95 protein-coding genes, 9 tRNA genes and 2 pseudogenes (2 of these 106 cut by a window edge) are annotated in these 115,343 nt (G+C 57.7%); 44 read left to right on the forward strand and 62 right to left on the reverse strand.

Annotated elements, in window-relative coordinates; genetic code table 11:
- A protein-coding gene (locus CD175_RS15795) for an acyltransferase family protein (RefSeq protein ID WP_104449623.1) crosses the window boundary here: on the forward strand, window positions 1-260 show its final stretch. Its footprint begins 1,768 nt before the window's first position; 260 of the gene's 2,028 nt are visible here — the last part of the coding sequence; its start codon lies beyond the left edge, outside the window; its stop codon occupies window positions 258-260.
- Between the two features lie 395 nt (window positions 261-655).
- Here the strand turns inward: CD175_RS15795 and CD175_RS15805 are convergent.
- Window positions 656-732 (reverse strand) — tRNA-Val (locus CD175_RS15805).
- Between the two features lie 184 nt (window positions 733-916).
- Here CD175_RS15805 and CD175_RS15810 point away from each other — a divergent pair.
- Together CD175_RS15810 and CD175_RS15815 are read left to right on the forward strand one after the other, a co-directional pair.
- Window positions 917-2,200, forward strand: coding sequence for an NAD(P)/FAD-dependent oxidoreductase (locus tag CD175_RS15810; protein ID WP_104449624.1), 1,284 nt, complete (start codon window positions 917-919; stop codon window positions 2,198-2,200).
- 63 nt (window positions 2,201-2,263) lie between these two features.
- Window positions 2,264-2,443, forward strand: coding sequence for a hypothetical protein (locus tag CD175_RS15815; protein WP_420849113.1), 180 nt, complete (start codon window positions 2,264-2,266; stop codon window positions 2,441-2,443).
- Window positions 2,444-2,534: 91 nt separating this feature from the next.
- Here CD175_RS15815 and CD175_RS15820 read toward each other — a convergent pair whose 3' ends face one another.
- The 25 genes and pseudogenes from CD175_RS15820 to truA all read right to left on the reverse strand — a co-directional run bounded on the left by CD175_RS15820 (window position 2,535) and on the right by truA (window position 26,874).
- The gene (locus tag CD175_RS15820) at window positions 2,535-3,506 is read right to left on the reverse strand and encodes an XdhC family protein (RefSeq protein WP_104449625.1); all 972 of its coding nucleotides are present in this window, start codon (window positions 3,504-3,506) and stop codon (window positions 2,535-2,537) included.
- 1 nt (window position 3,507) lies between these two features.
- Complete coding sequence (locus CD175_RS15825) at window positions 3,508-4,746, reverse strand: c-type cytochrome (RefSeq protein ID WP_104449626.1); 1,239 nt, start codon at window positions 4,744-4,746, stop codon at window positions 3,508-3,510.
- A 2-nt stretch (window positions 4,747-4,748) separates the two neighbouring features.
- Window positions 4,749-5,288: a (2Fe-2S)-binding protein gene (locus tag CD175_RS15830; RefSeq protein WP_007982256.1), complete on the reverse strand. Its 540-nt coding sequence runs from the start codon at window positions 5,286-5,288 to the stop codon at window positions 4,749-4,751.
- Window positions 5,281-8,112: a xanthine dehydrogenase family protein molybdopterin-binding subunit gene (locus tag CD175_RS15835; RefSeq protein ID WP_104449627.1), complete on the reverse strand. Its 2,832-nt coding sequence runs from the start codon at window positions 8,110-8,112 to the stop codon at window positions 5,281-5,283. Before CD175_RS15835 ends, CD175_RS15830 begins: the two co-directional genes overlap by 8 nt.
- A 176-nt stretch (window positions 8,113-8,288) precedes the next feature.
- A pseudogene (locus CD175_RS15840) lies at window positions 8,289-8,482 on the reverse strand (LysR family transcriptional regulator); the annotation flags it as partial.
- Window positions 8,479-9,261, reverse strand: a complete 783-nt coding sequence (locus CD175_RS15845; RefSeq protein ID WP_104449628.1) for an IucA/IucC family C-terminal-domain containing protein — start codon at window positions 9,259-9,261, stop codon at window positions 8,479-8,481. The pseudogene CD175_RS15840 and the gene CD175_RS15845, both read right to left, overlap by 4 nt.
- A complete protein-coding gene (locus CD175_RS15850) occupies window positions 9,258-10,049 on the reverse strand; it encodes an ABC transporter ATP-binding protein (RefSeq protein WP_104449629.1) in 792 nt (263 codons plus the stop codon). Before CD175_RS15850 ends, CD175_RS15845 begins: the two co-directional genes overlap by 4 nt.
- 12 nt (window positions 10,050-10,061) lie before the next feature.
- On the reverse strand, window positions 10,062-11,093 hold the full coding sequence (locus CD175_RS15855; RefSeq protein ID WP_104449630.1) for a FecCD family ABC transporter permease: 1,032 nt from the start codon (window positions 11,091-11,093) through the stop codon (window positions 10,062-10,064).
- Window positions 11,086-12,075, reverse strand: a complete 990-nt coding sequence (locus tag CD175_RS15860; RefSeq protein ID WP_104449631.1) for a FecCD family ABC transporter permease — start codon at window positions 12,073-12,075, stop codon at window positions 11,086-11,088. The genes CD175_RS15855 and CD175_RS15860 overlap by 8 nt, the downstream gene beginning before the upstream one ends.
- Entirely contained in the window at window positions 12,075-13,016 is a 942-nt protein-coding gene (locus CD175_RS15865) for an ABC transporter substrate-binding protein (RefSeq protein ID WP_104449632.1), read from the reverse strand. Before CD175_RS15865 ends, CD175_RS15860 begins: the two co-directional genes overlap by 1 nt.
- Before the next feature lie 78 nt (window positions 13,017-13,094).
- On the reverse strand, window positions 13,095-15,518 hold the full coding sequence (locus CD175_RS15870; RefSeq protein ID WP_104449633.1) for a TonB-dependent receptor: 2,424 nt from the start codon (window positions 15,516-15,518) through the stop codon (window positions 13,095-13,097).
- Window positions 15,519-15,585: 67 nt separating this feature from the next.
- The gene (locus CD175_RS15875; protein WP_104449634.1) at window positions 15,586-16,536 is read right to left on the reverse strand and encodes a FecR domain-containing protein; all 951 of its coding nucleotides are present in this window, start codon (window positions 16,534-16,536) and stop codon (window positions 15,586-15,588) included.
- On the reverse strand, window positions 16,533-17,042 hold the full coding sequence (locus tag CD175_RS15880) for a sigma-70 family RNA polymerase sigma factor (protein ID WP_104449635.1): 510 nt from the start codon (window positions 17,040-17,042) through the stop codon (window positions 16,533-16,535). The genes CD175_RS15875 and CD175_RS15880 overlap by 4 nt, the downstream gene beginning before the upstream one ends.
- 379 nt (window positions 17,043-17,421) lie before the next feature.
- Window positions 17,422-17,498: transfer RNA gene (locus CD175_RS15885), tRNA-Asp, on the reverse strand.
- A gap of 93 nt (window positions 17,499-17,591) precedes the next feature.
- Window positions 17,592-17,668 (reverse strand) — tRNA-Asp (locus CD175_RS15890).
- 53 nt (window positions 17,669-17,721) lie between these two features.
- Window positions 17,722-17,797 (reverse strand) — tRNA-Val (locus tag CD175_RS15895).
- A gap of 233 nt (window positions 17,798-18,030) precedes the next feature.
- Complete coding sequence (locus CD175_RS15900) at window positions 18,031-18,807, reverse strand: SDR family oxidoreductase (protein ID WP_104449636.1); 777 nt, start codon at window positions 18,805-18,807, stop codon at window positions 18,031-18,033.
- Window positions 18,804-20,015 (reverse strand): O-succinylhomoserine sulfhydrylase, encoded by a 1,212-nt coding sequence (locus CD175_RS15905; RefSeq protein WP_104449637.1) that lies wholly within the window; start codon window positions 20,013-20,015, stop codon window positions 18,804-18,806. The genes CD175_RS15900 and CD175_RS15905 overlap by 4 nt, the downstream gene beginning before the upstream one ends.
- A 73-nt stretch (window positions 20,016-20,088) precedes the next feature.
- The gene (gene purF / locus CD175_RS15910; protein ID WP_007975670.1) at window positions 20,089-21,594 is read right to left on the reverse strand and encodes an amidophosphoribosyltransferase; all 1,506 of its coding nucleotides are present in this window, start codon (window positions 21,592-21,594) and stop codon (window positions 20,089-20,091) included.
- A 41-nt stretch (window positions 21,595-21,635) separates the two neighbouring features.
- On the reverse strand, window positions 21,636-22,196 hold the full coding sequence (locus CD175_RS15915) for a CvpA family protein (RefSeq protein ID WP_007975669.1): 561 nt from the start codon (window positions 22,194-22,196) through the stop codon (window positions 21,636-21,638).
- Between the two features lie 98 nt (window positions 22,197-22,294).
- Window positions 22,295-22,960 carry an SPOR domain-containing protein gene (locus CD175_RS15920; protein ID WP_104449638.1) on the reverse strand — a complete coding sequence of 222 codons (666 nt, stop codon included), beginning with the start codon at window positions 22,958-22,960 and terminating at the stop codon, window positions 22,295-22,297.
- Window positions 22,944-24,251 carry a bifunctional tetrahydrofolate synthase/dihydrofolate synthase gene (gene folC / locus CD175_RS15925; RefSeq protein WP_104449639.1) on the reverse strand — a complete coding sequence of 436 codons (1,308 nt, stop codon included), beginning with the start codon at window positions 24,249-24,251 and terminating at the stop codon, window positions 22,944-22,946. The genes CD175_RS15920 and folC overlap by 17 nt, the downstream gene beginning before the upstream one ends.
- A complete protein-coding gene (gene accD, locus CD175_RS15930; RefSeq protein ID WP_007975665.1) occupies window positions 24,248-25,168 on the reverse strand; it encodes an acetyl-CoA carboxylase, carboxyltransferase subunit beta in 921 nt (306 codons plus the stop codon). Before accD ends, folC begins: the two co-directional genes overlap by 4 nt.
- A 191-nt stretch (window positions 25,169-25,359) precedes the next feature.
- Window positions 25,360-25,986: a phosphoribosylanthranilate isomerase gene (locus CD175_RS15935; RefSeq protein WP_104449640.1), complete on the reverse strand. Its 627-nt coding sequence runs from the start codon at window positions 25,984-25,986 to the stop codon at window positions 25,360-25,362.
- A 63-nt stretch (window positions 25,987-26,049) separates the two neighbouring features.
- Window positions 26,050-26,874: a tRNA pseudouridine(38-40) synthase TruA gene (gene truA, locus CD175_RS15940; RefSeq protein ID WP_032829430.1), complete on the reverse strand. Its 825-nt coding sequence runs from the start codon at window positions 26,872-26,874 to the stop codon at window positions 26,050-26,052.
- A 347-nt stretch (window positions 26,875-27,221) separates the two neighbouring features.
- Between truA and CD175_RS15945 the strand changes: the two genes are divergently transcribed.
- A complete protein-coding gene (locus tag CD175_RS15945) occupies window positions 27,222-28,139 on the forward strand; it encodes an IS110 family transposase (protein WP_104447890.1) in 918 nt (305 codons plus the stop codon).
- 234 nt (window positions 28,140-28,373) lie between these two features.
- Here the strand turns inward: CD175_RS15945 and CD175_RS15950 are convergent, their stop codons facing one another.
- The 7 genes from CD175_RS15950 to leuC form a co-directional block, all read right to left on the reverse strand.
- The gene (locus tag CD175_RS15950; protein WP_104449641.1) at window positions 28,374-30,983 is read right to left on the reverse strand and encodes a motility hub landmark protein FimV; all 2,610 of its coding nucleotides are present in this window, start codon (window positions 30,981-30,983) and stop codon (window positions 28,374-28,376) included.
- Between the two features lie 205 nt (window positions 30,984-31,188).
- Window positions 31,189-32,199, reverse strand: coding sequence for an aspartate-semialdehyde dehydrogenase (locus CD175_RS15955; RefSeq protein ID WP_104449642.1), 1,011 nt, complete (start codon window positions 32,197-32,199; stop codon window positions 31,189-31,191).
- A gap of 207 nt (window positions 32,200-32,406) precedes the next feature.
- On the reverse strand, window positions 32,407-33,519 hold the full coding sequence (asd, locus tag CD175_RS15960) for an aspartate-semialdehyde dehydrogenase (protein WP_007975660.1): 1,113 nt from the start codon (window positions 33,517-33,519) through the stop codon (window positions 32,407-32,409).
- Window positions 33,520-33,585: 66 nt separating this feature from the next.
- Window positions 33,586-34,668, reverse strand: a complete 1,083-nt coding sequence (gene leuB, locus CD175_RS15965; protein ID WP_104449643.1) for a 3-isopropylmalate dehydrogenase — start codon at window positions 34,666-34,668, stop codon at window positions 33,586-33,588.
- 65 nt (window positions 34,669-34,733) lie between these two features.
- Window positions 34,734-35,501, reverse strand: coding sequence for a class I SAM-dependent methyltransferase (locus tag CD175_RS15970; protein WP_104449644.1), 768 nt, complete (start codon window positions 35,499-35,501; stop codon window positions 34,734-34,736).
- 156 nt (window positions 35,502-35,657) lie between these two features.
- Entirely contained in the window at window positions 35,658-36,302 is a 645-nt protein-coding gene (leuD, locus tag CD175_RS15975; RefSeq protein WP_103395076.1) for a 3-isopropylmalate dehydratase small subunit, read from the reverse strand.
- A 10-nt stretch (window positions 36,303-36,312) separates the two neighbouring features.
- On the reverse strand, window positions 36,313-37,731 hold the full coding sequence (gene leuC / locus CD175_RS15980) for a 3-isopropylmalate dehydratase large subunit (protein ID WP_104449645.1): 1,419 nt from the start codon (window positions 37,729-37,731) through the stop codon (window positions 36,313-36,315).
- Window positions 37,732-37,879: 148 nt separating this feature from the next.
- On the opposite strand from leuC, the gene CD175_RS15985 reads away from it, so the two are divergent.
- Both CD175_RS15985 and CD175_RS15990 read left to right on the forward strand, forming a co-directional pair.
- Complete coding sequence (locus tag CD175_RS15985; protein ID WP_007975654.1) at window positions 37,880-38,770, forward strand: LysR family transcriptional regulator; 891 nt, start codon at window positions 37,880-37,882, stop codon at window positions 38,768-38,770.
- Between the two features lie 67 nt (window positions 38,771-38,837).
- Complete coding sequence (locus tag CD175_RS15990; protein ID WP_104449646.1) at window positions 38,838-42,116, forward strand: PAS domain S-box protein; 3,279 nt, start codon at window positions 38,838-38,840, stop codon at window positions 42,114-42,116.
- Window positions 42,117-42,206: 90 nt separating this feature from the next.
- On the opposite strand, the gene CD175_RS15995 is transcribed toward CD175_RS15990, so the two are convergent.
- From CD175_RS15995 to gltX, 10 genes are all read right to left on the reverse strand, one after another.
- Window positions 42,207-42,653, reverse strand: a complete 447-nt coding sequence (locus CD175_RS15995; RefSeq protein ID WP_007978681.1) for an Hsp20 family protein — start codon at window positions 42,651-42,653, stop codon at window positions 42,207-42,209.
- 132 nt (window positions 42,654-42,785) lie between these two features.
- Entirely contained in the window at window positions 42,786-43,745 is a 960-nt protein-coding gene (locus CD175_RS16000; RefSeq protein WP_104449647.1) for a tRNA dihydrouridine synthase, read from the reverse strand.
- 157 nt (window positions 43,746-43,902) lie between these two features.
- Complete coding sequence (locus tag CD175_RS16005) at window positions 43,903-44,340, reverse strand: acyl-CoA thioesterase (RefSeq protein WP_104449648.1); 438 nt, start codon at window positions 44,338-44,340, stop codon at window positions 43,903-43,905.
- Between the two features lie 48 nt (window positions 44,341-44,388).
- Window positions 44,389-45,222, reverse strand: a complete 834-nt coding sequence (locus CD175_RS16010; protein ID WP_104449649.1) for an alpha/beta fold hydrolase — start codon at window positions 45,220-45,222, stop codon at window positions 44,389-44,391.
- A 30-nt stretch (window positions 45,223-45,252) separates the two neighbouring features.
- Window positions 45,253-45,792 (reverse strand): TetR/AcrR family transcriptional regulator, encoded by a 540-nt coding sequence (locus CD175_RS16015; protein ID WP_102701165.1) that lies wholly within the window; start codon window positions 45,790-45,792, stop codon window positions 45,253-45,255.
- Window positions 45,793-45,976: 184 nt separating this feature from the next.
- A tRNA-Glu gene (locus tag CD175_RS16020) sits at window positions 45,977-46,052 on the reverse strand.
- An 80-nt stretch (window positions 46,053-46,132) separates the two neighbouring features.
- Window positions 46,133-46,208 (reverse strand) — tRNA-Ala (locus CD175_RS16025).
- A gap of 53 nt (window positions 46,209-46,261) precedes the next feature.
- Window positions 46,262-46,337 (reverse strand) — tRNA-Glu (locus CD175_RS16030).
- 79 nt (window positions 46,338-46,416) lie between these two features.
- Window positions 46,417-46,492: transfer RNA gene (locus CD175_RS16035), tRNA-Ala, on the reverse strand.
- Window positions 46,493-46,738: 246 nt separating this feature from the next.
- Window positions 46,739-48,220 (reverse strand): glutamate--tRNA ligase, encoded by a 1,482-nt coding sequence (gene gltX / locus CD175_RS16040; protein WP_104449650.1) that lies wholly within the window; start codon window positions 48,218-48,220, stop codon window positions 46,739-46,741.
- A 230-nt stretch (window positions 48,221-48,450) separates the two neighbouring features.
- Here gltX and CD175_RS16045 point away from each other — a divergent pair, with 230 nt between their 5' ends.
- Window positions 48,451-49,539 carry an HlyD family secretion protein gene (locus tag CD175_RS16045; protein WP_104449651.1) on the forward strand — a complete coding sequence of 363 codons (1,089 nt, stop codon included), beginning with the start codon at window positions 48,451-48,453 and terminating at the stop codon, window positions 49,537-49,539.
- Window positions 49,529-51,079 carry an MDR family MFS transporter gene (locus CD175_RS16050; RefSeq protein WP_104449652.1) on the forward strand — a complete coding sequence of 517 codons (1,551 nt, stop codon included), beginning with the start codon at window positions 49,529-49,531 and terminating at the stop codon, window positions 51,077-51,079. Before CD175_RS16045 ends, CD175_RS16050 begins: the two co-directional genes overlap by 11 nt.
- Before the next feature lie 102 nt (window positions 51,080-51,181).
- Here the strand turns inward: CD175_RS16050 and uvrB are convergent, their stop codons facing one another.
- On the reverse strand, window positions 51,182-53,197 hold the full coding sequence (uvrB, locus tag CD175_RS16055; RefSeq protein WP_104449653.1) for an excinuclease ABC subunit UvrB: 2,016 nt from the start codon (window positions 53,195-53,197) through the stop codon (window positions 51,182-51,184).
- A 335-nt stretch (window positions 53,198-53,532) separates the two neighbouring features.
- On the opposite strand from uvrB, the gene CD175_RS16060 reads away from it, so the two are divergent.
- The gene (locus CD175_RS16060; RefSeq protein ID WP_007978664.1) at window positions 53,533-54,729 is read left to right on the forward strand and encodes an amino acid aminotransferase; all 1,197 of its coding nucleotides are present in this window, start codon (window positions 53,533-53,535) and stop codon (window positions 54,727-54,729) included.
- A 229-nt stretch (window positions 54,730-54,958) separates the two neighbouring features.
- A complete protein-coding gene (locus CD175_RS16065) occupies window positions 54,959-55,168 on the forward strand; it encodes a hypothetical protein (RefSeq protein WP_104449654.1) in 210 nt (69 codons plus the stop codon).
- On the opposite strand, the gene CD175_RS16070 is transcribed toward CD175_RS16065, so the two are convergent.
- A complete protein-coding gene (locus CD175_RS16070; RefSeq protein ID WP_007978659.1) occupies window positions 55,165-55,395 on the reverse strand; it encodes a hypothetical protein in 231 nt (76 codons plus the stop codon). The genes CD175_RS16065 and CD175_RS16070 overlap by 4 nt on opposite strands.
- A gap of 227 nt (window positions 55,396-55,622) precedes the next feature.
- Between CD175_RS16070 and CD175_RS16075 the strand changes: the two genes are divergently transcribed.
- From CD175_RS16075 to CD175_RS16090, 3 genes and pseudogenes are all read left to right on the forward strand, one after another.
- A tRNA-Asn gene (locus CD175_RS16075) sits at window positions 55,623-55,698 on the forward strand.
- 162 nt (window positions 55,699-55,860) lie between these two features.
- Entirely contained in the window at window positions 55,861-57,183 is a 1,323-nt protein-coding gene (locus CD175_RS16080) for a tyrosine-type recombinase/integrase (RefSeq protein WP_104449655.1), read from the forward strand.
- 909 nt (window positions 57,184-58,092) lie between these two features.
- Window positions 58,093-58,227 (forward strand): annotated as a pseudogene (locus CD175_RS16090) (integrase); the annotation flags it as partial.
- A 282-nt stretch (window positions 58,228-58,509) separates the two neighbouring features.
- Here CD175_RS16090 and CD175_RS16100 read toward each other — a convergent pair.
- From CD175_RS16100 to CD175_RS16110, 3 genes are all read right to left on the reverse strand, one after another.
- Window positions 58,510-61,596: an efflux RND transporter permease subunit gene (locus tag CD175_RS16100; RefSeq protein ID WP_104449657.1), complete on the reverse strand. Its 3,087-nt coding sequence runs from the start codon at window positions 61,594-61,596 to the stop codon at window positions 58,510-58,512.
- Complete coding sequence (locus CD175_RS16105) at window positions 61,593-62,714, reverse strand: efflux RND transporter periplasmic adaptor subunit (protein WP_104449658.1); 1,122 nt, start codon at window positions 62,712-62,714, stop codon at window positions 61,593-61,595. The genes CD175_RS16100 and CD175_RS16105 overlap by 4 nt, the downstream gene beginning before the upstream one ends.
- A 175-nt stretch (window positions 62,715-62,889) precedes the next feature.
- Window positions 62,890-63,510 (reverse strand): TetR/AcrR family transcriptional regulator, encoded by a 621-nt coding sequence (locus CD175_RS16110; protein WP_104449659.1) that lies wholly within the window; start codon window positions 63,508-63,510, stop codon window positions 62,890-62,892.
- Window positions 63,511-63,597: 87 nt separating this feature from the next.
- On the opposite strand from CD175_RS16110, the gene CD175_RS16115 reads away from it, so the two are divergent.
- On the forward strand, window positions 63,598-65,115 hold the full coding sequence (locus CD175_RS16115; RefSeq protein WP_104449660.1) for an efflux transporter outer membrane subunit: 1,518 nt from the start codon (window positions 63,598-63,600) through the stop codon (window positions 65,113-65,115).
- 214 nt (window positions 65,116-65,329) lie between these two features.
- Here CD175_RS16115 and CD175_RS16120 read toward each other — a convergent pair whose 3' ends face one another.
- The 3 genes from CD175_RS16120 to CD175_RS16130 all read right to left on the reverse strand — a co-directional run bounded on the left by CD175_RS16120 (window position 65,330) and on the right by CD175_RS16130 (window position 69,436).
- A complete protein-coding gene (locus tag CD175_RS16120) occupies window positions 65,330-66,361 on the reverse strand; it encodes an alpha-xenorhabdolysin family binary toxin subunit B (protein ID WP_104449661.1) in 1,032 nt (343 codons plus the stop codon).
- On the reverse strand, window positions 66,358-67,569 hold the full coding sequence (locus CD175_RS16125; protein WP_104449662.1) for an alpha-xenorhabdolysin family binary toxin subunit A: 1,212 nt from the start codon (window positions 67,567-67,569) through the stop codon (window positions 66,358-66,360). The genes CD175_RS16120 and CD175_RS16125 overlap by 4 nt, the downstream gene beginning before the upstream one ends.
- Before the next feature lie 349 nt (window positions 67,570-67,918).
- Window positions 67,919-69,436 (reverse strand): nucleobase:cation symporter-2 family protein, encoded by a 1,518-nt coding sequence (locus CD175_RS16130; protein ID WP_104449663.1) that lies wholly within the window; start codon window positions 69,434-69,436, stop codon window positions 67,919-67,921.
- 255 nt (window positions 69,437-69,691) lie between these two features.
- On the opposite strand from CD175_RS16130, the gene CD175_RS16135 reads away from it, so the two are divergent.
- Together CD175_RS16135 and CD175_RS16140 are read left to right on the forward strand one after the other, a co-directional pair.
- Entirely contained in the window at window positions 69,692-69,973 is a 282-nt protein-coding gene (locus tag CD175_RS16135; RefSeq protein WP_104449664.1) for a BrnT family toxin, read from the forward strand.
- Between the two features lie 3 nt (window positions 69,974-69,976).
- Window positions 69,977-70,282 (forward strand): BrnA antitoxin family protein, encoded by a 306-nt coding sequence (locus tag CD175_RS16140; RefSeq protein WP_007978654.1) that lies wholly within the window; start codon window positions 69,977-69,979, stop codon window positions 70,280-70,282.
- 55 nt (window positions 70,283-70,337) lie between these two features.
- On the opposite strand, the gene CD175_RS16145 is transcribed toward CD175_RS16140, so the two are convergent.
- Together CD175_RS16145 and CD175_RS16150 are read right to left on the reverse strand one after the other, a co-directional pair.
- Window positions 70,338-71,168, reverse strand: a complete 831-nt coding sequence (locus CD175_RS16145; RefSeq protein ID WP_104449665.1) for an arylamine N-acetyltransferase family protein — start codon at window positions 71,166-71,168, stop codon at window positions 70,338-70,340.
- A 113-nt stretch (window positions 71,169-71,281) separates the two neighbouring features.
- Window positions 71,282-72,076, reverse strand: a complete 795-nt coding sequence (locus CD175_RS16150) for an exodeoxyribonuclease III (RefSeq protein WP_104449666.1) — start codon at window positions 72,074-72,076, stop codon at window positions 71,282-71,284.
- Between the two features lie 154 nt (window positions 72,077-72,230).
- On the opposite strand from CD175_RS16150, the gene CD175_RS31470 reads away from it, so the two are divergent.
- Window positions 72,231-72,557 carry a hypothetical protein gene (locus CD175_RS31470; RefSeq protein ID WP_205886340.1) on the forward strand — a complete coding sequence of 109 codons (327 nt, stop codon included), beginning with the start codon at window positions 72,231-72,233 and terminating at the stop codon, window positions 72,555-72,557.
- A gap of 35 nt (window positions 72,558-72,592) precedes the next feature.
- Here the strand turns inward: CD175_RS31470 and CD175_RS16160 are convergent, their stop codons facing one another.
- The gene (locus tag CD175_RS16160; protein ID WP_104449667.1) at window positions 72,593-73,999 is read right to left on the reverse strand and encodes a DUF1254 domain-containing protein; all 1,407 of its coding nucleotides are present in this window, start codon (window positions 73,997-73,999) and stop codon (window positions 72,593-72,595) included.
- Between the two features lie 112 nt (window positions 74,000-74,111).
- Window positions 74,112-75,683, reverse strand: a complete 1,572-nt coding sequence (locus CD175_RS16165; RefSeq protein WP_104449668.1) for a sensor domain-containing diguanylate cyclase — start codon at window positions 75,681-75,683, stop codon at window positions 74,112-74,114.
- 210 nt (window positions 75,684-75,893) lie between these two features.
- Between CD175_RS16165 and CD175_RS16170 the strand changes: the two genes are divergently transcribed.
- Entirely contained in the window at window positions 75,894-76,361 is a 468-nt protein-coding gene (locus CD175_RS16170) for a hypothetical protein (RefSeq protein WP_104449669.1), read from the forward strand.
- Window positions 76,362-76,933: 572 nt separating this feature from the next.
- Here CD175_RS16170 and CD175_RS16185 read toward each other — a convergent pair.
- Window positions 76,934-78,688, reverse strand: a complete 1,755-nt coding sequence (locus CD175_RS16185) for a L,D-transpeptidase family protein (RefSeq protein ID WP_104449672.1) — start codon at window positions 78,686-78,688, stop codon at window positions 76,934-76,936.
- An 82-nt stretch (window positions 78,689-78,770) separates the two neighbouring features.
- Here CD175_RS16185 and CD175_RS16190 point away from each other — a divergent pair, with 82 nt between their 5' ends.
- From CD175_RS16190 to CD175_RS16220, 7 genes are all read left to right on the forward strand, one after another.
- Window positions 78,771-79,499, forward strand: a complete 729-nt coding sequence (locus CD175_RS16190; protein WP_104449673.1) for a murein L,D-transpeptidase catalytic domain family protein — start codon at window positions 78,771-78,773, stop codon at window positions 79,497-79,499.
- Window positions 79,500-79,579: 80 nt separating this feature from the next.
- Window positions 79,580-81,286: a copper resistance system multicopper oxidase gene (locus CD175_RS16195; RefSeq protein ID WP_104449674.1), complete on the forward strand. Its 1,707-nt coding sequence runs from the start codon at window positions 79,580-79,582 to the stop codon at window positions 81,284-81,286.
- Between the two features lie 10 nt (window positions 81,287-81,296).
- Entirely contained in the window at window positions 81,297-82,184 is an 888-nt protein-coding gene (locus CD175_RS16200; RefSeq protein ID WP_104449675.1) for a copper resistance protein B, read from the forward strand.
- Window positions 82,185-82,236: 52 nt separating this feature from the next.
- Window positions 82,237-82,620 (forward strand): copper homeostasis periplasmic binding protein CopC, encoded by a 384-nt coding sequence (gene copC / locus CD175_RS16205; RefSeq protein ID WP_104449676.1) that lies wholly within the window; start codon window positions 82,237-82,239, stop codon window positions 82,618-82,620.
- A gap of 3 nt (window positions 82,621-82,623) precedes the next feature.
- Complete coding sequence (gene copD, locus CD175_RS16210; RefSeq protein WP_104449677.1) at window positions 82,624-83,547, forward strand: copper homeostasis membrane protein CopD; 924 nt, start codon at window positions 82,624-82,626, stop codon at window positions 83,545-83,547.
- A 116-nt stretch (window positions 83,548-83,663) separates the two neighbouring features.
- Window positions 83,664-84,425: a transporter substrate-binding domain-containing protein gene (locus CD175_RS16215; protein WP_420849122.1), complete on the forward strand. Its 762-nt coding sequence runs from the start codon at window positions 83,664-83,666 to the stop codon at window positions 84,423-84,425.
- A gap of 155 nt (window positions 84,426-84,580) precedes the next feature.
- Window positions 84,581-85,009, forward strand: coding sequence for a DUF2628 domain-containing protein (locus CD175_RS16220; RefSeq protein WP_104449679.1), 429 nt, complete (start codon window positions 84,581-84,583; stop codon window positions 85,007-85,009).
- Window positions 85,010-85,063: 54 nt separating this feature from the next.
- Here the strand turns inward: CD175_RS16220 and CD175_RS16225 are convergent, their stop codons facing one another.
- The 3 genes from CD175_RS16225 to CD175_RS16245 all read right to left on the reverse strand — a co-directional run bounded on the left by CD175_RS16225 (window position 85,064) and on the right by CD175_RS16245 (window position 89,954).
- A complete protein-coding gene (locus CD175_RS16225) occupies window positions 85,064-85,285 on the reverse strand; it encodes a hypothetical protein (RefSeq protein WP_104449680.1) in 222 nt (73 codons plus the stop codon).
- A gap of 173 nt (window positions 85,286-85,458) precedes the next feature.
- The gene (locus CD175_RS31105) at window positions 85,459-89,076 is read right to left on the reverse strand and encodes a beta strand repeat-containing protein (RefSeq protein WP_146094585.1); all 3,618 of its coding nucleotides are present in this window, start codon (window positions 89,074-89,076) and stop codon (window positions 85,459-85,461) included.
- 527 nt (window positions 89,077-89,603) lie between these two features.
- Window positions 89,604-89,954: a DUF6124 family protein gene (locus CD175_RS16245; RefSeq protein ID WP_104449683.1), complete on the reverse strand. Its 351-nt coding sequence runs from the start codon at window positions 89,952-89,954 to the stop codon at window positions 89,604-89,606.
- A 431-nt stretch (window positions 89,955-90,385) separates the two neighbouring features.
- On the opposite strand from CD175_RS16245, the gene dusA reads away from it, so the two are divergent.
- Entirely contained in the window at window positions 90,386-91,381 is a 996-nt protein-coding gene (dusA, locus tag CD175_RS16250) for a tRNA dihydrouridine(20/20a) synthase DusA (RefSeq protein ID WP_104449684.1), read from the forward strand.
- A gap of 55 nt (window positions 91,382-91,436) precedes the next feature.
- Here the strand turns inward: dusA and CD175_RS16255 are convergent, their stop codons facing one another.
- Window positions 91,437-92,270 carry an undecaprenyl-diphosphate phosphatase gene (locus CD175_RS16255; RefSeq protein WP_104449685.1) on the reverse strand — a complete coding sequence of 278 codons (834 nt, stop codon included), beginning with the start codon at window positions 92,268-92,270 and terminating at the stop codon, window positions 91,437-91,439.
- A gap of 523 nt (window positions 92,271-92,793) precedes the next feature.
- Here CD175_RS16255 and CD175_RS16260 point away from each other — a divergent pair.
- The 4 genes from CD175_RS16260 to CD175_RS16275 all read left to right on the forward strand — a co-directional run bounded on the left by CD175_RS16260 (window position 92,794) and on the right by CD175_RS16275 (window position 96,777).
- Window positions 92,794-93,534, forward strand: coding sequence for a winged helix-turn-helix domain-containing protein (locus CD175_RS16260; RefSeq protein WP_240628999.1), 741 nt, complete (start codon window positions 92,794-92,796; stop codon window positions 93,532-93,534).
- Between the two features lie 185 nt (window positions 93,535-93,719).
- Entirely contained in the window at window positions 93,720-94,307 is a 588-nt protein-coding gene (locus CD175_RS16265) for an EAL domain-containing protein (RefSeq protein WP_205886341.1), read from the forward strand.
- Window positions 94,308-94,341: 34 nt separating this feature from the next.
- The gene (locus tag CD175_RS16270) at window positions 94,342-95,022 is read left to right on the forward strand and encodes a winged helix-turn-helix domain-containing protein (protein WP_104449687.1); all 681 of its coding nucleotides are present in this window, start codon (window positions 94,342-94,344) and stop codon (window positions 95,020-95,022) included.
- 360 nt (window positions 95,023-95,382) lie between these two features.
- Window positions 95,383-96,777 (forward strand): undecaprenyl-phosphate glucose phosphotransferase, encoded by a 1,395-nt coding sequence (locus CD175_RS16275; protein WP_104449688.1) that lies wholly within the window; start codon window positions 95,383-95,385, stop codon window positions 96,775-96,777.
- Between the two features lie 480 nt (window positions 96,778-97,257).
- Here the strand turns inward: CD175_RS16275 and rfaH are convergent, their stop codons facing one another.
- Window positions 97,258-97,788 carry a transcription/translation regulatory transformer protein RfaH gene (rfaH, locus tag CD175_RS16280; RefSeq protein WP_104449963.1) on the reverse strand — a complete coding sequence of 177 codons (531 nt, stop codon included), beginning with the start codon at window positions 97,786-97,788 and terminating at the stop codon, window positions 97,258-97,260.
- Between the two features lie 639 nt (window positions 97,789-98,427).
- On the opposite strand from rfaH, the gene CD175_RS16285 reads away from it, so the two are divergent.
- The 11 genes from CD175_RS16285 to CD175_RS16330 all read left to right on the forward strand — a co-directional run bounded on the left by CD175_RS16285 (window position 98,428) and on the right by CD175_RS16330 (window position 110,915).
- The gene (locus CD175_RS16285) at window positions 98,428-98,868 is read left to right on the forward strand and encodes a low molecular weight protein-tyrosine-phosphatase (RefSeq protein WP_104449689.1); all 441 of its coding nucleotides are present in this window, start codon (window positions 98,428-98,430) and stop codon (window positions 98,866-98,868) included.
- A 37-nt stretch (window positions 98,869-98,905) separates the two neighbouring features.
- Window positions 98,906-101,131 (forward strand): polysaccharide biosynthesis tyrosine autokinase, encoded by a 2,226-nt coding sequence (locus CD175_RS16290; RefSeq protein WP_104449690.1) that lies wholly within the window; start codon window positions 98,906-98,908, stop codon window positions 101,129-101,131.
- A gap of 338 nt (window positions 101,132-101,469) precedes the next feature.
- On the forward strand, window positions 101,470-102,588 hold the full coding sequence (wecB, locus tag CD175_RS16295) for a non-hydrolyzing UDP-N-acetylglucosamine 2-epimerase (RefSeq protein WP_104449691.1): 1,119 nt from the start codon (window positions 101,470-101,472) through the stop codon (window positions 102,586-102,588).
- An 89-nt stretch (window positions 102,589-102,677) separates the two neighbouring features.
- Window positions 102,678-103,946, forward strand: a complete 1,269-nt coding sequence (gene wecC, locus CD175_RS16300; protein ID WP_104449692.1) for a UDP-N-acetyl-D-mannosamine dehydrogenase — start codon at window positions 102,678-102,680, stop codon at window positions 103,944-103,946.
- A gap of 50 nt (window positions 103,947-103,996) precedes the next feature.
- Window positions 103,997-105,274: a Vi polysaccharide biosynthesis UDP-N-acetylglucosamine C-6 dehydrogenase TviB gene (tviB, locus tag CD175_RS16305; protein WP_104449693.1), complete on the forward strand. Its 1,278-nt coding sequence runs from the start codon at window positions 103,997-103,999 to the stop codon at window positions 105,272-105,274.
- Window positions 105,275-105,359: 85 nt separating this feature from the next.
- On the forward strand, window positions 105,360-106,394 hold the full coding sequence (locus CD175_RS16310; RefSeq protein WP_104449694.1) for an SDR family oxidoreductase: 1,035 nt from the start codon (window positions 105,360-105,362) through the stop codon (window positions 106,392-106,394).
- Window positions 106,395-106,456: 62 nt separating this feature from the next.
- Window positions 106,457-107,335 carry a glycosyltransferase family A protein gene (locus CD175_RS31110; RefSeq protein WP_146094586.1) on the forward strand — a complete coding sequence of 293 codons (879 nt, stop codon included), beginning with the start codon at window positions 106,457-106,459 and terminating at the stop codon, window positions 107,333-107,335.
- Complete coding sequence (locus CD175_RS16315) at window positions 107,326-108,450, forward strand: O-antigen ligase family protein (RefSeq protein WP_104449695.1); 1,125 nt, start codon at window positions 107,326-107,328, stop codon at window positions 108,448-108,450. The genes CD175_RS31110 and CD175_RS16315 overlap by 10 nt, the downstream gene beginning before the upstream one ends.
- A complete protein-coding gene (locus CD175_RS16320; RefSeq protein ID WP_104449696.1) occupies window positions 108,444-108,938 on the forward strand; it encodes an acyltransferase in 495 nt (164 codons plus the stop codon). Before CD175_RS16315 ends, CD175_RS16320 begins: the two co-directional genes overlap by 7 nt.
- A 1-nt stretch (window position 108,939) precedes the next feature.
- Window positions 108,940-110,160 (forward strand): MATE family efflux transporter, encoded by a 1,221-nt coding sequence (locus CD175_RS16325; RefSeq protein WP_104449697.1) that lies wholly within the window; start codon window positions 108,940-108,942, stop codon window positions 110,158-110,160.
- 53 nt (window positions 110,161-110,213) lie between these two features.
- Entirely contained in the window at window positions 110,214-110,915 is a 702-nt protein-coding gene (locus CD175_RS16330; protein WP_276309766.1) for a WecB/TagA/CpsF family glycosyltransferase, read from the forward strand.
- Between the two features lie 228 nt (window positions 110,916-111,143).
- Here the strand turns inward: CD175_RS16330 and CD175_RS16340 are convergent, their stop codons facing one another.
- Entirely contained in the window at window positions 111,144-112,856 is a 1,713-nt protein-coding gene (locus CD175_RS16340; RefSeq protein ID WP_146094587.1) for a hypothetical protein, read from the reverse strand.
- Between the two features lie 815 nt (window positions 112,857-113,671).
- Here CD175_RS16340 and CD175_RS16345 point away from each other — a divergent pair.
- From CD175_RS16345 to CD175_RS16355, 3 genes are all read left to right on the forward strand, one after another.
- Window positions 113,672-113,947, forward strand: coding sequence for a hypothetical protein (locus tag CD175_RS16345; protein ID WP_104449700.1), 276 nt, complete (start codon window positions 113,672-113,674; stop codon window positions 113,945-113,947).
- 88 nt (window positions 113,948-114,035) lie between these two features.
- Window positions 114,036-115,148, forward strand: coding sequence for a polysaccharide biosynthesis/export family protein (locus CD175_RS16350; protein WP_167399533.1), 1,113 nt, complete (start codon window positions 114,036-114,038; stop codon window positions 115,146-115,148).
- A 13-nt stretch (window positions 115,149-115,161) separates the two neighbouring features.
- A protein-coding gene (locus tag CD175_RS16355) for a YjbF family lipoprotein (RefSeq protein WP_104449702.1) crosses the window boundary here: on the forward strand, window positions 115,162-115,343 show its beginning. Its footprint extends 478 nt past the window's final position; 182 of the gene's 660 nt are visible here — the first part of the coding sequence; it begins with the start codon at window positions 115,162-115,164; the stop codon falls past the right edge of the window.

Below are 115,343 nucleotides of genomic sequence, written 5' to 3' on the forward strand. Positions count from 1 at the left end.
TTTTAGGGCTAAACATGATAGTGATGGATCAAAACACCGAGTTGAAAAAAAGCCTGGCCAACTCGGGAGCAATTTATGCCGATATAATAAGCGCATTCTGCAACCAAGATGGCTGCATGACCTACGTGGGAAATGACATTAAAACAGGTATCACAAGCTGGGATTATGGACACCTTACGCCAATAGCGTCTGAATACCTGGCAAAAAAATTACTTGTAGACCTTATAACTAACGAGCATTCAAAGACCGATCAAAACTAGAGCTCTAGCAGCGACTGCTTTTTACGACTCTTCCAGCGCACAATAAAATAATTCACGGACTTTCCGGCCAGTTTATAACGGCCGGGGAGTCTGAGCGCTGCTCGTTTTCCGAAATCGGCCGTGGACCTCGAGCAGAACACCATCAACGTTTCACCCGGAAAGACGCAGAACTACGGAAGTTTGATGGGTCACGCTGACGTGAAGATGACCGAACACTACCAGACAGGGCACGGTGATGACGCGGTGGTTTACATGAAGGTGAAAGTCGACCTGAAGGTGTAGCGCAGTGGTCGTTTGCCCAAAACATTCCTAATGCTTGCCCAAATACCAGGCAACAAAAAAGGGCCCACCTTTCGGTGAGCCCTTCCAGACCGCCCAGCAGAGCGGATTTTGTTTGGTAGGCGCGATTGGACTCGAACCAACGACCCCCACCATGTCAAGGTGGTGCTCTAACCAACTGAGCTACGTGCCTGCTGTGAGGCGGCATTCTACGGAATTCCGGAGGGGTGTCAACACCTTTTTTCGCGCTAACCCTATGAATATGCAAAATATTTAATTTTGCCGGTACAAAGAAGATTTTCCGGGTGGCTGGCGGGCGATTTTCAACTCGGGTAGGATCAACGCAATCGTAAAATATATTAAACAGAGGCTGCCGGATGGCTAACACTCCCTACCCAGAGTCCTACTACGCCGCATCGGCCAATGCGGTTCCGCCGCGCCCGGCGTTGCAGGATGACGTCGAGACCGATGTCTGTGTGATTGGCGCCGGTTATACGGGGCTGTCCTCTGCCCTGTTTCTGCTGGAGAACGGTTTCAAGGTCACGGTGCTTGAGGCCGCCAAGGTGGGTTTCGGGGCGTCCGGGCGTAATGGCGGGCAGATCGTTAACAGTTATAGCCGCGACATCGATGTGATCGAGCGCACGGTCGGTCCCAAGCAGGCTCAGTTGCTGGGGCAGATGGCGTTTGAAGGTGGCCGGATCATTCGTGAGCGGGTCGCCAGGTACAACATCCAGTGCGATCTGAAGGACGGTGGCGTGTTTGCCGCGATGACCGCCAAGCAGATGGGTCATCTGGAGTCGCAGAAGCGCCTGTGGGAGCGATTCGGCCACACCCAGCTCGAGTTGATGGATCAACGCCGCATCCGCGAAGTGGTGGCGTGTGATCAGTATGTCGGCGGCATGCTGGACATGAGTGGCGGCCACATTCATCCGCTCAACCTGGCGCTGGGTGAAGCGGCAGCCGTCGAGTCCCTGGGCGGGACGATCTACGAGCAGTCACCGGCCGTGCGCATCGAGCGCGGCGCGAATCCGGTGGTGCACACGCCGCAGGGCAAGGTCCGGGCCAAATTCATCATCGTCGCCGGCAACGCCTATCTGGGTAATCTGGTACCGGAACTGGCCGCCAAGTCGATGCCTTGCGGAACGCAGGTGATTACCACCGAACCCCTGGGCGAAGAACTGGCCAGGACCCTGCTGCCTCAGGACTACTGCGTCGAAGACTGCAATTACCTGCTCGACTACTACCGCCTCAGCGGTGACAAGCGTCTGATTTTCGGCGGCGGCGTGGTGTACGGCGCGCGGGATCCGGCGAACATCGAAGCGATCATTCGACCGAAGATGCTCAAGGCCTTCCCGCAGCTCAAGGACGTGAAGATCGATTACGCGTGGACCGGTAACTTCCTGCTGACCCTGTCGCGCCTGCCTCAAGTCGGACGCCTGGGCGACAACATCTACTACTCCCAGGGCTGCAGCGGCCATGGCGTGACCTACACGCACCTGGCGGGCAAGGTGCTGGCCGAAGCGTTGCGCGGCCAGGCCGAGCGTTTTGACGCGTTTGCCGACCTGCCCCACTACCCGTTCCCCGGCGGACAAATGCTGCGTACGCCGTTTGCGGCATTGGGTGCGTGGTATTACGGATTGAGGGATAAATTTGGTTATTGACCGTTAAAACAAAAGATCGCAGCCTGCGGCAGCTCCTACTCCCAGGGCTGCAGCGGCCATGGCGTGACCTACACGCACCTGGCGGGCAAGGTGTTGGCTGAAGCGTTGCGCGGTCAGGCCGAGCGTTTTGACGCGTTTGCCGACCTGCCCCACTACCCGTTCCCCGGCGGACAAATGCTGCGTACGCCGTTTGCGGCATTGGGTGCGTGGTATTACGGATTGCGGGACAAGTTCGGGTACTGACCTTTAAAACAAAAAAGATCGCAGCCTGCGGCAGCTCCTACAGAAAACATGATCTCCTGTAGGAGCTGCCGCAGGCTGCGATCTTTTGATCTTAAAGCCGGTCCCGCGCAATACCGCTGCGAATCCTCAGGATATCCGCCAGCACCGCCAGGGCAATCTCCGCTGGCGTCTTGCTGCCCAGGTTCAGCCCGATTGGCGCATGAATCCGTCCCAACTCGACATCTCCCAGACCGCCGATGCGCCGCAAGCGCTCGAAGCGCTTCTGTGAGGTCTGCATGGAGCCCATCACACCGATATAGAACGCCTCGGTGCGAACCGCCTCCATCATCGCCAGGTCATCGATACGCGGATCGTGAGTCAACGCCACCACCGCCGTGTCGCTGTGGCAGCCGCCGTCGGCGATGAACACCGACGGCAGTTGCCGGTGAATCTCCACGTTTTCCAGCACGACGCCTTCCAGCACTTCGTCCCGCGGATCGCACAGAATCACCTCGAAACCCAGGCCCACGGCAAACTCCGCACAAGCCTGAGCCACACTGGAATAGCCGGCCAGCAACAAGCGCTGGGCCGCGCCGACACGCACACGCACGCGGTCGATTTCACGCTCGATACGCACACCCTGCTCCCGATCATCGAACAGGCTGCGCGCACCGCTTTGCAGATCGACTTCGCGGATCAACCGACGTCGACCCAATAGCGCCGACTCCAGCTCGCGCAAATGCGCGTGCACCTCGCAATCGGCCTCAAGCTTCTCGACCAGCACATCCAGCACCCCGCCACAGGGCAGGCTGACGCGCGAGCGTGGGTCGTCGCCTTCGCCGTAACGAACGACGTTGACCGGCTCCATAAACGCGCCCTCGGCGACTCGCTCCAGAAAGTCCTCCTCGACACAACCACCGGACAGCGAGCCAATCCAGTGCCCGTCAGTGTTCACCGCCAGCAGCGAACCCGGTGCACGCGGCGCCGAGCCGTACGTGGCCAGCACCGTACACAGCCAGATGCGCTGACCGGCCGTCGACCACTCCAGCGCCCGGCGCACCACTTGCAGATCGAGATGCTGCATATCAGTGCGCCTTGTGCTCAAGCGGCGGCGCATCGGCCCGCAACGTCTGCACGTCGTTCACCGCCAGGTCATTGGGCTGACCGCCCCAGCCCTGACGCAGAAAGTTCAGCAGATCCGTGAGTTGCCCGTCGCTCAACTTCTCGGCGAAGCCCGGCATCGGCTGCATGTGCTCGAACCCGGAGAACTTCTGCTCACCGATACCGTCGTCGATCACCCGCACCAGGTTGCGCGGATCTTCCAGGCGCAGCGTGGTGTTGCCACGCATGGCCACGGCGATGTGCGGCTTGCCCTCGCCGCCCGGCGCATGGCAACCGGCGCAGACGTTCAAATATTCCTGACGGCCACGCTGGGCACTTGGGCTCAGTTTGTCCAATGGCACTTCGGTGAGCACTTTCGCCGCCGGCGGCTGATCGCCGAGCAGGAAAGTCGCCATGGCCGCCAGATCCGGATCATTGAGGCCCTGGGTGCTGTTGTGGAACACCGGGAACATCTCGTTGAACATCGTGCCCTGGGCGCTCATGCCGTGCTTGAGGAACGAGCTCAGGTCCTGATGATTCCAGCCACGGGCTGCCAGGTCGTTAGCCAGCAGGCTTGGTGCCAGATAACCGTTGAGCAGGCCGCCGGTCATGCGCTTGTCCTGCTGCATCGCACCCGGCAGGCCGCGTGGGGTGTGGCACTCGCCACAGTGACCGAGCACGTCGACCATGTACTGGCCGCGCTTCCAGGCTTCGCTTTTGCCTTCAGCCGGCTCCAGCTTCACATCCTTGCCGTACATCATGTTCCAGCCCATCAGGCCCAGGCGCACGTTGAACGGGAAGCTCAGGCGGGTGACCGGCGCGGCGCGCTCGATCGGCTCGACGGTTTTCAGGTAGGCATGAATCGCGTCGGAATCGGCGCGCGGCATCAGGTGATACGAGGTGTACGGCATCGCCGGATACAGGTTCGCGCCATCGCGGCGCTTGCCTTCGGTCAGCGCGGCGAAGAACTCGTCATCGCTGTACAGGCCGATGCCGTGCTCTTTGCTCGGGGTGATGTTGGTGCCATAGATCGTGCCGAACGGCGACACGATCGGCAGGCCGCCCGCATAGGGCGCGCCACCCGGCGCGGTGTGGCACGCCATGCAATCGGCGGCGCGGGCAAGGTATTGGCCTTGCTTGACCTGCGCCTCATCGGCGTGGGCCAGCAACACAGGCGCAGCCAGGCCGACCGCCAGCGTCAGGCGGGACAATAGTGACTTCATGCTTAACCCTCCTTGACCAGGCCGAGATCGGTCAGCACGTTGCGGGTGGCGCTGTAGTAGCGCACGTACCCGGTGCAACGGCATATGTGATGACCGAGGCTGTCCTCGATGACTTTTTCCAGCTGGCTTTTGACGATCGGCTGACGCTGCAGCTTTTCCACGAGCACGGTCGCGGCATTGACGAAGCCCGGTGCGCAGTAGCTGCACTGGAAGGCGAATTCGTCGACGAAGCGCTGCTGGATCGGGTTCAGCTCGGTGACCTTGCCCTGCTCGTCGCGGGTTGCATGGCCTTCGATGGTCCGCACTTTCTTGCCTTCGAAATAGTGCGCGCCGGTGATGCAGGTGCGCACTTCTTCGCTGGTGCCGTCGGGGTTGTCGACGATCACCACGCAGGCGTGGCAGATGCCCTGGCCGCAGCCCAGGCGCGAACCGGTGAGGTTCTTGTATTCGTGCAGGTAGTCGATCATCGGCAGGTCATCAGGGATGTCCACCGGGCCGACGGATTGACCGTTGAGGGTCAGTTGAAGCGGACGGTTAGCCATTGAGGGCCTCCTTGATGCGTGCAGAAGTGATAGGCAGGTCGCGGACACGTTTACCGATGGCATGGGCCACGGCATTGCCGATGGCACCGACCACCGGAATCATCACCACTTCGGCGATGCCCTTGGACGGGTCGCTTGGCGAGAGTGGCGGCAGGATCTCCGCCGTCTGCTTCCACACCGCAACATGCCGCGCCATTGGCAGGCGGTAACGGTTGAAGTTCCAGTCACCCTCACCCGGCCCGCCTTCGTACAGCGGCATTTCTTCCATCAGCGCATGGCCGATGCCCATGGCGATGCCGCCTTCGAGCTGGCCCTTGACCAGTTCCGGCACCAGCACGCGACCGCACTCGACCCACGAGTGATGGTTGAGTACCGACACTTCGTTCGAACCCTTGTTGACCTTCACTTCCACCAGCGTCGCCACCGGGCTGTAGTACGTCACCGCCGCGTTGTTCAACTGGGTTGCCGGGTAGGCGATGTTCTGCCGGTCCAGCAAATGGAAACCGGCGCTGTTCATCTGCGCCTTCTTCGCATTCGGTGCACCGTCGCCGTACTTCACCGCCAGGCCATCGAGCGGCAGACGCTCACGCACGCCGTCGATGCTGAACTCGGCCTCGGCCCAGCTCCAGCGGTTGAAACCGTGCACCGTGGCGCCGCTCACCAGGCCGCGCTCGTGAACACGCTTGGCGAGCATGGCGAACGGCAGGGGTTCCATGCCGTTGGCGGTGAGCTTGCCGTCGACCCAATGGGCGTCTTCGCGGCGCACCACGTAGGGGTTGGCCTGACCACCGAAAGGGCCTTGGCGCCAGATCTCCAGCGCCGCCGGCCACAGGCCGTGGTTGAACAGCACGCGCGCCGCTTCACGGGTGGCGTGGCTGAAGTAGTACGCCGAGTTGGTGGCCGACGATGCCGAAGCCACCTTGCCGACCCAACGCGGGTTGCGCAGGACATTATCCTGTTCGGCCTGGCTCATGATGTACGGGTTGCCGCTGCTGATCAGCTGCAACTCTTTCCATTCGGTTTCACCGGTCTTCACTTCGTGTGCCGGGATACCGAGGAAATCGGCCACGACCATGGCCTGCGAGGTCGACATGCCGGTGCCGATCTCGATACCGATGTGGCGTAGGCTGATGCGACCTTCGGCGGTGAATTCAATGCTGGCCATCGGCGCTTCGGAACCGGTGCCGAAGTCTTTCTGGCAGATGGCGAAACCCACGCCGTACCAGTTGTCCGGATCGGCAGCTTCGCGTTGTTTCTTGATCGCGTCGCGGTTTTTCCAGACCTCGTGGACCGCCGCCTTGTCGAGAATCTCGTGCAGGCGCAGGGCACCGGCCGGGATCGCGCCCTGGGTGTTTTTCATGCCCGAGCGCAGCGCATTTTTGCGACGCAGTTCAATGGCATCGACACCCAGGCGATCGGCGATTTCGTCGACCATCATTTCGGTCGACGCCATGCTCTGCAGGGTGCCGTAGCCACGCATCGACCCGGCTTCTACCGCGCGGGAATGGTAAGCCGTGACCTGCAGGTCGTTCTGCGGCATGTAATAGATCGATTGCGCGGCCGTGGCGCCCACCGCCGCCACCGACGGGCTGTAGTTGATTCGCCCGCCACCGTCGACGCTCATTTCAGCGCGGAAGATCTTGAAGCTGTGGTCGTTCTTGTCCACCGCCAACTGGTAGCGAATGTCGAACGGGTGACGCTTGATGCCGCTCTGGAACTGCTCGTAGCGGTCGTTGGCCAGGCGTACCGGCACGCCGGCGCCGTACAACGCGGCCAGCGCTGCGTAGTAGACGAAAATGTTGTGGTCTTTCGAGCCATAACCGACGGTATAACCCGGGTGCATGTTCAGGTTGGCCAGGCCGAAACGCGACGGCGCGATCATCTTCGCGGTCTCGGTCGCGGCTTCCAGCGGGCACTGGGTAGCGACGACGAAATGCAGGGTCTTGGTGGCCGGGTCGTACCAGCCGTTGCCGTTGTCCGGCTCCAGGGCAGCCGGTTCGATCGACGGGGTCTTGTAGCGCTCGTCGAACACCAGCCAGTTGTCCGGCGGCGTATCGATCTGCTGCTTCATGCGGTCGGCGTAGAACAACCCGCGCTCGGTCAGGTTGCCGTGCAGGTTCGGCTGGGAGTTCCACACCGGACGACGGTTTTTCAGCATCGGGAACAGGATCGAATCCTTGAGGCTGGCGAACTCGTCTTCATCCGCCGAGGTCGCACCGCCGACGCGCACGTAGCGGAAGCTGCCGTATGGATCGCCTTCGTAGAACGGCACTTTATCGCCGTAGCGGATGGCCTTGTCATTGAATTTGAGTTGGTTCTTGGCCTGACGGAAGCGCTCGAAGTCGTTCCAGATCAGGATCGCCACCGGGTGCCCGATGAACATCGGCACCTTGCCGGCCGGCAACAGCGGATCCGGCGCGTGCTCCTCAGGGAACACGATACCGTCCTTGACCAGGTCTTCGGCGGTGACGATGCGGTCCGGCTGCAACTCGGCACCCAGCCACGACAGGTCGATGCCGGCGAAGATGTGGTCGGCCTTGATGGTTTTCAGCAGCATGGCGTGGCCTTGTTGCTGCGGCCAGCCCGGCATGTCCTTGGCACGGATGTCGCGGGCAAAGACCTTGCTGCCGCAGACCTTGGACAAGGCATCGTTACGGGCGCGCGCCTTGCCATTGTTGCCGAGCCACTGCTCGGACGGCACGGTCACGCTGTTTTCCATCAAGGCGGCCAGCGCCTGGCTGCTCAACGGCGTGAGCGTCACGCTCACACCCGCTACCAGCCCGCCCTGAAGGAACGAGCGCCGGGATATATCACGGTTGGACATGGATCATCCTCTGGGCGGTTATGGGGTCCGCCCTTCTGGTTATGTACTGGAAATCTCGAGTCTTGCAGAAGCCCTCTTCGACGATGCAAAGGGCTGTTGTTGACAGTGCAAAGCTGACCGAAAGGTTAAGTTTATAGGCTTATGCCTTCGCGGAAAACTAAAAACTGACCAAGGAATCAAAAAACCGCGACTTTTCGACGCAGCAGTTCGATGAACAACCCCACTCCCGGCTGATGTGCTCGCCCTTGCGCAACAACAACCCGAATGGCGCCATCTGCACATCCAGTTCCACCGGCAACGCCACCACCAGTCCCATTTCAAGATAGTCGTGCAATGCGGTTTCCGACAGGACCCTGATCGCGTCGGTCAGCGGCATTTCCCCGGACGTAGCAATGGGCAGGTCGAACAGTATTCAGCGGGGTCGGTGGCCAGGTAATAGAAGCAACAGGTTCGGCGAAAGCGAATGCTGCGCTGCCCGTCGTCCACCAGCGTCGGCGGTCGACGAAAATGGCTCAGCGGGTTGTAATCGAGACCGAACAACGCAGGCTCGGCTTGTGTCAGCAGCCAATGGAAATCCGCTTCACAGCGCTTGCGCACTGACGGGTCGTCGATTTTCACCATGCGTTTTTCATACAGCGAGTAAACGCGCACGGCCGTGTTTTCCCAGAGGATGCGCCGGGAGACACCAGTGACACGGTTGAAGGTTTGCCACAACGGTTGCAGCAGTCCCGCGAACAGTCCCCGCACCAGGGCCTCCCGCCAGGCCTCGCGTTCATTGGCCCCATAGGTCAGCGGCAGACCGTGATTCAGTGGCATCGAAGACGTCCACTGCCCATCATCGTGGCCGTATTCAATCAGCGTGTTGTCGAGCGTCAACAACAGCCCCTTGTCATACACCGACAGCGCATACAAACAGGCGCCGGTCGCCAGAAACGACAAGCGTTTGCCCAGCAGTGAGGCGGTGATCGCCCGGGTCGGCGAGCCAATCACCGGGCCCAGGGTGTCCAGCAGTTGCTCACACACGTCCTCCTGCAACAAGTCCCGGGCCATCAGCGAGCGCAACGGGTCGCGCTCGTCGCTGTTCTTGAGCCGCAAGCCGCCGGACAACACCGTCCACTGCGACGCGGTGAAATGACGTGCCAGACTCATTGCGGCAATTCCCGGCCAAACGGAATGCACAGCGGCGTGCCGAAGAACGGATCGGCAATGATCCGGCAATTGAGGTCGAATACGGTTTTGACCAAGGGTTCGGTCAACACCTCGTCGGGCCGTCCCTGGGCAAAGGCCGTCCGGTTGTGCACCGCAACCATGTGGTCGGCGTAACGACAGGCCAGGTTGAGGTCGTGCAGCACCATGATGATGGTCTTGTTTTCGAGCCGGTTAAGGTCGCGCAGCAAGTCCAGCACTTCGATCTGGTGCGCCAGGTCGAGAAACGTGGTGGGTTCGTCGAGCAGCACGATGCCTGTGTCCTGGGCCAGGGTCATGGCGATCCACGCGCGCTGGCGCTGCCCGCCGGACAACGCGTCCACCGGTCGGTCCGCCAGGGCCTGCAGGCTGGTTTGCGTCAACGCGCGGTTGACCATGGCCTCATCTTCAGCCGACCACTGCTGCATCCAGCTCTGATACGGATAACGCCCCAGCGCCACCAACTGCCGCACCGTGATGCCCTCCGGCGCACTGGGAGTCTGAGGCAAAATGGCCAACTCCCTGGCCACGGCGGCCGTGGACTTTTGCTGGATGTCCATACCGTTGAGGATCACCGAGCCCTGCCGCGGTTTCAGCAGTCGGGCGAAGGACTTGAGCAAGGTGCTTTTGCCGCAGCCGTTGCTGCCGATCAGTACCGAAATCTTGCCCTGGGGCAGCTGCATGTCCAGCGCGTCAATAATGACCTGGCGCTGGTAACTCAGGGTCAGGCCGCGACTTGCAATCGACGTCATGCGTTGAATTCCTTAATGACGCTGTTTAATCAACAAATAGAGAAAAAAGGGTGTGCCCAGCACGGCGACAAAAATCCCGGCCGGCAGATCCAGCGGCAAAAACAGGACACGCCCGGCGAGGTCGGCCAGCACCACGAGGTTCGCCCCGACCAACGCGGCCATCACCGCCTGACCACCAAAACCCGGGGCGACCAGACGCTTGGCAATGTGCGGCGCAATCAGCCCGACAAACGCAATCGCCCCGCCCCAGGCAATCGCTGCACCGGCCAATGCCACGCTCACCAGCAACAAACCGGCACGCAGCCACTGCACCCGAACGCCGATGCCCTGGGCCAGAGTGTCATCCAGTTGTTGCACCCTCACCTGCCGGGCCAGCAGCACCAGCAGCGGGCAGATACCCAACAACCAGCGCCCCAGCGCCAGCGGTTCCGGCCAACTGGCGCCGTACACGCTGCCGGTCAGCCAGACATAAGCCGACAGGGTCGTGGTCAGCGGACTGAAGACCAGGATGAAGGTGGTCGCGGCGGTCAACATCGCGCTGATGCCGACCCCGATCAACACCAGGCGCAGCGGTGAGGCTCCCTGTTTCCAGGCCAGCAGATAGATCGCCAATGCCGCCAGCCCCGCGCCGAGCATCGCCGCCAGCGGCAGATACTGTTGGCCCAGCGCCAGGGAGAAAAACGCCAGATACAGCACGGCCGCCGCACTGGCGCCGCTGGTGATACCCAGCAGATCAGGGGACGCCAGCGGGTTGCGGATGATGCTTTGCAGAATCAGCCCCGACACCGACAATGCCGCCCCGACCAACGCCGCCAGGAGCATGCGCGGCAAGCGCAATTGCTCGACGATGAACGTCAGGCTGGCGTCCTGGCTCGACAGCACAATCCGCAGCACCTCCAACGGCGACAGCATGACTTTGCCCAGCGACAGTGAACCGAGCATGATCAGCGCCGTCACCATCAACGCCGCCAGCAACCGCCACAACGTGGCGACATTGATCCGCCGGGAAAAGCCGCTGCGGCGCCAGGTCAGGACCTTATCCATAACGACCTCCACGCCGGGCCAGCAGAATGAAGAAGGGTGCGCCGAACAATGCCGTCATCACGCCCACCGGGACCTCCTGCGGCAGGATCAACACCCGCGACAAGGTATCGGCCAGCAGCAGGACAATCGCGCCGAGCAGCGCACAGCCCGGCAGCAACCAGCGATGATCGATGGACAGGCCCTTGCGCACCATGTGCGGCACCAGCAGGCCGATAAACCCGATGCTGCCGGCCAATGCCACGGCACTGCCCGCCAGACAGACCACCAGCACGCTCATCAGCAGCCGGATCAAACCGGTGCGCTGACCCAGGCCGGTGGCGATCTCCTCGCCTGCGTCAAGCACGTTGACCTGCCCCGCCAGCAACATCGCGCCGAACAACCCGAGTACGCCACAGATCAGCAGTGGCGCGGCGACCGACAGGCTGCGCTCGGTCAACGAGCCCGCCAGCCAGAACAGCACCGTGTCCAGTCCATCCTGGTTGACCACCAGCAACGCCTGGCTGAACGCGGAGAACAAAGCAGCCATCGCCGCACCCGCCAGCACAATGCGCAGCGGGCTGAGACTGCCCTGCCCCATGTTGCCGATCAGCCACACCAGGCTGCCGGCCACGGCCGCGCCGATGAACGCGCACCACAGCCAGGCATCCGGGGATGACAGGGAAAACAGCGAGGAGCACAGGATGATAAAAAAAGTCGCGCCGGCGTTGATCCCGAACAACCCGGGGGACGCCAGCGGATTGCGCGTCAGCGCCTGCATCAAGGCCCCCGCCACGGCCAGGCTCGCGCCCACGGCCATCGCCATCAAGGTGCGCGACAGGCGCGTGGTGGTCACCAGCACATGGCTGACGCTCAGCGGATCGGGATGCACGAACGCGGCGGCAATGTGCGACAGCGGAATCCAGGTGGCTCCGACCGCCAGGCTCAGCACGCCGCTGAGCAGCAACACGACGGCGGCACAGCACAATTTCAAACCATTGCTCATCAGGACACGTCCGCCGTGACCAGCCGCACGACGTCATCGAGCATCAGGTTCGCCCCGAGCATCCCGCCCGACAGGCTCCAGGCCACTCCGTCGACCCGCCACACCTGCCCCTGTTGCGGCGCACGCATTTGCTGCCACAGCGGATGCTGCACCAGGCTTTCATAGTTTCGCTGCACTGCCGGTTTCTCCGCGCGCAAGAAGACAATGAAAATGTCGGCATTGACCACCGCCAGACTCTCCTTGCTGGTGAGTTTGATCGATACCCCGCTCGCCGCCCGACTGGCCTCACTCCAGCCAAACCCCAGCTCGGTGATCACCGAACCTGGAAAACTGGCCGGCAGATAACTGCGGATATGGTCCTCGCGGACATCCAGAATCGACACCGTCGGCGGCCAGCGCTCGGCAAATTTCTGCTGCAGTTGCTCGCGCAGTTGTGCCGTGCGCCACTGCCAGCGGGCCAACACCTCCTCGGCGCGCTGCTGGCGGTGCAAGGCCAGGCCCATCAACGCCAGGGTCTTTTTGAACTCGAACACTTCTTCCAGTATCACCACCGGGGCGATCTGCTTGAGCAACGGCGCGATGCGTTCATGGCGAAAGCGCGAGGCGATGATCACGTCCGGCTTGAGCAGCGCGATGTCCTCAAGGCTGGGCTGGGTTTCCAGCCCGACATGGGGCACCGCCTCCAGCGCCGAACGCAGATAGCGATAGGTGGGCTTTTCGCTCCAGGAATCGACGATGCCGCAAGGTGTGATGCCCAGCGCCACGGCACTGTCCGTGGCCCCCTGAAACAGGGTGATCACCCGCAGCGGCGCGGCGTCGGCCCGGGCCCACGTCGACGGGGTAAACCTGAGCGCAAGCAGGCCCAGGGACAGGCGCAGCAGCGTGCGCCTGGAAGGCGTATTGGGCTGTTCTTTCTTGGGCGGGTCAGTCAGGCCGGGCATGCTTTCGTCCTCTGCAATCGATTCATGACACAACTGGGTAGCGCCCTTCCCTGTGGCGCAATCCACGGTTGAATCGATTCAGAAGTCGACGGTCGCCGACAGCAGGTAGGTTCGTGGAGTCGCGAGCGTCAATCCAGGCTCGCTGTCATCCGAGGCACCGGCCGAACTCCAGTAGCGCTTGTCGGCCACGTTCTCGATATTGGCGCGCAGGGTGATGTTCTTTTCTTCAACCTTGAAGGCGTAGCGCGCGCCCACGTCGACACGCGTCCAGGCATCGATTTCCTTGTTATTGGACTGGTCCAGATACTGCGAGCTGGAATAGATGCCACGGCTGGTGAGGGTCAGGCCTTGTACATTCGGCACGTCCCACTCGGCCCCCAGGCTGACGTTGTATTCCGGCGTGGCGGGCGCGCGGTTGCCGTCAAAGGTGCCGTTGGTGGTGCCGGTCAACTCGCTGTCGATGTACATGACGCCGCCAAGCAGGCGGAAACCGTTGAGCGGCTCACCGAACACACTGACTTCCACACCGTTGTTTTCGCGTTTGCCATTCGGGCCGAAAACCCGCGTCGTGGCGTTGGTTTCATAGGCCGGCTGCTTGATCCGGAACACCGCTGTGGTAATGGCGAACGCACCCGCATCATATTTGGCACCGACCTCGACCTGCCGACTGATGAACGGCGGGAAGATCTCGTCCTCGTTCACCGAGGTCGACGGCGCGATCTTGCCCTGGCTCAGGCCTTCCATGTAGTTGGCATACAACGAAAGCTTGTCGGTGGCCTTGAACAGGATGCCGCCCGAGGGCGAAACCTTTTCTTCATCGTAGCCCGTGTCGCCTTTGACATTATCCGTCCAGTCGTCAACCTGCACTCGCTGCCAGCGGGCGCCGACGGTCAACAGCACCCGGTCATCGAGGAAACCCAATGTGTCGGACAACGCCACGCTGCTGGAACGGTTCTCGGTATACACCTTCGAATCGAGTCGCGTGGGCGTGCTGGGTGTAGGTGTTTCCACGGGGTTGTAAATATTGCTCGGGGCGGCGGCATAACGGGCGCCACCGTTTTCGAAGTCCATGTAGAAGTAGCTGGCAGCCAGGTTGATTTCATGGCTCACCGGACCGGTATGGAACCAGTTGCGGACCCCGGCGTTGGCTGTCCGGACATTTTCGTCACGGGTGAAGTCACGTGGCTGAACGCTGAAATCGCCCGCGTTGTTGGTGACCGCTACGGCGTGCCGAAGGAAGTCGTGATTACTTTTACGCGCACCCGCACCGGCGTACACCATGACGGAGTCGCTGACATCGTACTCGCCGGTCACCGTACCGAAGGTGTCCTTGGTCCGCGCCTTGCTCCATGGCTGCGCATAGTTGTGGCGAACATCGCTGGCGTGCGGAACCTGAGCTTTGGCGCCGACCTGCACACGCTCCTGCGGGGCGTCGGTGTCACGCTCGTTATGTCCGATGTCCGTCGAGAGCCGCAGTCGCTCACCGCGAAAATCCAGGCCCAGCACAGCCATCTCACGGTCAACACTCTGGTGATCCCATTCGGTGTCGCCGGACTGCTTCACGCCGTTGAAACGAACACCGAACATGTCCCCCTCACCAAAGCGCCGACCGATATCTACCGCACCGCCGACCTGGCTGTCGGAAGCGTAGTTGCCGGTAAACGAGGTAACGGGCACGTCGGTGGCGCGCTTGGGCACCACGTTGATCCCGCCGCCCACGCTGCCCCGCGGCGAGATGCCATTGATCAACTGACTCGGGCCTTTGAGGATGTCGACGCGGTCGGCCATTTCCATGTCGATGGTGTACGTCGGCAGGATGCCGTAGAGACCGTTGTAGGAGACATCACTGTTGAACAGGCTCATTCCGCGAATGGTGAACTGCTCATACCGCCCACCCGCCGGGTTGGTGGCGCGAACCGAGGGATCGCTGGCAACGAGGTCGCCCAAGGTACGAGCCTGCAGGTTTTTCACCAACTCACTGGTGTAGGTGGTCTCGCTGAACGGCGTCTCCATGAAGTCTTTCGAGCCCAGCAAGCCTTGCGACCCACGGCGTGCGACCTGCCCGCCGACATACGGATCACCGTGTGCTGTGTCCGCCGTCGCGTAAATAGAGGTAGCACCCAATTGCAGGGTGCTGCCTGTTGGCGCCGGGGTCAGCATGTACGCCTGTTCGCCCACCGGTTGCAGTTGCAGACCGGAACCCTGCAGCAGCTGGGCAAAGCCCTCTTCCACCGCGAAGTCGCCGGAAAGGCCAGGGCTGGTGCGCCCACTCACCAGTGCCGGGTCCACGGACAGATTGACCCCGGCCAACCCGGCGAAACGGGTCAGCGCCGCGCCGAGGCTACCGGCTGGCACCTGATAGCTGCGCCGTGGCGCGTCTTCGGCCCAACCGGCAGTGATGAACAACGGACAGGCACTCAGGCTCAACAACAGACTCAAGTGCATCAAGGGGCGCAACCGGGATGGAGCCAGACGCGTACTGCAAGGCATCACTGCGGGCATTGAGAATCTCTCTGATTTCGTTTCACTTGCCTTGAATGACAAGCGTCGCGAAAAAAGGGGACACGCGTTAAACACTATTTTTGCGCGGCACCAGCGTTACCCAATAACGCGTACGCGAATGCACCTCCAGCGGCAGGCTGACCGCCAGAAGCGCGAGGATGCGATCGGTGTCTTCCAGGCGAAAACTACCGGTGATGCGCAGCGATTCCAGCTCCGGCTCCCAGCGCAACACGCCCGGACGATAGGTGCTGAGTTCGCGCAGGAAATCCCCCAAGGGTTGGTTCTGCGCCATCAGCACTCCGTCACGCCAGCCAGGGGCCAGCACGTCGAATGGCTCCACAGCGCCGGCACCCGCCGCTTGCAGGCTGACTTGCTGGCCGCCGCGCAACGAAAAGACCGGCCCGTGCAGAGGCTGCAACTGCACCGTGCCTCGAAGCACTGACACCTTGCAGCCCGTCGGCCCCTGACGCACACACACTTCACTCTGACTGACGGTCACTTGCCCGAAGCGCGTGAGGATCGTCAGCGGCGAAGTCCCGGGCACGTTCAGCGCCATTTCGCCTTCCACCAGTGTCAGGCGCCGGCTCTTCAGATCGATATCGACGGCGCTGGCCGTGTTCAGTTGCACAGCACTGCCATCGGCCAACCGGACTTTTTTGCTTTCCCCGGTGGCGGTGCGCAGGTCGGCACCCCAGGCATCCAGAGGCAACTGCCGACTGATCAACCAGGCGGTCGGCAGCAACGCCACTGCACCGACCGCGCGCTTGAGCACCGTGCGTCGACTGGCTTGCGGCCGGTCCAGACTGGCCATGGCCAGGCCCGATGGCAGGTCGGCAAAGCGTTGACGCAAGCACTGCGCTTTCTGCCAGGCCTGCTCATGGCTGGAATGGCTGTCGCGCCAGCTCTGCAACTGCTCCCGGTCCCGCTCATTGGCACAGCCGGATTCCATGAGGGCCAGCCACTGCGCGGCGGCCCGCACGACTTGTCGGGTCTGGGCCGAAGGTGCCGAACCGTTCACATGTCCACCAGCAGGCAATGCTCGTAGGCTTGAGCCATGTAGCGCTTGATCGTGCGTTCCGAGACTTGCAGGCGCTCGGCAATCTCCTGATAGCCCAGGCCTTCGAGCTGACTCAAGAGAAACGCGCGGCGTACCGGGCCCGGCAATCCATCGAGCAATTCGTCCAGGGCCTGCAGGGTTTCCAGCAGGATCCAGCGTTGCTCCGGGGACGGCACACAGTCCTCGGGCGGCAACGCCAATGCATCGAGATAGGCTTGCTCCAGGCTACGACGCTTGTAGAAGTTGCTCAGCAGTCGTTTGCCGACGGTCGCCAGGTAGGCGCGAGGCTCTTGCAAGTCGGCGATGCGCTGAGAGCTGGCCAGTACACGAACGAAGGTATCCTGACTCAGGTCCGCCGCATCGCTGCCATTGCTCATGCGTCGCCTCAACCAGCCTTCGAGCCAGCCCCGATGGTCGCGGTACAGGTCGTGGAAGGCTTGCTCCGGCGGCATCGCGGCATCACTCATCTGAAGGAACCCTGGGCGAAGAAATAATTTAAATGCGACTCATTCTAATTAGTGTTGCGCAGGCAATCCAAGTCCTTTGTGCGAATTGCACCCGGTAAATGCTTGAATTATTTAATGACAGGCAGGCATTTCGGCCGCGCAGGCGCCGGTTTAGCAGGGCTGAGGGTTATTGAGGGGGATTTTCGAGAGTCATCGGAATTAACCGGGCATCTGCGCCAGGCCGACAGATGCGAAACCCTGAGGGTCTCGAGGCAGGAGAAAAAGCCAAATCGCAGACACAAAAAACCCCGGTCTTTCGACCAGGGTCTTTGCTATCGACTCGAAGTAACCAGTGGTTTCTTCGTAGCTCCAAGGCGTTCAGTGGGCCTCGGGGCAGATATGGCGCAGCGGACGGGACTCGAACCCGCGACCCCCGGCGTGACAGGCCGGTATTCTAACCGACTGAACTACCGCTGCGTATCGCTTTGAGCAGATGCTCAAGTAACTCGTCTGATTGAAAACTCAGTAGCTTTTCAATCTCGAATCAGAGCATGCCTGATTCGGAAAATATGGCGCAGCGGACGGGACTCGAACCCGCGACCCCCGGCGTGACAGGCCGGTATTCTAACCGACTGAACTACCGCTGCGCGTCGGTGGAGGCATTTCAGCCTACCTCTTGCTTTCGCAAGTATCTCGGGAGTGGTGGGTGATGACGGGATCGAACCGCCGACATTCTGCTTGTAAGGCAGACGCTCTCCCAGCTGAGCTAATCACCCGTTTGCATCTCCGAGGCCGCGAAATTTACGCAGGTAGCGAACCTAAGTCAATAGCAGGATTGAAGTTTTTCTGAAAAAGACAAAATCATTTCATTCCGGCCAGTGTCGGCAACCATCAGTCCGCCATCGCGAGCAGGCTCGCTCCTACAGTGGATCGCGTTTCTTCAGAGAACATGCTTTCTATTGTAGGAGCGAGCCTGCTCGCGATGAGGGCGATACATTCAACGCCAATATCACTCGCTGTAAATCATCTTCTTGGTCATGCCGCCATCGACCACGAATTCCTGGCCGGTGACAAAACCGGCATTCCTCGACAGCAGCCAGGCCACCATCGCCGCCACATCCTCGACCGTCCCCACCCTGCCCGCCGGATGCTGGGCATGATCGGCCTCGGTCAAGGGTTCCGCACGCCGCACCGAAGGGTCGCGCGCATCGATCCAGCCAGGGCTGACCGCGTTGACCCGGATCTCTGGCCCAAGACTGATGGCCAATGCGTGAGTCAGGGCCAACAAGCCGCCCTTGCTCGCCGCATAGGCCTCTGTGTCGGGCTCCGACTGCGCGGCGCGGGTCGAGGCCAGATTGACGATGGCGCCGCTGTGAGCGCGCAGGTACGGCGCACAGTGCTTGGCCAGCAGCATCGGCCCACTGAGGTTCACCGCCAACACCCGATTCCAGTGAGCCAGATCGAGGCTCTCCAGGGTAATGTTGTGCGGATCGGCCACCGCCGCATTGCAGACCAGCGCATCCAGGCGCCCGAACTGGCCGAGCACCTCGGCCACGCCCAGCGCGACTTGCCCCTCGTTGGCGACATCCATGGCGATGAACCAGGCGTTGTCGCCCAGTACTTTCGCCACTTTCGACCCGCGCTCCCTGTCCAGATCCGTCAGCACGACTTGCCAGCCTTCGCTGATCAGCCAGGCCGAAATCCCCAGGCCAATGCCCCGCGCAGCACCGGTCACCAGTGCTACGCGGCCATTGGAGCCCGTGTTGGGCGCAGACAACTCGATCACAACGCAGCCAGGCCGCGCGCCAGATCGGCTTGCAGGTCCGCCACGTCTTCCAGACCGACCGCAACGCGGATCAGACTGTCACGAATGCCCGCCGCTTCACGCTCTTGCGGCGCCAGACGACCATGGGACGTGGTGCTCGGATGCGTGATGGTGGTTTTGCTGTCGCCCAGGTTGGCGGTGATCGAAATCAGGCGCGTGGCATCGATAAAGCGCCAGGCGCCCTCTTTGCCACCCTTCACCTCAAAACTGACGACCGCACCGAAACCCTTCTGCTGGCGCAGCGCCAGCTCGTGCTGCGGATGGCTCTTGAGGCCGGCGTAATGGACTTTCTCGATGCCTTCCTGTTGTTCCAGCCACTCGGCCAGTTGCTGGGCGTTGGCGCAATGGGCCTTCATCCGCAGGTTCAAAGTCTCCAGGCCCTTGAGGAAGATCCAGGCGTTGAACGGGCTCAGGGTCGGCCCGGCGGTACGCAGGAAGCCAACCACTTCTTTCATCTGCTCGCTGCGACCGGCGACCACGCCGCCCATGCAACGGCCCTGGCCATCGATGAACTTGGTGGCCGAGTGCACGACGATGTCCGCGCCCATTTTCAGCGGCTGCTGCAAGGCCGGGGTGCAGAAGCAGTTGTCGACCACCAGCATCGCGCCCTTGGTGTGGGCGATTTTCGCCAGTTCGGCAATGTCGACCAACTCGGCCAGCGGGTTGGACGGCGACTCGACGAACAGCAGCTTGGTGTTGGGCTTGATCGCCGCGTCCCAGCCGGACAAATCCGCCAGGGCAACGTAATCGACTTCGATGCCGAAACGCTTGAAGTACTTTTCGAACAGGCTGATGGTCGAGCCGAACACGCTGCGCGACACCAATACGTGATCGCCGGCGCTGCACAGGCTCATCACCACGGCCATGATCGCAGCCATGCCAGTGGCGGTGGCCACGGCTTGCTCGGCGCTTTCCAGAGCGGCGATGCGCTCTTCGAAGGCGCGTACGGTCGGGTTGGTGTAGCGCGAGTAAACGTTACCTGGTACTTCCCCGGCAAAACGCGCGGCTGCGTCGGCAGCGGTGCGGAATACATAGCTGGAAGTGAAGAACATCGGATCACCGTGCTCGCCTTCCGGCGTACGGTGCTGTCCGGCACGTACGGCCAGGGTATCGAACGCTACGCCTTCGAGGTCGCTGTCCAGCCGACCGGCATCCCAATCCTGACTCATGCTGTCACTCCTTTCCCTATTCTCGTCAATTAAAAGCCGGATACAAAACCGGCCCCTCAGGGCCGGTAGAAACTCAGTTGTTGTACAGATCGATGATCGCGCTGACTGCCTGCGTCTTGACCTTGGAGGCATCGTTGCGTGCCTGTTCGATCTTGTTCAGGTAAGCCTCGTCGACGTCGCCAGTGACGTACTGGCCATCGAACACCGCGCAATCGAACTTGTCGATCTTGATCTTGCCGCCACCGACCGCTTCGATCAAGTCAGGCAGATCCTGATAGATCAGCCAGTCGGCGCCGATCAGGTCAGCCACGTCCTGGGTCGAACGGTTGTGCGCGATCAGCTCGTGAGCGCTCGGCATGTCGATGCCGTAGACGTTCGGGTAGCGAACCGCGGGCGCCGCGGAGCAGAAGTAGACGTTCTTGGCGCCGGCTTCGCGGGCCATCTGGATGATCTGCTTGCAAGTGGTGCCGCGAACGATGGAGTCATCCACCAGCATCACGTTCTTGCCACGGAATTCCAGTTCGATGGCGTTGAGCTTCTGGCGTACGGATTTTTTCCGCGCGGCCTGGCCCGGCATGATGAAGGTCCGGCCGATGTAGCGGTTCTTCACGAAGCCTTCGCGGAACTTCACGCCCAGGTGGTTCGCCAGCTCCAGCGCGGCGGTGCGGCTGGTGTCCGGAATCGGGATGACCACGTCGATGTCGTGATCCGGACGCTCGCGCAGGATCTTCTCGGCCAGTTTCTCACCCATGCGCAGGCGGGCCTTGTAGACCGACACGCCGTCGATGATCGAATCCGGACGCGCCAGGTAGACGTGTTCGAAGATGCACGGGGTCAGGGACGGGTTGGTCGCGCACTGACGGGTGTACAGCTTGCCCTCTTCAGTGATGTAGACCGCTTCGCCTGGCGCCAGGTCGCGAATCAGGGTGAAGCCCAGCACGTCCAGGGAAACGCTTTCCGAGGCGATCATGTACTCGACGCCTTCGTCGGTGTGACGCTGGCCGAAAACGATCGGGCGGATGCCGTGCGGGTCGCGGAAGCCGACGATGCCGTAGCCGGTGATCATCGCCACGACGGCATAACCACCGACGCAACGGTTGTGCACGTCGGTGACGGCGGCAAACACGTCTTCTTCGGTCGGCTGCAACTTGCCGCGCTGGGCCAGTTCGTGCGCGAACACGTTGAGCAGCACTTCCGAGTCGGAGCTGGTGTTGACGTGGCGCAGGTCAGATTCGTAAATCTCCTTGGCCAGTTGTTCAACGTTGGTCAGGTTACCGTTGTGCGCCAAGGTGATGCCGTAAGGCGAGTTGACGTAAAACGGTTGAGCTTCAGCCGACGTCGAGCTGCCCGCGGTCGGATAACGCACATGGCCAATGCCCATGTGGCCGACCAGGCGCTGCATGTGACGCTGCTGGAACACGTCACGCACCAGGCCGTTATCCTTGCGCAGGAACAACCGGCCATCATGGCTGGTCACGATACCGGCAGCGTCCTGGCCGCGGTGCTGGAGCACGGTTAGCGCGTCATACAGCGCCTGATTGACGTTCGACTTACCGACGATACCGACGATGCCACACATGCGACGCAACCCCTACTTAATGGATCTGAACTGAGCACTACTCACTGAGGCGTTTTGGCCATCGGCAAGAGTTGCTCCTTGAACGGAATATCAGCGGGTACGCTGATTCCGCTGGCAAGCCACTGACTGCTCCACCCGAGGATCAGGTTTTTGGACCAGTCGGCGACCAATAGAAATTTTGGCACGAGCTGTGACTCTTTCCACCACCCGTCCTGCTGTACCGGCCCCAGGCTCAACAGCCCGACGGCGATGACCACCAGCAACCCGCCACGCGCGGCGCCGAAGGCCATGCCGAGGAATCGGTCGGTCCCGGAGAGCCCGGTGACGCGAACCAGTTCGCCGATAAGATAATTGATCATTGCGCCTACGATTAAAGTGGCGACAAACATGATGGCACAGCCCGTGATTATACGGGCCGATGGCGTTTGAATGTACCCGCCGAGGTACTCGGACAATGAGCCACCGAACATCCAGGCAACGACTCCTGCGATGATCCAGGTCAGCAGCGACAGTGCTTCTTTGACGAAGCCGCGGCTCAGACTGATCAATGCGGAGATGGCGACGATTGCTACGATCGCCCAGTCAACCCAGGTAAATGGCACAGTGCAGCCTACAGACGGATAAGGCGGCGCATTTTAGCAGAGCCCATGCTTATCGGTAAGCTGCGATTGTCAGTGCATTTCATATCGGGGCGATAGTTTTAGCCACGTTCCGGCTGAAAGCGCACGACAAACCCCTTCAGGTTCTGCTGGCGGTTCAGCAAATCCCGCAGCCGGTCGGCTTCTGCACGCTCGATCAGCGGCCCGACAAACACCCGGTTTTTGCCGTCGGCGGTCCGGATGTAGGCATTGTAACCCTGGCTGCGCAGGGTTTTCTGAAGCTTTTCCGCGCTTTCACGGTTCGCCAGACTGGCCAGTTGCACCGACCAACTGACCGACAGACCATTGGCATCAACACGGCTTTGCGTGGTGTCCGGCTTGCCGGGTGCCGCCGTGATGGGCTGGGCAGGCGCGGTCGCAGGTTTGGCGGCCAACGCCGGGACCGGCGCAGGCGCAGGCGGCGGCGTAACCGGTTTGGCGGCAGGTGCCGGAGCCACCGGCACAGCCGGCACCGCCGATTCCTGCTGGGCGATTTCGTCATCGCTCGGCACGGGCTCCTGGGGCAAGGCTTGCGGCTCAGGCACCGCCACGGGCTCGACCTGCACCTGGGGCAGCGCAGGCGCCTGCGGAGCCGCCGGCGCTTCGACCGTCACCTGGCGCTGTTCGTCCTGGCGGGAAAACAGCATCGGCAGAAAAATCACCGCCAGCGCGACCAACACCAGGGCGCCAACCATGCGCTGTTTGTATGCCTTATCCAGCAACGCCATTTGCCGCTTCCTCCGTGGAGCGCCGGGCCAGCCATTCAAGGGCCTCGGCGACACAATAAAATGATCCGAACAACAGGATTTCGTCGTCGCTCGTGGCCTGCGCGCACTGCCCTTCCAGGGCGGCCGCTACACTGTCGTATGACGTGACCGAGGCACCAAGACCTTGCAATGCATCGTGCAGATCCGCAACCGGACGCGCCCGAGGCGAATCCAGCGGTGCAACAGCCCAGTGCTGGACACTAGCATTCAACTCGCCGACAACACCACCCAGATCCTTGTCCGCCAGCAGCCCGAACACCGCCAGACGCTTGCCGACCGGTGGACGACTGGCCAGACGACGGGCCAGATACTCCGCCGCATGCGGGTTATGCCCCACATCCAGCAATAAATTCAAACGCTTGCCCTGCCACTCGAACGCGCGGCGATCCAGACGACCGACCACCTTCGTAGCCCGTAGCGCTTCGATAATCTGCGCATCCACCCAAGGCAAGCCAAGCAGCAAGTAAGCCTGCAACGCCAGCGCGGCGTTTTCCATCGGCAGGTCGAGCAGCGGCAGGTCGCGCAGCTCAACTGCACGCCCTTGCGCATCGACACCGCGCCATTGCCAGTTGTGATCGGTCACGCCGAGATCAAAATCGCGCCCACGCAGAAAAAACGGGCAATCGAGTTCGCGCGCCTTGTCCAGCAGGGGTTGTGGAGGATTCAGATCGCCGCAGAGCGCAGGCGCGTCCTGGCGGAAAATACCGGCCTTCTCGAAGGCCACGGACTCTCGAGTATCACCCAGGTAATCGGCATGATCGACGCCAATACTGGTGACCAGCGCCATGTCGGCATCCACCACGTTGACCGTGTCCAGACGACCGCCCAGACCGACTTCCAGCACCACCGCATCGAGCCCGGAGTGCTGGAACAGCCAGAACGCCGCCAGGGTGCCCATTTCGAAGTAGGTGAGCGAAGTGTCGCCACGCCCGGCCTCTACCGCAGCAAAGGCCTCGCACAGCTCGGCGTCAGTGGCTTCGACGCCGTTAACCGTTACCCGCTCGTTGTAGCGCAGCAGGTGCGGGGAGTTGTAAACCCCCACTTTCAAGCCCTGGGCCCGCAGCAAGGACGCCACGAACGCACAGGTGGAACCCTTGCCGTTGGTCCCGGTGACCGTAATCACCCGTGGCGCCGGCTTGCCCAGTCCCATGCGGGACGCTACCTGCTGCGACCGCTCCAGCCCCATGTCGATGGCCGAAGGGTGCAACTGTTCGAGGTAGGCGAGCCATTCGCCAAGGGTACGTTGGGTCATAGGCTGGCAGGTACCGGTGGAACCACGATTGGCTCGATGGGTGCAGCCACGAACTTCGGTGTCGGCAGGCCCATCATTTGCGCCAGCAGGTTGCCCAGGCGCGGACGCAGCTCCTGACGGTCGATGATCATGTCGATGGCACCGTGCTCCAGCAGGAACTCGCTGCGCTGGAAGCCTTCCGGCAGTTTTTCACGCACGGTCTGCTCGATCACACGCGGACCGGCAAAACCGATCAGCGCCTTCGGCTCGCCGACAATCACGTCGCCCAGCATCGCCAGACTGGCGGAAACGCCGCCGTAGACCGGATCGGTCAGCACGGAGATGAACGGGATGCCTTCTTCACGCAGACGCGCCAGCACCGCAGAGGTCTTGGCCATCTGCATCAGGGAAATCAGCGCTTCCTGCATGCGCGCACCGCCGGAAGCCGAGAAACAGACCATCGGGCAACGTTTTTCCAGGGCATAGTTGGCGGCGCGAACGAAACGCTCACCGACGATGGCGCCCATCGAACCGCCCATGAAGGAAAACTCGAACGCCGAAACCACGATCGGCATGCCCAACAACGTGCCGCTCATCGAAACCAGCGCGTCTTTTTCGCCGGTCTGCTTCTGTGCAGCGGTCAGGCGGTCCTTGTACTTCTTGCCGTCGCGGAATTTCAGACGGTCAACCGGCTCCAGGTCTGCACCCAGCTCGGTACGGCCTTCAACGTCGAGGAAGATGTCGATACGGGCGCGGGCGCCGATACGCATGTGATGGTTGCACTTGGGGCAAACGTCCAGGGTCTTTTCCAACTCCGGACGATACAGCACAGCCTCGCAAGACGGGCATTTGTGCCAAAGACCTTCAGGCACCGAGCTCTTCTTGACCTCGGAACGCATGATCGAAGGGATCAGTTTGTCTACTAACCAGTTGCTCATGCTTTCTTTCTCCAGTACCGGCGGCCCGAACGCTCTGGTTCGCAGCCCCGTGTATGCCCTAGCGCTAAATTCATGTGTGCGGCGATGATCAGTGAATGGCCGGATCAGCGAAACGTGACCTGCGTACCACCCCATGACCCTCAGCCGTTTTGTACAGTGCAGTGGACGGCGGCAGTCTGCCAGCCGTCACATCAACAGGTGCTACCGCGTACCGCCTTGATAAATGCCTGGACCTTTGCGTGATCCTTGATGCCCTTGCTCGCCTCTACCCCGCCGCTGACATCCACGGCATAAGGCCGGACGCGGGCAATCGCTTCGGCGACGTTATCCGGCGTCAGGCCGCCGGCCAGAATGATCGGTTTGCTCAAGCCTTGCGGTATCAGTGACCAGTCGAACGCCTCACCGGTTCCTCCGGGAACGCCTTCGACATAGGTGTCGAGCAGGATTGCGCTGGCACTGGCATACGCATTACAGGCAGCGGCGATGTCATCACCGGCCTTGACCCGCAGCGCCTTGATGTACGGACGGTGCCACCCTTCACATTCCGCCGCGCTTTCATCGCCGTGAAATTGCAGCAGGTCCAGGGGCACCGCGTCGAGGAGCTCACCCAGTTCACAACGGCTCGCATTGACGAACAGGCCCACAGTGGTCACGAACGGCGGCAGCGCCTGGATGATCGAGCGCGCCTGCTGGAACGTCACCGCCCGGGGGCTTTTGGCATAGAACACGAACCCGATGGCATCCGCCCCGGCCTCGACGGCTGCCAACGCATCCTCTATGCGGGTAATCCCACAGATCTTGCTGCGAACGGCTGACATGTCGATACAACTCCAAGACAAATCCGGGAAAGTCCCGGATGGTAACAAAAGCGTTCGAGGGCGTCAGCCGCCAAGTTCGGAGAAGCCGGTCAGGAAGTGTGGACCGATGTAACGCTCGGGCAATTCGAACTCGTCACGGTACTCGACCTGTACCAGATACAACCCGAATGGATGCGCGGTCACGCCACCGGTCCGGCGAATCCGGCTCTCCAGCACCTCTTTCATCCATTCCACCGGACGCTCGCCGGCGCCAATGGTCATCAGCACACCGGCGATGTTGCGCACCATGTGGTGCAGGAAGGCGCTGGCGCGAATGTCCAGCACGATCATCTTGCCGTGACGGGTGACGCGCAGGTGATGCAGCTCCTTGATCGGCGACTTGGCCTGGCACTGACCGGCGCGAAAAGCGCTGAAATCATGGGTGCCGAGCAGGTATTGAGCGGCCTCGGCCATGCGCTCGACGTCCAGCGGGCGGTGGTTCCAGGTCACTTCTTCGTTCAGGTGCGCGGGGCGGATCTGATCGTTGTAGATCACGTAGCGATAACGCCGGGCAATGGCCTTGAACCGCGCATGGAAATGCGCCGGCATGACCTTGGCCCAACTGACACTGACGTCGTGGGGCAAGTTGATGTTGGCGCCCATGGTCCAGGCTTTCATCGAACGCTCGACCTGGGTATCGAAATGCACCACCTGTCCGCAGGCATGCACCCCGGCGTCGGTACGCCCGGCGCACATCAGCGAGACGGGCGAATCGGCGACTTTGGACAAGGCGTTTTCGAGGGTTTCCTGCACGGTGAGCACCCCGGACGCCTGGCGCTGCCAGCCACGGTAGCGCGAGCCTTTGTATTCAACGCCCAGCGCGATCCGGAAAAAGCCGTCGGCTGCCATTTCGGCGGCCGGGTTATCTATATTTGCCAAGGAGGGACAGCCTGCTGATGTACCAAAGGCGGGCATTATAAGGCCGCCGGGCGGGGATACCAGAGAGATCTCCTTTGACTGTTCCTGCCCCATCGCGGGCAAGCCCGCTTGTGTCTAGATCTAGGGATAAGCTCTGGGGTGAGAGAGGTGAATGGCAAGCTGTGAGTCCGCGGTGCTAAAAGCACGTGTGGGAGCCAAGCTGCCATCCACCTTTCCACTCTGGCCCATAAGCCCGAACAGTTGGACGAGCGCCACTCGAATCACAAGCGTGGGCAAAGCCAGAGCACTCTCACTCCTGAGTGTAAGAGGGTTTTGCCATGATTTCCTGGGTCGGCATCGATATCTCCAAATCAAACCTGGTTGTATGGGTTCAACCTCAAGGTGAAGGTTTTGACCTTCCCAATACGTCAGAAGGCTTTGTTGAGCTGATTGAGCGCCTGAGCCAGTACGAGGTTGACCGGGTTCTGCTGGAGGCCACCGGTGGGTACGAATGCAAGGTCATGGCGGCGCTGCAAGGCGCCAACTTCAAAGTGCTTAGAATCAATCCCCGCCGGGCCAGAGCCTTCGCCGTGGCCATGGGCAAGAATGCCAAGACCGACCCCATCGACGCGGCCGTGCTGGCGGACTTCGCTGAAGTGCTGCATGCATCCCGCGACAAAATCATTTCGCCGGAACGTGAAGCACTGCGCGAGTTGATCCAGTTGCGCGAGCAGTTTGTTCAGCAACGAGACGACAACAAGCGCCGGCTTCAGCAAGTTCAACTACCCGCTGTTACCGTGGCGATCAAAGGTCTTGTTCACTACCTGCAAGTGCAGATCAAGCAGCTCGATAAAACCATCCATCAGAGCATGCATGAGCTGGATGCCGAAAAAGCCGAGCGACTCATTTCCGTTAAAGGCATCGGTACGGTGGCCACAGCCAGCTTGCTGGTTTATCTGCCCGAATTGGGAGCGCTTGATCGTCGTGAAGTGGCGGCCTTGGCGGGAATTGCGCCGTACAACGACGACAGCGGCAATCACAGCGGAAAACGTCAAATCTACGGAGGCAGAGCCCGCGTCAGACGTGCGCTTTACATGTCTTGCTGGGTCGTGATCCGTCATCAGCCAGACTTCAAGGCACGTTATGACGCTCTTCGGGAGCGAGGCAAGAGCGCGAAAGTCGCGCTCATCGCCTGCATGCGGATCCTACTGATCAGGCTGAATGCCATGTTGCGGGACGGCACCGAGTGGCGGTGACGAGTGGCAGGGGGAAGACAGTTGCTCCCACAGGTTTATTGGGCGTTCCCGGGATCTGCGCCTGGCCATGATCCCCCTGTAGGAGCGAGCCTGCTCGCGATGGCGGTGTGTCAGGCGAAGTAGATGCTGGCTGTACTGGCCTCATCGCGAGCAGGCTCGCTCCTAAAAGGTTATCGCCCAAACAAAAACGGCAGCCTCACCGGGCTGCCGTTCTGTTTACAACCTGACGATCACTCAAGCCAGACGCGAAAGCATCTCCCTGGCTTCGCTCTTCTGCTCGTCACTGCCTTCGCTCACGACCTCATTGAGGATGTCGCGGGCACCGTCGCTGTCTCCCATGTCGATATAGGCCTGGGCCAGATCGAGCTTGGTAGCGGCTTCATCGGTACCCGAGAGGAAGTCGAACTCGTCATCGCCATCCAGTGCGGCATCGGCTTCGGTAAAGGTCGGCTCACCGATGCTGCTGGACAAGCTTTCCAGCTCGGCGTTGACATCATCCAGCTCGGCGGCGAACGCATCCGGCGTGCTCATTTCGTCGGCCAGCGACAGGTCGAAGTCGGCAGGCAAATCCAGATCATCCAGCGCAACGTCAGGAACAGCCGGGGTTTCGGCGACTGGAAAATCCTTCACGCCTTCATCCAGATCCAGCAGGAAATCATCCTCAGCCAGCATCGCCGGCGACGGCTGCGCACCGAGATCCAGGTCAAGATCGAAGTCCGACAGGTCGTCGAGGTTTTCCTTGATTTCGGTCTGTTGCTGCAACACCGACTCAAAACTCAGATCGTCATCCAGCGGGAATTCGTCCAGATCCGCCAAAGCCACCACCTCAGGCTCCGGAACAGGTGCAGGCGCCACAGGCTGGATCGTGTCCAGATCATCCAGGCTCAGGTCGAAGGCGCTGTCGAGGTCATCCTCAAGCGGCGTCGGTTCCGGCGCGGGTGCTTGCGGCTCATCGAGCAACAGGTCCTTGACGTACTGCGCGTCCAGCTCGGCAGCAACGGCGGCTGCAGCGATGCCACCGGCAGCGACCAGCGCCATGGCCGGGAAGCGGCTTTTGAGTTTTTCGACCTGGGCGAAGTTGTCGCCGTTGGCCACCAGCTTGCGCTCCTGGCCGACGAACGCATCGCGGTCGCCTTGCTGGCCGTAGACTTCCATCAGCTTCAAGCGCAAATCGCTGCGCTGCGGCTCTCGCTTGACGCCGTCCTCCAGCAACGCGGCAGCCTGGTTCAGGCGACCGGCATCGATGTGCGACTGAGCCTGGCCCAGCACGTCATCGGAACGCTCGGCAGCCGGCGACACCAATGGTGCGGCGATCGGCGTGGTCATCACGACCGGGGCAATGACCGGCGCGGGTGCAGGAGCTGGCGTCGGTGCAGTCGCCAGCTTCACGCTTGGCGACGGAACTTCCAGGCCTTCGAAGCTGCTTTCCGGCAAGTCGAGATCGGCCGAGAACGGCTGCTCTTCGGCCAGGGCACGCGCCATGCGCTGATGCTTCTCGGCTGCTTGCTGGGCTTTGCGGCGGCGCGCCAGCAACAGCAGCAAGAGCAGCAGAACGACAGCACCGCCACCCACCAGGCCCAGCAGCACCGGATTGCTCAGCAACTCATTGAATTTCTGATCATCGGATGTGGCCGGCGTCGCCTCGGCAGGTTGCCCGACCGGCGCCGCAGCTGCCTCGGGCGCCGTGGCCACTGGCGCAGTGTCTGCCGGAGCAGGTGCAGCCGGATTGGGCGCCAGCTCGGCCGACATTGCCGGAGCCGTTGCGGTGCCTGGTGCGCCAGTCGCGCCCTCGGCCTGCAACTTGGCCAGTTGATTGTTCTTCAACTCGAGCAGGCGCTGCAGCTTGTCCATCTGACTTTGCAGGTCGGCCACGCGGCTCTTCAGTTCGGCGTTATCACGACGACTGGTGTCGAGGCTTTCCTGAGTCACCGCCAGCTTGTTGCTAAGGGCCGCGGCATCGCCGGCAGGCCCTTTGCCACGATTCTTGCCGGACTCGGCAGACACCAGGCTCAGTTTGTCGCCGGCCGCTTGAGTCGGAGCAACATCGGTGCGAGCGCGATTGGTGGCGTCCAGTTGCTGCTGCCCCGCCCCGGGCTTGGCGACATAACGGCGACCCTGACGCCAGGCCTTGTTCTGCGCGGCCACCTCGGCGATGGCCTTGGGTTGCGGCAGGTTGGTGCTCTGCGCCTGATCCGGCATACGCAGCACCTGGCCGGTTTTCAGGCGGTTGATGTTGCCGTCAATGAAGGCGTCCGGGTTCAGCGCCTGAATGGCCAGCATGGTTTGCTGGATCGAACCGCCATTACGCGCCTTCGCGGCGATTTCCCACAGGGTATCGCGCGGCGTGGTGGTGTATTGCGATGGTTTGGTCGCACCGGTAACCGGCGCAGCGACAGTTGAACTCGGTGCGGATTGCGCAGCCGCCTCGGCGGTTTGCGACGAGAATTTCGATGGATCGAGCAGCACACTGTAGTCGCGCAGCAAACGGCCGTTCGGCCACATCACCTGAACCAGGAATTTCACCATCGGCTCGGAGAGCGGCTTGCTGGAGGTCACGCGCAGGATGCTTTTGCCGTTGGCGTTAAGCACCGGGGTGAAGGTCAAGTCATTCAGAAACGCCTGGCGGTCGACACCGGCCTTGGCGAAATCTTCCGGCGAAGCCAGGCTCGGCACCAATTCGGCAGCGGTGAGGTCCTTGACATCGAGCAGCTCGATTTCCGCCACCAGCGGCTGGTTGAGCGTCGATTTCAGGGTCAGTTCCCCGAGCCCGAGGGCATGCGCCATACCGGAGGACAGCGCCGAGGCGGCCGCTATTGCTAACACCAGTTTGCGAACTTGAACCATTAGCTCATCCTTAGTTTGAACATTCCTCGGCCAGCGAGAAGATATTGATAGCCGCCGCCGTAAGGCATTGCGTGCAACGACGAAGGTCGTCGCGCGCGATCATTTGATTGATGCCCCGGAAAGCCCCGCAGAGTGGCTCGCCTTCAGCGCTCCGGCAAGCATAGGCTCGCGCGGAATCATTCGACAAATTGTTGCAAAGTATCTTTTACAGGAGGTCTTTAATCAACAACTCAGCCAGCTGCACAGCGTTGAGCGCGGCGCCTTTGCGTACGTTATCTGACGTCAGCCACAAATTAAGTTCCGACAGGTCGTCGATACCGTGGCGAACCCGCCCCACGTAGACCACATCCTGCCCTACCGCGTCACCTACCGGCGTCGGGTAATCGCCCGCCTCGACCAGTTCGATACCGGGCGCGTCTTCCAACGCAGCATTGACTTTGGCTAGATCAATGTCCTTTGCGCACTGCAGGGTCACGCTATAGCTATCGCCAAAAAACACCGGGGCTTGAATGCAAGTGACGGAAATCTTCAATGCAGGCAGCGCCATGACCTGACGCAGCTCCCGCACCAAGCGCTTTTCCAGCAGCGTATGACCTTGTTCATCCGGCTTGCCGACCTGGGCCAACAGGTTGAAGGCTATCTGCCGGTCAAAGAATTTCGGTTCCAGCGGCCGCACATTCAGCAGTTCAGCGGTTTGCCGGGCGAGCTCGCTCACGGCTTCACGGCCCTGGGCCGATACCGCCAGGCTGGCGGTCAGGCTGACGCGCTGCAAATCGAGTACATCCATCAGCGGCGCGAGCACCACCGCCAGCGTGGTAGCCGACGGACTTGGACCGCTGACCAGAAACGGCTTTTTCAAGCCCGCCAACACCTGAGCGTTGGCCTCCGGCACGACCTGCGGCGCCTTGTCCGCCGGCAAGGCACCGGACAGATCGATCACCGAGCAACCGGCATCGGTCGCACGGGAAGCAAAACTCAAGGAAACAGCCGGGCCGGCGGCAAAAAATGCCAACTGCACCTTGCTGAAGTCGAACTCATCGACTTCCCGCACCCGCACGTTCTTGCCGCGATAGGGTACGGAACTGCCGGCCGACTCGCTGCTGGCCAACAGGTGCAGGGTGCCGATCGGGAAATCGCGCTCTTCGAGAATCTGCACGAGTGTTTCGCCGACAGTACCGGTGGCGCCGATCACGGCAATATCAATGGACTGGTTCATGGCTTGGCCTCTGGCGAAACGGGGGGAGCGGCACTTTACCGGGTGGGTGGCGGTTCGGCAATTTAGAACAAAAGATCGCAGCCTTCGGCAGCTCCTACAGGAGATACGAGTTCCCCTGTAGGAGCTGCCGAAGGCTGCGATCTTTTAACAACGATAAAAAAACCCGCACCTCTTTCAAGGCGCGGGTTCTTTCATTGCATCAGTCGATCAACGCTCGAGCAGGATCCGCAGCATGCGACGCAGCGGTTCGGCCGCGCCCCACAGCAACTGGTCGCCGACGGTGAACGCGCCGACGAACTGCGAGCCCATGTTCAGCTTGCGCAGACGGCCAACCGGGATGTTCAGGGTGCCGGTGACCTTGTTCGGGCTCAGCTCCTGAATGCTGGTCTCGCGGCTGTTCGGCACCAGCTTGACCCAAGGGTTGTGCTGGCTGATCAGTCCTTCGATATCGGCGATCGGCACGTCTTTGTTCAGCTTGATGGTCAGCGCCTGGCTATGGCAGCGCATGGCGCCGATGCGCACGCAGATGCCATCGACCGGGATCGGGCTCTTGAAGCGACCGAGGATCTTGTTGGTCTCGGCCTGGGCCTTCCACTCTTCACGGCTTTGACCGTTCGGCAGTTCCTTGTCGATCCACGGGATCAGACTGCCGGCCAGCGGTACGCCGAAGTTTTCGGTCGGGTACGCGTCACTGCGCATGGCTTCGGCCACACGACGGTCGATGTCGAGGATCGCGCTGGCCGGATCGGCCAGTTGATCGGCGACAGCGGCGTGGGTCGCACCCATCTGCTTGATCAGTTCACGCATGTTCTGCGCGCCGGCACCGGAGGCCGCCTGATAGGTCATGGCGCTCATCCATTCCACCAGGCCCGCTTCGAACAGGCCACCGAGGCCCATCAGCATCAGGCTGACGGTGCAGTTGCCGCCGATGTAGTTCTTGGTGCCCGCATCGAGCTGCTGGTCGATGACCTTGCGGTTCACCGGGTCCAGCACGATCACCGCGTCATCCTGCATGCGCAGGCTGGAAGCGGCGTCGATCCAGTAACCCTGCCAGCCGGCTTCGCGCAGCTTGGGGAAGACTTCGCTGGTGTAGTCGCCACCCTGGCAGGTCAGAATCACGTCGAGGGTTTTCAGCTCTTCAATGCTGTAAGCGTCCTTGAGCGGAGCAATGTCCTTGCCCACGGACGGGCCTTGGCCACCGACATTGGAAGTGGTGAAAAACACCGGCTCGATAAGATCGAAATCCTGCTCTTCCAGCATCCGCTGCATGAGCACGGAACCGACCATACCGCGCCAACCGATCAGACCTACACGTTTCATCGCAACTACACCTTCTTGAAATGTGGGCCGCTGCCTTGTCTTGAATTTGGCAGCGGGCCCGAGAGATTACAGATTCCGCAGCGCGGCGACTACTGCGTCACCCATTTCCTGCGTACCGACTTTAATGCAACCGGCCGACCAGATGTCACCCGTGCGCAAGCCCTGATCGAGCACCAGGCTCACGGCTTTCTCGATGGCGTCGGCGGCAGCCTGCTGATTGAAGCTGTAACGCAGCATCATCGACACCGACAAAATGGTCGCCAGCGGGTTGGCAATGCCCTTGCCCGCGATGTCCGGCGCCGAACCGTGGCACGGCTCGTACATGCCTTTGTTGTTGGTGTCCAGGGACGCCGACGGCAGCATGCCGATGGAACCGGTGAGCATCGAAGCCTGGTCGGACAGGATGTCGCCGAACATGTTGTCGGTGACGATCACGTCGAACTGCTTCGGTGCCCGCACCAGTTGCATGGCGGCGTTGTCGACGTACATGTGGCTCAGTTCGACTTCAGGATAATCCTTGGCCACTTGCTCGACCACTTCACGCCACAATTGGCTGGACGCCAGTACGTTGGCCTTGTCCACCGAGCACAGCTTCTTGCCGCGGACCATAGCCATGTCGAAGCCGACACGGGCGATGCGGCGGATTTCGCTTTCGCTGTACGGCAGGGTGTCGTAGGACTGACGCTCGCCGTTTTCCAGGGTACGGGTACCACGTGGTGCGCCGAAGTAGATGCCGCCGGTCAGTTCGCGAACGATCAGGATGTCCAGCCCGGAGACGATTTCCGGCTTCAGGCTGGAAGCCTCGGCCAGTTGCGGGTACAGGATCGCCGGGCGCAGGTTGCCGAACAGGCCCAGTTGCGCGCGGATTTTCAACAGGCCGCGCTCAGGGCGGATGTCACGCTCGATGGTGTCCCATTTCGGGCCGCCAACGGCGCCCAGCAACACGGCATCGGCTGCACGGGCACGTTCCAGGGTTTCATCGGCCAAAGGCACGCCGTGCTTGTCGATGGCCGCGCCACCGATCACGTCGTGGCTCAGCTCGAAGCCCAAAGAGAACTTGTCGCTGGCCAGCTCCAGCACCTTGACCGCTTCGGCCATGATTTCCGGGCCAATACCGTCACCTGGGAGAATCAGAATCTGCTTGCTCATGCTTTCCTCATGTCATCAGTCGGTGCACCCTTGGGCGCTCCCGGAAAAATTCTATCGCTCGACACCTATCGTTCTACAAACAGCACCAGCACATCGGTACTGAACGAACCATCGGCCTCAATCTCAAAATATTCGCGCACTTCGTTGCCCATGGACTGCTGCAACTGGCGGATCGCCGCGCGCATCACTTCAGGGGTGCGCATGCGCTCGACCCAGCTGTTGTACTCCAGGCGCAAGCGTTGACGGGTGGTACTGCGGGTGTGCAACCCCGCCTCACTGACCTGGCGCAGCCACTCACCGGCGGAATAATCGCGCACATGGCTGGTGTCGCGCAGCACTTCGACGCTTTGCAGGTAAGTGTCGAACAACGGACTGCCCGGTGACAACACGTCGACAAATGCCGCCACGCCACCCGGTTTCAACACCCGGCGCACTTCCCGCAGGGCCACGCCCAGATCGCTCCAATGGTGCGCCGAATAGCGGCTGAAGACGAAATCGAATTCGCCATCGGCGAACGGCAGGCGCTCGGCGGCACCGTTGACCGTGGTCACGTTGCTCAAACCACGCTCGGCAGCGGCAGCCGTCACCACATCGAGCATCTGTTGCGACAGGTCGTAGGCCACGACTTCCTTGACCAGCGGCGCTACGTGGAAACTCACGTGACCGGCGCCACAACCCAGGTCCAGGACCCGGGCATTGCCCTGCCCCGCCAGTTCAGCCTGTAGCAGCGCGAATTCGGTGCCTTGAGCGTGGACGGCGCTGCTCAGGTAGGCCGAGGCCTGTTCACCGAATTGCTTTTGGACTACCTGGCTGTGCTGGGCGGTGCTGGTCATGGGGACTTCCTTTTTGGGGTGAGTCTTTGGGTGTTTGGGCTGCCGCCTTCGCGAGCAGGCTCGCTCCCACATTGGACTTTCAGTGTTTACAAAGTCCCTGTGGGAGCGAGCCTGCTCGCGAAGAGGCCAGCCCTGCCTACATCAATTTCTGCTCAATCACGCATCGCGAAACAGCCACGGCTGGCTCGCACGGTGCTTGGCTTCAAACGTTGCAATCGCATCGCCGTCCTGCAAGGTCAGGCCGATGTCGTCCAGGCCGTTCAACAGGCAATGCTTGCGGAACGCATCGATTTCAAAGCTCAACACCTTGCCGTCAGGGCGGGTCACGGTCTGGGCTTGCAGATCGACCTGCAACTGGTAGCCAGGATTGGCCTCGACCTGCTGGAACAGTTCGTCGACTTCGGCATCGCTCAAGATGATGGGCAGCAAGCCGTTCTTGAAGCTGTTGTTGAAGAAGATGTCGGCATAGCTCGGCGCGATGATGCTGCGGAAACCGTACTCTTCCAGCGCCCACGGCGCGTGTTCACGACTGGAGCCGCAACCGAAGTTCTCACGGGCCAGCAACACGCTGGCGCCCTGGTAACGCTCGGCATTGAGGACGAAGTCCTTGTTGAGCGGACGCTTGGAGTTGTCCTGGTACGGCTGCCCCACATCCAGGTAACGCCATTCGTCGAACAGGTTCGGGCCAAAACCGGTGCGCTTGATCGACTTCAAGAACTGCTTCGGAATGATCTGGTCGGTGTCGACGTTGGCACGATCCAAAGGCGCGACAAGTCCAGTGTGCTGGGTAAAAGCTTTCATGCTGCGCTCCTTAGATCAATTCACGGACGTCGACGAAACGACCGTTTACAGCAGCGGCCGCGGCCATGGCCGGGCTGACGAGGTGGGTACGGCCACCGGCGCCCTGACGGCCTTCGAAGTTACGGTTGGAGGTCGAGGCGCAATGCTCGCCACTTTCCAAACGGTCCGGGTTCATCGCCAGGCACATCGAGCAGCCCGGCTCACGCCATTCGAAACCGGCTTCGAGGAAAATCTTGTCCAGGCCTTCCGACTCGGCCTGAGCCTTCACCAGGCCCGAGCCCGGAACGACGATGGCCTGTTTGATGGTCGAGGCCACTTTGCGGCCCTTGGCGATCACCGCGGCGGCGCGCAGGTCTTCGATCCGCGAGTTGGTGCAGGAACCGATAAACACGCGGTCGAGCTGGATGTCGGTGATCGCCTGATTGGCGGTCAAACCCATGTATTTCAAGGCACGGACGATGGAGTCACGCTTGACCAGATCCATTTCCTTCGCAGGATCCGGCACGTTCTGATCTACCGCCAACACCATTTCCGGCGAGGTGCCCCAGCTGACTTGCGGCTTGATCTGGGTCGCGTCCAGCTCGACAACCGTGTCGAACACTGCATCGGCGTCGGACACCAGGTCTTTCCAGGCTTCGACAGCCAGATCCCATTCCGCGCCTTTCGGAGCAAATGGACGACCCTTCACGTAGGCCACGGTCTTTTCGTCAGCCGCTACCAGACCTACGCGAGCACCGGCCTCGATGGACATGTTGCAGATGGTCATGCGGCCTTCGACGGACAGGTCGCGAATCGCGCTACCGGCGAATTCGATGGCGTGGCCGTTACCGCCGGCGGTGCCGATCTTGCCGATCACGGCGAGCACGATGTCCTTGGCGGTCACGCCGAACGGCAATTGGCCTTCGACACGCACCAGCATGTTTTTCATTTTCTTGGCGACCAGGCACTGGGTGGCGAGCACATGCTCGACCTCGGAAGTACCGATACCGTGAGCCAAGGCACCGAATGCGCCGTGAGTCGAGGTGTGGGAGTCGCCGCAGACCACGGTCATGCCCGGCAAGGTAGCGCCCTGCTCCGGGCCGATGACGTGGACGATGCCCTGGCGAACGTCGTTCATCTTGAACTCGACGATGCCGTATTCATCGCAGTTGTCATCGAGGGTCTGGACTTGCAGACGCGAGACCTGGTCAACGATGGCGTCGATGCCGCCCTTGCGCTCCGGCGTGGTCGGTACGTTGTGGTCCGGGGTCGCGATGTTGGCATCGATGCGCCATGGCTTGCGCCCGGCCAGACGCAGGCCTTCGAAGGCTTGCGGCGAGGTCACTTCGTGGATGATGTGACGATCGATGTAGATCAGCGCAGAGCCATCGTCGCGCTGCTTGACCAAATGCGAATCCCAGAGCTTGTCGTAGAGCGTTTTGCCGGCCATCAGACGGTTTCCTCATCAGCTTGTTTCTATGCCCCGGATTTTGAATGACTCAATAACCCCTTGGCTTGTGAGGTCGATCCTATGGGGTTACATTAAATAACTCAAATTCATATTTTTTATGCTTTGGATAACCAACTGGAATACAAACATGGACCTGGCCAACCTCAATGCTTTTATCGCCATTGCCGAGACAGGAAGTTTCTCCGGTGCAGGTGAACGGCTGCACCTGACCCAGCCGGCCATCAGCAAGCGCATCGCCGGACTGGAGCAGCAATTGAAGGTGCGACTGTTCGATCGCCTGGGTCGTGAAGTGGGCCTGACCGAGGCCGGGCGCGCCCTGCTGCCGCGGGCCTATCAGATTCTCAATGTGCTGGATGATACGCGCCGCGCCCTGACCAACCTCACCGGCGAAGTGACCGGCCGTCTGACCCTGGCTACCAGTCACCACATCGGACTGCACCGTCTGCCACCCTTATTAAGGGAGTTCACCCGACGCTACCCGCAAGTGGCGCTGGATATTCAGTTCCTCGATTCGGAAGTGGCCTACGAGGAAATTCTCCATGGCCGCGCCGAACTGGCGGTCATCACCCTCGCACCGGAGCCCCACACATTGGTCAAGGCCACACCGGTGTGGGACGACCCGCTGGATTTCGTGGTCGCCCCGGAGCATTCACTGCTCAACAACGGCAAGGTCAGCCTGGCGGACATCGCCCGACACCCGGCGGTATTCCCCGGCGGCAACACCTTCACCCACCACATCGTGCAACGGCTGTTTGAAGCCCAAGGCCTGACGCCTAACATCGCCATGAGTACCAACTACCTGGAAACCATCAAGATGATGGTCTCGATCGGCCTGGCCTGGAGTGTCTTGCCGCGCACCATGCTCGATGACCAGGTGGCGCGCATACCTTTGCCGGGCATACAGCTCACTCGCCAGCTAGGCTATATCCTGCACACGGAAAGGACGCTGTCGAATGCTGCGCGGGCCTTCATGGCCCTGCTGGACGCTCAACTCGATCTGCCAGGGACTCAAGGCTAACTTGTGCTACTCCTATAGAGCCGCGAATACCTGCAACAAACGCCCAACACCAGCCCAAGGCTTGCCAATGCCGAAATCTGTAGACCGTATTCCGCCGATGCCGCGTATCCAGGCAATTGATCCGAAAAGCTCCGAACAGAGCTGGGAAAGCGCCTCGCAATTGCTGGCCGCGCTCAATGGAGCGCGCCTGGGCGCCTGGTATTGGGACATCGAGCGCGGGCAGATCAGCTGGTCCCGGGGTACGCAGGCGCTGTTCGGCTTCGATCCACGGCAACCGCTGCCCCATGACCTGGAATACCTCGACCTGCTGCCGCCAGAGGATCGTGCCAAAACCGTTCGTGCCTTTCACGCGGTCATTGGCGGTGCGCCACTGGAGCAGGCCATGCACCACCGCATCCGCTGGCCCGACGGCAGCCTGCACTGGCTGGAAATCAGCGGCAGCCTGTTGCCGGACAAGCATGGCCGGCCGCGGATGATCGGCGTGATCCGCGAGATTACTCACCAGCGCCAGCGTGAGCAGGCCTTGAGCAGCTCGGAAAAACGCTTCGCCACCCTGTTTCACCTGTGCCCGAACATGGTTCTGCTGACCCGTCAGGAAGACGGCCTGATTACCGAAGCCAACCAGTATTTCGAAAGCCTGTTCGGTTGGCCGGTGCAAAACGCGATCGGCCGCACCACCCTGGAACTGGGGCTGTGGGTGCATCCCGAGCAACGGGCCGATCTGGTCAAGGCCACTAAAGCCAAAGGCGATGTGGTCAGCATGGAAGTGCAGTTCCGCGCCAGCAACGGCCAGATCCATGACGGCATCCTAAGCGCGCAAAAAGTCGAGCTCGAAGGCCAGCCCTATCTGCTGAGCACCTTCCTCGACACCACCGAACGCAAAGTCGCCGAACATGCCCTCAAGGACAGCCAGGAACGCCTCGACCTGGCCCTGGATTCGGCGCAACTCGGCACCTGGGACTGGCACATTCCCAGCGGCATGCTCTACGGATCGGCACGGGCCGCCCAACTGCACGGCCTGGAAGCCAAACCCTTTCACGAATCCTTCGACGAGTTCTTCGAAGGCGTCCCCGGCGAAGAACGCGACACCATGCGCGACGCCTACCGCAGCCTGCGCGAAGGCCCGGCCGGCAACTATCAATTGACCTACCGCGTGCAATTGCCCGACGGCAGCTCACGCTACCTGGAAAGCCGCGCCCGCCTCTACCGCGATGACAACGGCGTGCCGGTGCGCATGGCCGGCACCTTGCTCGACATCACTGACCAGGTGGAGCGCGAACAACGGCTGGTGGCCTCCGAAGAAAAATTCGCCACGCTGTTCCAGGTCAGCCCCGATCCGATCTGCGTCACCCACCAGGACAGCGGCCAGTTCATCGAAATCAACTCCAGCTTCACCCAGACCTTCGGCTGGAGCACCGCCGATGTGATCGGCCGCAGCGCCGACGAAATCGGCCTGTGGGACGCCTCGGCGAAAAGCCTGCGACGGATCGAACAAGTGATCCGCGAACAAGGCCTGAACAACGTCGCCATTCTCGTCCAGCACAAGGACGGACAGGCCCTGACCTGCGTGATTTCCAGCCGCCAGATCAGCGTCGGCGACCAGCCCTGCATCGTCACCACGCTGCGCGACATCACCCAGCAACAACGCTCGGAAGCGGCGCTCAAGGCCAGTGAAGAGAAATTCGCCAAAGCCTTTCACTCCAGCCCTGACGCCATCACCATCACCGAACGCGACACAGGCCGCTATCTGGAGGTCAACGACGGTTTCTGCCGCCTGACCGGCTACCGCGCCGAGGAAGTGGTGGGCCGCACGGTGTACCAGGTCGGGATCTGGGCGGAAGAGAAACAACGCTCGGCGCTGCTGGCCGAATTGCAGATCAAGGGCCGGGTTCATCACCAGGAAATGCTCGGGCGCAACAAGCGCGGCGAACTGCTCACCGTCGAAGTCTCGGTGGAGCCGATCACCCTCAACGAAACCGCCTGCCTGCTGTTGACCGCGCGGGACGTGAGCCTGCTGAAAAACGCCGAAGCGCAGATTCGCCACCTGGCCTACCACGACCCACTGACCAACTTGCCCAACCGTGCCTTGCTGATGGACCGCCTGAGCCAGCAGATCGCCCTGCTCAAACGGCATAACCTGCGCGGTGCGCTGATGTTCCTCGACCTCGACCACTTCAAGCACATCAACGACTCCCTAGGGCACCCCGTAGGCGATACCGTGCTGAAAATCATCACCGCGCGCCTGGAGGCCAGCGTGCGCATGGAGGACACTGTTGCGCGCCTGGGGGGCGACGAATTCGTGGTGCTGCTCAGCGGTCTCGAAGGTTCGCGCAGCGAGGTCAGCGATCAGGTTCGCGAACTGGCCGACACCATCCGCGAACTGCTGTCCGAACCGATGTTCCTCGACGGCCAGCGCCTGCAAGTGACGCCAAGCATCGGCATTGCGCTGATCCCCGATCACGGCTCGACCCCGACCGACCTGCTCAAGCGCGCCGACATCGCGCTCTATCGCGCCAAGGACTCGGGGCGCAATACCGCGCAGATGTACCACAACACCATGCAGAAGGCCGCGAGCGAACGCCTGCGCATGGAAACCGACTTGCGCCTGGCCCTGTCCCGGGGCGAGTTTCGCGTGCATTACCAACCCCAGGTCGACGCCCGGGGCGACCGCATCGTCGGCGCCGAGGCCCTGGTACGCTGGAATCACCCGGAACTCGGCGCGCAGTCACCCACCGAGTTCATCAAGGTGCTGGAAGACAGCGGACTGATCCTGGAGGTCGGCACCTGGATCCTCGACGAAGCCTGCCAGGCCTTCAAGCAACTGATCGACCGAGGCCTGGTGAACCCGTACAAATTCAGCCTGTGTGTGAACATCAGCCCGCGCCAGTTCCGCCAGAACGATTTCGTTGAACGCGTTGAGAACAGCCTCGCCACTTATGGGCTGCCTTGCACCTTGCTGAAGCTGGAAATCACCGAAGGCATCGTGATCCAGAACCTGGAAGACACCATCAGCAAAATGCGCCGCCTGAAAAAACTCGGTGTGAGCTTCGCCATGGACGACTTCGGCACCGGCTATTCCTCGCTGACCTACCTCAAGCGTCTGCCGGTCGACACCCTGAAAATCGACCAGTCGTTCATCCGCGACGCCACCAGCGACCCGAACGACGCCGAGATCATCCGCGCCATCGTCGCCATGGCCCGCAGCCTGGACTTGAAAGTGATTGCCGAAGGGGTGGAAACAGCGGAGCAGCTTGAGTTCCTGCAAGGGCTGGAATGTCACTTCTACCAAGGGTATTTGCACAGCCCGCCACTGCCGGTGGAAGAATTTCAAAAACTCCTGAAGTGACGCGAACCCTGTAGGAGCTGCCGCAGGCTGCGGCAGCTCCTACAGGGCACAAAAAAGGGCGCCAATGGCGCCCTTTTTTTATTCCCGGACTCAGTGTTGCAGAGCCGGTTTTTGCGCCCCGTTGATCGGGATGCGCTTGGCTTTCGCCTCTTCCGGAATCACCCGAAGCAGGTCGATGCTCAACAGACCGTTGCTCAGGCCGGCAGCCTTGATCTCGATGTGGTCCGCCAGACGGAAGGACAGCTTGAACGCACGTTGCGCAATGCCCTGATACAGATAAGTGACGTCTTCGTTTGCGTCGCGTTTACCGCCACTGATGGTCAGCACACCCTTCTCGACTTCGAGCTCCAGGTCTTCTTCCTGGAAACCAGCCGCTGCGATGACAATACGGTATTGGTCGTCGCCATGTTTTTCCACGTTATAGGGTGGATAGCTGCTGCCTGGCTCATTGCGCAGGGCGGTTTCGAACAGGTCGTTGAAACGGTCGAAACCTACCGAGGAACGGAACAGTGGAGCCATGGAAAATGTAGTAGCCATGATTCAAATCTCCTGAAAACAATCAGCAAGGTTTTTTGTCTCCGCGACCCGAATTCGGCATCGCGTAACCCTTAGATAGGGACCGCTGATTGCATTTCAAGAGCTTATTTTCTGCTTTTTTTTAAAAGAGCTTCAGGCGGCTTCAGCCACCGGCAGCCCCAACAAGCGCGAGACGTTATCCAGTTCGGTCTCACGACGCAGGACGGTGAACAGCTCTACCGCCTCGGGATAATTGCGGGTCAGCATCGCCAGCCATTGCTTCAGGCGACCCGGCGATTGGCGTGGCGTCATCTGCGCCTTGGCCTGCTGCCAGAAGTCCTGGATCAGCGGCAGCAGCTCGTTCCAGGTCATCTCCACGACCTCTTCACCGGCCCGGGCAGCGGCGATCTGCTTCGCCAGATCGGGGCGCGAAACCAGGCCGCGACCGAGCATGATGTCTTCCACGCCACTGATCTCGCGGCAACGACGCCAGTCTTCGACGCTCCAGATATCACCATTGGCGAACACCGGCACCTTGACCACGTCCTGCACCCGCGGAATCCACTCCCAATGCGCCGGCGGCTTGTAGCCATCGACCTTGGTCCGCGCGTGCACCACGATGTGTTCCGCACCGCCTTCGGCCAGGGCCGTGGCACACACCAGCGAACCGTCCGGGCTGTCGAAGCCCAGGCGCATCTTGGCGGTGACCGGAATGTGCGCAGGGACGGCACGACGGACGTGCTCGACGATCTGGTTGAGCAGCTCGGGTTCCTTGAGCAGGACCGCGCCACCACGGGATTTGTTGACGGTCTTGGCCGGGCAGCCGAAGTTCAGGTCGATCACTTCGGAACCCAGCTCGCAAGCCAGCGCGGCATTTTCCGCCAGGCACACCGGATCGGAACCGAGCAGTTGCACACGCAGCGGCACGCCGGAGGCCGTCCGGGCACCGTTGAGCAGCTCCGGGCCGAACTTGTGGAAATAGGCAGGCGTCAGCAACTGGTCGTTGACCCGAATGAACTCGGTCACGCACCAGTCAATACCACCCACGCGGGTCAGCACATCGCGCAGGATGTCGTCGACCAACCCCTCCATGGGCGCCAAAGCAATTTGCATGAAAAACACACTCGAGGAAAAACGTGCGGCAGTTTACTGGGTTTCAGTCATGAAAAGGTAAACCCCTGTGTAGGAGCTGCCGAAGGCTGCGATCTTTTGATCTTGATTTTTTAAGATCAAAAGATCGCAGCCTTCGGCAGCTCCTACAAAGATTGTGTCAGGCTGGGGTGAGTAGCGCCGGGCCATAGCCTTCGATGAACTCCGTCGGCATGCGCTTGGGTTTGCCGGTGGACAGCTCAATGCAGACGAACGTGGTTTGCGCGCGCAGCAACGTTGCATTGTCGCTGGGGCGGATCAGCTGGAAGTGCCGGGTCATCTTCAGGCGCTGGTCCCAATCGACGATCCAGGTCGCCAATTGCAGCTCATCGCCTTCATAGGCCGCTGCCAGGTAATCGATCTCGTGGCGCACCACCGCCATCGCCCGGTCCAGCCGCCGGTATTCGACCAGATCCAGGCCAAGGCGTTGGGAGTGGCGCCAGGCGCAGCGCTCGAGCCAGGTCACGTAGACCGCGTTGTTCGCGTGTCCCAGCCCGTCAATGTCCTCGGCGTCCACTTGCAGATCAATGATAAATGGCGTTTCCCGATCCCAGCCCATGCCCCACTCCCGGTCAGATGATTTCGACCGGGGCAGTGTAACGGAAGCTCAAGCGGATTGGCGTGATTGCAGACTGCGACCGGCCAGCAGTGATAACACGCCATCAATCACTCGGGGGTCGGCCAATACGCGCTGATGACCACCCTCCTTCAAGCGCAGCAGGCGACTGTCGAACCACGCTTCGTGGATCAACTCCGACTCGTTGACCGGGACGAAGTCATCATCTTCGGCGTGAACGATCAGGCCGGGCATATCGAGTTGATAGTGCGCGACATCCAGCATCGCGGCGCGCATGCCGACATCATTCTCCACCTGGCGAATGAACGCCGAGCGAGCCTTCGGCGGCAGCCCCACATAACGGGCGAAACCACGCAGTACGCCGAGAATCCGCGCCGGAGCGGCAATGCTCACCAGGGTTTCTGTGCGCAACCCCAACTGGACCGCGAGCATGGCACTGGCGCCACCCATGGAGTGGCCGATGACCGCTTGCAGCGGGGGCAATTCGGAAGCGGCTTCAAGCATGGCGCGAGCAAACAGCACCACATTCGCCTCCCTGCCCGGTGAGCGGCCGTGGGCCGGACCATCCAGGGCGACAACCGAGTAACCGGCATCGACCAGCGCAGTGATGAGGCTGGCAAACTGCGTCGGCCGACCTTCCCAGCCGTGCATCAGCAGCACGGCCGGCCCCTGCCCCCAACGCAACGCCGACAGGCCAAACCGCAGGGTAATGCGCTCGGATCGCGCCAACAGCGGCAGTTCCCAGTCACGGGGCGGCAGGTCCCGCGGAGTCATGAAGGCCAGTCGCATTTTGCTCGCGACCAGTTTCGGGGCAAACCAGCCCAAGGTGCCATTAACGCCACGAACCCACTTTAACGCGCTCATCGCATTCTCCTCAGGCCGCAGCCTTCAGGGTCAACGCACTGCCGATTTGGCGGCGCGCAGTAATCGATCGGACAACTCTCCCGGCCCCAGCGCCCGCGCCAGAGCCAGCCCACCCACCATCAAGGCCATATCGGCCAGGGCTTTTTCGGTTTCTTCCGGACTGGCCGCCAATTGCGCGACCATCAATTCCACATGCTCATTCAGGGCGACACGAAACGCTTCCGGCAGCCGCCCCAGTTCGCCGACCGATGCCGGGATCGGACAGGCTGATTCGGAGGAGTCACGGTGTTTGCGCGACAGATAGAACGCAGCCACCAGCGCGCGGCGCTCTTCACCGGTCAACTCCGCGTCCATGTCGGCAATCAGGTCGCGGCGGTGACCGAGCAATTGCTTGAACGCCTCGAGCATCATCGCGTCCTTGCTTTCGAAGTGGGCGTAGAAGCCACCGACCGTCAGGCCCGCCGCCCCCATCACTTCGCCCACACTGGGCTCGGCCGGGCCACGCTGAATCAGCGCTGCGCTGGCAGCCTTGAGGATGCGTTCGCGGGTTTGAGCTTTTTTATCGTTCATCGTTGCCTCCGAATATTACGAATGAAATATTATTCTCATAATAAATTTTAGCAAGTCAAGGGCGTGACCGCTGGTCTGAAGAACAGTTTTTTTGGAAATGGAGGAATTTGGCCAAACGCCAGACAAACAAAAGGGCCATTCAATAATTGAATGACCCTTATAAATCCCGCAGAGCGGGTAATCGTGGCGTCCCCTAGGGGACTCGAACCCCTGTTACCGCCGTGAAAGGGCGGTGTCCTAGGCCACTAGACGAAGGGGACACAAACCCTTCTATACAACTGATCAGTGCTGAGAGCTGATCGATTCAAGGCCGGTGTGGCCAGACCTTGAACTGTAAAATTGGTGGAGCTAAGCGGGATCGAACCGCTGACCTCCTGCATGCCATGCAGGCGCTCTCCCAGCTGAGCTATAGCCCCGGATTTTTCGCCTCGCGGCGGAGCGACATCTTGCAACATCGCTTCTGTAAAACTGGCGTCCCCTAGGGGACTCGAACCCCTGTTACCGCCGTGAAAGGGCGGTGTCCTAGGCCACTAGACGAAGGGGACGCAAACCCTTCCATACAACTGATCAACGCTGAGTGTTGATCGCTTCAAGGCCGGTGTGGCCAGGCCTTGAAGTGTAAATTGGTGGAGCTAGACGGGATCGAACCGTCGACCTCTTGCATGCCATGCAAGCGCTCTCCCAGCTGAGCTATAGCCCCTCATCGTTGATGTCATCGCTGAGGACGGGGCGAATCTTAAGGGCGTATCGAAAGCCTGTCAAACTTATTTTTGAAATTTTTCAAAATTTTTTGTCGGCATAACAATCACTTACCGCCCTCCCCCCGGAAATTCGGGAGCTTTACACGCAACACAGACCTGTAGGAGCTGCCGAAGGCTGCGATCTTTCGACGTTGGCCTTTAAAAGATCGCAGCCTTCGGCAGCTCCTACAGGGAATCAGGAGCGTTTAGGCGATAGCGCCCAACAGCTTTTCCCACTCTTTGTTTTCTTTCTTCGACACACCGCCCAGCAGGTCGATGGCCTGGCGCAGACGGAATCGGGTCAGGTCCGGACCGAGGATTTCCATCGCATCGAGCACCGACACCGAGCTCGCCTGGCCGGTGATCGCGGCAAACATCAGCGGCATGGCATCACGCAGCTTCAGCTCCAGGGATTCGACTACAGCCTGAATGGTCGCGGTGATGCTGTCCTTCTCCCACTGACGCAGGCTTTCGAGCTTCCACAGGATCAACTGCATCAGCTGACGGACCTGATCACCCGACAGTTTCTTGGATTCGAACAGCTTGGCATCAGGATTCACGCCACCAGCAAAGAAGAAGCCGGCCAGCGGTGCCACCTGGCTGAAGGTTTCGACCCGACCCTGCACGTGCGGCGCGATCTTCATCATGTATTCGGAGTTGAATGCCCACTTCTGCACGCGCGCGGCGAACTCTTCCACCGGCAGGTCACGCAGCCACTGGCCATTCAGCCAGGACAGCTTCTCGATGTCGAAGATCGGCCCGCCGAGGGACACGCGCTTCAGATCGAAGTGGTCGACCATTTCCTGCAACGAGAACTTCTCGCGCTCGTCCGGCATCGACCAGCCCATGCGGCCCAGGTAGTTGAGCATCGCTTCCGGCATGAAGCCCATGCGCTCGTAGAACGTCACCGAGGTCGGGTTCTTGCGCTTGGACAGCTTGCTTTTGTCCGGGTTACGCAGCAACGGCATGTAGCACAGCTCCGGTTGTTCCCAGCCGAAGTACTCGTAAAGCAGGATCAGCTTCGGTGCCGATGGCAGCCACTCTTCGCCGCGCAATACATGGGTGATGCCCATCAGGTGATCGTCGACCACGTTGGCCAGGAAGTACGTCGGCAGGCCGTCGGTCTTCATCAGGACTTGCATGTCCATGCGGTCCCACGGGATTTCAACGTCGCCACGCAGCATGTCCGGCACCACGCAGACGCCTTCGCTCGGCACCTTCATGCGGATCACATGGGGTTCGCCAGCGGCAAGGCGACGGGCAACTTCTTCCTTGGACAGCAGCAGCGCGCGGCCGTCGTAACGCGGGGTTTCACCGCGAGCCATCTGCTCGGCGCGCATCTGGTCCAGCTCTTCGGCGGTGCAGAAGCACGGGAAGGCGTGCCCCATGTCGACCAGTTGCTGGCAATACTTCTGATAAATATCGCCGCGCTCGCTTTGCCGATACGGACCGTGCGGGCCGCCGACGTCCGGGCCTTCGCTCCAGTCGATCCCCAGCCAGCGCAAGGCGTCGAAAATCTGCTGCTCGGACTCACGGGTCGAACGCAATTGGTCGGTGTCTTCGATCCGCAGGATGAACTCACCGCCGTGCTGCTTGGCAAAGCAGTAGTTGAACAAGGCGATGTAGGCGGTACCTACGTGGGGATCCCCGGTAGGCGATGGCGCGATGCGAGTGCGGACGGTGGTCATGGCATGTCTCGAAAAGAAAAAAAGCGAAGTTCAAACTAGGCGCGAATGGTAACAGGCGACACCCGCCCGGCTCCAGCGAACAGGGCATTTAAGCCAAGGTTGCGTCTGTAACGCCCCTATGACGCGGTGAATGGCCGAATATCCGCCGATGGCATTTACCACTTATCGGCTGTATGCCAGATTTGCCTGCTGATAACTTCCCTTACAATTTCTCGACTACAGTTTGCCTCATGCCTGCCCAACTCAAGCGTCGCCTCTTTACATTCCTGCTGATGGTCCTGTTGATTGCCGGGGGCCTGTTTGCCCATTGGTTCTTCAAGGGGCGCTTTTATGAAAGCACCGACAACGCTTATGTCCAGGGCGAGATCACCCGTGTGTCGAGCCAGTTGGGCGCGCGCATCGATCAGGTGCTGGTGCAGGACAACCAGCATGTCGAGAAAGGCCAGTTGCTGATCAAACTCGAAGGCGACGACTTCCACCTCGCTGTCGATCGCGCCAATGCCGCCCTGGCCACCCGCCAGGCCGAGCGCCTGCAAGCCCAGAGCAAACTGACCCAGCAGGCCAGCCTGATTGCCTCCAGCGAAGCGCAAGTCGCATCCAGCCAGGCCAGCCTGGGCCGCTCGCAGATCGACCTGACCCGCGCCGAGACCTTGCGCAAACCCGGCTATGTCTCGGAAGAGCGGGTGACCACCCTCTCCGCCGAATCCCACATTGCCCGCTCGCAAGTGGCCAAGGCCCAGGCCGACGCACAAAGTCAGCGCCAGCAAGTCAACGCACTGACCGCCGAGATCAAACGCCTCGACGCGCAGATCGCCAACGCAAAAACCGACCTGGCCCAGGCCGAACTGAACCTGACCCGCAGCGAAATCCACGCCCCCATCAGCGGCCTGATCGGCCAGCGTGCCGCCCGCGAAGGCCAATACGTGCAGGCCGGCGCTTACCTGCTGTCGATCGTGCCTGACGAAGACATCTGGATTCAGGCCAACTTCAAGGAAACCCAGATCGGCCACATGCAGCCCGGCCAGAAAGCCGAGCTGACCTTCGACGCCTACAGCGATACGCCGATCGAAGCCCGCGTCGACAGCCTGTTCGCCGCCTCGGGCGCGCAGTTCAGCCTGTTGCCGCCAGACAATGCCACGGGCAACTTCACCAAAGTCGTACAACGGATTCCGGTAAAACTGACCTTCGCCGCCGACAATCCGTTGCGCGGCAAGATTCGTCCGGGCATGTCGGTGACCGCCAAGGTGAACATCAAGGATGCGCCTGAAGGCGTCACCCCCACAGTGAGCAGCAAAGACGCCGCTGACGATGGCCGGTGATCAACTGATCCGTCCGGTCGGCGAACCGACTCGGCGGGACTGGATCGCGGTGATGAGCGTGATGCTCGGCGCCTTCATGGCGGTGCTGGACATCCAGATCACCAATTCCTCGCTCAAGGATATCCAGGGCGCGCTGTCGGCGACCCTGGAGGAAGGTTCGTGGATTTCCACCTCCTACCTGGTGGCGGAGATCATCATGATCCCGCTCACCGCCTGGCTCGTGCAGTTGCTGTCGGCGCGACGCCTGGCGGTGTGGGTGTCCCTCGGCTTTCTCGCGGCCTCCCTGCTCTGCTCCATGGCCTGGAGCCTGGAGAGCATGATCGTGTTCCGCGCCCTGCAGGGGTTTACCGGCGGCGCGCTGATTCCGCTGGCGTTCACCCTGACCCTGATCAAGCTCCCGGAACACCACCGCGCCAAGGGCATGGCCATGTTCGCCATGACCGCCACGTTCGCACCCTCCATCGGCCCGACCCTCGGCGGCTGGCTGACGGAGAACTGGGGCTGGGAATACATCTTCTACATCAACATCCCGCCCGGCCTGATCATGATCGCCGGCCTGATGTACGGCCTGGAGAAGAAAGAAGCGCACTGGGAATTGCTGAAAAGCACCGACTACGCCGGCATTCTCACCCTCGGTGTCGGGCTCGGTTGTCTGCAGGTGTTCCTGGAGGAAGGCCATCGCAAGGACTGGCTGGAATCCAGCCTGATCGTGACCTTGGGCAGCATCGCGCTGGTCAGCCTGATCACCTTTGTCATCGTGCAGTTTTCCAAACCCAATCCGCTGATCAACCTCGGCATCCTCGGCAACCGCAACTTCGGCTTGTCCAGCATTTCCAGCGTCGGCATGGGGGTCGGGTTGTACGGCTCGATCTACCTGCTGCCGCTGTACCTGGCGCAAATCCAGAACTACAACGCCCTGCAGATCGGTGAAGTGATCATGTGGATGGGCGTGCCGCAGCTGTTTCTGATCCCGCTGGTGCCCAAACTGATGAAGTTCGTCTCGCCGAAATGGCTGTGTACATTGGGCTTCGGACTATTCGGGTTGGCGAGCTTCTCTTCGGGCGTGCTGAATCCGGACTTTGCCGGGCCGCAGTTCAATCAGATCCAGATCATCCGCGCCCTGGGCCAGCCGCTGATCATGGTCACCATCTCGCTGATCGCGACTTCCTACATCCTGCCCCAGGATGCAGGGTCGGCATCGAGCCTGTTCAACATCCTGCGCAACCTCGGCGGGGCCATCGGCATCGCCCTGCTCGCCACGCTGCTGGATGCGCGGACCAAGGTTTATTTTGATTACCTGCGTGAGTCCATCGTGCCGAGTAATCCGCAGGTGGCCGAGCGCATTGCCTCGTTGACCGACCGGTTAGGCAGTGAAACGGCGGCATTGGGCAAACTCAGCGAGATCGCGCATCAACAGGCGTCGATCATGGCCTACAACGATGCGTTTCATTTTGTCGGGATTGCGCTGGGGATCAGCATGCTGGCGGTGTTGCTGACCCGGAAATTACCGGCGGGGCTCAAGGCCCGCGAGGCCCATTGATACACCGCAACCTTGTGTAGGAGCTGCCGAAGGCTGCGATCTTTTGATCTTAAAAAATCAAGATCAAAAGATCGCAGCCTTCGGCAGCTCCTACAGGGGGCTCTATACCGCGATCAAGCGCTCGCGCAACTTGGTGATCTCGTCGCGCATCTGTGCCGCGGCTTCGAATTCCAGGTCGCGAGCGAGCTGGTACATCTTCTCCTCCAGCCCCTTGATGCGCTTGGCGATCTCGCCCGGTGAGCGCAATTCGGCTTCGTACTTGGCGTTTTCCTCGGCGGCCTTGGCCATGCCCTTGCGCTTCTTGCTGCGCGAACCGGGCACTGTGGCGCCTTCCATGATGTCGGCGACGTCCTTGAACACGCCTTTGGGCGTGATGCCATTGGCCAGGTTAAAAGCAATCTGCTTGTCGCGACGACGCTCGGTTTCGCCGATCGCCCGCTCCATGGAGCCGGTGATGCGATCGGCATACAGAATCGCCCGGCCATTGAGGTTACGCGCCGCCCGCCCGATGGTCTGGATCAGCGAGCGCTCGGAACGCAGGAAGCCTTCCTTGTCGGCATCGAGGATCGCCACCAGCGACACTTCCGGCATGTCCAGGCCTTCGCGCAACAGGTTGATGCCCACCAGCACATCGAAGGTACCCAGACGCAAGTCGCGGATGATTTCGACCCGCTCCACGGTGTCGATGTCCGAGTGCAGGTAGCGCACGCGCACGCCGTGGTCGGCCAGATAGTCGGTCAAGTCCTCGGCCATGCGCTTGGTCAGCGTCGTGACCAGTACCCGCTCTTCCAGAGCGACACGCTTGGTGATTTCCGACAGCAAGTCGTCGACCTGGGTCAGTGCCGGGCGGATCTCGATTTGCGGGTCCACCAGCCCGGTCGGGCGCACCACCATGTCAATCACGCGCCCGGCGTGCTCGGCTTCATAGTTGCCCGGCGTCGCCGAGACGAAAATCGTCTGCGGGCTGATGCTTTCCCATTCATCGAAACGCATCGGCCGGTTGTCCAGGGCCGAGGGCAGGCGGAAGCCGTATTCGACCAGGGTTTCCTTGCGCGAGCGGTCGCCCTTGTACATGGCGCCCACCTGCGGAACGCTGACGTGGGACTCGTCGATCACCAGCAAAGCATCGGCCGGCAGATAATCGTAAAGGGTTGGTGGCGCCGCGCCGGCTTCGCGACCGGACAGATAGCGCGAGTAGTTTTCGATGCCGTTGCAATAACCCAGTTCGAGGATCATCTCCAGATCGAAACGGGTGCGCTGCTCCAGACGCTGGGCTTCCACCAGCTTGTTGTTGGAGCGCAGGTATTCCAGGCGCTCCTGCAACTCGACCTTGATGCCTTCGACCGCGCCCATCAGGGTTTCCCGGGGCGTGACGTAGTGGCTCTTCGGGTAGAAGGTGAAGCGCGGCAACTTGCGAATGACTTCGCCAGTCAGCGGATCGAATGCCGACAGGCTTTCTACCTCATCGTCGAACAGCTCGATGCGAATCGCTTCGAAATCCGATTCCGCCGGGTGGATATCGATCACATCGCCGCGCACACGGAAGGTCGCCCGGGCGAATTCCATGTCGTTGCGGGTGTATTGCAGGTCGGCCAGGCGCCGCAGCAACTCACGCTGATCGAGCTTGTCGCCGCGATCCACGTGCAACACCATCTTCAGATAGGTTTCCGGGCTGCCCAGACCGTAGATGCAGGACACCGTGGTGACGATGATCGCGTCCTTGCGCTCGAGCAGTGCCTTGGTCGCCGATAGCCGCATCTGCTCGATGTGGTCGTTGATCGAAGCATCTTTCTCGATGAAGGTGTCCGAGGACGGCACGTAGGCTTCGGGTTGGTAGTAGTCGTAGTAGGAAACGAAATACTCCACCGCGTTGTTCGGGAAAAACGCCTTGAACTCGCCGTACAACTGCGCCGCCAGAGTCTTGTTCGGCGCCAGCACCAGCGTCGGGCGCTGCACCTGGGCGATCACGTTGGCGATGCTGAAGGTCTTGCCCGAGCCGGTCACACCGAGCAGCGTCTGGTGCGCCAGCCCGGCCTCGATGCCCTCGACCATCAGGCGGATGGCTTCCGGCTGATCGCCGGCGGGCTCGAAACGGGTGACTAGCTGGAATTCAGACATGAAATACCTCTGGATCACTCTTGCCGGACAAACCGGCACGAACGAGAAAGACCGCAAACGACCGATGTCGCCCGAGGAAAAAACTGGATTGTGCTCAATGTGGAGCCGATTGCCAGCGCTTTCAAGGCAAACGTCCTGCATCACGCAAAACCTTTGCCGAGACCAATCGACTGACGGTCGATAAATAATCGGAAAAACTTGCCTTAAAAGGTCAATCGCCTGTCGCCAGCCATCGCCGATGGCCTCTATACTAGCTCCCCGTTTGTGCACCGCTCTAGTGCATTCGGCTGGAGCGCGACACGTCCCTCCACTCTCCATTCAGAGCCGCCGCAATAATGAGCCTGTTCTCCGCTGTCGAAATGGCACCACGCGATCCAATCCTGGGCCTCAACGAAGCATTCAACGCCGATACCCGTACCAACAAGGTCAACCTGGGGGTCGGTGTTTACTGCAACGAGGAGGGGCGAATTCCACTCCTGCGCGCCGTTGTCGAAGCCGAAACGATCCGCGCCGCTCAACACGTTTCCCGTGGCTACCTGCCAATCGACGGCATCGCCGCCTACGACCAGGCCGTGCAAAAGCTGCTGTTCGGCAATGATTCGCCACTGCTCGCCGCTGGCCGCGTCATCACCACCCAGGCCGTTGGCGGTACTGGCGCTCTGAAAATCGGTGCCGATTTCCTCAAGCAACTGCTGCCGAACGCTGTCGTGGCGATCAGCGACCCGAGCTGGGAAAACCACCGCGCACTGTTCGAAACCGCCGGCTTCCCGGTGCAGAACTACCGCTACTACGACGCCGCGACTCACGACGTGAACCGTACCGGCATGCTGGAAGACCTGAACGCGCTGCCAAACGGCTCGATCATTGTGCTGCACGCCTGCTGCCACAACCCGACCGGCGTGGACCTGAGCCCGGCGGACTGGAAAAACGTCCTGGAAGTCGTTAAAGCCAAAGGCCACGTGCCGTTCCTCGACATGGCGTATCAAGGTTTCGGCGATGGCATCGACGAAGACGCCGCTGCCGTGCGCCTGTTCGCTGAGTCGGGCCTGACTTTCTTTGCCTCCAGCTCATTCTCCAAATCGTTCTCGCTGTACGGCGAGCGCGTGGGTGCCCTGTCGATCGTCAGCGAATCGAAAGAAGAAAGCGCGCGCGTGCTGTCGCAAGTCAAACGCGTGATCCGTACCAACTACTCCAACCCGCCGACCCACGGTGCCAGCGTTGTTGCTGCCGTGCTGAACAGCCCGGAACTGCGCGCCCAGTGGGAAGCCGAACTGGCCGAAATGCGCCTGCGCATTCGGGGCATGCGCACCCAGATGGTCGACCTGCTGGCAAAAAAAGCGCCTCAGCGCGATTTCAGCTTCGTCGGTCGTCAGTGCGGCATGTTCTCCTACTCCGGCTTGAGCGTTGAGCAAGTTCATCGCCTGCGCAACGAGTTCGGCATCTACGCCCTGGACACCGGCCGCATCTGCGTGGCTGCGCTGAACCAGAGCAACATCGAGGTGGTGACGGACGCGATTGTCCAGGTCATCTGATTCAGCCTTGAAATGAAAAACGGGAAGCCTTCGGGCTTCCCGTTTTTTATTCGCTTCAGATAATTTTCAAAGCAACGACCCAGCCCTCTAGACTGCACACATCTACCCTGTAGGAGCCGGCTTGCCGGCGATGGCAGTCTATCGGTCAACATGAATGCCCTTGGCTCTTCGCCGGCAAGCCGGCTCCTACAGGTTTTGTGTATGCCTGAGTATTCTGCGAGAACCCTTTATGAAAAACGATGACCTGCGCGCCGACCGCGATGACCTGGATGACCTGGATCACTTCATCCCCCGCGCCCCGGCCAAACGCGGCAACAACCTGGTAATGCAAGTCGCTGCCGGTGTATTCCTCGGCGGCCTGGCCCTGTGGCTGGTGCAACTGGGCGCCACGATGCTGTATGCCAAACTGATGCTTGGCACCATTACCTTCGGCGGTTAAGCCAGTTCGGTCGCACGCTGGCTGGCAGCGTCGTCGTAGGCGACATACAGCGATTCGGCAACCTGACTCTTGATCGCCTTGGTGCTTTCCAGCCCCAGGACGAAACCTTCGGCCTTGCCACCCGCGCGGTTCAATGCTTCAGCGGTGCCGGCCTGAGTGATGGCGTCGAACAACTTTTCGGCATGGGGGCCGACACCCTTGGGCAGGCTGATCTGAGAGATGCTCATGGGCGCACCCCTTGGTGTCGAGGCGGGAGGGTCAAATGATTCATGGCGCGTACCTTTTCGGCGAATGGCCGGCAGCGCGTGTCACCACTTCCGGGCAGCCATGGTAGACCTCCGGGGCGATCCTGGTAACCGTCAATCGCGGCTAAACCACCGCCCGTCCCGATAATTCGCTCCAATTGTTATTCGATGCTTGACTTCTCTTTTTGAATCAGTAAGATACGCGCCATTCCGCGATAGCTCAGTTGGTAGAGCAAGTGACTGTTAATCACTGGGTCCCTGGTTCGAGTCCAGGTCGTGGAGCCATACAAGGTTCCAGAGAAAGCTTCCAAAATCTCTGAAACTACCGAAAAGCCCGCCTTCTGGCGGGTTTTTTCGTTTTGGCGTTCCGTCGGATTCCGGTGGGTACCAGCCGTTTTAAGGGTAGAGTTTGGGATAAAGGTCAGTTCGATAAAAGGGAGTACCCTTATGTCGCGCACTACTGCTCCACTCTCCGACTCCGCTTGCCGTTCGGCCAAGCCCACAGACCGCGCCTACAAGCTTTTCGACGGCGACGGCCTTTACCTTCTAGTCCAACCCAATGGCCGTAAAGGCTGGCGGCTCCGTTACGTCAAACCTGACGGACGGGAAGGACTGACCTCATTCGGCAACTACCCCATCGTTGGCCTCGCCGATGCGCGCCGCAAGCGCTTGGAGATCAAGCGAATGCTGGCGGATAGCATTGATCCCATAGGAGCCAAGAACCAAGCCAAGACGCAAGCCCTGATCAAAGGCCGCACCTTTGAAAGCGTTGCCCTCGCCTGGCACAGGGAAATGTCAGCCAAGTGGGCACCAGACTATTCCAAGACAGTGATGAGCCGACTCAAAACCCACCTCTTCCCGCTGATCGGCGCCCGCGCCATTGTCGACCTTGATACCCACGACCTTATGCGGCCCCTGGACGCGATTAAGAAGCGCGGAACGATAGACATTGCTTTAAGGGTACAAAACTACCTGCAGAGCATCATGCGCGAGGCAAAGCGCCTCCGCCTTATCACCGTAAACCCTGCTTACGACCTCGTAGGCTCGATCAAAGCCTCGCGAGTCGTCCACCGCCCCGCTTTATCGTTATCGCGCTTGCCTGAATTGCAGGAACGGATCGACACCTATAAAGGCCGCGCACTTACCCGACTGACGGTCTTGCTGTCGCTGCATGTGTTTGTACGCTCCAGCGAACTGCGCTTCGCCCGCTGGAGCGAGTTCGACCTCAAGCGTGGCATCTGGGAAATACCCGACACGCGACCAGCGTTGGAAGGCGTACCCTTTTCCACAAGGGGCACGAAGATGGCAGGCGATATCCATCTTGTACCCTTATCGCCGCAAGCGGTCGCCCTGCTCGAGCAGATCCACGTAATCACTGGCAAATTTGACTTGGTGTTCGCAGGCGATACCAAGTCTTGGAAACCAATGTCCGAAAACACGGTGAACAGCGCGCTTCGGAAAATGGGGTACGACACCAAAACCGAGATCTGCGGGCATGGGTTTCGTTCGATGGCCTGCAGCGCACTGATCGAGTCGGGTTTGTGGACGGACACAGCCATCGAGCGACAGATGAGCCACAAGGAACGCAACAACGTCCGCGCCGCTTACATCCACAAGGCCGAGTTCATCGAGGAACGCAGGCTGATCATGAACTGGTGGAGTCGCTACCTGGAGGCTAATCAGCAGGAGCATGTCAGCCCACGCGAATTCGCCAATCAGACGGGTGCGAACGTCTCCCGACTAAAAGCAAAACGTGGCGCAACTGAGTAAGCGCTCGGTCCTCATATCTCAGTGATCCGTTTGTCCACGCGGGTCCATCCAAACAGGGCTGCAAAGCCGCCCTGTTTGGATGGACCTCACTTAAAAAATCTAAAGCCCACGCAATTGTCTGTGGAAAACCATTGATTTCCATCGGTGGATAATTTCATCCGCAGCCGCAGAACTCCCAACAATTCGAGCCTTGACCCGAATTCCCCACAGGCGTAAAAAAGGTCGGGCAAAGCGCTGTCGTTGACAGCAACCCAGGTAGCCAGAACCTTTAAGGCTACGCCACACCGTGGTGGTTCACCCAAAGTGCGATTAGCGTCCGGCGGCTCGCACGGTCACAGCGATGTGATGGATGCCTACTTTTACCAGTGTGCCCACTGCGGCAACTCATCCCCTTTCATAGCTGCTCTGCAGCAACCTATTCGCTTGGCCATTTCACTGCGCCAACCTGCGCCCGTCTCTTTCTCCCGGAAAGAGACGGGCGCTCCTACCGCTGCTGCAGCCCGCCTAGTACAAGGCTTTGCGGCATTCCCCCTCGTGACAATCGGCATGACAAATACCGAAGTCACCAGCAACAGCGATGCAGATGATGGTGCCGCAGCCCAGGGAATGGACTGCACCTGACTGACAGTCAGGCGCGCCCCGGTCATCGCCTCACTGCCTTCACCCGACTCAGGATCTCGCGGCACCGGTCTCGTCAGCCAGTGCAGCCTCTACCCGCCCACCGGTATCGGTGTTCAGGAGGCCAGATCATGAGATGCCCATGCTCCCGGTCGTAAAGAGCCGCCAGTCCCGCGTTAGTGGACAACCCTCACAGGTCGCAGGGGCCTTGATCCCTGATAACACTCAACATTCTTGGCGGGATGACGTGAGGGAAAGTTTCAACGGTTTGGCTTCGAGAGGAATTTGATCATGGCATTGGTCGGTAGAAGGAATGGGCGGAATTTTGGCTACGGCCGGCAATTGAGCTATGCCGGGCCATAGGCGTTGAAAGACCGGTTTGGCGGCTGGCATTACGGCACGGTCAAAGCGCACAGAGATCGGTGGTAAGCGGTAATCTCTGAAGGTGGGATAGCAGAAACAACTATTGCGCTGAGTTCACTGCACGCTAGGTAAAAATCGCTACGGTCTGGCGTGCCCACAATCCGGCCATGCCTCAAACAACACCGCCTGCAATGACAGGGCTGCAGATAGCCCGTCAAACACAGTTCTTCCCTGGAGCCAGTTGGCCGGAGCCACGAAGGGCGCAGCGGGATCAAACTGCTAAGTAATCTGGGCCAACGAGCTCATATCGATTTTCCTTTTTGAGACGATCCAGGCACGCAGGTATCAAGCAACATGAGTGTTCGCTGCAAGCTCATGCGCGGGCTCAGGCTTGATCTTGAACCAGAGGGCGTACATCGCTGGCAGGAACACCAGGGTCAGCACTGTGCCGGCAAACGTACCGCCAATCAGGGTGTACGCCAGCGTTCCCCAGAACACCGAATGGGTCAGCGGAATGAACGCCAGCATCGCCGCCAACGCCGTGAGAATCACTGGCCGTGCACGCTGCACAGTGGCTTCGACCACTGCGTCATAAGGCGACAGACCGGCTTGCTTATTAGAGTGAATCTGGCCAATGAGGATCAGCGTGTTGCGCATCAGAATCCCTGACAAGGCAATCAATCCCACCAAGGCGTTGATCCCGAACGGCTGCTGGAACAGCAGCAGAATTGGCACCACACCAATCAGGCCCAAAGGCGCGGTGGCGAACACCATCATCATTGCCGACATCGAGCGCACCTGAATGATGATGGTCAGCAACATCAGCGCGATCATGATCGGGAACAACGGCAGCAATGCCTTGTTTGCTTTACCCGACTCCTCGATCGCGCCGGCAAACTCAATGCGGTAGCCCGCCGGCAGCTTTTCGATGATGGGTTGCAACTGCGTTATCAAGGCGTTGGAGACATCGGGAGGCTGAAGACCTTCAGCCACGTCACCGCGCACGGTGATGGTCGGCGTCCGATCACGACGCCGCAGGATGGGCTCCTCCATGCGCACATCCACCGCCCCTACCTGGGACAGCGACACACGCTGGCCTTGGACGCCGGTCAGCGTGAAGGCGGCAATTTTCGACGGATCCAGACGGGTTTCACCCGCCGAGCGAGCCACCACCTGAACCGAACGAATGTCCTCACGCACCTCGGTGACAGGCACCCCCGTAAGCAGGAATTGCAGCTGTTGCGCGACATCGGTCGAGGTCAAGCCGAATGCTTGCAGGCGATCCTGATCCAGCGTGAGATGAAGTGCCGGTGCGCGCTCGCCCAAGTCGGTGTTGACGGTCCTCATCAGGGGGCTGACGCTCATGACCGCACGCACCTGCGCGGCGATATCTCGTAACACCGTGGGGTCGGCGCCCATCACCCGAAAGGCCACCGGATACGGTGAATAAGGACCAAATACCAACTGCGTCACCCGCACCCGAGCTTCAGGCGCCAAGCCATCGGCCGCCGCTTGTCTGAGGCGGAGCTTGAGCGCCTCACGCTCTTGCTGATTCGCGGTCAGGACGACGATTTTTGCGAAGGATGGATCGGGTAGTTCAGGGGCCATCGCCAAGTAGAAGCGCGGCGCGCCCTGGCCAATGTAAGCAGTGACGATCTTGGCCTCCGGCTGCTGAGCCAACCACGCCTCGACCTTGGCCGCCGCCACATCAGTCTGTTCGATAGAGGTGCCGTAAGGCATCTGCACCTCAACCAGCACCTCAGGTCGGTCGGACGTAGGGAAGAACTGCTTGTTGACCACGCCCATGCCCAAAATCGCAACAACAAACAAGCCCACGACGGATGTCGCCACCAGGCCTTTGCGGCGGATCACACTGCCCAGCAGGCGCCTGAAACGCTGGTAGTTCGGTGTACCGTAAATCGCCGTATGCCCGCCTTCAGGCACCTTGATCTGCGGCAGCAGTTTGACGCCCAGGTAAGGTGTAAACACCACGGCCACCACCCAGGAAGTGATCAGCGCGATGCCAACGATCCAGAACATGTTCGCGGTGTACTCACCAGCGGTCGACTTGGCAAAACCGTTGGGCATAAAGCCGATCGCCGTCACCAACGTTCCCGACAACATCGGCGCGGCCGTGTGGCTCCAGGCATAAGCGGAGGCCTTGATTCGGTCGTAGCCCTCCTCCATCTTCACCACCATCATTTCAATGGCAATGATTGCATCGTCCACCAGCAGTCCCAGCGACAGAATCAACGAGCCCAGGGTAATTCGATCGAAGTCTTTGCCCGTGGCCGCCATGACAATGAACACGGCCGCCAGGGTCAGCGGCACCGCCGCGGCAACCACAACGCCGACACGCCAGCCCATGCTGAGAAAACACACCAGCAGCACCACGCCCAAGGCAGCAAAAAACTTCACCATGAACTCGTTGACGGAGGCGCCAATATTCACCGCCTGATCCGTGACCTTGGTCAGGCTCATGCCCAAAGGCATCTGCTCGTTGATCGCTGTGGCCTCAGCGTCCAGCGACTTCCCCAAATCCAGGCCGTTCCAGCCGTCGCGCATGACCACGCCGAGCAACAGTGCCGGCTCGCCGTTGTTGCGTACCAGGAACGTCGCGGGGTCCTCATAACCACGCTTGACCTCAGCCACATCGGACAACTTGAGGGTTCTGCCTTGCACCGTCAGTGGGGTATTACGAATCTTCTGCAGGTCATCAAACGCGCCATCCAGGCGGATGAAAACCTGTGGGCCCTTCGCTTCTACCGAACCTGCCGGGGTTATCATGTTTTGCGTGTTCAACGCACTGAAGATGTCTCGTGCGGAAATGCCCAGTGTCGCCAAACGCTCGTAGGACAGCTCGACAAAAATGCGCTCGGCCTGTTCACCGATGATGTTGACCTTCTTCACACCCGCCACATGCAGCAGACGCTGGCGCAAGCTCTCGGCTTCGCGCACCAACAGACGTTGGGGCTCGCCCTTGGCCTTGAGCGCATAGAGCGCGAAGGTGACATCGGAATACTCATCATTGACCATCGGGCCGATCACCCCGGACGGCAACCCCTTCTGCTCATCCAGGATTTTCTTGCGCGCCTGGTAAAACTCCTCCTGGACGGCTGAGGGCGGCGTGCTATCGAGCAGATAAACCGTGGTGAATGCCAAGCCGGGCCGGGTAAAGGTCTCGGTCCGATCGTACCAACGCAGTTCCTGCATGCGTTTTTCCAGCTTTTCTACCACCTGGTCTTGCATCTCCTTGGCCGTCGCCCCAGGCCAGGCAGTGACCACCGTCATTTGTTTAATGGTGAATGCGGGGTCTTCCGCACGCCCCAGTTTGAAGAAGGCGTACAACCCACCCACAGAAATCAGCAGGATCAAAAACAGGGTGATTGAGCGCTCGCGTACGGCCAGCGCCGAAAGATTGAAGCCGCTCATCGACTTACCTCAACCACTGAATTTTGCGGAGCATCGGCGAGTTCAGTCCTGACCTTCTCTCCCTCGCTCAGCAAGTGAGCACCCAATGCGACAACTCGATCACCCACCTGCAGATCCCCCGTCACGCGCACGCTGGCCTCATTATTCAGGCCGCGAACCTTGATCGGGCGCCATGCCACCTGCTCAGCTTCCCCGCCCACCACCCAGACCCCCGGGCCTTTACCAGCGTCGTAGAGGGCCCCCATGGGCACCTGTAATTCCTTGGCATCAGCAACATCCGTGTCAGCGATAACCACTGAGATCGTCGAACCCAGGGTGGCGTTGGAGAGTGCCCCCTCCAGCACATAACGCGCTTCAAACGTTCGGGTCTGTCGGTCGGCAGAGTCGGACAACTGGCGTAAACGCGCTTTACCTGCAGTTTGGTGCTGGCCGTATAGCTCAACCGTCGCCGCCGAGCCCAGCGCAGGACGTAGCGTCTCGGGTAACTGGATCACGGCCTCGCGCTGCCCTGAATGGGCAACGCGTACCACCACCTGCCCTGCGCCAACTACCTGCCCCGGCTCCGCCAAGGTATCCACTACCACCCCGTCAGCATCCGCCAGCAACGTCGAATAACCGGTCGCGTTTTTCGCCACATCAGCCTGGGCCTGGGCAGCGTTGAGTTGGGCTTTCGCCGAGTCGGCAGCTGCTTTGAACCCTGCGTAAGCTGAAGCAGATACCGCTCCGACGGACACCAGATCACGGTAGCGAAGCTCGTCATCGGAGGCCTGCCGAGCTCGGGCCATGGCAGCCAGTACCGCTTCCTGCTGTGCCCGCGCGGTCAGCGTCAGGTCGTTGGCATCGATTCGCATAAGTGGCTGCCCGGGCTTGACACTCTGCCCAGAGTCCACCAAGCGCTCCAAGACTTTCCCAGGCACCCGAAAACCGAGATCGCTCTGAACTCGAGCCGCGACGATACCGGTGAATACCCGTGCCGCAGGTGCTGAGGGTTGAACCACACCAATGCGCACCAAGGGCATCTGGAGACGAGGATCTGCAGGCGTGGCCTCGTTGCAGGCCGTCAGGGCAAACGGCAACAAGCCAATGAAAATGAATGACAGGTAGGGGCGCTGGATCATAGAGACCTCTCAGTAGCGGATGCCCCATGCTTATTCAAGTGACCATTTCTGTCAATAGTCACCTTCTAAGCAAATGAACGTCGCCCTATTGATCAGAGCAACGCAGAAAGGTTAGAGATCCAGTTTTTCAGGCGCGCACGTTGATACGGATGGCAGCGCATCCGTCAGCTGCGGCTTAAGGCATCAGGCTGCGCAGAACAAGATTGGAGATGAGCGAAGGGGCTTCTTCAACAAAATCGAGGTTGTGCTGCAAGAGCAAAGGATTGATGAAGGGACGCAGAGCAAGATGAATCGCTTCTACTGTCTCGTCCAACGGTGTCTTGCGTTCAAACTCACCGAGCTCTCGCCCCTCACGCACGATTTGCAACACGAAGCTCTTGATCTGAGCGTCATAGACTTGTGAGCTGGGCCATCGCTCCGACGCGGCGAACGCTGCGATGTCGTAGAGTTTACGATCGTTAAAGAACAGGCTCACACCTGTAGCGATTAAGGTTTTGACCAATCGCCGAAAACGCTCAGTCGGCGAGATGCCGTCTGCATTGATGGCCTGCTCCACAGCTGCAACGATTTCCGTCAGGCAATTGGTACAGATAGCGTTACCAATCGCCTGCTTGGATTCAAAGAACTTGTAGATGTAAGCCTTGGAAAAACCGATGGCCTTGGCTAGGTCAGAAACCGTTGTTTTGCCGTAACCGTACTGACTGAAATGCTCGTTGGCCGCCGCGACAATCTGGTCTCGGATGTCGTGATCGGCTGGGCCACGGGCGCTGGGCGAAGAAACGGATGGCTGATTCATGCGAGCAGCTTACTCATCCCAAAGGTGGTTGACAACTTGTGACCAAATTGTAATATCGTCACCAACCGACCCTTTCGCAGGTATCGCATGCACCCTCCTCCTCGTTTCGCCGTCTTACTGTGTTTGGGTATGGTTGCAGGTTGCGCAGTGGGCCCCGACTACTCAGAACCCAGTGTGGAATTACCCGAGCACTTCTCGGCGCAAACGTCCAAGGCACGACAAGTGGCCGCCGCAAATGCCGATCTCGCCGCTTGGTGGAACGCATTTAATGACCCGGTACTCAGTCAGCTGATAAATCGAGCACTTGAACAGAACCTCGATTTAGCCCAGGCAAGCGCAAGGATCGATCAGGCTCGCGCCGGTTTGGGCGCAGCTAACGCAGCCCTCCTGCCGTCGGCTACCGTCAACGGTCAAGCGGCCCGAGCCCGTCAGTCATTGGAGACTCCGTTGGGCCAAGTGCTGAATTCAGACCCTTCCTATAATCGCTACGGCAGTGCCTATGAGGCGAATTTGAATGCCGGCTGGGAGCTGGATGTGTTTGGCGGGTTGCGCCGAGGTAAAGAAGCCGCCTTCGCCAATTATCAGGCCTCGCAAGCCGGAGCGATTGCCACACGCCTGGCAGTGGTCGCGCAGACAGCCGATCTTTACATCAGCATCCGTGGCCTGCAAGCACGCCTGGAAATTGCCCGGCAGCAAATAGACACACGACAACAACTGCTCACCACCATCGAACACCTCTATGCAAAAGGACTGGCAGCTGAACTGCAGTTGAACCAGACCCAAGGCGCGCTGAATCAAGCGCAGGCTAACGTTCCGGTACTGCAAGCCGGCCTTGACGCGTCAATGAATGCGCTGGATGTCATGTTGGGCAAGGCGCCCGGCACTTATAGCGCGCAGTTGACTAAGCCGGCGCCCATCCCTGATGTGCCAGGCCTCACGGACATGGGGGCTCCGGCCGACCTGCTGCGTCGGCGTCCAGACTTGATCGTTGCTGAGCGCCGTCTTGCGGCATCCAACGCACGCATCGGCGAAGCCATGTCCGAGTACTACCCCAAACTGTCTGTGGGGGCGCTGCTCGGCAGTGCCACCTCGGTATCCAGCGCAAACCTGTTCAGCAACGGCGCCAGTCAGGCTTCGGCGGCACTGGGATTACGCTGGAGGCTGTTCGATTTTGGCCGCATCAACGCTCAAATTGATTTGGCGAAAGGCCAAGAAGCCGAAGCCTTAGCCGCTTACCGCCAGTCCGTTCTGCGGGCCTGCGAAGATGTCGAAAGCGCTTTTTCGGCGCTGATCAACCGCGAGCAACAATCGACACAACTCGCCCAGGGCGAGTCGGCGTATGCGAAAGCCCGAGCGACGTCGTTTGTCGCCTATGAAAAAGGCGTGGTCAGCCTGATCGAAGTACTGGATGCCGATGAACACCTTTTAGCGGCATCTGATGGCAGAGCTCAGGCACAAACTGAATCGGCTCGCGCTGCAGTGGCCACGTTCAAAGCATTGGGAGGTGGCTGGCAGCGAGACGACTCAGATGCTCGCGTTGTCTCAAAAAGAGCGGGAACTCGAATTTTTTTTCCTGATCCAGGGATATCGAAAGAACTCCAATAAAATACGGGCTGGATTAGGATAGTCGTAGGGATATATATACTAAAAAACAGAATAATTTCATTGTAGAACAAATGCTTATTTTTCTGTTCGAGTCCAGGTCGTGGAGCCAGACAGCAACACCGAAAAGCCCCTGAATCGAAAGATCCAGGGGCTTTTTTGTGGCCGATGACTCGCCGGGTTATTCACGCACTCCAACCATCTGGCTCGGCATTCGCTATGGCGCCTCTTTGGTTCGCCAGGCCGAGGCAATTGGCTCAAGGGTTTTGGACAAGCTGACAGCGGCGTCGGTGATCACCTTCAAATTGTCGATCGTGGTCTGTGGAGCAAGATCAAAGAGGCTTACATAGTTGTTAATGTTACGGAGCAACGTATTGGCTTCATGCAAATAATCGACTTTCAAGCCTTCAACCGATTTGACCTGCCGCAAGATATCAACCCTGACATCTCGATCTGCCCGCAGTTTCTGGTACTCATTTTTTTGTTCAAAATAATGCGCGCGCTTAATCCGCAAATCGTCTCGGGCCCTTACCATCTCAGTGTATTTTATATACTCAGAAGCCTGTTCAAGAATCTTGCGCAGCAGTTCCAATCCTTTTTTCACTAGCTCAGCTTGCGGAGCAGATATCTCAAAAGTCTTGAAAAAACTGCCATCCGGAATCAATGGCAACAAGTGATCGATCAGGTTTTTATCATCTATCACACTGATCAAATCATCTAAAACCCTGCATTGCATCTCAATCTCTGCAAGCCGTCTGTCCAGATCACTGAGCGCCTTCACAATATCCTCATCGAATCCGAGCAAAATACTTGAATCACTTTGCCCTTCCCCCAACACTTCGATATCGTCCAAACTATTGACATAAGCATTCACTGCCTGCGCGAGCTCTCGAATCCTCCCCGCATCGGCATTAACACTTTTTATATAATCAGCTTTAAGACCTTCCAGGGTCATCATTTGCAAATCACCCGACAACTCCAGCTCATTGCTCAACCGCTGAAATTCGATCATGAAACTCTTGAAATTTGCCTCCCTCAACATAGGAGTTACAGCCACTGCCATTCCAAAGATATTCGCATGCGCATCATTGAGCGCATGATCAAGTCGCCCCAACTTTGTTTTCAAATAATCGGAAAAATCCAGTTTCAGCTGGGCAACAATCTTATTGATAGCCTTTTTATTAAGCTTCATCAACGAATAATTTGGCATGCGCTGCTCATGAATTATCACTGTACCGTCCATATTCATACCACCCCCTCTTCCTGAAGAATACTCTGCTCATTAAAATCTTTAATCGCCTTCCTCAGGGAACTCAGCAGTGCATCAGCCACAACCTGAACTTCACTCCAAGGGGAAATACCGCGGTTGAAACTCTGCTTAAATCGGATCAGGCTGACGCCATCCTCTATCAGTGAAAATTCAATGGCAGACCTGTCGATCTCAGCCACGACGGAATTCCAAACTAACACCAATGCGTTCGACGCCCTTGCGGCAGCCGCCATGTGAGCGGATAGATTGTCCAGCGACTTGCTATGAGAAAGAATCAACCCAGGCAACTTCTCCTGCCCGTCAATCAGGCTCAACAGCCTCTGCTTTTCCATGGTGAAGCTTTTGAGCTTTTCCAGGGCCTCAAGGAACGCCTTACCTAGGATTGCCTCTTCAGGGCTGGAGAAAAGCGCATTCAAAAGCAGCCCAAGACCATCGACCCCCCCCACAACTTGCATCGCACTATGCTTAACCAACTCCTTGTTTGTCTGATCGATATTTTTTTCAACACGCTCAAGTTCCGCACGAAACATGTCAAGATCAATCGCAAAATCAACGGTATCGAGCTTGGCCACCTTCACACTTATCAATGGAATGAGCTTATCATTCAATATCCTGTTGAAATTTTCGATTTCAACTTTCAATTCCAATGTTGGCTTGCGAGCAACAACTACGCTTTCTTTAAGATCTTCGAACACCAGCCCAAGCTGAGCGTGAACAGCCACATCGTTCTGGTCAAATGCCATGAATGGCGCGCTCTCGACCTCCAGATCATTATATGGCTTAAGGCGATCGACAATAGGCATCTGCTCAATGTCATGGATCAGGTTCTGACTGAACTCAACCAGATCTTTTGCCAACCCGCTCAATCCACTACCGACTTGAACCAATCCTTTTTCTATGGAAGGCCACCCAGCAGCGTGATCTTTTATTTTTACATTCAAATCCTGAATTTCCAACCACCCAAAATTCGGATGTTCAATGACCCCTCCCAGTTTTTTTTCTATCTCGTCGCGCGCAGTCGGCAGCGTTCGACCAAGTCGTACATACTGCTTTATTTCCAACAACTGCTCTGGCGTAACCACTAGTCTTGGTTGATAAACCGACTCCTGGCGCCTCCCTGAAATCATGTCATTCGTAGGTTGAGCGCCATCATTATTGGTCGAATTATAAATTTCGATATCTTCCATGCTTATTCCATATCCAAGTGATCACATTCAATTTCGAGAAAAGCTATCAACTCCTTGAGAGCAGACCTTGAAAACTGTCCGGTAATGGTAGTCATTTAAAAAAAACAGCGAAGCGTAATTCTTCACTTCCGCGCGTAGGAAATCAGACTTTATAGCAGCAACCTTTTATACAAGCCGAAGCAACACATTAATACAAAGAGCATTAAACCAAGACTGCCTTCGAAACTCGGCATACCCAGGCGTTATTCTTATTCCCGTTAACAACAAGCCATACCGATGCACTTCCCGCATACAAAAAAAAGGCCGATCTACCTGGTGGTAAATCGGCCTTGTTCATCAAGCCTTGTTGTCAGACATGCTCACTGCTTTTCGCATGCACCGCGTGTGGCTCGCCATGCCCGTGGTCCACCTCAACCACCGGAATCTCCTTGCCGTCGCAATCGTGCAGCTTACCGTCGCTGAAGTAGTCCCCTTCGCGCAACGCCGCCAGATCCTGATAACGCAGCACCCGCTCAGTACCGGCCGCAAACACCGATTGCTGATCGGAGTTACCGGCAGTGAGGTGGTTGAAGGTCAGGTTCAGCACGATGGCCATGATCGCCGACGAACTGATGCCCGAATGGAAAATGGTCGCGAACCAGCTTGGGAATTGATCGTAGAAGCTCGGTGCCGCGATCGGGATCATGCCGAAGCCGATGGAGGTCGCGACGATGATCAGATTGACGTTGTTGCGGTAGTCGACCTTGGACAAGGTCCGAATGCCGCTGGCCGCGACGGTGCCGAACAGTACGATGCCGGCGCCGCCCAATACCGAGGTCGGCACGGCGGCGATGACCCGGCCCATGAAGGGCAGCAGGCCGAGGAGCACCAGGAACAGACCGCCAGTGGCCACCACGTAGCGGCTCTTGATGCCGGTGACCGCCACCAGACCGACGTTCTGGGCAAAGGCGCTCTGGGTGAAAGATCCGAAGATCGGCGCGAACATGCTCGACAGCATGTCGGCGCGCAGGCCGTTGCCCAGACGCTTGGAATCAACCTTGGTGCCGATGATCTCACCGACCGCCAGAATGTCGGCCGAGGTCTCCACCAGCGTCACCATCACCACGATGCACATCGACAGGATCGCCGCGAAGTGGAAGGTCGGCATGCCGAAGTGGAAAGGTGTCGGGAAGCCGAACATCGGGCCCTGGGTCACGGACGAGAAATCCGCCATGCCGAGGAACACCGCGATCACCGTACCGACGACCATGGCCAGCAGGATCGACAGACGGGAGATGGTCGCACTGCCGATTTTGCTCAGCAGCAGCACCAGCACCAGCGTCACCGCCGCCAGACCGATATTCGCCATGCTGCCGAAATCCGGTGCGTGACTGTTGCCGCCCATGGCCCAGCGCGCGGCTACCGGCATCAGCGTCAGGCCGATGGTGGTAATCACGATGCCGGTCACCAGCGGCGGGAAGAACTTGGTGATACGCGAGAACACCGGGGTTATCAGCAATCCGATCAGGGACGCCGCTATCACCGCCCCCAACACCGACTGGAACCCGCCCTCCCCGCCACTGCTGACAATCGCCACCATGGTCGCGACGCCGGAGAAGGATACGCCCTGCACCAGCGGCAACTGACAACCAAAAAACGGTAGACCCAGGGTTTGCAGCAGCGTTGCCAGCCCCCCCGCAAACAATGAAGCAGCAATCAACAAACCGATGTCCGCTGGCGAGAGCCCGGCCGCCTGGCCGATGATCAATGGCACCGCGACGATACCGCCATACATGGTCAGAACATGTTGCAGGCCATAAGCCATATTCGCGCCGATCCCTAGGTTTTCGTCCTCGGGTCGTTGGTGTGAAACATGGGGCGTTTTCATGGTAGGGGGTTCCCTGGTTTTTGTTATGCGCACACTGTATGCAAGACATAGGATAAATGTCTATAGAGTTGTATACAACTTATCAGTCACAAAATGGATACTTGTCCATTCCCGCCTGATACCCACCCTCCTGACCCCGCCAAAAACCTTGAAAGACATCCCTCGCTGCCTCCCCCCGGGTGCTGACTAGTCTTTCGAATTCCTGGCGACCATCGGTATGACCAGCCTCTTTTTTATACATATAAAGTATGCATAATTAAGTCATTCGACATTCAGTTCCACAAGGCAAAGAACGCAGCCAACAAACTCAAGCACCAAGGCATCAGCCTCGCAGAGACTGAACCGGTATTCCATGATGAACGAGCGCTGACCATCGAGGACCACCACCATGATGAACAACGCTGGATCACTCTGGGGCTGGATGCCAAAGGCCGTTTGCTGGTCGTCGCGTACACCTACCGCGATCCGAATTTCGTTCGAATCATTTCCGCGCGCATCGCCACCAAAAGCGAGCGCCGTCAGTATCTGGAGACATGACCGATGAAAGACGAATACGACTTCAGTGACGCCAGGCGCGGGGCCGTGGCGCCCGCCAAAGGCAAGACCCGCATTACCATCATGCTCGATGACGCTGTCATCGAAGCGGCCCGCGCACTGGCAGAACACGAGGGGTACGGTTACCAGACGGCGATCAACAATACGTTGCGCCGGGCCCTGCTCAACGAAGGCAAGACGGCAAAACTGAAACAAACCCTCACGCCTGCCGAACTCAAGGGCCTGGAGCAGAAACTGGCAGAGGCCTTGCGCGAAATCCAACGGGTGATGGCGCCGGGTGTTCGGCCCTGAAACGCAAAGGGCCGATCAATCTGACCCGCCCTTTGTGATGTCTGTGATCAGCCCGCTATTGCGGCGCTGCGATCAATCGCTCCAGCGTCTGCGCCAATTGCGCCTGCTCCGGTACGCGAATGCCGAACTCACTGCCCAGCAGGCCAATCAGTTCCTGCACATCCGTCACCTCCCGCCGCTCGCTGTCATGGCCGATCCGGTGAATGGCGAAGCTGCCGTTGTTGAGCGTACGGCGCCAACCCTCCCCGGTGCGCGCCACCATCAATTGCTTGACGAAAGACGACTCGGGGTGGGTCGAGACGTACCAGTTGCCCACAGCAAAATCGATATCTTCCTGGCGTTGCAGGTCGAAGATGTACATCGCTCGCCATTCGCCCGCAACGTTGGCGCGCAGGGTAAAGCCGTCGACGTGCAGGTCGATGCGGTACGGCTCGTGCGGGGTGGATTGTTCGGCGCGGGTATCGAGCAACAGGGGCGAGGTCGGCACCATGCCGCCGAAGCCGACGTCGGTGATGTAGCGCACGTCATTGATGATGACCAGGCTCAGGCGATGGGTCCGGGCCGTCCAGGCACCCTCCGGCTGGCCCATCACCACCCGGCCGCTGATGGCACGGGCGTCGAAACCCAAATCCTGAAGCAAGGCCAGGAACAGATTGTTGAGTTCGTAGCAGTAACCGCCACGGCCATCGTGCAAAACCTTCTGTTCGATGGACGGCAGGTCGATCAGCACCGGTTCCCCAGATAACGTGGTGAGGTTTTCAAACGGGAAAACCCCGGTATGGCGCAGCTGCAGTTGGCGCAAGGTTTCCAGGGTCGGTGCCGGGGGAACATCGAAGCCCAGGCGCCGCAGATACAAAGCATGGTCAGTCAGGCGTGGCTCGCTCATCGTTCAATCCTTTTGCACGCAAGCGGCGGATTGCTCCACCAATGGTCGCTATGTATACGGGATCAGGTATGGCCACCGACAATTGATTTAGCCAATCACTCGCCATGAAAAACTCAGCGCCGCTTGCGCGAACCCAATTGAATCCAGGTCGGCGCATGATCGCTGGCGTGGGGCTCATTGCGCACCCAGGCATCTACACCGGCGTCTTGCAGGTACGGACTCAGGGCCGGGTTGAGCAGCAGATGATCAATGCGCAGACCGGAGTTTTTCTGCCAGTGCTGGCGGAAGTAATCCCAGAACGTATAGAGCCGATCCTGCGGATGCAGGTGCCGCAACGAATCGGTCCAGCCCTGGTCCAGCAACCTCTGGTAGCACTCGCGGCTCTGCGGTTGCAGCAAGGCGTCCTTGAGCCATGAGCGCGGGTTATAGATGTCAAGGTCGGTGGGCACCACGTTGTAGTCACCCGCCAGCACCACCGGATGTTCACTGCCTTGAAGCGCCTGCGCATGACGGATCAGTCGCTCGAACCATGCCAGCTTGTACTCGAATTTCGGCCCCGGCTGCGGGTTGCCGTTGGGTAAATACAGGCAACCCACCAGAACCCCGTGGACCGCGGCTTCCAGATAACGACTGTGGTTGTCGCTGTCATCGCCGGGCAACCCGCGTCGGCTCTCCAGCGGCTGCGCATCCCGCGCCAGGATCGCCACGCCGTTCCATGACGCCTGACCCTGCCAGATGGCGCCGTAGCCGAGCGCTTCAAGATCGGCAGCCGGGAATGCGCTGTCCACTGCCTTCAATTCCTGCAAGCAGGCGATGTCCGGTTTTTCCCGCTCAAGCCAGGCCAGCAGGTTGGGCAGCCGGGCGCGCAGGCCATTGACGTTGAACGTGGCGATCCGCAGCTTCTTCATGACCGGACACTCCTGAGGACGAGGTGCCTGACGTGTGACACCAGCACGTTTCGCAGGTTGCGTCAGCGGTCCCGCGCCACTCGTCAACCGAATCGGCACCCACCACGTGCCCTGTCACACTAACATCAGGTAATGACTCATCCTGGAGAAGACCATGATGAACATAAAAATGACTTCGCTGCTCATGGCCGCATGGTTGTCAGCTACGTCCGTGGCCACCTTTGCGGCGTCCGGCGAGGGTCCTGGCGCGACCGGTACGGCATCCGGCGCCACCCGCAGTTCAACCATGCAGCCAGACAGCAACAGGCCCAGCTCCCTCTCCGGTGACACAGGCCGCAGTCATGGCGCCGGCTCGTCAATGGGCAGCACCGGCGTCAATGGTCCGGGCAGTGGCGCGGGCGGTGGCACCGGTGCGCCCGGTGGCGGAACCGGCGGTGCCGGCGGCGGGACGGGTAGCTGGACAGGCAAAGGCAACCAATGACATGCCGCCATTGGCCGCTTTTTGTCACCTGATGCCTACATCGGCTTGATCGCCGGCGGGCTCCACTTGCCATTCAGCGCCTCGGCTTTCGGGCCATACAAACGCATGGTCAGATTGAATGAGCCTTTGGGCGCCGGCAGCCAGTTGGCCTCCAGATCCTTACCGGGGCTTTCGTTCTGGAAATAGAGGTCCAGCGAGCCATCGGCGTTGTGCTTGAACGGCATCCAGCTACTGACTGCAAAACGGTTGAGTGAGTTGCCGACCTGGAAACCTTGCGGGTCATACAGGGTTATCGACCAGAAGGCGTTCACCGGCGGTGTCTCGCCCTTGCTGAAGTGCAACACGTATTTGTTCGCGCCATCGAGTGGCTTGCCGTTGCTGTCGCCGATGTTCAACGGATAAATCGCATCCTCGGGCAGGTTGGCGCCGAGCCCTACCTGCGAAACGATGGCACGCTTGAGGTAGTAGTTGCCGTAGACGCCCATGGTGTCGGTGTTCATCGACCAGCCATTGACCTTCCGCGCCAGGGTCGGCACTTTCCAGGTCATCAAGGCCTGCGCATCCTGCGGCACCCTTTGCAGCGCCGCCTGGATCTGCGGGTCCAGCGCTTCCATGTTGAACGGCTTGCCGGCTTCGATTCCAAGACGCTTGATCTGCGCCAGCATTGGCTGATCTGTACTGTGCGGCGGGTTCACCTTCAGCAACTCGGCAGCGTAAGTGAAGTAATCGGCCGCCGACATGGAGTCGACCTGAATCTTCGGTGGCGTTTTCATGTCCACTGCCGGGTCAATTTTCACGGTGACGGCTTCTGGCTCCTTGCCCAACCGGGACAACGGCGTCACCGTGTAGCCGGCCTGGATCTTGTGCACCGCCGCGTAATCCGCCGCGCCGTCAGTTTTGGTACGGCCGATGACCCACACAAACGGGGTTGGCGCCGGCAGATGACTCATCCCGGCGGGCACCGTGCCGGTCCACCCCGGCGGCGTCACCAGAAATTGTCCGGCCTCGGTGCCCGTGGTGCGCCAGCCCGGCGAAGCGAACACGTCAGTCCACATATCGAGCATTGGCAGCAGGTAGAAACGCCCGTCGGTATCCGGCGCGGCGATCACCAGCGGCTCCTTGGTCAAATCCAGCCAGGCAATCGAATACAAGGTGTCGAAGTTGGAGCGCACCACCCCTTTGAAATCGGCTGGCGGGTACTGCGGCACACTGACAAACATGTTCATCGGGCCTTTGCCGAATTCCTTGCCCGGCTCGATGTTGGTGAATTGCTTGCGGGTGATATCCATGCTCAGCAGCGGGTAAAAATAGATGTAGGCATCCACGCCTATGGCATGCGCTTCTTCGGCGGTGATTTTCGGTTGCGCTTGGCTGGCCAGCGGGAAAATGGCAGCGGCGGCGACGGTTAGAGCAACGGCTGTCAACGTTTGAGGTAGCAACATGTTGGCGATCGTCCGTACGTGGGGGAGCCTGCCGGGTTCGACAGCGCTAACGGAACTCTAGACGATCAACTCCGACTGACCCGGAAGACGGATCACCGACAGCAAAAGCACCTCAACGGTCTGAGCGCATCAACGCCTCGCCACCACCGGCCATCGACAACGTAGCCACGCGGTTCCGTCCCGAATGCTTGGCTTGATACAGCGCCGCATCTGCCCGCTGGACAAACACGTCCATGCTGTCCCGGCCCGAGGGCACGAACGAATAGCAACCCAGGCTGACCGTCACGTAGCCGTTGGGCGAGCCGGTGTGAGTGATGTTCTTGTCGATGACACTGCGTCGGATCTGCTCGGCAATCGTCATGGCGCCATGGATGTCGGTATCGGGCAGCAGCACTGCAAACTCTTCACCACCGTAACGCACCGCCAGATCGGCCTTGCGGTGGCAGCAACCCTTCAGCGCGCGTGCCACTTCGGCCAGGCAGTGATCCCCCACCACGTGGCCGTAGGTGTCGTTGTAGCGCTTGAAGTAATCGATATCGAGAATGATCAGGCTCAAGGGACTTGCCTGCCGGGCACCGCGCCCGAACTCGATGTCCATCGCCCGTTCGAACAACCGACGGTTGGCCAGGCCGGTCAGGCTGTCATGCGTGGCGATCAGCTCCAGTGCTTCCTGGGCCCTGCGCAAATCCGACTCGACCCGCTCGCCCACACGCACCTGATGGATGAACACCCAACCGAACAACCCCACGCCCAGCAACACCAGGGCAACGATGAGGCTGGAGCGGAACGCCGTGTCGTACCAGCCCGCGAGAATGGATTCCGTGGACGCCGCCGCGGTGACCACCAGTGGATACGCCTCCAGCTGTCGGTAAGCGTACAGGCGCGTCGCACCGTCGATGACGGACGTGAACATCGCATTGCCGGACGTGGCCTGTGGCAGGGACTTCTGGAAAATCTCGCTCTGGGCCAGGGATGCGCCGATCTGCGCCTCCACAAAAGGTCGACGCGCCAATAGCGTGCCATCGGTCAAACCGAGAAACATCGAGCCGTTGTCGTCGAGGCTGAAGCTTTTGAAGAACTGGTCGAAGTACGACATCTTGATACCGGCCAGCAACACGCCCTGGAAATGGCCGTTCCTGTCGTTGACCCGTTTGGAAATCGGGATGATCCACTCGCCGTTTTCCCGACTGCGGATGGCCGGGCCGATATGCGCCACCGACGATACGTTCTGCTGGTGATACTTGAAGTACTCGCGATCCGCGACCCCGGCACCCCGGGGCAGGTTTTCAAACGAGGTCACCACCCACTGGCCCTTCTGGTCGAACAACAGGATGCCGTGCAATTGATCCAGTGCCAACACCCGCCGGGCAAAGGTCTGCTGCAAGCGTGGTCGCATGTCCTGGCCGAAACCGTCGACCTGAATCCAGTCCACCAGGCTGGTCAGCACCAGGTCAGCCTTCATGAAGGTGTCTTCGGCTTGCTGCGCCATCGCCCGCGTCAGGTTCGAAGACGCCACTTGCGCCAGGCTCAGATCATGGCGACGGGACTGTTCCAGTTGCAGGTAGAGCAAGCCGCACAGGCACAGACACACCGTGGCAATGAACAACACCGCGGCCTTGCGCAGCGGTATGCGTTTCAATGCAACGCCAGGGGCGTGGTCCGGGTTGTTAAAGCGCGTGGGCAAACGTTCATCCTGTCGGGGGCAAGGCATGGGCAACGGCCCAAAGCCCTCAGTCTTTGTGGGCCATAGTTTACGGGGTTATCCATGACAAATGGGCAACCACTTGCCCGGCGGTCTCACGCCTGCCCGCTGGTGTTGCAAACATGACCCAGGGCAGCACTGCCTGCGCGTCAACGAGCTACGATTAGACTGACCTCCATACAGGGAATCGACATGAGCAAGGCAGACGAGCTCGCTGCAAAATTGAAACAGACACGGCTTACCGGCGCGGATCAGGCGATCGATGGCTGGCCGGGCCAGGTCTACGAACTGTATCAACGGATAGAGCACTGGCTGCTGCCCTTGACCGAAGCGGGCCTGGTCCTGCGGCGCAACGCCACCCACGTGTTTGAAAGTCATGTCGATGGTGACGCTTACGATTACGCCATCGACCAGTTGGTGATCACCGGCAATGAACGCAGCCTCACCCTTGATCCGGTTGCGCGCTTCACGGCCGATGGCGAGGGGCGCGTCGAGATTCACTCCCCGGGCAATGAGTTCGCCTTGTTGCGCACCGTGGACGAACACGGCGAAACACACTGGTGGCTACAAACGATCGAGCAAGCCACAGCACAGCTGGATGCGGTGGCGCTGACAGAAAGCGATCTGCTTGTAGTGGTGCAACAAGGGTTGGCGCTTTAGGAAGGCTGCCAAAGGGTTCGGGAAACTGTAGAAGCCAGCCTGCTGGCGATGGACTCCAGCGCGCCGCGTTCATCCAGTTCACACGCGGTATCGTTAGCGACCATCGCTGGCAAGCCAGCTCCTACAAAGGACCGTGCCCACACTGAAACTGTAGGAGCCAGCTTGCTGGCGATGGACTCAAGTGCGCCGCGTTCATCCAGTTCACACGCGGTATCGTTAGCGACCATCGCTGGCAAGCCAGCTCCTACAAAGGACCGTGCCCACTCGGGAAAACTGTAGGAGCCAGCCTGCTGGCGATGGACTCGAATGCGCCGCGTTCATCCAGATCACACGCGCTATCGTTAGCGACCATCGCTGGCAAGCCAGCTCCTACAAAGGACTGTGCCCACACTGAAACTGTAGGAGCCAGCCTGCTGGCGATGGACTCGAATGCGCCGCGTTCATCCAGATCACACGCGTTATCGTTAACGACCATCGCTGGCAAGCCAGCTCCTACAAGGGACCGTGTCCACGCTCAAAACCAGTGGAAACCCCAAAAAATGGTGCTCCCGAGGCGCCTTTTCAGTCTTTGGTCACTGTGGGTTCTGCCCCGTCACCACCAGCGGGATCTCTGCCTGACGCAAATCCAGGGGAGGCAATTTCGTCGGCTGACTCAAGCCCTGCAACACCCGGGTGTCGTAATCATAAATGTCCGGCTTGAACGTCACCCGCCCGTCATTGCTCAGGTCCACGGTCCAATAGGCCAGCAGCACCGGCACCTTCACCGGCAGCTGGATATTCTCGGTCCGGCCATTGGCCAACTGCTTTTGAATCCCGGCGCTGTTCCAGCGCACCGGGTCGTTGAACAACAACTCGACCAGTTGCAGCGGGTTTTCCACGCGGATGCAGCCCGAGCTGGTGGCCCGGACTGTCTTGGCAAACAGCTCGCGGTGCGGCGTGTCATGCAGGTAAATCGCGTAGTCGTTGGGGAAGCGGATCACCACCTGCCCCAATGAACTGTCGGGGCCGGCATCCTGACGCAGGTGGATGCCTCGCGGGTTGCTCCAGTCAACGTCCGACGGATCGAGCACATTGCCTTCGCGATCAAGCACGCGAATCCGGTTGGCCGCCAGATAGCCCGGATCGTTCTGGATTTTTGGAATCACGTCCTGCTTGAGGATGGTCGGTGGCACGGTCCAGGTCGGGTTGAACGTGATGTAGGTGATTTCGGCCTGGAACACCGGCGTACTGCGCACCGGCTTGCCGACCTGCACCCGCGAACGCCAGATCGGCAGACCGTCGCGGTACATCGCCACCTTGTAGCCTGCGATATCGACGATCACGAAGGTGCCCTGAAGTTTGTACAACAGCCAGCGGGCGCGCTCCATGTTGACCCGCACCTGATCGATCCGCGCCTCGACCGGCACGTTCAGCGCCGCCAGCGTCGCCGCCCCCGCCACGCCGTCGGCCCCCAGGTATTGCTCGGTCTGATACTTCTTCACCGCGGCAATGACCTTGTCGTCGTAACCGGTTTTTTTCGACAAGTGCGGGTCCAGGTACCCGCCCGCCACCAGGCGCGCACGCAATTGTCCGACCGCCACCCCGTCCATGCCGGGCTTGAGCGATTGACCTTCGGTGACTTTCGGCCAGCCACCCGCATCACGCACCTGGCGCAACCGGGCCAGGCCTTCACGCAAATTGCGGTAAATCTCTTCCTGAGGAGGCGCATCGGCGAATGCACGTGCCACGTCATGGGCATCGAGGGCGGCGAACAGGTTGTTCATGTCCTCGCGGGCACCGCCGCCGGCAGGATCGAAATTCCAGTGAATGTCCAGCCGCGACGGATCGACCTTGCCCCGGCGCAGTTGCAGCAGCGCGGTGATGAAGGTGCGGGTGGCCGCCATGTCGAACATCGCCCGTTGCGCCGTGGAAGGCATGGCGGCCATCAGCGATTCATGGGCCTGGGCCAGTTCAGTGATACGGAAGTCCGCCGGGGTCAGGCCGTCGACCTTGGTGTCTTCGAGGCTCTTGAGTAACTGCAGCACATCACGATCATCCGTCCACGCGGCGCGATAGTTGCGATGCATATAGAAATCCAGCACCACCCGGCTGACGTCCACACGCTGATGGCGCCTTGACGTGAGCAATGGTGGAAACGCCGAGCGCAGCGGTTCCAGCGTTGCCTGAATCGCCTGGCCAACCGCATCGTCGGGCGCCGCGGCATCAATTGTGCTGCTCGCTGCAGATACCGACTCAATCGGCGAAGTTTGCGCAAATGCTGCACCGCCGATCAGAAAGCCCATAAAAAACATGCGGCTTATGACGAATAACCTTGTTAATTGCACCATGGATAATCCTTAATCCCCTGATTCAACGGCGCCAGCTTTGCGCTCGCTGCTAGACTCGAAATTATCATGATGAGACCCGACTATGGCGCTAAACCGCTTTGGCCTTTTATTTGCCATTTTACTGACGTGCCTTTCAGTAACGTCAGCCTACGCCGATTCGCTTGAAAACGCGCTGGTCAAAGCAGCACCAGGCGCCGACGCCAAAGTGATTGCCCTGGCCGTTCGCGCCACCCAATGCAGCCGTGCCCAAGGCGTCGCCCCGGCCCAAAGACTGGCGGTGATCGATTACTCCCTGCCTTCGACCGAACAACGCCTGTGGGTCTTCGACCTTAAACGGCGCAAGTTGCTGTTTCACGAACTGGTCGCCCATGGCCGCAACAGCGGCGAAAACATGGCGACGCTGTTCTCCAACCAGAATGAAAGCCACGCCACCAGCCTCGGTCTGTTCCGTACCCAGCAAAGCTATCTCGGCCAGAACGGTTACTCGCTGCGCATGGAAGGCCTGGAGCCCGGCTTCAACGACAACGCGTTTGACCGGGCCATCGTCATTCACGGCGCACCCTACGTCAGCCCGGTGCTGGCCCGCGCCAATGGCCGGATCGGCCGCAGCCTGGGTTGCCCGGCCGTCAGACCGGCGATTGCCCATCGGCTGATTGATTCGATGAAGGACGGCCAGTTGTTGTTTTCCTACTACCCGGACCAGCGCTGGTTGAAGTCATCCTCCTACATCAACTGCGGCGGCGACACCGTGGCCTCAAGGGAAAAATCCACTTCAACCCAGAAAACGACGTCCAACCTGTCAAAACTGTAATCCCCGCCTCAGCCAGCTGAAAGGCACCGCCCGCTAGCCTCGTCGACAAGTTCAACAGGCTGACGGGCGGAACACACGGCATGCACTCCCACACTTCAAGACGCACCTTCGTCAAAGGCCTGGCCATCGGCGGGCTCTTCGGCGGCCTCGGGTTATGGCGCACGCCGGTCTGGGCGATCAGCAGCCCCGGCGAACCGCAGGTGTTGGCCGGCAATGATTTCGACCTGTTCATCGGCGAATCCCCGGTCAACTTCACCGGCACCCCGCGCACTGCACTGACCATCAACGGTGGCATTCCCGGCCCGCTGCTGCGCTGGCGTGAAGGCGATACAGTGACGCTGCGGGTACGCAACAGACTCAAGGACAGCACCTCCATTCACTGGCACGGCATCTTGCTGCCGGCCAACATGGACGGCGTGCCGGGCCTGAGTTTCAAGGGCATCGAGCCGGGCGGCCTGTACGTCTACCAGTTCACCGTGCGGCAGAACGGCACCTACTGGTATCACAGCCATTCGGGGTTCCAGGAACAATCCGGCGTCTACGGCCCGCTGGTGATCGACGCCAAGGACCCGGAGCCGTTCCAGTACGACCGCGACTACGTGGTGATGCTCAGCGACTGGACCGACGAAGACCCGGTCGACCTGATGAAGACGCTGAAAAAACAGTCCGATTACTACAACTTCAACAAGCGCACCGTGGGCGACTTCATCCACGACGTCAGCGAAAAAGGCTGGGGGCCGACCGTCGCCGATCGCACGATGTGGGCCGAGATGAAGATGAACCCCACCGACCTGGCGGACGTCGGCGGCGCCACTTACACCTACCTGTTGAACGGCCAGGCGCCGGACATGAACTGGACCGGGGTGTTCCGCCCGGGGGAAAAGCTGCGGCTGCGCTTCATCAACGGCTCGGCCATGAGTTACTTCGACGTGCGCATCCCCGGCCTGAAAATGACCGTGGTCGCCGCCGATGGCCTGCACGTCAAACCGGTGAGCGTCGACGAGTTTCGCATTGCCGTGGCGGAAACCTTCGACGTTATCGTCGAACCGACCGAAGCGGCCTACACCCTGTTCGCCCAGGCGATGGATCGCACCGGCTACGCACGCGGCACTCTCGCAGTGAAGGCGGGACTCGTAGCACCGCTGCCAGCACTGGACCCACGCCCTCTGGTGACCATGGATGACATGGGCATGGCCGGCATGGACCACGGCAGCATGGCGGGCATGGATCACAGCAACATGGTCATGGGCGACATGCCCGGCATGCAGTCCCACCCGGCCTCGGAAACCGACAACCCGCTGGTGGACATGCAGGCCATGTCCACCTCAGCGAAACTCGACGACCCCGGCATGGGCCTGCGCAACAACGGCCGCCGCGTGCTCACCTACTCCGACCTGCGCAGCACCTTCGAAGACCCGGACGGCCGCGAGCCTGGCCGCACCCTTGAACTGCACCTGACCGGGCACATGGAAAAATTCGCCTGGTCGTTCAACGGTGTGAAGTTCTCTGATGCAGAGCCCCTGCGCCTCACCTACGGCGAGCGACTGCGGATCGTGCTGGTCAACGACACGATGATGATGCACCCCATCCACCTGCACGGCATGTGGAGCGACCTCGAAGACGAGAACGGCCAGTTCATGGTGCGCAAACACACCATCGACATGCCACCGGGCTCGCGGCGCAGCTATCGGGTCACGGCCGATGCGCTCGGCCGTTGGGCCTATCACTGCCATCTCCTGTACCACATGGAAATGGGCATGTTCCGTGAAGTTCGCGTGGAAGAATGAGGCGCACCCCATGATTCGATTCACCCCGGTTTTTTTCGCACTCGTGACCTCGACGGCGATGGCCGCCAGCGACGGCATGCAAGGCATGGATCACAGCCAGATGGACCATGCCCAGATGCAAGGCATGGATCACAGCCAGATGCAGAGCATGGACGAAGGCCAGATGCAGCCCGCCGCCCCCAGCGAAAGCCGCACGCCTGTCCCGGTGCTGACCGATGCCGATCGCGCGGCGGTGTATGCCGATCCCGCCGGCCACCATGTCCACGACAACACACTCAATTCGTTTTTCCTCGCCGACAAACTGGAGTGGCAGGACGCCAATGACGGCAGCACCCTGGCCTGGGATTTGTCCGGTTGGGTCGGCGGCGACATCGATCGCCTGTGGCTGCGCTCCGAAGGCGAGCGCACCAACGGCGTGACCGAGGACGCGGAAATCCAGGCCCTGTGGGGCCACGCCATTTCCCCGTGGTGGGACGTGGTCAGCGGCGTGCGCCAGGACTTCAAACCCGGCGCCCCGCAAACCTGGGCCGCGTTCGGCATGCAAGGCATGGCGCTGTACAACTTCGAGGCCCAAGCCACGGCCTTCATCGGCGAAGGCGGCCAGAGCGCCGTGCGGCTGGAGGGCGACTACGACATCCTGCTGACCAACCGGCTGATCCTGCAGCCAACCGTCGAGCTCAATGCCTATGGCAAAAACGATCCGCAACGGGGCATCGGCGCGGGGCTGTCCAACACCGAGGCGGGCTTGCGCCTGCGCTACGAAATCCGCCGGGAATTCGCGCCCTACCTCGGCGTGACCTGGAACCGCACCTACGGCAACACCGCCGACTACGCCAGCGACGAAGGCGAGGACCGCAGCGAAACCCGCCTCGTGCTCGGTCTTCGGATGTGGTTCTGAGCAGACTCACCCAAAACCAATAACAACCGCTTCGAGCGGTAAAGGACCTTGCATGCGCATCATCAAACCCACCGCCATCGTCATCGCGTTACTCAGCGGCCTGCTCATGAGCACCCTCGCTCAAGCGCACCCCAAACTGCTCGCCTCCACCCCAGTGGAAGGCGCAGAAGGTGCGCCGCCCGACAAGATCGAACTGCACTTCTCCGAAAACCTCGTCACCCAGTTTTCCGGCGCCAAACTGCTGATGACCGAAATGGCCGGCATGGCCCACGCCCCGATGCCGGTCAAGGCCAAGGTCAGCGGCGGCAGTGATCCGAAAACCATGCTCATTACCCCGACAACAGCCTTGACTGCCGGCACCTACAAGGTCGAATGGCGCGCGGTGTCGTCGGACACCCACCCGATCACCGGCAACGTCACCTTCAAAGTGAAATGATCGATGAGCGACTCGGCCAACGTCGTTCTGCGGTTTGTGTTGTATGTGGATTTGATGCTGTTGTTTGGCGTGGCGCTATTCGGGCTCTACAGCTTTAAAGGACAGGAACGACGATCCGGGACGGTGCTGCCCTTTCGCCGATGGCTGACGGGAACTGCCGGGCTCGGTGCACTGTTGTCCATCGCCGGCATGGTGCTGATGGTCCGCGCCATGAGCGGCGAATCAGACATTGCCGAACTACGCCCTCACCTCGAGATGATGCTGTTCGAGACAGACGTCGGGATGGCCTGGGCCGTGCGGATGATTGCGTTGGCGGTCGCGGGTTTGGCGGTGATGCTAAACCCACGCACCCCCGGCCTCAGCCTGGTGATCGCCAGCACTGCCGGCGGCATCGCCCTCGCCAGCCTGGCCTGGAGCGGGCATGGCGCCATGGACGAAGGCAGCCGTCGTTACTGGCACTTCACGACAGACATCCTGCACCTGCTGGTGGCGGGCGCATGGCTCGGCGCGCTGCTGGCGTTTGCGTTGATGGCGCAACCCCGGGCCCTGCAAACCGAAGCACACATTCGTTTGCTGGCTCATGCCGTCAGGCGATTCGAGCTTGTCGGTGCGCTGGTCGTCGTGATCATCACCGTGACGGGCGTGGTGAACTACCTGTTCATCCTCGGCCCGAGACTCGATGAGGTTTTACTCAGCCACTACGGAATTCTGCTGACGATCAAAGTGCTGCTGTTTACCGGGATGCTGGTGTTGGCGGCGCTGAACCGCTTTCATCTTGGCCCCTTGCTGGAGCGGTCATTGCGCGAGGGCCAGTATCGCGTGGCAGCCCATGCACTTCGGCGCAGCGTGGTAGTGGAAATGGCCGCGGCGGTTTTGATCGTGGGGTTGGTGGCGTGGTTGGGGACGTTGAGCCCGGAAGTGGAATGAGCCATCTTCAGGGGGCGTTGATTTTTCACACCGGTGAAAGTTTCACTACACTCCCCCTTTCAAAACCACTCCAGCACAAAAGCCCGATAACAATGACGAAAATCAAAAGAGCAATGATGCTCGGCGGCTTGCTCGCACTCTCCCTTGGCGCCCAGGCAGAACCTTCGCATCTGGACAGCGTCATGCAACAGGGACAACTGCGCGTTTGCACTACCGGCGACTACAAGCCGTACACCCTCAAGGCCGAGGACGGCACATATTCCGGCATCGACATCGCCATGGCCCACGCCCTGGCCGACAGCCTGGGCGCCAAGGTCGAATGGGTGCCCACCACCTGGAAAACCCTGATGCCCGACATGCTCGCCGGCAAGTGCGACATCGCCATGGGCGGCATCTCGGTCACCCTGGAACGGCAGAAAAAAGCCTTCTTCAGCAACATCCTGGACGTCGACGGCAAAATCCCGCTGGTGCGTTGCGAAGACCAGGCGCTGTACCAGACTGTCGAACAGATCAACCAGCCCTCGGTTCGCCTGGTCGAACCCGCCGGCGGCACCAACGAAGCGTTCGTCCACGCCTACCTGCCCCAGGCGCAATTGCAGCTGCGCGATAACCTGAGCATCTTCCAGGAACTGCTGGATAAAAAGGCTGACGTGATGATCACCGATGCGTCGGAGGCGCTGTATCAGCAGAAGCTCAAACCGGGCCTGTGCGCCGTCAACCCGACGCACTACATGCAATACGGCGAAAAAGCCTACTTGCTGCCCCGTGACGACATCACCTGGAAGCTGTACGTCGATCAGTGGTTGCACCTGGCCAAGGCGACGGGCAACTATCAGAAGATTCGACGGCAGTGGCTGGCGGTGCCTGAGGGCAAATAACGGCATGCCAGGGCGCCTGGCCATGACTTGTTAAATCTCGTTACATACTTGAAACTCCTCTCGCACCGGTAGCAGGCAAGACGCGTTGACAAGCGCACCGAACGATAATCCGGTCGATGCCTCGACCGAGCAGCCCCCTCAAAAAAGGACAGACAATGAGCAGCACGGATGAATTGCAAACCTACAATGTCAGCCCGAAATGGCAGGAACGTTTCGCTTTTTTTGATCAGTACGGCGCCCCCAAAAGCCCCGATTTCAAATTGGGCTTCAAGCAGTTGCCAGCGCGCAAGCGCATCCTGATCAACCTGAACTTCATCGCATTCTTTTTCGGGCCGATCTATTTCTTCGTGCTGGGGCTGTGGAAAAAGAACCTGGCGATCATCGCGATCATCGTTGCCCTGTCCTTCGTCCTGGCATTGATTTTCACCCTGCTGGGTTATGAAGAAGCACCCAAGGCCCTCAACAGCGGCATGAATATCGTCTTTGCACTGATGTACGGATTGAGCGCCAACTACGCCTACTACCTGAAACAGGTAAAAGGCTCGCAAGGCTGGAATCCTTTTGAAGGCTTGAGGTTGGTCTGAGCCTTGCCCGGATAGCAAAACGGTGGAAATCACTCCACCGTTTTGCGTCACCGGTCAATCGTCGTGCAACAACCCCGCGCCATACTCGCCAAAACTATTGCCCAGCGCACTGCCATGGAAATTCATCTGGTTGGTGTTGCTGTGGGTGGGGCCTGGGCCAAAGCCGGCCGGCTGCACCGAGTCAGCCGAATAATCGCGATGGGCACTCACACCCGAACAGGCGCTCAACAGCACGGCACCTGCGATTAGTGAGACCTTGATCAGATTTGCGATCATTTTTTTATTCCTGTGGGTTGAGGCGCGGGGGACATGACCTTTGGCGGTCATCCTATGCCTCGTCCGTGCCAGGCATCATGAAATAATGCGCGGCGACAGCATCGGTTCAGGAACCCTGTGCACCAGGCGATATCTTGCCAGGTACACAGGTATAGAGACCCAGCGACGCACCATCAGGCAATGATGTCTGCGCTGACGAGTGTCGCAACACCGACCAGGGAAATCTCGAACTCCGCAGCCGTGTCGGCATCGGTGCTGCCGGACAGGATGCCGCCAGCGAAGCGTATCTGCCCGGTCGCGTTACTGCTGAAGGCATTCGCCCCGATAAAACTGAAAGCCTCATTGACCGCAGTGGCCACGTTGGCGTCCAGGGTCGACAGGTCGATTTTGTCGCCTTCACTGGTTTTGAAATCCCCAATCACATCGCGCAATGCGCCCAGGCCCATTTCGCTCAAGGCATCGAAGTCGAAGCGATCGGCGCCGAGACTGCCATTGAGCTGGTCAACACCCGCCCCGCCTGTCAGCAGGTCGTTACCGGCACCGCCATTGAGCACATCATTGCCCGCGCCGCCGCTGAGGGTATTGGCCGCCGCATTGCCGGTCAGGGTGTCGTTGAAGTTACTGCCGGTCAGGTTTTCGAAGGCCAGCAGCGTATCGCTGCCTGAGCCGCCCGTGGTCTGGGCGGCAGTCAGGGCCAGGTTGACCGTCACCGCACTGGCGGCAAAGGCATAGGACGCGGTATCGACACCATCGCCGCCATTGAGGATGTTGTTGCCGGCACCGGCAAACAGCGTGTTGTTCAACGCATTGCCGGTACCGTTGGCGGCCGTGGTTGCCAGCAGCCGCAGGTTTTCCACGTTGGCGCCCAGGGTATAACCCGCCAGGGAGCTGTAGACAGAGTCCGTGCCACCGGTGGCGGCGACCGCATTGGTTTCGCTGACCACATCGCCGACGTTATCGACAAAGTAGATGTCCGAACCGTCGCCACCCACCAGTGCGTCGACGCCGGCACCTCCATCGAGGGTGTCATTGCCAGCGCCGCCATTGAGCCCATCATTGCCCGCCCCGCCACTGAGGGTATTGGCACCGGCATTGCCGGTCAGGGTGTCATTGAAATTACTGCCCGCCAGGTTTTCGAAGGCCAGCAGCGTATCGCTGCCTGAGCCGCCCGTGGCCTGGGCGGTGGTGACAGCCAGGCTGGCAATCACCGCACTGGCAGCAAAGGCATAGGACGCGGTATCGACACCATCACCGCCATTGAGGATGTTGTTGCCGGCACCGGCGAAGAGCGTGTTGTTCAATGCATTGCCGGTACCGTTGGCGGCCGTGGATGCCAACAGGCGCAGGTTTTCCACGTTGGCGCCCAGGGTATAGCCGGCCAGGGTGGTACTGACCATATCTGTGCCGCCGGTAGCCGCAACGGCATTGGTTTCACTGACCACATCGCCGACGTTATCGACGATGTAAGTGTCCGAACCGTCGCCACCCACCAGTGTGTCGACGCCGGCCCCTCCATCGAGGGTGTCATTGCCGGCAGCACCATTGAGCCCATCATTGCCCGCGCCGCCACTGAGGGTATTGGCCGCCGCATTGCCGGTCAGGGTGTCGTTGAAATTACTGCCCGCCAGATTTTCAAAGGCCAGCAGCGTATCGCTGCCTGAGCCGCCCGTTGCCTGGGCGGTGGTGACAGCCAGGCTGGCTATCACCGCACTAGCGGCAAAGGCATAGGACGCGGTATCGACCCCGTCGCCACCATTGAGAATGTTGTTGCCGGCCCCGGCGAAGAGCGTGTTGTTCAACGCATTGCCGGTACCGTTGGCAGCCGTGGTTGCCAACAGGCGCAGGTTTTCCACGTTGGCGCCCAGGGTATAGGCGGCCAGGGTGCTACTGACCGTATCCGTGCCACCGGTCGCCGCAACGGCATTGGTTTCACTGACCACATCACCGACGTTATCGACAACGTAAGAGTCCGAACCGTCGCTCCCCACCAGAGTGTCTGCACCGGCGCCGCCATTGAGCACATCATTGCCCGCGCCGCCACTGAGGGTGTTGGCGCCGGCATTGCCGGTCAGGATGTCGTTGAAGTTACTGCCGGTCAGGTTTTCGAAGGCCAGCAGCGTATCGCTGCCCGAACCACCGGTGGCCTGAGCGGTCGTCAGGGCCAGACTGACCGTTACCGCACTGGCGGCAAAGGCATAGGACGCGGTATCCACACCATCGCCGCCATTGAGAATGTTGTTGCCGGCACCGGCAAACAGCGTGTTGTTCAATGCATTGCCGGTACCGTTGGCAGCCGTGGTTGCCAGCAGGCGCAGATTTTCCACGTTGGCGCCGAGGACGTGGTTCGCCAGGGTACTGTTGACCGTATCGATTCCACCGGTAGCCGCAACGGCATTGGTTTCAACGACGACATCGAACAGGTTATCGACGAAGTAGGTGTCGGAGCCGTCGCCGCCGGTCATCCTGTCGATGCCGGCACCACCGTTGAGCGTGTCGTTGCCGGCATCGCCGTTGAGATGATCGTTTGCACTGCCGCCCGTGAGGGTGTCGTCACCCGCACCGGCATCAATGACCACGCTGCCGACACCCGCCCAGGTCAGCACGTTGGCCGTGGCATCGCCCGCCAGGCCGGTCAGTTTGTTGCCGCTGGCATCGAAACGCTGGAAGTAAGTGCCAGAACCTGCGCCGTCCTGGCCGATGGACTCCCACACCACCACATAACCGCCATCAGTCAGCGTGGTCACCCGCGTGATGATCTGATCGCCCGCTACCGTCGTGTTGACACGGGTTTCCGCACCGACCAGAGCGCCACTGGCATTAATACGCTGGGTGAAAACGCCATCGACATCACCCGGGCCATTGCCCACCCAAGTGACCAGGTAGCCACCATCGAACATTACCGAGACGTGAGCCTCTCCCTGAGCACCAGTGGTCGTGGTGTTGACCCGGGTCTGCGGGCCAATCTTGCCGCCAGCGGAGTTATAGAGCTGGGAAAATACGTCTCTTTGTTCCACTCCGGTAACCGTATCAGGGTAAGACTCCCAGACGAGCAGGTAATTGCCGTTGGCCTGCACAGCGACCATATGCTCGGACTGGATATCCACAGAGGGTGTGTTGACCAGGGTTTCCACACCGACCTTGGCGCCAGCCGAGTTGAAGCGCTGGGTGAAGATGCCGTAGTTATCTCCCGGGCCACTCCCCTCCCACACCGCCAGGTAACCACCGTCGGGAACACCAAAAATCTGTGGAAAATCCTGAGGCCCCGCAGTGGTGGTGTTGATGTGAACTTCCCCACCGACCTTGACCCCGCTGGCATTGAAGCGCTGCAGAAAAGACCCGAAGTCGCCAGCGGTTTCCTCTGCCCCCCAAGTCACCACATAACCACCGTCGGCCAGGGCGGTAATTTCAGGGGAATCGCGCAAGCCTGCCATGGTTGTATTGACCACAGTCTCGCCACCGACCTTGGCCCCGCTGGCGCTGTACTGCTGGGTAAAGATGCACTGCAGCCCCCCGGTATTGAGGCCGGACCAGGTCACCACGTAACCGCCGTTAAGCAACCCGACCACCGAAGGCTGACTCTGCTCGCCCGCCAGCGTGGTGTTGACCAGCGTCTCGCCCCCCACCTTGGCACCGCTGGCGTTATAGCGCTGGGTAAAGAGGCCGGTGGCGTCACCCACACCATTGCCTTGCCAGGCAATGACAAAACCACCATCGATCAACCCGTAGATATTGGGATCTCCCTGGTCCCCTGCAGTCGTGGTGTTGATCAGAGTTTCACCAAAATTTGGCATGGCATACCCCTTCTGCAGGATGAACGAGGCGAGAGACGCGGAGATTTGAGAGCCTGAGAATAGATCGGCGACATCAAAATGCCAGCTCGTCTGTCGGGTATGGATCCGATTTATGGGGGATTGGGGGGAAGCAGGGTTTTGCGGAGGGGCGTTGCGGGTGGGGGAAGGGGTCGTTGAAAGGAGCGATTGAGCCAAGTGGTGAGGTGATTGACTCGAACTTTAAGACAGCATGGGAATGAACACCGGTCAGGCGCGCAAGTTGCAAGGTAACGTCGTTTCCGTTTGCGACGCATCCAGACCGGTCGCTCTTTTCACTTCGGTGTTAAGACTTCTTTGGCGTAGGCCTGACAGGCCACCAAGGCGATCAGTTCTTGGTGGCCTTCATCAGAGATGCCGATAATTCGCCGAGCATGCGCCCGGAAAAAATGGGCGCTTGTGAATACATGAACTACGGATCCGGCCTCGATGGCGCTAGCTAACAACGAGGAATCCAGGATCCTCTACCAACGCTCTTGTTCGACAGGTCTTCACACCCCACCAACCGGATCAACATTATCCAGCGCCCGATTCACCAACAACTCCCCCACCACCGCCAACTGCTGAATCGACAACGCCAGACTCCGTGGCGAGCCTTCGAGCTTGCAGGCCAGATCGGTTGTGAGGACGTTCAGCGACGCGAGGGTTTCACAGGCGTGGCACAGCAAGGTTTCGGTGTCGACGTCAGGAAGGATGGTAAAGACGTGACAGATGGGGTCGGCGTGATTGGGGTTGCGCAGGCGTTTACTGACGATGCGATGGCTGGCTTCGGATAGCTGGTCGAGATCAAGTGTGTCGCAAGCTGCTGAAGCAACCGGAGGATCAGGCGTGATTTTTTTCATTGTTGTCGTTCCTAGAATTGAATGAAGGAACTGCCAGCATCACTTCCACATGATGGGGTGGCAGCTGTGCGCAGGTGTGGAAGACCGGGGATCTAGGAACCCGGCGCACCCGAAGGTGCCCCGCGCACAGCCGCCATAATTTAACAGCAGACATGAAAAAAGCGCCTGCCTAAATTCAGGTGGCGCCTGTGCGCCCAGATCTTGTGAAGGGCTTCCACACCCTTGTCGCTGAATGTGCAGCGACGCAAAAAGGCTATCCGGGTGGCTGAGGGAGTGCAATGTGGGCGATGGGGACGTGTGTTGCGGGAAATATCCGATATTTTCGCGCTAAATTAAACAGACCTGATTGCCGGTATTCGGACTCCTGAGCCCCGTCATCCCAATCCTGATAAACTCCCCCTCCTCCCAGCCTCACCGATTCCAGATTGCCAATGTCCGTAACCACCGCTTCACCCGCCCCGCTCTCACGCCGCTTCTCCGTCGCCCCCATGATGGATTGGACCGACCGCCACTGCCGCTTCTTCCTGCGCCTGCTGTCGAAAAACGCCCTGCTCTACACCGAAATGGTCACCACCGGCGCCCTGCTCAACGGCGATCACGAGCGTTTCCTGCGCCACAACGAGGCCGAGCATCCGCTGGCGTTGCAGCTTGGCGGCAGTGTGCCGCTGGACCTGGCGGCGTGTGCGCGCATGGCACAGGAGCATGGTTACGACGAGGTGAACCTGAATGTCGGCTGCCCGAGCGATCGGGTGCAGAACAATATGATCGGTGCGTGCCTGATGGGGCATCCGCAGTTGGTGGCCGATTGTGTGAAGGCGATGCGTGATGCGGTGTCGATTCCGGTGACGGTCAAGCACCGTATCGGTATCAATGGCCGGGACAGTTACGAGGAGTTGTGTGATTTCGTCGGCACGGTGCGGGATGCCGGGTGCACCAGTTTTACCGTGCATGCGCGGATTGCGATTCTGGAGGGGTTGTCGCCGAAGGAGAACCGTGACATTCCGCCCCTGCGCTATGACGTGGCGGCGCGGTTGAAGGCGGATTTTCCTGAACTGGAGATTATCCTCAACGGCGGAATCAAGACGCTGGAGGCCTGCCACGAGCATTTGCAGACGTTCGACGGCGTGATGCTGGGCCGCGAGGCGTATCACAACCCTTATGTGATGGCCGAGGTGGACCAGCAGTTGTTCGGCAGTACGGCGCCGGTGATCACGCGTGCCGAAGCACTGGCGCAGTTGCGGCCGTATATCGCTGCACACATCGATACCGGCGGTTCGATGCACCACATCACGCGGCATGTGTTGGGGCTGGGCACCGGGTTCCCGGGGGCGCGCAAGTTTCGGCAGTTGTTGTCGGTGGATATCCACAAGGCCAAGGAACCCCTGGCCTTGCTGGATCAAGCGGCCGGGTTGCTTGAAGGGCGTTGATGCCCGGTTGTTCTCGCCATTTAAGCCAGGCGGTTCGATCCGCCTGGCTCGCCTGTCAGCTGGCGGTCGCCGCCGTCCAGTTCACCCAACCGAATGCCCAGGTCGCCAGGATCAACAATCCGAACACAATCCGGTACCACGCGAACGCGGCATAACTGTGGTTCGCAATGAACTTGAGCAAGCCGCGCACGGCGATCATGGCGAAAAAGAACGCTGTGACGAAGCCAAGGGCGAAAACCGGCAGGTCGCCGGCCTGGAACAGCTCCCGGTACTTGTAGCCTGAATACACCGCCGCACCAACCATGGTGGGCATCGCCAAGAAGAACGAGTACTCGGTGGCGGCCTTGCGCGATAGACCAAACAGCAACCCGCCGATAATGGTCGATCCGGAACGGGAAGTGCCCGGTATCATCGCCAGGCATTGCGCGAAGCCTACCTTCAGCGCATCCGGCCAGCGCATGTCGTCGACATGGTCGACGTGCACCACGTGATCCCTCTGCTCTGCCCACAACATGACAATGCCCCCCACCACTAATGCCACTGCCACAGTGATCGGATTAAACAGATACTCATGGATCTTATCGGCGAACAATACCCCCAAGACCACTGCCGGAAGAAAACCGATTAATAGATTCAAGGTGAAACGTTGTGCATTGCGTTGGGTCGGTAAGCCGGTAACGATATCGAGAATCTTGCGACGGAACTCCCAGACAACCGCCAGGATCGCGCCCAATTGAATGATGATGTTAAAGGCCATGGCTCGCTCGCCGCCGAAGCTGAGCAAGTCCGCGACAACTATCTGGTGCCCCGTACTTGATATAGGCAAAAATTCCGTCAGACCTTCGACCATCCCTAAAATCAACACTGATATGGTTGTCCAAAGATCCATCAATCCCCCCTCACCAACAAACACCAATGCGTCGACCCCGCTCTAATTCAACGCCAACACGAAAGTAAAGCGCATTAGGCCGATTAACAAAACCCAATGTTATGAAATGTCCATGACCGATACCTCCAACATGAACGTTATACAACAGTTAATATTGGATAGTGCTGAGCCAAACAAAAGCAATAACTCGCATTTAAAACTACAAAGCCCTACAGCCTCATGACACCCAATCAAAAAAATCAAGTAGCGGGAACTTTAGCGACATGCACGGTCGTATTGATGCGAAAACGCGGGACCCTGAGGCAATAGATGGCATAGTGCCATGACCTGCCAGCCCACGAGATTGCCATAGACCACCAGACATCTCGAACCACAAGCGAGCAAACGATCACGTCAGAATGACCGGCAATGTTAAAAAAACGTAACGAGCGCTTGAAAAAACGGTGAAATGTTACCAATTGTCAGTCACAAACAAGAATGAGTGCTTTAACATTCAAATGCCAGCACCCATCCGAGTCAAAGCATGATGCTTACAGGGAAAATAACGACTACAGGCCACAGCGACGCGAAGGAGGAGACAGGTATTCTCACCATTGGGCGAACCCATACGCTAGCTGAGGGCTTTAGGGAATTAGTCGCAAGCCACGTAGGCAAGGATATTGCCGTCGATGCACTGTGCTATAGCAACTCATTCAAAAGAAACAACGATCCTGGTTCATACCGTGCAATTTTTATCGTTATCGACAGCCCTCAAGCGTTTGTTGAAAGCCTCACCGTGGTAGAAAATGTTCGCGCCGAAAATCTGGCGTCAATAATTTTTGTAGCCATCACCGGTAGAGGCACTTACAACAAGATGAAATATTATTTTGCCGGGGCCGACTACTGTATTAATTGCGACACTTTTGCAGACGAAAACACTGACTTACTGTCCGAGTTTTTTGACAGTCCCGAATGGCAAAAAAAGCATAATTTGTTTTTGGACCCCACTCGTATGTGCCTTATTGGCGACTATAAAAAACTGGATGTATCGTTTGCAGAAATGAAAATTCTTGAGGCTTTTTCTCAAACAAAAAACCAAATCTTGAGCCATGATGAAATCGCCAGGATCATGGGGCTGAATATAAATTTTTATGATCCAAGAGCCTTGGAAAAGTCGATCAGTCGCCTTCGCGGAAAAATAAAAGGCATATATGGCATCAACGCCATTCAAAGTATTCGTGGGCATGGATATCGTTTAATCAGGGGTCTGATCTCGACAACCTGATTCTTAGTGTAGAAGGGAGTTTCTGTATTATGAACGCAACAGGGAGCGTGCGACTCTACGGTCACGCAGAGCATTACCTGTCTCGACAATTGATCCTCACTCGGGATGACTGCCCGTTTGGCAGCGAGATCAGAATACATTTTGACGACTCCGCTTCCGCGCCCTGCGCGCCAGAGGCGCATCAGATGAGTGGGATCTACAGTGAAGTACTGATGCAAACCAGGCTGATTGCATTTTCGCTGAAAGATCACAACACCACTAACGGAAGTAAATACTTAAGCCGTAGATTTGTTTGCGTAAGACAGTCAGATCTTGCCAACTCTGCGCTCACAGAAGAGCTGATACAGTCCGGCGATGCTCTGCGCGAATATGGCCAGACACTGGTTATCGCGCTCAATGAACTCCCCCTCTCCGCAGTCAGCTTCGTAGAAAAAAAGAAAATCCTTCGCAACGTATATCTATTGAAAGACCATGGCGTAGAAATCGCGTTTGACGACTACAACATCGACAATCAAAGTATCGAAATCCTTACAACCCTGGATTTATTCGACTATATAAAAATTTCTATTTCCTCTCTAGACTTGAGCCTCAAGCTCAGTGGCAATCCAGAGTTATTCAATCGTCTCCACGAGCGTATGACCATGCTCACTCATAACACAAAAGTCGCTTTTATAGCAGACAGAGTCGAGCACGCTGCCAGTCATATACTGGCACGTGCGCTGCCCTTTAATTACTTCCAAGGGAGTTATTACTCCCCTGCCGACAACCTTTGAATCAACACTCAGACGTGCAACTCAGGAGAGAGCCATGGATAGCAGCACAAACCTCCCTAGAAAATACTTTGTCGTGGTTACTCACAACCCTGCACTAGAACTGGAGCTTGAGGCATTACTGTCCAGCAAGCGATATAACAGTTGCGGTACATCACAGGCAAAGATGTTTTTTGAAGGCGTTGCCCCACCCACTTCTGCCCCAAGGTTGATGGAATTTATTTCCCCGCAGGTGGCCAAAATGGTTCCTCCGGTTATCAAGCATGATACTCAGCGCATCCTTTCGACATTCAAGTCCGAATGGCAAGTTGCCCAATCCGTAACGAAATTTACTCACTTCACATCAACTGCGGACAACGCCAGAGATGACACCAGGGAATACGTCTCCCAGACGGCCAAACCGCACACCCCACTGACTGAAACCTGGCGACTGAGCGATGGCAGCGGCGCGTTGACCAAGGATGGCGTGGAGATTGTCTTGACTGGCCTGGAGGCCACGCTGCTGAAAAAAATGCTGCACCATGAGGATCGCGTGGTCAGCAAGGAGGACCTTATCCGTAGCATTGGCAGAGAACCTGAACATTATCGGGGCCTCGAAATGTGTCTAAGCCGATTACAGGAAAAGTTTAAAAACGCTAGTAACGGCGAACGCCTCTTTCGTGCAGTAAGGAATCGTGGGTACTGCGTGATACAAAAAATCGTACGCGTAAAAATTTAGTCTAAGCCATTCAAATATTCGCCGCGGCAGTGCAATACAACAATAAAAAGCACGCCATTTTATCTACCCGTATCTCCTTCACCACCCGCCCCCCCTATAAAGCTGTGTTAACAAAGTTGAATCCAGACTATTTCTAACGCGCCTCTCGCCCAGACATATCAACAAGATATACAACCCCCCCGTTAAAAGTCGTCAGACAGTGCTCGCGCTAATAAATTAATCTATCCATTGATGACGGCGCCGCCCTTTTGGCGCTTCGTTCGTCAATGCAACGCCATCTAATATGAACAATAACTCTTACTGAATTGATTTTGGCTCTTGTCTGTCGAAACGCGAATGGACGTATTTTGGGGATATCGTATGGTTAACAATCTTCGTATCAATCGAAATACCACCCTCAAAGGATTGACCTTCTGGGGACAGTGGGCGCTTGGCCTAGGCTTTGTTGTTGCCCTATTATTGGTATTGGTTTATTACAAGACGGGGACGGTTGAGTTCTATTATCGAGTCTGTGCAACTCTTACTGTACTAGCATCGGTTCCAGCTTATTCCTGGTGCGGCGTTTATGCAAAGAAGGACAATTACCTGGAGGGTCTGGTAAGACTTCTCATGGGTTGGTCAATGACACTGGCAGCGCTGGCTATTGTCGCCTTCCTCTGCAAGGCCAACGAACTGTTTTCTCGTCAAATCATTCTGGTATGGGCTATCTGCAGCTACATCGGGCAGGCGCTGTTGTACGTCCCGCTGCATGGTTTTTCGAAGTACTACCAACGGGCACTTCAAATTGAACGCAGAACGCTGATTGTGGGTACTGGCGAGCTGGCGCTGGGGCTGGCTAATAAGCTTCGTACCCTCCATCACTTCCCATTGGTAGGCCTGGTAAGTTCCGACACCACTCCTTTGCTGGAGGCAGGTGCGCCACCGGTCGTAGGCCCGCAAGAGGAACTGCTCGAACTGATCAAGACTCATGACATCCGACGCCTGTACATCACGCTACCGCTGAGCGAAGCGGCACAAATCGAAGAAATGTATGTCGACTTGCTGGATGCCAACGTCGATGTTGTCTGGGTCCCGGACTTGAATAGCCTGACGCTGCTCAATCACTCGGTCAGTGATGTGGATGGCATGCCGGCAATCCATTTGATTGAATGCCCGCTGAGCAGCCAACCCACTGCCGCGCTGAGTAAAAGCCTGTTCGATAAAAGCGTGGCTCTGATGGCCATTGTCGCTCTAAGCCCGTTACTGCTGATCATTGGCCTGGCCGTCAAACTCACATCCCAGGGTCCGGTATTTTTCAAACAGGACCGCCACGGCTGGAACGGGAAGGTTATCAAGGTCTGGAAGTTTCGCTCGATGCGCGTGCACGACGATCATGAGGTCAAGCAAGCCAGTCGTAACGACTCGCGGATTACCCCGGTCGGGCGCTTTATCCGTCGCACTTCCATCGATGAGTTGCCGCAGTTGTTCAATGTCTTGCAAGGTCATATGGCGCTGGTCGGGCCACGCCCCCATGCCGTTGCGCACAATGACTACTACTCCGGCAAGATTCTCGCCTACATGGCGCGCCACCGAATCAAACCGGGGATCACCGGGTTGGCTCAAATCAACGGTTGCCGCGGCGAGACCGACACCATCGACAAGATGCAGAAACGCGTCGAGATCGACCTTAAGTACATCAATAACTGGTCGTTGTGGCTGGATGTGAAAATCCTGGTGAAGACGCCGTTCACCTTGCTGTCGAAAGACATTTATTGAGGGTGCACCTGCAGGCTAACCAGGAGAAGCAAGCCATTTGCGCACCGCGTTAGCCTCGTCACTCGTGGCTGGATGTTTCACCAGCCACGCCTGCAACTGCAGCGACAGGTTGTTCTGCTGTCGACTTTCCTGGCGATGTTCATCGCCAACTTCTTTTAAATCTCCGCTCGATACCGTACAGCCTGCTGAGCAAATGCAGGGCAATATCGGCATGCCCGAACTTATCATCAGGCAAGCGCAACGGCGGTAGTTGACCGCAAAAAAGTGGATATCGGGCAATCACGTGACGGCATAAATCTGTTCGCGAGCCGGAACGCCAGCTACGCCATAAAGATGCGGTCCTGACTGGGACCGCTACCTTCCCGGCGCTGCGAAAAAAGCTTAATGCCTACTGAGGGGGGAGCGAAGACGGGAGCAACTAATTTTGTTGCCAGAATGGTATCTGCTCGTTGATTGGCGGGCCGGGACCAACGCGCCGTGTCAATGCTTACTGATATTAACCAGGGGGATGCTGATTCTTTGCTCACGCTGCAGCAGCGTCATCAGGAGCAACACACGCTGCTCTCCCTCCATCGCCAGGAAGATCGCTTCCACATCGACAAAAGGCCCTTCATTGATACGTACCCGCTCGCCACAGGCAAACCGAGCCTCCACAGGGGCTCCGCTATCATGCTCATAAAGTCGGGCGATCAAGTCATCACCTACGGGCAGCGGCTTGCCGCCAAAACTGACAATTCGCAATACACCGCGTGTAGAACGCAAAGGCGCCCAGCTCTCACCTGAGCCGAGCTGGATAAACAGATAACCTGGAAACAGCGATTCGCGCACAGTCCTCATGCGCCCCTGTAAATCACGCTCGCGCTGGTGTGTAGGGCGAAAACAGGTATATCCCTGGTTAATCAGATTGATCTCTGCACGCTCGTCCTGGCTCGCCTTGCACTGAACCAAATACCATGCACTAGCGGTGAGACTCTCAGGCAAGGTCGCTTGAACAGCCGAAGCACTATGGATGGACACAATCAGCCCCTTCTGCGCCAATGCGGTCAAGTAGCTCCATGGATTTACCCCCGACCTTGCGACGGACTTCTCCCAAGGCTGGAAGCGCACCTGAAAAACGGAGTTGGACGATCATGAAAACCTGGCCCTTAAAACAACGCGAAACTTATTGGCAATAAACGAATGCCAGGGAACGCTTTACCCAAGGCGATCGCCTACGCTTACCATCAAACTACACCTCACGGTATTTAACATAGCCAAACACTGAACAATACAAAAAAGTCGAAAAAGTTATAATTCGTCCGATAACACCAAGAAATGTTATTTAACGTGTTATTTAATATCGGGCTTTATATCTGGATATTTTTTTTACTGCATGGCATTCATTAGTGCGTGGCATTTAATGGTTGATGTTGCCGTGGGTTGCCAGTTATGATTTTTAGCGTAGCAACCGTAAAGCACGCTCCAAGTCCAGATTCCAGCAGACCAGAGTCTTAGCAGCGAATAGTTTCATCCAGTACGGTAACTCCTCACGGAAAGAGGCACACACGCAATAGCTGCAAGCCGTCACAAAAGTGCCATTGAAGAAAAACAGAATTTCAGTCTTTCCAATTGCACCATCACCACAAGTGTGGAATTTCCAGGGAGGTTGCCTTGTTTAACAAGATTCTAATCGTTTGCATTGGCAACATTTGCCGAAGCCCTACTGCAGAACATTTGTTGCGAAATGCACTGGGCCGGTCCGACATAGAAGTCAGCTCCGCGGGTCTTGGCGCGCTACAAGACCACCCTATCGAGTCCACCGCCCGGGTCGTACTGGAAGAGCATGGCCATCTGCCAAATGAGCACAAAGCCAATCAACTGACCCCTGCCGCCATCAGCGAATCGGATCTGATCCTAGTGATGGAGCAATCGCACATAGACCGTGTTCTCAAGCTCGCGCCTGCAGCGCGAGGAAAGGTCTTCTTGCTGGGCAAGTGGCAGAACAACCGCGAAATCAGCGACCCCTACCGTCAAGGCAAACCTGCTTTTGTGCATGCATACGCGTTGATTGAAGAAGCAGTAACCGCCTGGGCACGGCGTCTCGCACGCTAAACCACTCCTCGAATACCTGTTAAAAAAGAACCCACTTATGCAGCAAACTCCAGCATTAACCTCACAGGACGATGATGAAATCGACTTGATGGGCCTACTCGGGACACTGGTCGATCATAAATGGTTGATTGCCGGGATCACTGCTGCCTCCATGGTCGTTGGAACGGCCTATGCGGTTTTGGCCAATCCTGTTTACCAGGCAACTGCCTTGATCCAGGTGGAGGCCAAAAAAAATGACATGCTCGGCTTCTCCGATATCAACAGCATGTTGGGTAAAGAGTCACCTTCAGCCACAGAAATTGAATTAATCAAATCACGCGCGATCATCGGCAAGGTTGTCGACAACCTATCGCTCGATATCACTGTCGAGCCAAATCGTTTTCCGGTGATCGGCGACTTTATTGCTCGTCGGTTCAAACCAGACACGGTTAATTCGGTCGCGACGCCATGGCTTGGCATGAACAGTTTTGCCTGGGGTGGTGAAGCCCTGAAAATATTTCAGCTTGAGCTTCCACAAGAGCTTCTAGGTCAGGAACTAACTTTCGTCAGCGGTGAGAGTGGCCACTTCACTTTGCTGGATGAAGACGACAATGTCCTGCTCGAAGGTCAAGTGGGCCAAGCCTACGACCAAGACGGCATCAAACTGCAGGTCGAAGTGTTGCAGGCGAATCCCGGTACAACGTTCAGCATTGTGCGCGACCAGCGGCTGACCAGTATTTTGAAGTACCAAAAGGTACTTGATGTATCAGAGCGCGGTAAAGAATCCGGCATGATCGGATTGGCTCTTGAGAGCGAGAAACCGGCCGAAGCCATTCAAATCCTCAATGAAATCGCCAAGCTCTATGTAAGGCAAAATGTTGAGCGAACGTCGGCCGAAGCTGCTCAAAGCCTGGAGTTTTTAAACGACCAACTGCCTCAGGTCCGTAAAGACCTGGAAAAAGCCGAAAACGCCCTGAACAAGTATCAAATTCGCAGTAAATCCATCGATATCAGCCTGGAAGCCAAAGCCATTCTCGATCAGATCGTGGCGCTTGATACCAGCATCTCCGAACTGAAATTGCAGCAAGCGGAAATGGATCGCAAGTTTACCCGTCAGCATCCCGCCTATCGGGCCTTGCTCAGCCAATTAGGCGAGCTGACAGCCAAGCAGAATGGCTTGGCCAAAAAAGTCGAGGGCCTGCCTTCAACACAGCAAGAACTGCTTAGCCTCACCCGCGATGTAAAAGTCAGCACCGAAATTTATACCCAGCTCCTGAATAAATCCCAGGAACTGGATGTAATGCGTGCCGGCACCGTGGGCAACGTGCGCTTGATCGATACCGCCGACGTGGATCTGCTTAAGCCCGTTAAACCCAAGAAGGCCCTTATCGTACTTATTGCCACCCTGTTCGGGGCTATTCTGGCTGCTGCATTGGTGCTTTTTCGCAAAGCCCTTAATCGTGGGGTGGAAAATCCGGATCAAATTGAACAACTGGGGTTGCCGGTGTATGCATCCATCCCTTTCAGCACACTGCAAAAAAGTGAAGAAAGCAAAACCCTCCGAACTGGCCGAGGCCGCAGTAACAATGTCGCCCCCATACTGGCCAGCAGTCACCCCACCGACCTGGCCATAGAAGGATTGCGCAGCCTGCGCACCAGTCTGCACTTCGCCATGCTCGAAGCCAGCAATAATCGGCTGATGATCTCCGGCCCAAGCCCCAAGGTAGGTAAAACCTTTGTTTCCGCCAACCTCGCCGCAGTCATCGCTCAGACCGGCCAGCGTGTATTGCTGATCGACGTGGATATGCGCAAAGGGTATTTGCATAAAGTATTCGGAACCCCCGCTGAAAACGGGCTTTCAGATTTACTGGTCAAGCGCTGCGACCTGGCAACCGCGATCAATAAAACTGAATTCGAGCACCTTGACGTTATCGGCCGCGGACAAATACCGCCCAACCCTTCAGAACTGCTAATGCACGCGAACTTCAGTGCCTTTCTGGACGAAGTCAGCGCCCAGTACGACCTGGTAATTCTGGATACTCCACCGTTGCTGGCGGTGACGGATGCGGCGATTGTCGGCCGCCAATCGGGCACCAGCTTGATTGTGACGCGCTTTGCGCTTAACCCGGTTCGTGAAATTGAATTGACCATGCGTCGCTTTGCTCAAAATGGCATCGATTTGAAAGGCGCCATTTTCAATGGTGTTGAAAAACGCGCCTCGGCCAAATATGGCTATGCCGATTATGGTTATTACAACTACGAATATAAATCAGAGAAAGCTTAGTTAACTAACTGTTATCTAAACCCCGCTACCGTCGAGCAGAAGTGCATGGCGGTAGCCATATCAACTCCACCTTGCTATCTGCAACTGAAAAAAGATGCAGACATATTAATAAACAATGACGCTCTCAGGGACTGGCAATTAATCCTGGGGCGGTAGCGTGGCAAAAATCAAATTCGTGCTGCCCCACGTCGATGGTTATCCGTTAATTCGACATATTTCTCTGGATCAACAAAAGTTGGATCGCCGTTGTTTTATACAACTTCGATCTGAAACAACATTTGTCAGTCAGTCCAAACATCCCTCCCCCTTCAGTTTCGAACATAGCAATGGATCGCCCTATGAAGACCCTATGCATTTTTGGTACCCGTCCTGAGGCCATTAAAATGGCTCCACTTGCGTTGGCACTGGCGGCAGATGAACGCTTTGAGGCGAAAGTCTGCGTCACCGGCCAACACCGTGAAATGCTCGATCAAGTGTTGGGGTTGTTTGCCATTGAGCCGGACTTCGACCTGAACATCATGAAACCCGGCCAGGACCTGACCGATGTCACCAGCGCCATCCTGCAGGGGCTGAAGAAAGTCCTGGCAGAATTCAAACCCGATATTGTGTTGGTTCACGGAGATACCGCCACCACCTTTGCGGCCAGCCTCGCGGCCTACTACCAGCAGATTCCGGTTGCGCACGTGGAAGCCGGTTTGCGCACGGGTAACCTCTACTCGCCGTGGCCGGAAGAAGGCAATCGCAAACTCACGGGGGCGTTGGCCAACCTGCACTTCGCACCAACCGAAACGTCACAAGCCAATCTGCTGCGCGAGGGCGTTGATCCAGACACTATCGTCGTCACGGGCAACACAGTGATCGATGCCCTGCTGGATGTCGTCAAACGTCTCGATCGGGACCAGGAACTGCTTGCCCAAGCCTCTGCGCCGGCGGCCTTTCTGGACCCCGCTCGAAAATTGATCCTTGTTACAGGCCATCGCCGGGAAAGTTTCGGTGATGGCTTCGAGCGCATCTGTCAGGCGTTGATGGAGGTTGCCCAGCAACATCCAGAGGTTGATATCGTCTATCCCGTGCACCTCAATCCCAATGTGCGCGAGCCGGTCAATCGACTACTGACCGGCATTGACAACATCTACCTGATCGAACCCCTGGACTACCTGCCTTTCGTCCACATGATGAGCCGTGCGCACATCATTCTGACCGACTCCGGAGGCATCCAGGAGGAAGCGCCGTCGCTAGGCAAACCCGTGCTGGTGATGCGCGACACCACAGAACGGCCAGAGGCCGTTGCCGCAGGCACGGTGAAACTGGTCGGCACCGAAACCGCCGAGATCGCCCGTGAGTTGAACCGCTTGCTGACCGATACGGTTGCCTACCGCACCATGAGTTACGCCCATAACCCCTACGGCGACGGTAAGGCCTGCCAGCGCATCATCGAGGCGCTACTCGCTCGTTAACCCCCTCCCTTGCTTAACAGCCGTTGCGTTGCACGGCTGTTATCTCGCTTGAAAAACGTATCTAACACATCACTATTCAAGGACGTTCCATGCCTTTCAAAACCATCTCCGTCGTTGGTCTCGGGTATATCGGCTTGCCCACTGCGGCTGTCTTCGCCTCGCGCAAAAAACAAGTGATCGGTGTCGACGTTAATCAAAACGCGGTTGATATCATCAACCGTGGAGAGATTCATATCGTTGAGCCAGACCTGGACATGGTTGTGCATGCGGCTGTGACTGAAGGCTACCTGCGCGCCACCACCCGGCCGGAACCCGCCGATGCTTTTCTGATCGCCGTGCCCACTCCGTTCAAGGGCGACCATGAACCGGACCTGACCTACATCGAATCGGCCAGTAAAAGCATTGCCCCGGTATTGAAGAAAGGCGACCTGGTCATTCTTGAATCAACCTCCCCGGTCGGCGCTACCGAACAGATGGCCGCCTGGCTCGCCGAAGCCCGTCCAGACCTGAGTTTTCCGCAAACCCACGGTGAAAACTCCGACATCCGCATTGCCCACTGCCCGGAACGCGTACTACCCGGCCACGTGCTGCGCGAGCTGGTGCAGAACGACCGAGTTATCGGTGGCATGACACCGAAGTGCTCGGAGTTGGCCATCAGCCTTTACAAGATCTTCGTCCAGGGCGAATGCATCGTTACCAATGCCCGCACTGCGGAAATGTGCAAACTCACCGAGAACAGCTTTCGCGACGTGAACATTGCCTTCGCCAACGAACTCTCGATGATTTGCGACAAACTGGATATCAACGTCTGGGAACTGATCCGCTTGGCCAACCGGCACCCAAGGGTCAACATCCTGCAACCTGGTCCTGGAGTAGGTGGGCACTGCATTGCCGTTGATCCCTGGTTTATTGTCAGCAAGACCCCCGAACACGCCAAGTTGATTCGGACTGCACGTGAAGTAAATGATGGAAAGCCTAAATGGGTATTGGAAAAAGTACAGTTAGCTGTTGCTGATTTTTTGCAAACCCATCCAGACAAGAGCGCCCGAGAAGTTACGATTGCCTGCTTCGGACTAGCCTTCAAGCCGGACATAGATGATCTACGAGAAAGTCCTGCGACGGCGATCTGCGAGCAGATCTCAAAAATGCATCCGGGAATTGTGTTAGCTGTTGAGCCTAACATTGATCTCTTGCCAGCCAAGCTTGAAAAAAGCATGTCACTGAGCATGATAGAACCCGCTCTCGCAGAGGCAGACGTAATAGTACTACTCGTTGACCATAAAGAATTCAAAGAAATTGAAAGTAGTAAAATCAGAACTCGCCATACCATTGACACAAGGGGGATTTGGAAAGCATAACCCCCCCCTTCACAAACATCATTCAACTCAGTAATTCTAGCGGACATTTTATGCTTTCATTCGACTCTATAAAACTAGCAGTTATTGGCCTCGGATATGTAGGCCTCCCACTCGCTGTTGCTTTTGGCAAAAATCGAAAGGTTCTTGGGTTCGATATAAACAAGCCACGTATTAATGCGCTTAAATCTGGTCACGACACGACATTAGAAGTCAGTAACAGCGAATTAAAAGAAGCAACCTACTTAACATACTGCACAGACCCAGAAAGTTTGGCCGAGTGCAATATCTTCATCGTGACTGTACCAACTCCAATCGATGAACATAAAAACCCTGACTTGACGCCACTTATAAAAGCCTCAGAGACCATTGGCAGAGTTCTAAAAAAAGGCGACATAGTAATCTACGAATCAACCGTTTATCCAGGCGCTACAGAAGAAGAGTGCGTACCTATTCTGGAAAAATACTCTGGATTAAAATTCAATGAGGATTTTTACGCAGGATATAGCCCCGAGCGTATTAACCCAGGCGACAAAGAACACCGAGTTACAACCATTAAAAAAGTTACATCTGGCTCCACACCAGAAGCAGCAGACCTAATTGACAAACTTTACAATCAAATAATTACTGCCGGCACGTATAAAGCCAGTAGTATCAAGGTAGCTGAAGCTGCGAAAGTTATCGAAAACACACAACGAGATTTGAACATCGCGCTGATTAATGAGCTGGCTATAATCTTTAATAAAATGGGCATTGACACTGAAGAGGTTTTAAAAGCCGCCGGAACAAAGTGGAACTTTCTTCCATTCCGACCGGGTTTGGTTGGAGGACACTGCATCGGCGTGGACCCTTATTACCTTACGCATAAAGCAGAAGCTATAGGTTACCACCCAGAGATAATATTAGCAGGCAGACGCCTGAATGATAGCATGGGCACCTACATTGTATCGCAGTTGATCAAGTCCATGCTTAAGCAGCGCATACATGTTGAAGGTGCTCGAGTACTGGTTATGGGCCTTACTTTCAAAGAGAACTGTCCAGACTTACGAAATACTCGTGTAGTTGACATCGTAAGAGAGCTACAGGAATACAACATCACAGTTGACGTATTCGATCCTTGGATTAATCATGAGGAGGCAAAAAAAGAGTACTCAATTTCTCCTGTACACGAACCATCTACCAGCACTTATGACGGGATCATCTTGGCTGTTGCTCATGATGAGTTTCGCTCAATGGGCGCTGACAGCATCCGCAAATTTGGCAAGCCAGAACACATCCTCTATGATCTAAAGTATTTGCTGAACAAAGAAGAGTCCGACTTACGTCTATGAATCACTCTTAAAGTTATCTTAAGCGGCGGTCAGAATAAACCGCCACTTAACACATATCACTTTAGACAGTAAAAGCATCCAATTCATGACGACATACGAACAACTACTTCTCGAACTCCAGCAACACCCTAAGACTTGGCTTGTTACCGGTGCAGCAGGTTTCATTGGTTCAAATCTACTTGAAACGCTGCTCAAACACGATCAAGTGGTCATTGGACTCGACAATTTCGCCACTGGACACCAACGTAACTTAGACGAAGTGAAGTCCCTAGTATCGACAACACAATGGGCACGTTTCCGTCTAATAAATGGCGACATTCGCGATTCGAACACATGTGAAATCGCCTGCAAAGGAGTTAATTATGTATTACACCAAGCGGCACTCGGGTCTGTCCCTAGATCAATCAACGACCCTATAACCAGCAACGACACAAATATTACTGGCTTTCTGAATATACTTGTGGCTGCACGCGATGCAAAGGTGGATAGCTTCACTTATGCCGCTAGTAGTTCGACTTATGGTGATCACCCGGCTCTACCAAAGGTAGAGGATACTATAGGCAAACCTCTATCGCCGTATGCAGTGACAAAGTATGTTAACGAATTATATGCAGAGGTATTCGCTAAAACCTATGGCTTCCGCACCATCGGCCTAAGATACTTTAATATTTTTGGTCAACGACAAGACCCTAAAGGTGCCTACGCAGCTGTAATCCCCAAGTGGACCGCAGCGATGATTGCAGGTGATAATGTCTCTATAAATGGTGACGGCGAAACAAGTCGAGATTTCTGTTTCATTGAAAATGCAGTTCAAGCTAATTTATTGGCAGCAGTCTCTAAAAATGAGGCACGCGATCAAATTTACAACGTAGCATTAAACAATCGTACAAGTCTTAACCAATTATTCAGCACGATCAAAAACTGCCTAGACACGCACGGCATTAGCTACATCAAAAGCCCAACTTACAGTGATTTTAGAAGTGGAGATGTACGCCACTCTCAGGCCGATATACAAAAAGCAGCAAGCAAACTCGGGTATGCACCCAAGTACACAATCAACCAAGGCATCGAAAAAGCAATGCCCTGGTACATTAACTTAGCAAAAAAAACAAACGCATAAATATTCCTCGTCAATCTATACCGCCAACATACCTTCGAATAACCAATCAAAACCAGAATATCATGAATACAAATTTAGAAATAAAAATCGCGCTCATTACCCCGCTCAGAGACGAGATAAGTAACATAGAAGCGCTATTCAACTCCATAGAAAACCAGTCTATCAATATCGATACTTGGATTATAGTTGAAAATGGCAGCACCGACGGCAGTATCGAAAAACTCATAAACTCCCCTACTCCCACCAACGTAAAAAAACTTATAGTTCTCAACAAAGCATTTCAAAATAACGAATATGCTTTGGGAAGCAAATACTCCCAGGTTGTTAGCTGCGGATTTGAAGAAGCCAAAAAACAGGATAACTATGAAGAGCTAACGCACATAGGCATATTAGATGCGGATTGCTTTCCAGAGTCCGAATACTATAAAAAGCTAGTAGATTTCCTCAGCTCCGACTCGTCTATCGGCATAACAAGCGGGATCATTTACGACGAAAGCGGAAAAGTTGATTCCGCCTCTACAAGTTGGGTTAGAGGTGGGTGTAGACTTTGGTCATTTGGGTGTTTTCGGAAGTCCGGTTATCTAATCGGGCCCTCTGCAGATGCCCTTAGTTCGGCCAAAGCATTCGTAAATGGCTGGAAGTCCGTTGTATGCAACACTGCAAAAGTAACCTCTAGGGAAGTTGGTGCTCGTACAAACTACCAATACTATGGCAAAGCCACTTACTACCGAGGTATCAGTCCAATCTATGCCACCTTAAGAGGCGTTTATCTACTGAAGCGCTCTTACAAAATCTCGCTTCAATATCTTACAGGGTACTATGGTGATTTTTTTTCTCGTGCCCCACGCGTTCAAGACGAAGACATTTTAAATTTCTATAAAAACTATGGATTTAGAAAACTGAAAGAGCTTGTTACACGGAAAAAATCACAATGCCATTGATTTTAGCTCTTCTAGTACTCGCAATATCAGCTATACCTGCTAGTGTATATTTAATAGTACCCGCTTTCTTTTCGTTCACTGCAACAACCTCAAAAAACAAACTTAAGCTGCTGAAAATAAACCACCCAACAGCGGCACTTGCATCAATAATTATTATAACCTCACTAATATCTCTAATAGCACTAAGCACAACACAAGGAATTTTATTATCCTTACGGGGAGCTGCAAGACCACTACTATATATCCTATTAACAATAGTTATATTCAAAACGCCAAAGCATCAACTAGTACAAGCTATAAGATTTGTAACTCTATCTTTAATGGCTGCCCTACCCCTGCAAGGCCATCTGAGTTTAATTGAAGGTATCGGTGGTATTCAACGATACCAATTTATATTCGAACACCCCAACCACTTTGCCTATTTCCTATTACCAGTTTTAATATATTTTCTTGCCCTCGAAGAAAACCACAGGATGAAAATCCTTGGTCTACTAGTAACACTAGTATCGCTCGCCCTTGCAAAAAGCAGTGGAGCATTTATTACAGCAATGATCATAATAGCTCTGCACTATCTAAAAGGCACTAAAGCTTTAATATATGGTATTTTAATTGGTTCAATCTGCGCTGCTGCCATCTTTACAACGGGCATTCTTGATAAAATTCTTGATCAAGCAACTAGCTTTGATCCAACAGCGATAAATTCGAAAATCAGCGATCAAAATTTTGGCGGTTCAGGCTCACTATCATGGCGTTTTGTTTACTGGGGCTCAATATGGAAGTCATTTTCCCTAGAACCTTGGTATACATTTCTTTTCGGACTTGGTTACGGTTCAATGACCTACGGAAGTTATGCATACGACTTCATGTATACAGACCCTCACAACGACTACTTAAAAGTACTAGCTGAAAATGGATGCATTGGATTAGTTGCCCTCGGCTACATCATTTATAAAATATTCAATCTAAAAACGAAAGAGCGCTGGTTAATATTAACAGCAACAACACTCCCAATGTTTTTTGGCAACATACTTGTCAACCCAGCGTTTATATCAGCATTAGGAATAGTTATTGCAATTTCCTTAAAAACATACGACGAACGGCGGAGCTTATGCTGAAACTAATTTTAGGCACACTTTCATTTAATCTTTCACTTCAGAGAGTTCTTTGGCCTATATCAAAGCTATTTTGGCGCCATGTTTTAAAACATTTCGGAGAGAACGCTCGCATTATGCGCGGAGTTGAAATTATTTGCCCCCATAACGTCTGCATCGGAAAAAATGTTTACATTGGAAAAAATTGTGCAATATATGGCTACAACACTATCTCAATTGGAGAAAACTCTTTAATAGCTAGAGACACAATAATTCTAACGAGAGGTCATATTTTCAATGACCCTACGACACCTATTCGAGATCAGGGGTATAACGCTGCCCCTATATCAATTGGTAATGATGTTTGGATAGGGGCCAGAGTGACTATTTTACCTGGAGTAAACATAGGTAATGGTAGCGTAGTCGCAGCCGGAAGCATCGTGAACAAAGATGTGCCTGAATACACAGTTGTAGGTGGATCTCCAGCAAAAACCATTAAACAGAGATCTTAAAATGGGATCGGTGAAGTCAGAGCTTCTTTTATCGCTTGTCAATCGTGCAATTCAGCCTGCAGCGACGTACATCACCCTAGTTGGGCTTGGTCGTATTCTTCCGATCGAGGAGTTTAATAACTACCTGATCAGCATAACCGTTGCAATGTGGGCGATCTCAAGCCTTTTTCAATGGCAAAAAAATGCCACCATCAGATTTTTTGATCACTCCGACAAAGACCTTACCCTCTATGCCAGTTCGGCGGCAGTCTCTGCAATTATAGCTATTCTCGCTATAGCGATTGCTAATTTTTTAGATCCGCGAGTATCTCCATCAACAACACTATTTATTATAACAACGGGACTCACCTATATCCTTGGCGCCCTTCTAAGATCTCTTGGAAAAACCAACACTTTTTTGATTACGGACACTCTGCTAGGTACCCTTAAGTGGGTGTTTGGGATTTTTTTTGCATTTCTATTTCTGTCGAATAATGCAACATTCATAGCCCTCGCAATTGGGGCTGCTGCGCTTGCTGTCGCGCTCTATATACCATTACACAAGCAGGGATACTCGATAAGAACCCCAAGAATCAGCGATATAAAAAATGCAAAGGGACTATTCTATTTTGGAATGTATCTAATAATTATCGACTTCTGCGGATCTGGCTTGATGTATATAGATCGGTTCTGGATCAAGGAAAGCGCATTGTCGGCAAACTACATAATCTCTTCAAACATTGGCAACCAGATAGCTTCCGTAATATTGGGTGCTTTTTTAATGGTAGCTTACCCACGCATTTCAAAATCATACAAAGACAATACCAACTGGCAAGCCACTTATAGATTATATTTGAAGAAATTCCCCCTCTGCGCGCTAGCCTGCTGCGTAATTTCATTTATTGCATCGCCAATCCTCATCGGCTTCATCAAGCACTCGCCCAATACTTCACCATACCTTGCGGTTTCATTTACAGCTGCGCAATGTGCTTATTATCTTGTCGCACTACTTTCCATCCCATACTTCATCACACTGAAGCCAATATACCCTGCGATTTTTAATGGCACGACATTCTTACTGTTTGCTGGGGTGGGTTTTTGTTTCTTTTCAGATACGACAAATCCAATTTACATCACTGTAACAAAAATCACGCTGACGCTCATACTTGCTTTCTTTTCATGGCTATTCTTCTCGCTAAATTTTCATACTGCTAAAACATCAACCTCCACCATCAGTGAGTAACCAACACAATGCGCAGAGTTAACATCCTTGATTGCCCTCTAGATATATCCAGCATGGCGGAGACGGTATCTTCAATTCAACACAGAATTGAAGATGGCGATTTTATTCAGCATGTTGTGGTAAACGTTGCAAAAATTGTACACATGCGGACGGACCATACGTTGTCCGAATCGGTAAAATCTTGCGACATTATTAATATTGATGGCATGGGCGTTGTTTGGGGCGCCCGCTTTCTTGGACATGAAGTTCCAGAACGTGTTGCGGGCGTGGATTTATTCCACGAACTACTGGCGATGAGCGAACGAAAGGGATTTTCTATCTATCTCCTCGGCGCTCAAGAAAATATTGTAGCCACTACCGCTAGCAACGTTAAATTAATTTATCCGAACCTAAAAATCGCAGGCTTTCACCATGGCTACTTCTGGGACGATGAACAAACCATGGTCGAAAAAATTAAACAATCAGGTGCGCAATTGCTTTTTGTCGCTATTACTTCTCCCAAAAAAGAAAATTTTATCAACCACTGGAAAAATCAGCTTGGCGTTAATTTTGTTATGGGCGTTGGTGGCACGTTTGATGTAGTAGCCGGAAAAGTCAAACGTGCTCCAAAATGGATGCAAAAGTGGGGACTTGAATGGCTATACCGTGTAATTCAAGAGCCCGGCCGAATGTGGAAGCGCTATCTTACAACGAATAGTCAATTCCTCTGGTTGCTGATAAAAGCAAAACTTTCCCAGCTCCGCGAAAAAAAGTAGCTTCTATTTTTCAAAGATCAGCCGATTCTAACCAAAGTATTCCATAAACTTTGAAATCTGATGCTGAGTTCTTAAGCCAGTGGGCATCCGAAAGATCGACGGTCTGGCCGCCCCTGGTGAAGCTGGATATCAAGGTAGCAGTGTTCCACTCGGTGTTTTTTGTGTTCCTCTACAAGCCTCGCATTTGCCAACAGCTATAACGCTCATGGCTGCGATAGAGACGCCAGACTAGCGCTGCTCATTTTTCGGTGAGTTAATTATTTTCTCAATTGGTCCGCCAGTGCCGTAGTCACGCTTTCGAAATACAGTAGCGCTAGTGTCGACACTTACTGGGATTGGCGCATCGATCTGGTTAGTGATTGCCAAACTATTTTGTGCAACGGAGCATGCAATACCCACTGATTCCGATGTGACAATATTGTCTGCAACAAGGTACTGAACTGTGACTGCCGTTCGGGTATTAAGGAAAACTGCGGCAACCCCCACCCCGGTCGAAGTGAGTCGCGGATTATCAGATAAGTCAACTACCTGGCGACCGCTAGTTGGGGCGGTACTTAAACCATAATCTTGATATGAGACCGCACGCCCCTGAGAAACAATTTTATTGCGCTTTAATTCATCGCAAGCGTTTGCCACTGTTAGCAGTGCACCGACGCCGTTGTATCCGGTTACTTCGTTGTCGACTAGCGTGACGTCACCCCGCGCTCTCGAAGAGGTTTCCGTGTCGTTATAGACCGTATCAAGCATGCGAATCCCGTCACCAGATACTCCGGTAGCATGCTTGATCTTGTTGCGACGAAGCGCAATATCACCAACACCACCACCGTAAATGCCAGCGCTGAAGTTCCGCCAAGTATTGTCGTTCAGATCAACCTTCCGAACTCGATCCAGTATGCCCGCGAACAACGGCGACGAAGTCTTCGCTTCAAACGTGTTTCGGGACACTTCGACCCGCATATCAAACAGGGAATCCGCCCTAGCAGCATCAACCAGAGAGCCTTTAAACCAAATGCCAGTGCTGAGCCCCAGCATTGTGTTATCCAGAATCTTGCCGTCATGACAGATCGCATGATTGATTGGAGATACGTTGTCAGAATCATCAAGTACGATGCCACGCACAACGTTGGGAGTGGTCAGCGGCGCTTCGTTTAGGGTGTTTCCCTGAATTACAAAATTTGAGCAGTTGTTGCGCAGCTTTACGGCATCCGAACAGTAAGCATTGCCCACTGCCAAATCATTCAAAATATTGGACAAAATCTTAATGCCGTTAGAGTCCGTTGAAAAGTAGACTCCATGCTCCCGTATATATCGCAGGTCCGCACCAGCTACGATTGCATCAATACAAGCGACCCCTACGATTGCTGAGGAAGGCGCGTTGATAAATTTTAGTCCAGGAGCAATCCGGAGTTTTTTTGTTTCTCTGGCAAGTAAGAGGTATGCCCCCGAGGTTGGCGCAAAACTTTGCCGGTTCTGATAGTTCCCATCGATGGTTCCAAACCCGGAAATTGAGATATCGACGCGGGAATCTCCAGCATCACCACACATGAGCAAATGATCTGTGCTGAGCGTTTCCCTTTGATCAGCAAATTTCAGAGTTCCATCTATAATCAGCCAAGTATTACTCCGCATCTGCAGGGTGGAGGATACTGTGTAGGTGAAGTTTTCCGGCAGAAGAATGTAACCGCCACGATTCAATAGCGCCTGTACGGCAGGCGTCCAATCCCAAGTTGATGGATCCAAGCTCGGCCGGTCTGTGATTAGGCCTGCATGCTCCCAAACTGACACCAGTTGGGAGACAAGCTTTCCTGGAGGCAGGTTTGGATCAACAATCTGTAGCCGGTGCAAATCATTACCCAACGCTGCGAAAGAGGTGGTACCAAGTGCCGCTAAAGACGCTGTACCAAGCGCGCTGAGTTTTAACAATTGCCGGCGATTTATCATGACGACCAGATCTCAAAAACAGGAACGATCGGCAGTATACCAGTGGAAATTTCGCCGGTACGTAATGGCTAGGACGAGCCACTACAGGGGACCTATAACCCTTCTAAGTGCCGAGACCGAACCTGACTCATGGCCCTGTCGAGGATGTCTAACATAAGGATGGAGTCCGCCGACGTCAGTACCCACTCCGAGTCGGTAGATGGCCGCTTGAATAGTTTGCGGTAAACAAGGGGGGTCGTGCCATCCAAAGCCCCCCTAATGATTTCTACATTCGGCGTGCCGGAACGATTCGGGTGTGCGAGCCGGCTAGCAGCCTCGCAGTGTCTTATCAAGTGGTTGAGCGCTTCCCAGGAACATTGCCGAGTGCCGGGCCGACCCGACCCGACCCGACCCGACAACAACAACCTCCCCTGAGTTGTACTGGAAGGCCAAGCGTGGCTTGCCGGAGAGGCTTGCCAATACTCGGCGTTGGCAAGCCGCCAGCCCACAACGCTTTGGATAGTGGCACTACTTATCTATTGTATGGCGTGAACATCAGGTACGAACCACAACATTTGCACCAAATGGCCGATGGCGAATGTTAGAAACAGCGAGCACTGTTATAAAACGTCAGACCTATAAGGCGCCCTACACAGGTATTCTTAAGGCAATTATCGCAAGATAAATCTCACTGAGGAATGAGCCAGAGGTCCACGCTCATCGAGTTCGAATCAATACTATCCTTAACGTTAATGGACGCTCTGAGTTTTTGGCCTTGCACGCTCGCTTCTTAGTTTCACCGCCAATACCGACGATGCATCAAAAAGGAATCTACCATGACCAAACTACTTGCTTCAGCTCTAATGCTTTCTTTAAGTGCCTCCGTTTTGGCCGCTGAGCCTCCCGCAGCGTCTTCTGCTCCAGGCACGCCTGCAAGCACGTCTTTGAATCAGCCCACCCCTCTCATCGGCAACCTGAGCACAGAGAGTGTTATCGGCCTCGGCGCCACGGTTGTAGCCGGCGTTGCGGCGCTGTCATCCAGTGGCGGAAGCAACAATGGCGGGGGCACGACCGGCACTACCGGCACGACCGGCACCACCGGTACACGCTAAGCGCACCGCGAGGTCGATAGCCTTCTACCACCCGGAGCAATCCGGGTGGTTCCGTTCTGATGTGTTTCCTCCACAAGTGTCCTCAATCATGATTCGTAGTTTGTCGCTCGCTGTGCTTGCGGGTATAGCCCTGCAAGGCTGTATGTTCTCACCCGGTCAACACCTGGATACCAGTCAGGTCGGCCGTGAAGGCTCACCGGAAAGTAGTCGGATCGAGTTGATTCCGATAACGCCCAAACTGATTGCCCAGAACGCGGCGACAAAAGTGCAAACCTCGGTACCCGCCGAGTTGTTGGCGTTCAAGCCGGGGGCTTACCGGATTGGCGCCAATGATGTGTTGTACATCACTGTGTGGGACCATCCTGAGTTGACTGCGCCATCGGGTGCGCAACAGCAAATTGATGCGAACGGTCGCCTGGTACGCCCGGACGGCACCATGTTCTACCCCTACATCGGTAATATTCATGCCGAAGGCAAAACCATCGAGGAGCTACGCGGTTTTATTGCCGAGCGCCTGACCCAATTCGTCGACAGCCCCCAGGTTGATTTGAGTGTTTTGCGGTTTGCCAGTCAAAAAGTCGTTATTTCCGGTGCTATTTTAAAAGCCGGTCAACTACCCATTACCACTTCGCCGCTCAGTGTCGTCGAAGCCATGGGCACTGCTACCGTCGATCCATTGAATGCCGACCTTGCCGGCCTGACGCTGACCCGGGACGGACGTGAGTATCCGCTGGACCTGGACTCGCTCAACAGCAAAGGCTCGCAGTTGCATAACGTCTATTTGAAAGACGGCGATCAGTTGTACCTTCCCTACAACGATCGCAAAAAGATCTACGTCATGGGTGAGGTCAACCAGCCTCGGGCGCTCACGTTCAAGATCAATCGGATGAATCTGGCGGATGCGGTCGGAACGGTCGGTGGACTGAACCAGACCACCTCCAACGGCAACGCGCTGTATGTCATTCGAGGTGCCGAAAACCTTGAAACCGAGCCGGCAAAAGTCTTTCAACTGGACGCCGAATCGCCTACCGCCTTTGCTCTCGCCAGCCGCTTCGATCTGCAACCCCAGGACATTGTCTACGTCGGCCCTGCAGGCGTGACCCGCTGGAACCGCTTGATCAGCCAGTTGCTGCCTTCGGCCGCTATCATCGGTACCGGAGCGGCAGCTCAAAACAATCTCAGTGAAGCCAGCAGTCGATAAGGTTTGAGCCGCTTTGAAAACTTTGCGTAACAGCTCATGCCTGGCGGTGGGTTTACTGCTGTGTGGCTGCAATCCGTTGATGCAGGCGTCCCTGGATACCTTTAAAGCCTCCACCCTGGGCGTCCAACCGCTGGAAGTGACTGCGGCGCAAGTGGAGGCCGTGCCCTATGCGCAGATCAAGGTCACCACGCACGC

Origin of the sequence: Pseudomonas laurylsulfatiphila, from assembly GCF_002934665.1 — a bacterium.
Lineage (GTDB): Bacteria > Pseudomonadota > Gammaproteobacteria > Pseudomonadales > Pseudomonadaceae > Aquipseudomonas > Aquipseudomonas laurylsulfatiphila.

What these genes read in the sequence shown, in the direction of transcription:
- CD175_RS15865 (WP_104449632.1), bottom strand. Translation starts at nt 13,016, where the DNA reads ATGCCCGGCCTGACTGACCCGCCCAAGAAAGAACAGCCCAATACGCCT.
- CD175_RS15945 (WP_104447890.1), top strand. Translation starts at nt 27,222, where the DNA reads ATGATTTCCTGGGTCGGCATCGATATCTCCAAATCAAACCTGGTTGTA.
- CD175_RS16200 (WP_104449675.1), top strand. Translation starts at nt 81,297, where the DNA reads ATGATTCGATTCACCCCGGTTTTTTTCGCACTCGTGACCTCGACGGCG.
- CD175_RS16185 (WP_104449672.1), bottom strand. Translation starts at nt 78,688, where the DNA reads ATGGTGCAATTAACAAGGTTATTCGTCATAAGCCGCATGTTTTTTATG.
- CD175_RS16265 (WP_205886341.1), top strand. Translation starts at nt 93,720, where the DNA reads ATGAGTGGGATCTACAGTGAAGTACTGATGCAAACCAGGCTGATTGCA.
- CD175_RS16005 (WP_104449648.1), bottom strand. Translation starts at nt 44,340, where the DNA reads ATGGGCTGGGATCGGGAAACGCCATTTATCATTGATCTGCAAGTGGAC.
- CD175_RS16270 (WP_104449687.1), top strand. Translation starts at nt 94,342, where the DNA reads ATGGATAGCAGCACAAACCTCCCTAGAAAATACTTTGTCGTGGTTACT.
- CD175_RS31470 (WP_205886340.1), top strand. Translation starts at nt 72,231, where the DNA reads ATGATGAACATAAAAATGACTTCGCTGCTCATGGCCGCATGGTTGTCA.
- CD175_RS16045 (WP_104449651.1), top strand. Translation starts at nt 48,451, where the DNA reads ATGCCTGCCCAACTCAAGCGTCGCCTCTTTACATTCCTGCTGATGGTC.
- CD175_RS15850 (WP_104449629.1), bottom strand. Translation starts at nt 10,049, where the DNA reads ATGACGTCGATTGCAAGTCGCGGCCTGACCCTGAGTTACCAGCGCCAG.
- CD175_RS16140 (WP_007978654.1), top strand. Translation starts at nt 69,977, where the DNA reads ATGAAAGACGAATACGACTTCAGTGACGCCAGGCGCGGGGCCGTGGCG.
- CD175_RS15905 (WP_104449637.1), bottom strand. Translation starts at nt 20,015, where the DNA reads ATGAGTCAGGATTGGGATGCCGGTCGGCTGGACAGCGACCTCGAAGGC.
- wecB (WP_104449691.1), top strand. Translation starts at nt 101,470, where the DNA reads ATGAAGACCCTATGCATTTTTGGTACCCGTCCTGAGGCCATTAAAATG.
- CD175_RS15870 (WP_104449633.1), bottom strand. Translation starts at nt 15,518, where the DNA reads ATGCCCGCAGTGATGCCTTGCAGTACGCGTCTGGCTCCATCCCGGTTG.
- CD175_RS16080 (WP_104449655.1), top strand. Translation starts at nt 55,861, where the DNA reads ATGTCGCGCACTACTGCTCCACTCTCCGACTCCGCTTGCCGTTCGGCC.
- CD175_RS16220 (WP_104449679.1), top strand. Translation starts at nt 84,581, where the DNA reads ATGAGCAGCACGGATGAATTGCAAACCTACAATGTCAGCCCGAAATGG.
- uvrB (WP_104449653.1), bottom strand. Translation starts at nt 53,197, where the DNA reads ATGTCTGAATTCCAGCTAGTCACCCGTTTCGAGCCCGCCGGCGATCAG.
- CD175_RS15955 (WP_104449642.1), bottom strand. Translation starts at nt 32,199, where the DNA reads ATGAACCAGTCCATTGATATTGCCGTGATCGGCGCCACCGGTACTGTC.
- CD175_RS15920 (WP_104449638.1), bottom strand. Translation starts at nt 22,960, where the DNA reads ATGGCGTTGCTGGATAAGGCATACAAACAGCGCATGGTTGGCGCCCTG.
- CD175_RS16340 (WP_146094587.1), bottom strand. Translation starts at nt 112,856, where the DNA reads ATGATAAATCGCCGGCAATTGTTAAAACTCAGCGCGCTTGGTACAGCG.
- CD175_RS16010 (WP_104449649.1), bottom strand. Translation starts at nt 45,222, where the DNA reads ATGAGCGCGTTAAAGTGGGTTCGTGGCGTTAATGGCACCTTGGGCTGG.
- CD175_RS16050 (WP_104449652.1), top strand. Translation starts at nt 49,529, where the DNA reads ATGGCCGGTGATCAACTGATCCGTCCGGTCGGCGAACCGACTCGGCGG.
- CD175_RS16150 (WP_104449666.1), bottom strand. Translation starts at nt 72,076, where the DNA reads ATGAAGAAGCTGCGGATCGCCACGTTCAACGTCAATGGCCTGCGCGCC.
- CD175_RS16195 (WP_104449674.1), top strand. Translation starts at nt 79,580, where the DNA reads ATGCACTCCCACACTTCAAGACGCACCTTCGTCAAAGGCCTGGCCATC.
- CD175_RS15825 (WP_104449626.1), bottom strand. Translation starts at nt 4,746, where the DNA reads ATGAAGTCACTATTGTCCCGCCTGACGCTGGCGGTCGGCCTGGCTGCG.
- CD175_RS16215 (WP_420849122.1), top strand. Translation starts at nt 83,664, where the DNA reads ATGCTCGGCGGCTTGCTCGCACTCTCCCTTGGCGCCCAGGCAGAACCT.
- folC (WP_104449639.1), bottom strand. Translation starts at nt 24,251, where the DNA reads ATGACCCAACGTACCCTTGGCGAATGGCTCGCCTACCTCGAACAGTTG.
- CD175_RS15855 (WP_104449630.1), bottom strand. Translation starts at nt 11,093, where the DNA reads ATGGATAAGGTCCTGACCTGGCGCCGCAGCGGCTTTTCCCGGCGGATC.
- CD175_RS15970 (WP_104449644.1), bottom strand. Translation starts at nt 35,501, where the DNA reads ATGACCAGCACCGCCCAGCACAGCCAGGTAGTCCAAAAGCAATTCGGT.
- CD175_RS16160 (WP_104449667.1), bottom strand. Translation starts at nt 73,999, where the DNA reads ATGTTGCTACCTCAAACGTTGACAGCCGTTGCTCTAACCGTCGCCGCC.
- CD175_RS16310 (WP_104449694.1), top strand. Translation starts at nt 105,360, where the DNA reads ATGACGACATACGAACAACTACTTCTCGAACTCCAGCAACACCCTAAG.
- CD175_RS16245 (WP_104449683.1), bottom strand. Translation starts at nt 89,954, where the DNA reads ATGAAAAAAATCACGCCTGATCCTCCGGTTGCTTCAGCAGCTTGCGAC.
- CD175_RS16130 (WP_104449663.1), bottom strand. Translation starts at nt 69,436, where the DNA reads ATGAAAACGCCCCATGTTTCACACCAACGACCCGAGGACGAAAACCTA.
- leuB (WP_104449643.1), bottom strand. Translation starts at nt 34,668, where the DNA reads ATGAGCAAGCAGATTCTGATTCTCCCAGGTGACGGTATTGGCCCGGAA.
- leuC (WP_104449645.1), bottom strand. Translation starts at nt 37,731, where the DNA reads ATGGCCGGCAAAACGCTCTACGACAAGCTCTGGGATTCGCATTTGGTC.
- CD175_RS16345 (WP_104449700.1), top strand. Translation starts at nt 113,672, where the DNA reads ATGACCAAACTACTTGCTTCAGCTCTAATGCTTTCTTTAAGTGCCTCC.
- CD175_RS16325 (WP_104449697.1), top strand. Translation starts at nt 108,940, where the DNA reads ATGGGATCGGTGAAGTCAGAGCTTCTTTTATCGCTTGTCAATCGTGCA.
- asd (WP_007975660.1), bottom strand. Translation starts at nt 33,519, where the DNA reads ATGAAACGTGTAGGTCTGATCGGTTGGCGCGGTATGGTCGGTTCCGTG.
- CD175_RS16225 (WP_104449680.1), bottom strand. Translation starts at nt 85,285, where the DNA reads ATGATCGCAAATCTGATCAAGGTCTCACTAATCGCAGGTGCCGTGCTG.
- CD175_RS16315 (WP_104449695.1), top strand. Translation starts at nt 107,326, where the DNA reads ATGCCATTGATTTTAGCTCTTCTAGTACTCGCAATATCAGCTATACCT.
- tviB (WP_104449693.1), top strand. Translation starts at nt 103,997, where the DNA reads ATGCTTTCATTCGACTCTATAAAACTAGCAGTTATTGGCCTCGGATAT.
- CD175_RS16110 (WP_104449659.1), bottom strand. Translation starts at nt 63,510, where the DNA reads ATGAATCAGCCATCCGTTTCTTCGCCCAGCGCCCGTGGCCCAGCCGAT.
- CD175_RS15995 (WP_007978681.1), bottom strand. Translation starts at nt 42,653, where the DNA reads ATGGCTACTACATTTTCCATGGCTCCACTGTTCCGTTCCTCGGTAGGT.
- dusA (WP_104449684.1), top strand. Translation starts at nt 90,386, where the DNA reads ATGTCCGTAACCACCGCTTCACCCGCCCCGCTCTCACGCCGCTTCTCC.
- CD175_RS16170 (WP_104449669.1), top strand. Translation starts at nt 75,894, where the DNA reads ATGAGCAAGGCAGACGAGCTCGCTGCAAAATTGAAACAGACACGGCTT.
- CD175_RS16105 (WP_104449658.1), bottom strand. Translation starts at nt 62,714, where the DNA reads ATGATCCAGCGCCCCTACCTGTCATTCATTTTCATTGGCTTGTTGCCG.
- CD175_RS16100 (WP_104449657.1), bottom strand. Translation starts at nt 61,596, where the DNA reads ATGAGCGGCTTCAATCTTTCGGCGCTGGCCGTACGCGAGCGCTCAATC.
- CD175_RS16125 (WP_104449662.1), bottom strand. Translation starts at nt 67,569, where the DNA reads ATGGAAGATATCGAAATTTATAATTCGACCAATAATGATGGCGCTCAA.
- CD175_RS16190 (WP_104449673.1), top strand. Translation starts at nt 78,771, where the DNA reads ATGGCGCTAAACCGCTTTGGCCTTTTATTTGCCATTTTACTGACGTGC.
- leuD (WP_103395076.1), bottom strand. Translation starts at nt 36,302, where the DNA reads ATGAAAGCTTTTACCCAGCACACTGGACTTGTCGCGCCTTTGGATCGT.
- CD175_RS16000 (WP_104449647.1), bottom strand. Translation starts at nt 43,745, where the DNA reads ATGCAAATTGCTTTGGCGCCCATGGAGGGGTTGGTCGACGACATCCTG.
- CD175_RS15845 (WP_104449628.1), bottom strand. Translation starts at nt 9,261, where the DNA reads ATGAGTCTGGCACGTCATTTCACCGCGTCGCAGTGGACGGTGTTGTCC.
- CD175_RS15950 (WP_104449641.1), bottom strand. Translation starts at nt 30,983, where the DNA reads ATGGTTCAAGTTCGCAAACTGGTGTTAGCAATAGCGGCCGCCTCGGCG.
- CD175_RS16330 (WP_276309766.1), top strand. Translation starts at nt 110,214, where the DNA reads ATGGCGGAGACGGTATCTTCAATTCAACACAGAATTGAAGATGGCGAT.
- wecC (WP_104449692.1), top strand. Translation starts at nt 102,678, where the DNA reads ATGCCTTTCAAAACCATCTCCGTCGTTGGTCTCGGGTATATCGGCTTG.
- CD175_RS16290 (WP_104449690.1), top strand. Translation starts at nt 98,906, where the DNA reads ATGCAGCAAACTCCAGCATTAACCTCACAGGACGATGATGAAATCGAC.
- accD (WP_007975665.1), bottom strand. Translation starts at nt 25,168, where the DNA reads ATGAGCAACTGGTTAGTAGACAAACTGATCCCTTCGATCATGCGTTCC.
- CD175_RS15985 (WP_007975654.1), top strand. Translation starts at nt 37,880, where the DNA reads ATGGACCTGGCCAACCTCAATGCTTTTATCGCCATTGCCGAGACAGGA.
- CD175_RS16065 (WP_104449654.1), top strand. Translation starts at nt 54,959, where the DNA reads ATGAAAAACGATGACCTGCGCGCCGACCGCGATGACCTGGATGACCTG.
- CD175_RS31110 (WP_146094586.1), top strand. Translation starts at nt 106,457, where the DNA reads ATGAATACAAATTTAGAAATAAAAATCGCGCTCATTACCCCGCTCAGA.
- copD (WP_104449677.1), top strand. Translation starts at nt 82,624, where the DNA reads ATGAGCGACTCGGCCAACGTCGTTCTGCGGTTTGTGTTGTATGTGGAT.
- CD175_RS15830 (WP_007982256.1), bottom strand. Translation starts at nt 5,288, where the DNA reads ATGGCTAACCGTCCGCTTCAACTGACCCTCAACGGTCAATCCGTCGGC.
- CD175_RS31105 (WP_146094585.1), bottom strand. Translation starts at nt 89,076, where the DNA reads ATGCCAAATTTTGGTGAAACTCTGATCAACACCACGACTGCAGGGGAC.
- CD175_RS15860 (WP_104449631.1), bottom strand. Translation starts at nt 12,075, where the DNA reads ATGAGCAATGGTTTGAAATTGTGCTGTGCCGCCGTCGTGTTGCTGCTC.
- CD175_RS16145 (WP_104449665.1), bottom strand. Translation starts at nt 71,168, where the DNA reads ATGAGCGAGCCACGCCTGACTGACCATGCTTTGTATCTGCGGCGCCTG.
- CD175_RS16350 (WP_167399533.1), top strand. Translation starts at nt 114,036, where the DNA reads ATGATTCGTAGTTTGTCGCTCGCTGTGCTTGCGGGTATAGCCCTGCAA.
- CD175_RS16115 (WP_104449660.1), top strand. Translation starts at nt 63,598, where the DNA reads ATGCACCCTCCTCCTCGTTTCGCCGTCTTACTGTGTTTGGGTATGGTT.
- copC (WP_104449676.1), top strand. Translation starts at nt 82,237, where the DNA reads ATGCGCATCATCAAACCCACCGCCATCGTCATCGCGTTACTCAGCGGC.
- CD175_RS15835 (WP_104449627.1), bottom strand. Translation starts at nt 8,112, where the DNA reads ATGTCCAACCGTGATATATCCCGGCGCTCGTTCCTTCAGGGCGGGCTG.
- CD175_RS16060 (WP_007978664.1), top strand. Translation starts at nt 53,533, where the DNA reads ATGAGCCTGTTCTCCGCTGTCGAAATGGCACCACGCGATCCAATCCTG.
- purF (WP_007975670.1), bottom strand. Translation starts at nt 21,594, where the DNA reads ATGTGTGGCATCGTCGGTATCGTCGGTAAGTCGAACGTCAATCAGGCG.
- CD175_RS16320 (WP_104449696.1), top strand. Translation starts at nt 108,444, where the DNA reads ATGCTGAAACTAATTTTAGGCACACTTTCATTTAATCTTTCACTTCAG.
- CD175_RS16120 (WP_104449661.1), bottom strand. Translation starts at nt 66,361, where the DNA reads ATGAATATGGACGGTACAGTGATAATTCATGAGCAGCGCATGCCAAAT.
- CD175_RS16255 (WP_104449685.1), bottom strand. Translation starts at nt 92,270, where the DNA reads ATGGATCTTTGGACAACCATATCAGTGTTGATTTTAGGGATGGTCGAA.
- CD175_RS16275 (WP_104449688.1), top strand. Translation starts at nt 95,383, where the DNA reads ATGGTTAACAATCTTCGTATCAATCGAAATACCACCCTCAAAGGATTG.
- CD175_RS15935 (WP_104449640.1), bottom strand. Translation starts at nt 25,986, where the DNA reads ATGTCAGCCGTTCGCAGCAAGATCTGTGGGATTACCCGCATAGAGGAT.
- gltX (WP_104449650.1), bottom strand. Translation starts at nt 48,220, where the DNA reads ATGACCACCGTCCGCACTCGCATCGCGCCATCGCCTACCGGGGATCCC.
- truA (WP_032829430.1), bottom strand. Translation starts at nt 26,874, where the DNA reads ATGGCAGCCGACGGCTTTTTCCGGATCGCGCTGGGCGTTGAATACAAA.
- CD175_RS16070 (WP_007978659.1), bottom strand. Translation starts at nt 55,395, where the DNA reads ATGAGCATCTCTCAGATCAGCCTGCCCAAGGGTGTCGGCCCCCATGCC.
- CD175_RS16015 (WP_102701165.1), bottom strand. Translation starts at nt 45,792, where the DNA reads ATGAACGATAAAAAAGCTCAAACCCGCGAACGCATCCTCAAGGCTGCC.
- CD175_RS15810 (WP_104449624.1), top strand. Translation starts at nt 917, where the DNA reads ATGGCTAACACTCCCTACCCAGAGTCCTACTACGCCGCATCGGCCAAT.
- CD175_RS16260 (WP_240628999.1), top strand. Translation starts at nt 92,794, where the DNA reads ATGATGCTTACAGGGAAAATAACGACTACAGGCCACAGCGACGCGAAG.
- CD175_RS15880 (WP_104449635.1), bottom strand. Translation starts at nt 17,042, where the DNA reads ATGAGTGATGCCGCGATGCCGCCGGAGCAAGCCTTCCACGACCTGTAC.
- CD175_RS15990 (WP_104449646.1), top strand. Translation starts at nt 38,838, where the DNA reads ATGCCGAAATCTGTAGACCGTATTCCGCCGATGCCGCGTATCCAGGCA.
- CD175_RS15820 (WP_104449625.1), bottom strand. Translation starts at nt 3,506, where the DNA reads ATGCAGCATCTCGATCTGCAAGTGGTGCGCCGGGCGCTGGAGTGGTCG.